The 113578-nt window shown below is 70.3% G+C and carries 102 protein-coding genes, 1 tRNA gene, 1 other RNA gene, 1 riboswitch and 1 other annotated feature (1 of these 106 cut by a window edge); of the genes, 51 read left to right on the top strand and 53 right to left on the bottom strand.

The features are described from left to right. Positions 1-738 (top strand): flagellin (locus BLT59_RS09855; RefSeq protein ID WP_280141046.1); only part of this gene is annotated, 738 nt, incomplete at its 5' end. 714 nt (positions 739-1452) lie between these two features. On the opposite strand, the gene BLT59_RS09850 is transcribed toward BLT59_RS09855, so the two are convergent. The 6 genes from BLT59_RS09850 to BLT59_RS09825 all read right to left on the bottom strand — a co-directional run bounded on the left by BLT59_RS09850 (position 1453) and on the right by BLT59_RS09825 (position 5107). Next, positions 1453-1857 carry a DUF805 domain-containing protein gene (locus BLT59_RS09850; protein ID WP_091778915.1) on the bottom strand — a complete coding sequence of 135 codons (405 nt, stop codon included), beginning with the start codon at positions 1855-1857 and terminating at the stop codon, positions 1453-1455. Positions 1858-2074: 217 nt separating this feature from the next. Further along, a complete protein-coding gene (locus tag BLT59_RS09845; protein WP_091778913.1) occupies positions 2075-2521 on the bottom strand; it encodes a lysozyme inhibitor LprI family protein in 447 nt (148 codons plus the stop codon). A gap of 178 nt (positions 2522-2699) precedes the next feature. Further along, positions 2700-3020: a YbjQ family protein gene (locus BLT59_RS09840; RefSeq protein ID WP_091778911.1), complete on the bottom strand. Its 321-nt coding sequence runs from the start codon at positions 3018-3020 to the stop codon at positions 2700-2702. 49 nt (positions 3021-3069) lie between these two features. Beyond that, positions 3070-3528 (bottom strand): lysozyme inhibitor LprI family protein, encoded by a 459-nt coding sequence (locus BLT59_RS09835; RefSeq protein WP_244513919.1) that lies wholly within the window; start codon positions 3526-3528, stop codon positions 3070-3072. Next, positions 3525-4679, bottom strand: a complete 1155-nt coding sequence (locus BLT59_RS31230; RefSeq protein ID WP_244513918.1) for a hypothetical protein — start codon at positions 4677-4679, stop codon at positions 3525-3527. Before BLT59_RS31230 ends, BLT59_RS09835 begins: the two co-directional genes overlap by 4 nt. A gap of 137 nt (positions 4680-4816) precedes the next feature. After that, complete coding sequence (locus BLT59_RS09825) at positions 4817-5107, bottom strand: hypothetical protein (protein ID WP_139174041.1); 291 nt, start codon at positions 5105-5107, stop codon at positions 4817-4819. A 984-nt stretch (positions 5108-6091) separates the two neighbouring features. On the opposite strand from BLT59_RS09825, the gene BLT59_RS09815 reads away from it, so the two are divergent. Beyond that, entirely contained in the window at positions 6092-7084 is a 993-nt protein-coding gene (locus BLT59_RS09815; RefSeq protein ID WP_091778902.1) for a DUF808 domain-containing protein, read from the top strand. Positions 7085-7431: 347 nt separating this feature from the next. On the opposite strand, the gene BLT59_RS09810 is transcribed toward BLT59_RS09815, so the two are convergent. The 3 genes from BLT59_RS09810 to BLT59_RS09800 form a co-directional block, all read right to left on the bottom strand. Further along, a tRNA-Gly gene (locus BLT59_RS09810) sits at positions 7432-7506 on the bottom strand. A 107-nt stretch (positions 7507-7613) separates the two neighbouring features. Beyond that, complete coding sequence (locus BLT59_RS09805; RefSeq protein ID WP_091778900.1) at positions 7614-8078, bottom strand: NUDIX domain-containing protein; 465 nt, start codon at positions 8076-8078, stop codon at positions 7614-7616. Positions 8079-8091: 13 nt separating this feature from the next. After that, the gene (locus tag BLT59_RS09800) at positions 8092-8787 is read right to left on the bottom strand and encodes a fumarylacetoacetate hydrolase family protein (protein ID WP_091778898.1); all 696 of its coding nucleotides are present in this window, start codon (positions 8785-8787) and stop codon (positions 8092-8094) included. A 137-nt stretch (positions 8788-8924) separates the two neighbouring features. On the opposite strand from BLT59_RS09800, the gene BLT59_RS09795 reads away from it, so the two are divergent. The 3 genes from BLT59_RS09795 to BLT59_RS09785 all read left to right on the top strand — a co-directional run bounded on the left by BLT59_RS09795 (position 8925) and on the right by BLT59_RS09785 (position 12663). Then, positions 8925-10370 (top strand): FAD-binding oxidoreductase, encoded by a 1446-nt coding sequence (locus tag BLT59_RS09795; RefSeq protein ID WP_091778896.1) that lies wholly within the window; start codon positions 8925-8927, stop codon positions 10368-10370. Positions 10371-10628: 258 nt separating this feature from the next. Next, complete coding sequence (locus BLT59_RS09790) at positions 10629-10922, top strand: DUF2218 domain-containing protein (protein WP_091778894.1); 294 nt, start codon at positions 10629-10631, stop codon at positions 10920-10922. A gap of 148 nt (positions 10923-11070) precedes the next feature. Further along, positions 11071-12663 carry an ABC transporter substrate-binding protein gene (locus BLT59_RS09785; protein ID WP_091778892.1) on the top strand — a complete coding sequence of 531 codons (1593 nt, stop codon included), beginning with the start codon at positions 11071-11073 and terminating at the stop codon, positions 12661-12663. 16 nt (positions 12664-12679) lie between these two features. On the opposite strand, the gene putA is transcribed toward BLT59_RS09785, so the two are convergent. After that, entirely contained in the window at positions 12680-16363 is a 3684-nt protein-coding gene (gene putA / locus BLT59_RS09780) for a trifunctional transcriptional regulator/proline dehydrogenase/L-glutamate gamma-semialdehyde dehydrogenase (protein WP_091778890.1), read from the bottom strand. Positions 16364-16657: 294 nt separating this feature from the next. Beyond that, on the bottom strand, positions 16658-17470 hold the full coding sequence (locus BLT59_RS09775; RefSeq protein ID WP_091778888.1) for a polysaccharide deacetylase family protein: 813 nt from the start codon (positions 17468-17470) through the stop codon (positions 16658-16660). A 141-nt stretch (positions 17471-17611) separates the two neighbouring features. On the opposite strand from BLT59_RS09775, the gene BLT59_RS09770 reads away from it, so the two are divergent. Continuing rightward, complete coding sequence (locus BLT59_RS09770; RefSeq protein ID WP_091778886.1) at positions 17612-18658, top strand: saccharopine dehydrogenase family protein; 1047 nt, start codon at positions 17612-17614, stop codon at positions 18656-18658. Between the two features lie 37 nt (positions 18659-18695). Here BLT59_RS09770 and BLT59_RS09765 read toward each other — a convergent pair whose 3' ends face one another. From BLT59_RS09765 to BLT59_RS09700, 14 genes are all read right to left on the bottom strand, one after another. Then, positions 18696-20219 carry a UxaA family hydrolase gene (locus BLT59_RS09765; RefSeq protein ID WP_091778884.1) on the bottom strand — a complete coding sequence of 508 codons (1524 nt, stop codon included), beginning with the start codon at positions 20217-20219 and terminating at the stop codon, positions 18696-18698. A gap of 107 nt (positions 20220-20326) precedes the next feature. After that, a complete protein-coding gene (locus BLT59_RS09760; protein ID WP_091778882.1) occupies positions 20327-21397 on the bottom strand; it encodes a malate/lactate/ureidoglycolate dehydrogenase in 1071 nt (356 codons plus the stop codon). 120 nt (positions 21398-21517) lie between these two features. Beyond that, positions 21518-23026, bottom strand: coding sequence for a M81 family metallopeptidase (locus tag BLT59_RS09755; protein WP_091778880.1), 1509 nt, complete (start codon positions 23024-23026; stop codon positions 21518-21520). Positions 23027-23058: 32 nt separating this feature from the next. Continuing rightward, positions 23059-23775, bottom strand: coding sequence for a DUF1194 domain-containing protein (locus BLT59_RS09750; RefSeq protein WP_091778878.1), 717 nt, complete (start codon positions 23773-23775; stop codon positions 23059-23061). A gap of 235 nt (positions 23776-24010) precedes the next feature. Next, positions 24011-24778 carry a DUF1223 domain-containing protein gene (locus BLT59_RS09745; RefSeq protein ID WP_091778876.1) on the bottom strand — a complete coding sequence of 256 codons (768 nt, stop codon included), beginning with the start codon at positions 24776-24778 and terminating at the stop codon, positions 24011-24013. 7 nt (positions 24779-24785) lie between these two features. Continuing rightward, positions 24786-25802, bottom strand: coding sequence for a lipid A biosynthesis lauroyl acyltransferase (locus tag BLT59_RS09740; RefSeq protein WP_091778875.1), 1017 nt, complete (start codon positions 25800-25802; stop codon positions 24786-24788). A gap of 139 nt (positions 25803-25941) precedes the next feature. Beyond that, a complete protein-coding gene (locus tag BLT59_RS09735) occupies positions 25942-26964 on the bottom strand; it encodes a zinc-binding dehydrogenase (protein ID WP_091778873.1) in 1023 nt (340 codons plus the stop codon). An 8-nt stretch (positions 26965-26972) separates the two neighbouring features. Beyond that, a complete protein-coding gene (locus tag BLT59_RS09730) occupies positions 26973-27263 on the bottom strand; it encodes an SH3 domain-containing protein (protein ID WP_244513917.1) in 291 nt (96 codons plus the stop codon). 32 nt (positions 27264-27295) lie between these two features. Then, positions 27296-28051 (bottom strand): SDR family NAD(P)-dependent oxidoreductase, encoded by a 756-nt coding sequence (locus BLT59_RS09725; RefSeq protein ID WP_091778869.1) that lies wholly within the window; start codon positions 28049-28051, stop codon positions 27296-27298. Positions 28052-28059: 8 nt separating this feature from the next. Further along, complete coding sequence (locus BLT59_RS09720; RefSeq protein ID WP_091778867.1) at positions 28060-29343, bottom strand: beta-ketoacyl-ACP synthase; 1284 nt, start codon at positions 29341-29343, stop codon at positions 28060-28062. 195 nt (positions 29344-29538) lie between these two features. After that, the gene (locus BLT59_RS09715) at positions 29539-30795 is read right to left on the bottom strand and encodes a Zn-dependent hydrolase (RefSeq protein ID WP_175543983.1); all 1257 of its coding nucleotides are present in this window, start codon (positions 30793-30795) and stop codon (positions 29539-29541) included. A gap of 116 nt (positions 30796-30911) precedes the next feature. After that, entirely contained in the window at positions 30912-31373 is a 462-nt protein-coding gene (locus BLT59_RS09710) for a tellurite resistance TerB family protein (protein WP_091778863.1), read from the bottom strand. 227 nt (positions 31374-31600) lie between these two features. After that, the gene (locus tag BLT59_RS09705) at positions 31601-32767 is read right to left on the bottom strand and encodes a carboxylate-amine ligase (protein WP_091778861.1); all 1167 of its coding nucleotides are present in this window, start codon (positions 32765-32767) and stop codon (positions 31601-31603) included. An 89-nt stretch (positions 32768-32856) separates the two neighbouring features. Beyond that, positions 32857-34374 carry a CYTH and CHAD domain-containing protein gene (locus tag BLT59_RS09700; RefSeq protein ID WP_091778859.1) on the bottom strand — a complete coding sequence of 506 codons (1518 nt, stop codon included), beginning with the start codon at positions 34372-34374 and terminating at the stop codon, positions 32857-32859. Positions 34375-34733: 359 nt separating this feature from the next. Between BLT59_RS09700 and selB the strand changes: the two genes are divergently transcribed. Beyond that, on the top strand, positions 34734-36674 hold the full coding sequence (gene selB / locus BLT59_RS09695; RefSeq protein WP_244513924.1) for a selenocysteine-specific translation elongation factor: 1941 nt from the start codon (positions 34734-34736) through the stop codon (positions 36672-36674). Between the two features lie 161 nt (positions 36675-36835). On the opposite strand, the gene BLT59_RS09690 is transcribed toward selB, so the two are convergent. The 3 genes from BLT59_RS09690 to BLT59_RS09680 form a co-directional block, all read right to left on the bottom strand. Continuing rightward, on the bottom strand, positions 36836-37135 hold the full coding sequence (locus BLT59_RS09690; protein WP_091778855.1) for a hypothetical protein: 300 nt from the start codon (positions 37133-37135) through the stop codon (positions 36836-36838). Between the two features lie 96 nt (positions 37136-37231). Continuing rightward, positions 37232-37510 (bottom strand): MSMEG_0570 family nitrogen starvation response protein, encoded by a 279-nt coding sequence (locus tag BLT59_RS09685; RefSeq protein WP_091778853.1) that lies wholly within the window; start codon positions 37508-37510, stop codon positions 37232-37234. Beyond that, positions 37503-38741, bottom strand: a complete 1239-nt coding sequence (locus BLT59_RS09680) for an MSMEG_0565 family glycosyltransferase (RefSeq protein ID WP_091778949.1) — start codon at positions 38739-38741, stop codon at positions 37503-37505. The genes BLT59_RS09685 and BLT59_RS09680 overlap by 8 nt, the downstream gene beginning before the upstream one ends. Before the next feature lie 368 nt (positions 38742-39109). Between BLT59_RS09680 and BLT59_RS09675 the strand changes: the two genes are divergently transcribed. From BLT59_RS09675 to BLT59_RS09645, 7 genes are all read left to right on the top strand, one after another. After that, positions 39110-39880 carry an SGNH/GDSL hydrolase family protein gene (locus BLT59_RS09675; RefSeq protein ID WP_244513916.1) on the top strand — a complete coding sequence of 257 codons (771 nt, stop codon included), beginning with the start codon at positions 39110-39112 and terminating at the stop codon, positions 39878-39880. A gap of 113 nt (positions 39881-39993) precedes the next feature. Further along, on the top strand, positions 39994-40521 hold the full coding sequence (gene hslV, locus BLT59_RS09670) for an ATP-dependent protease subunit HslV (protein ID WP_091778849.1): 528 nt from the start codon (positions 39994-39996) through the stop codon (positions 40519-40521). A gap of 529 nt (positions 40522-41050) precedes the next feature. Next, complete coding sequence (locus BLT59_RS09665; RefSeq protein WP_091778847.1) at positions 41051-42739, top strand: methyl-accepting chemotaxis protein; 1689 nt, start codon at positions 41051-41053, stop codon at positions 42737-42739. A 154-nt stretch (positions 42740-42893) separates the two neighbouring features. Then, positions 42894-44564, top strand: coding sequence for a methyl-accepting chemotaxis protein (locus BLT59_RS09660; protein ID WP_091778845.1), 1671 nt, complete (start codon positions 42894-42896; stop codon positions 44562-44564). A 180-nt stretch (positions 44565-44744) separates the two neighbouring features. Further along, positions 44745-44800: a sequence feature (sul1 is cis-regulatory element that is thought to sense ions involved in sulfur or methionine metabolism; They are found in Alphaproteobacteria), on the top strand. A 59-nt stretch (positions 44801-44859) separates the two neighbouring features. Next, positions 44860-46356, top strand: a complete 1497-nt coding sequence (locus BLT59_RS09655) for a SulP family inorganic anion transporter (RefSeq protein ID WP_091778843.1) — start codon at positions 44860-44862, stop codon at positions 46354-46356. 100 nt (positions 46357-46456) lie between these two features. Beyond that, entirely contained in the window at positions 46457-47770 is a 1314-nt protein-coding gene (gene hslU / locus BLT59_RS09650) for an ATP-dependent protease ATPase subunit HslU (RefSeq protein ID WP_091778841.1), read from the top strand. 183 nt (positions 47771-47953) lie between these two features. Further along, a complete protein-coding gene (locus tag BLT59_RS09645; protein ID WP_091778839.1) occupies positions 47954-48841 on the top strand; it encodes an EamA family transporter in 888 nt (295 codons plus the stop codon). A gap of 10 nt (positions 48842-48851) precedes the next feature. On the opposite strand, the gene BLT59_RS09640 is transcribed toward BLT59_RS09645, so the two are convergent. The 4 genes from BLT59_RS09640 to BLT59_RS09625 all read right to left on the bottom strand — a co-directional run bounded on the left by BLT59_RS09640 (position 48852) and on the right by BLT59_RS09625 (position 52402). Continuing rightward, entirely contained in the window at positions 48852-49253 is a 402-nt protein-coding gene (locus BLT59_RS09640) for a PTS sugar transporter subunit IIA (protein WP_010682249.1), read from the bottom strand. 175 nt (positions 49254-49428) lie between these two features. Beyond that, entirely contained in the window at positions 49429-49869 is a 441-nt protein-coding gene (locus tag BLT59_RS09635) for an HPr kinase/phosphorylase (protein WP_091778837.1), read from the bottom strand. Next, positions 49869-51668 carry a sensor histidine kinase gene (locus tag BLT59_RS09630; RefSeq protein ID WP_244513923.1) on the bottom strand — a complete coding sequence of 600 codons (1800 nt, stop codon included), beginning with the start codon at positions 51666-51668 and terminating at the stop codon, positions 49869-49871. Before BLT59_RS09630 ends, BLT59_RS09635 begins: the two co-directional genes overlap by 1 nt. Positions 51669-51691: 23 nt before the next feature. Beyond that, entirely contained in the window at positions 51692-52402 is a 711-nt protein-coding gene (locus tag BLT59_RS09625; protein WP_020094607.1) for a response regulator transcription factor, read from the bottom strand. 305 nt (positions 52403-52707) lie between these two features. On the opposite strand from BLT59_RS09625, the gene BLT59_RS09620 reads away from it, so the two are divergent. The 3 genes from BLT59_RS09620 (at position 52708) to lepA (ending at position 55890) form a co-directional block, all read left to right on the top strand. Beyond that, a complete protein-coding gene (locus tag BLT59_RS09620) occupies positions 52708-53529 on the top strand; it encodes a HugZ family pyridoxamine 5'-phosphate oxidase (protein ID WP_244513915.1) in 822 nt (273 codons plus the stop codon). 61 nt (positions 53530-53590) lie between these two features. After that, the gene (locus BLT59_RS09615) at positions 53591-53791 is read left to right on the top strand and encodes a hypothetical protein (RefSeq protein ID WP_010682254.1); all 201 of its coding nucleotides are present in this window, start codon (positions 53591-53593) and stop codon (positions 53789-53791) included. Between the two features lie 296 nt (positions 53792-54087). Continuing rightward, positions 54088-55890 carry a translation elongation factor 4 gene (gene lepA, locus BLT59_RS09610; RefSeq protein ID WP_091778943.1) on the top strand — a complete coding sequence of 601 codons (1803 nt, stop codon included), beginning with the start codon at positions 54088-54090 and terminating at the stop codon, positions 55888-55890. Between the two features lie 53 nt (positions 55891-55943). Here the strand turns inward: lepA and BLT59_RS09605 are convergent, their stop codons facing one another. The 3 genes from BLT59_RS09605 to BLT59_RS09595 form a co-directional block, all read right to left on the bottom strand. Then, positions 55944-56261, bottom strand: a complete 318-nt coding sequence (locus BLT59_RS09605; RefSeq protein ID WP_091778835.1) for a c-type cytochrome — start codon at positions 56259-56261, stop codon at positions 55944-55946. A 146-nt stretch (positions 56262-56407) separates the two neighbouring features. Beyond that, positions 56408-57691, bottom strand: a complete 1284-nt coding sequence (locus BLT59_RS09600; protein ID WP_091778833.1) for a PQQ-dependent sugar dehydrogenase — start codon at positions 57689-57691, stop codon at positions 56408-56410. A 113-nt stretch (positions 57692-57804) separates the two neighbouring features. Then, positions 57805-59307: an NAD(P)/FAD-dependent oxidoreductase gene (locus tag BLT59_RS09595; protein WP_091778831.1), complete on the bottom strand. Its 1503-nt coding sequence runs from the start codon at positions 59305-59307 to the stop codon at positions 57805-57807. Between the two features lie 230 nt (positions 59308-59537). On the opposite strand from BLT59_RS09595, the gene BLT59_RS09590 reads away from it, so the two are divergent. Beyond that, positions 59538-61325, top strand: a complete 1788-nt coding sequence (locus BLT59_RS09590; protein WP_091778829.1) for a hypothetical protein — start codon at positions 59538-59540, stop codon at positions 61323-61325. Positions 61326-61328: 3 nt separating this feature from the next. Here BLT59_RS09590 and glp read toward each other — a convergent pair whose 3' ends face one another. The 7 genes from glp to BLT59_RS09555 form a co-directional block, all read right to left on the bottom strand. Continuing rightward, positions 61329-62558, bottom strand: a complete 1230-nt coding sequence (gene glp / locus BLT59_RS09585) for a molybdopterin molybdotransferase MoeA (protein WP_091778827.1) — start codon at positions 62556-62558, stop codon at positions 61329-61331. Beyond that, the gene (gene moaC / locus BLT59_RS09580) at positions 62555-63046 is read right to left on the bottom strand and encodes a cyclic pyranopterin monophosphate synthase MoaC (RefSeq protein ID WP_091778825.1); all 492 of its coding nucleotides are present in this window, start codon (positions 63044-63046) and stop codon (positions 62555-62557) included. Before moaC ends, glp begins: the two co-directional genes overlap by 4 nt. 3 nt (positions 63047-63049) lie before the next feature. Then, a complete protein-coding gene (gene trpC / locus BLT59_RS09575) occupies positions 63050-63937 on the bottom strand; it encodes an indole-3-glycerol phosphate synthase TrpC (protein ID WP_091778823.1) in 888 nt (295 codons plus the stop codon). Further along, the gene (gene trpD / locus BLT59_RS09570) at positions 63934-64971 is read right to left on the bottom strand and encodes an anthranilate phosphoribosyltransferase (RefSeq protein WP_091778821.1); all 1038 of its coding nucleotides are present in this window, start codon (positions 64969-64971) and stop codon (positions 63934-63936) included. The genes trpC and trpD overlap by 4 nt, the downstream gene beginning before the upstream one ends. A gap of 35 nt (positions 64972-65006) precedes the next feature. Continuing rightward, complete coding sequence (locus BLT59_RS09565) at positions 65007-65621, bottom strand: anthranilate synthase component II (protein WP_091778941.1); 615 nt, start codon at positions 65619-65621, stop codon at positions 65007-65009. A 104-nt stretch (positions 65622-65725) separates the two neighbouring features. Further along, positions 65726-67246 carry an anthranilate synthase component I gene (gene trpE, locus BLT59_RS09560; protein ID WP_091778819.1) on the bottom strand — a complete coding sequence of 507 codons (1521 nt, stop codon included), beginning with the start codon at positions 67244-67246 and terminating at the stop codon, positions 65726-65728. Between the two features lie 3 nt (positions 67247-67249). After that, positions 67250-69151: a peptidylprolyl isomerase gene (locus tag BLT59_RS09555; protein ID WP_091778817.1), complete on the bottom strand. Its 1902-nt coding sequence runs from the start codon at positions 69149-69151 to the stop codon at positions 67250-67252. A gap of 187 nt (positions 69152-69338) precedes the next feature. Between BLT59_RS09555 and tpiA the strand changes: the two genes are divergently transcribed. Then, positions 69339-70100, top strand: coding sequence for a triose-phosphate isomerase (gene tpiA, locus BLT59_RS09550; RefSeq protein ID WP_091778814.1), 762 nt, complete (start codon positions 69339-69341; stop codon positions 70098-70100). An 84-nt stretch (positions 70101-70184) separates the two neighbouring features. On the opposite strand, the gene BLT59_RS09545 is transcribed toward tpiA, so the two are convergent. Continuing rightward, positions 70185-70640 carry a nuclear transport factor 2 family protein gene (locus BLT59_RS09545; protein WP_091778812.1) on the bottom strand — a complete coding sequence of 152 codons (456 nt, stop codon included), beginning with the start codon at positions 70638-70640 and terminating at the stop codon, positions 70185-70187. Positions 70641-70948: 308 nt separating this feature from the next. Between BLT59_RS09545 and secG the strand changes: the two genes are divergently transcribed. The 4 genes from secG to BLT59_RS09525 all read left to right on the top strand — a co-directional run bounded on the left by secG (position 70949) and on the right by BLT59_RS09525 (position 75258). Next, the gene (gene secG / locus BLT59_RS09540) at positions 70949-71368 is read left to right on the top strand and encodes a preprotein translocase subunit SecG (RefSeq protein ID WP_091778810.1); all 420 of its coding nucleotides are present in this window, start codon (positions 70949-70951) and stop codon (positions 71366-71368) included. 156 nt (positions 71369-71524) lie between these two features. After that, positions 71525-73153 (top strand): CTP synthase, encoded by a 1629-nt coding sequence (locus tag BLT59_RS09535; RefSeq protein WP_091778808.1) that lies wholly within the window; start codon positions 71525-71527, stop codon positions 73151-73153. Positions 73154-73210: 57 nt separating this feature from the next. Then, entirely contained in the window at positions 73211-73663 is a 453-nt protein-coding gene (locus tag BLT59_RS09530) for a DNA polymerase III subunit chi (RefSeq protein ID WP_091778806.1), read from the top strand. Next, positions 73663-75258: a S10 family peptidase gene (locus tag BLT59_RS09525; RefSeq protein WP_091778803.1), complete on the top strand. Its 1596-nt coding sequence runs from the start codon at positions 73663-73665 to the stop codon at positions 75256-75258. Before BLT59_RS09530 ends, BLT59_RS09525 begins: the two co-directional genes overlap by 1 nt. A gap of 66 nt (positions 75259-75324) precedes the next feature. Here the strand turns inward: BLT59_RS09525 and BLT59_RS09520 are convergent, their stop codons facing one another. Then, a complete protein-coding gene (locus BLT59_RS09520) occupies positions 75325-76689 on the bottom strand; it encodes a discoidin domain-containing protein (protein WP_091778801.1) in 1365 nt (454 codons plus the stop codon). A 164-nt stretch (positions 76690-76853) separates the two neighbouring features. Then, positions 76854-77048, top strand: a riboswitch (cobalamin riboswitch). A gap of 34 nt (positions 77049-77082) precedes the next feature. Between BLT59_RS09520 and BLT59_RS09515 the strand changes: the two genes are divergently transcribed. From BLT59_RS09515 to cobJ, 9 genes are read left to right on the top strand one after another with little or no spacing between them, the layout of a single operon-like run. Then, entirely contained in the window at positions 77083-77265 is a 183-nt protein-coding gene (locus BLT59_RS09515; RefSeq protein ID WP_175543980.1) for a CbtB domain-containing protein, read from the top strand. Between the two features lie 16 nt (positions 77266-77281). Beyond that, the gene (locus BLT59_RS09510) at positions 77282-78019 is read left to right on the top strand and encodes a CbtA family protein (protein WP_091778797.1); all 738 of its coding nucleotides are present in this window, start codon (positions 77282-77284) and stop codon (positions 78017-78019) included. After that, positions 78012-78413, top strand: coding sequence for a DUF1636 domain-containing protein (locus BLT59_RS09505; protein WP_091778795.1), 402 nt, complete (start codon positions 78012-78014; stop codon positions 78411-78413). The genes BLT59_RS09510 and BLT59_RS09505 overlap by 8 nt, the downstream gene beginning before the upstream one ends. Next, positions 78410-79444: a cobalamin biosynthesis protein CobW gene (gene cobW, locus BLT59_RS09500; RefSeq protein ID WP_091778793.1), complete on the top strand. Its 1035-nt coding sequence runs from the start codon at positions 78410-78412 to the stop codon at positions 79442-79444. Before BLT59_RS09505 ends, cobW begins: the two co-directional genes overlap by 4 nt. A 47-nt stretch (positions 79445-79491) precedes the next feature. Beyond that, on the top strand, positions 79492-82884 hold the full coding sequence (gene cobN / locus BLT59_RS09495; protein WP_091778791.1) for a cobaltochelatase subunit CobN: 3393 nt from the start codon (positions 79492-79494) through the stop codon (positions 82882-82884). Then, complete coding sequence (gene cobG, locus BLT59_RS09490; protein WP_091778789.1) at positions 82881-84176, top strand: precorrin-3B synthase; 1296 nt, start codon at positions 82881-82883, stop codon at positions 84174-84176. Before cobN ends, cobG begins: the two co-directional genes overlap by 4 nt. Before the next feature lie 29 nt (positions 84177-84205). Continuing rightward, complete coding sequence (locus BLT59_RS09485) at positions 84206-84898, top strand: precorrin-8X methylmutase (RefSeq protein WP_280141045.1); 693 nt, start codon at positions 84206-84208, stop codon at positions 84896-84898. Beyond that, positions 84898-85677: a precorrin-2 C(20)-methyltransferase gene (locus tag BLT59_RS09480; RefSeq protein WP_091778787.1), complete on the top strand. Its 780-nt coding sequence runs from the start codon at positions 84898-84900 to the stop codon at positions 85675-85677. The genes BLT59_RS09485 and BLT59_RS09480 overlap by 1 nt, the downstream gene beginning before the upstream one ends. Next, the gene (gene cobJ, locus BLT59_RS09475) at positions 85674-86435 is read left to right on the top strand and encodes a precorrin-3B C(17)-methyltransferase (protein ID WP_091778785.1); all 762 of its coding nucleotides are present in this window, start codon (positions 85674-85676) and stop codon (positions 86433-86435) included. The genes BLT59_RS09480 and cobJ overlap by 4 nt, the downstream gene beginning before the upstream one ends. Here the strand turns inward: cobJ and BLT59_RS09470 are convergent. Then, positions 86402-87199 (bottom strand): cobalt-precorrin-6A reductase, encoded by a 798-nt coding sequence (locus BLT59_RS09470; protein ID WP_244513914.1) that lies wholly within the window; start codon positions 87197-87199, stop codon positions 86402-86404. The two genes, cobJ and BLT59_RS09470, sit on opposite strands and share 34 nt — an antisense overlap. Before the next feature lie 13 nt (positions 87200-87212). Between BLT59_RS09470 and cbiE the strand changes: the two genes are divergently transcribed. Genes cbiE through BLT59_RS09450 form a run of 4 tightly spaced genes read left to right on the top strand, consistent with a single transcriptional unit; the run spans position 87213 to position 90923 of the window. Then, a complete protein-coding gene (gene cbiE / locus BLT59_RS09465) occupies positions 87213-88433 on the top strand; it encodes a precorrin-6y C5,15-methyltransferase (decarboxylating) subunit CbiE (RefSeq protein WP_091778781.1) in 1221 nt (406 codons plus the stop codon). Next, entirely contained in the window at positions 88412-88834 is a 423-nt protein-coding gene (locus tag BLT59_RS09460; protein WP_091778779.1) for a cobalamin biosynthesis protein, read from the top strand. Before cbiE ends, BLT59_RS09460 begins: the two co-directional genes overlap by 22 nt. Then, complete coding sequence (cobM, locus tag BLT59_RS09455; RefSeq protein ID WP_091778777.1) at positions 88831-89607, top strand: precorrin-4 C(11)-methyltransferase; 777 nt, start codon at positions 88831-88833, stop codon at positions 89605-89607. The genes BLT59_RS09460 and cobM overlap by 4 nt, the downstream gene beginning before the upstream one ends. Continuing rightward, on the top strand, positions 89604-90923 hold the full coding sequence (locus BLT59_RS09450; RefSeq protein WP_091778775.1) for a cobyrinic acid a,c-diamide synthase CobB: 1320 nt from the start codon (positions 89604-89606) through the stop codon (positions 90921-90923). Before cobM ends, BLT59_RS09450 begins: the two co-directional genes overlap by 4 nt. 55 nt (positions 90924-90978) lie before the next feature. Here the strand turns inward: BLT59_RS09450 and BLT59_RS09445 are convergent, their stop codons facing one another. Then, positions 90979-91413 carry a helix-turn-helix domain-containing protein gene (locus tag BLT59_RS09445; protein WP_091778773.1) on the bottom strand — a complete coding sequence of 145 codons (435 nt, stop codon included), beginning with the start codon at positions 91411-91413 and terminating at the stop codon, positions 90979-90981. 354 nt (positions 91414-91767) lie between these two features. Here BLT59_RS09445 and BLT59_RS09440 point away from each other — a divergent pair, with 354 nt between their 5' ends. Continuing rightward, entirely contained in the window at positions 91768-92115 is a 348-nt protein-coding gene (locus tag BLT59_RS09440; RefSeq protein WP_091778771.1) for a heme-degrading protein HmuQ, read from the top strand. Between the two features lie 334 nt (positions 92116-92449). Next, positions 92450-93955, top strand: a complete 1506-nt coding sequence (locus tag BLT59_RS09435; protein ID WP_091778769.1) for an undecaprenyl-phosphate glucose phosphotransferase — start codon at positions 92450-92452, stop codon at positions 93953-93955. A 52-nt stretch (positions 93956-94007) separates the two neighbouring features. Here the strand turns inward: BLT59_RS09435 and BLT59_RS09430 are convergent, their stop codons facing one another. Beyond that, positions 94008-94493, bottom strand: coding sequence for a transcriptional repressor (locus BLT59_RS09430; RefSeq protein WP_091778767.1), 486 nt, complete (start codon positions 94491-94493; stop codon positions 94008-94010). Positions 94494-94746: 253 nt separating this feature from the next. Here BLT59_RS09430 and BLT59_RS09425 point away from each other — a divergent pair, with 253 nt between their 5' ends. Continuing rightward, positions 94747-95547, top strand: coding sequence for a metal ABC transporter ATP-binding protein (locus BLT59_RS09425; RefSeq protein ID WP_091778765.1), 801 nt, complete (start codon positions 94747-94749; stop codon positions 95545-95547). Between the two features lie 47 nt (positions 95548-95594). Continuing rightward, positions 95595-96419: a metal ABC transporter permease gene (locus tag BLT59_RS09420; RefSeq protein ID WP_091778937.1), complete on the top strand. Its 825-nt coding sequence runs from the start codon at positions 95595-95597 to the stop codon at positions 96417-96419. On the opposite strand, the gene BLT59_RS09415 is transcribed toward BLT59_RS09420, so the two are convergent. From BLT59_RS09415 to BLT59_RS09405, 3 genes are read right to left on the bottom strand one after another with little or no spacing between them, the layout of a single operon-like run. Continuing rightward, complete coding sequence (locus tag BLT59_RS09415) at positions 96420-97283, bottom strand: SDR family oxidoreductase (protein WP_091778762.1); 864 nt, start codon at positions 97281-97283, stop codon at positions 96420-96422. Continuing rightward, positions 97280-98425, bottom strand: coding sequence for a tRNA epoxyqueuosine(34) reductase QueG (gene queG / locus BLT59_RS09410; protein ID WP_091778760.1), 1146 nt, complete (start codon positions 98423-98425; stop codon positions 97280-97282). The genes BLT59_RS09415 and queG overlap by 4 nt, the downstream gene beginning before the upstream one ends. A 29-nt stretch (positions 98426-98454) precedes the next feature. Then, positions 98455-99147, bottom strand: a complete 693-nt coding sequence (locus BLT59_RS09405) for a glutathione S-transferase family protein (protein ID WP_091778758.1) — start codon at positions 99145-99147, stop codon at positions 98455-98457. A gap of 253 nt (positions 99148-99400) precedes the next feature. Between BLT59_RS09405 and BLT59_RS09400 the strand changes: the two genes are divergently transcribed. The 5 genes from BLT59_RS09400 (at position 99401) to BLT59_RS09380 (ending at position 104118) form a co-directional block, all read left to right on the top strand. Then, the gene (locus BLT59_RS09400; RefSeq protein ID WP_091778756.1) at positions 99401-100204 is read left to right on the top strand and encodes an undecaprenyl-diphosphate phosphatase; all 804 of its coding nucleotides are present in this window, start codon (positions 99401-99403) and stop codon (positions 100202-100204) included. A 265-nt stretch (positions 100205-100469) separates the two neighbouring features. Further along, positions 100470-102350 carry a methylmalonyl-CoA mutase subunit beta gene (locus BLT59_RS09395; RefSeq protein ID WP_091778754.1) on the top strand — a complete coding sequence of 627 codons (1881 nt, stop codon included), beginning with the start codon at positions 100470-100472 and terminating at the stop codon, positions 102348-102350. Positions 102351-102390: 40 nt separating this feature from the next. Further along, positions 102391-102765 carry a hypothetical protein gene (locus BLT59_RS09390; RefSeq protein ID WP_091778752.1) on the top strand — a complete coding sequence of 125 codons (375 nt, stop codon included), beginning with the start codon at positions 102391-102393 and terminating at the stop codon, positions 102763-102765. A 135-nt stretch (positions 102766-102900) separates the two neighbouring features. After that, complete coding sequence (locus tag BLT59_RS09385; protein ID WP_091778750.1) at positions 102901-103350, top strand: hypothetical protein; 450 nt, start codon at positions 102901-102903, stop codon at positions 103348-103350. A 48-nt stretch (positions 103351-103398) separates the two neighbouring features. Further along, complete coding sequence (locus tag BLT59_RS09380) at positions 103399-104118, top strand: glutathione S-transferase (RefSeq protein ID WP_091778748.1); 720 nt, start codon at positions 103399-103401, stop codon at positions 104116-104118. Between the two features lie 15 nt (positions 104119-104133). On the opposite strand, the gene BLT59_RS09375 is transcribed toward BLT59_RS09380, so the two are convergent. Both BLT59_RS09375 and BLT59_RS09370 read right to left on the bottom strand, forming a co-directional pair. After that, positions 104134-105891 (bottom strand): bifunctional protein-serine/threonine kinase/phosphatase, encoded by a 1758-nt coding sequence (locus BLT59_RS09375; RefSeq protein WP_091778746.1) that lies wholly within the window; start codon positions 105889-105891, stop codon positions 104134-104136. Further along, the gene (locus BLT59_RS09370) at positions 105888-107426 is read right to left on the bottom strand and encodes a YifB family Mg chelatase-like AAA ATPase (protein WP_091778744.1); all 1539 of its coding nucleotides are present in this window, start codon (positions 107424-107426) and stop codon (positions 105888-105890) included. Before BLT59_RS09370 ends, BLT59_RS09375 begins: the two co-directional genes overlap by 4 nt. A 143-nt stretch (positions 107427-107569) precedes the next feature. Here BLT59_RS09370 and BLT59_RS09365 point away from each other — a divergent pair, with 143 nt between their 5' ends. From BLT59_RS09365 to BLT59_RS09350, 4 genes are all read left to right on the top strand, one after another. After that, entirely contained in the window at positions 107570-107830 is a 261-nt protein-coding gene (locus tag BLT59_RS09365; protein ID WP_091778742.1) for a PepSY domain-containing protein, read from the top strand. A gap of 41 nt (positions 107831-107871) precedes the next feature. After that, an RNA gene (gene ffs / locus BLT59_RS09360) (signal recognition particle sRNA small type) lies at positions 107872-107970 on the top strand. 37 nt (positions 107971-108007) lie between these two features. After that, positions 108008-109882 carry a DNA polymerase III subunit gamma/tau gene (locus BLT59_RS09355; RefSeq protein WP_091778740.1) on the top strand — a complete coding sequence of 625 codons (1875 nt, stop codon included), beginning with the start codon at positions 108008-108010 and terminating at the stop codon, positions 109880-109882. 73 nt (positions 109883-109955) lie between these two features. Beyond that, positions 109956-110279: a YbaB/EbfC family nucleoid-associated protein gene (locus tag BLT59_RS09350; protein ID WP_012320090.1), complete on the top strand. Its 324-nt coding sequence runs from the start codon at positions 109956-109958 to the stop codon at positions 110277-110279. A gap of 213 nt (positions 110280-110492) precedes the next feature. Here the strand turns inward: BLT59_RS09350 and BLT59_RS09345 are convergent, their stop codons facing one another. Beyond that, complete coding sequence (locus BLT59_RS09345; protein WP_091778738.1) at positions 110493-112112, bottom strand: phosphoenolpyruvate carboxykinase; 1620 nt, start codon at positions 112110-112112, stop codon at positions 110493-110495. Between the two features lie 416 nt (positions 112113-112528). Between BLT59_RS09345 and recR the strand changes: the two genes are divergently transcribed. Together recR and BLT59_RS09335 are read left to right on the top strand one after the other, a co-directional pair. Next, positions 112529-113134 carry a recombination mediator RecR gene (gene recR / locus BLT59_RS09340; RefSeq protein WP_091778736.1) on the top strand — a complete coding sequence of 202 codons (606 nt, stop codon included), beginning with the start codon at positions 112529-112531 and terminating at the stop codon, positions 113132-113134. A gap of 104 nt (positions 113135-113238) precedes the next feature. Next, positions 113239-113578, top strand: the 5' portion of a protein-coding gene (locus tag BLT59_RS09335) for a peptide deformylase (RefSeq protein WP_091778734.1). It continues 176 nt past the right edge of the window; only the first 340 of its 516 coding nucleotides appear in the window; it begins with the start codon at positions 113239-113241; its stop codon lies off the right edge, out of view.

Here is a 113578-nt window from a genome sequence, read left to right as displayed (position 1 = left end):
GGCGCCGGCGCGATCTTCTCCCTCGACAGCACCGGCACCAAGATCGTGCTGAACGCCCAGGCTGACGTCGAATTCCAGAACGCCGCCAGCCAGGCCGCGCTCGGCTTCACCTCGTCCTCGACCACCGCCTCGACCTACACCGCTGGCGGCGTCACCGCCTCCACGGTGGTCAGCAGCGACCTGTCGATCTCCGGCGTGACCCAGCGCGCCTCCCTGGCCCAGCAGTACAACAACCTGCTCAACCAGATCACGCAGCTCGCCGGCGACGCCAGCTACAACGGCGTCAACCTCATTGCCGGCAAGGGCAATGACATGAACATCAAGTTCAACGACACCGGCAGCTCCAACCTGAACGTCGCCTCGGTGGACGCGACCGCCAGCGGCCTCGGCCTGTCGGCGATTACCAACTCCAACAGCTCGACGAGCCAGACCGGTCTCGGCAACTTCCTGCTCAACGCGGACGTCAACAAGACGCTGGCGACCCTGACGAGCGCCGGCAACAGCCTGAACTCGGCGGCGAGCACGCTGGGCTCGAACCTGTCGGTGGTGCAGAACCGGCAGGACTTCTCCAAGCAGATTATCAACGTACTGCAGACCGGTTCGGCCAACCTGACCAATGCCGATCTGAACCAGGAAGCGGCCAACTCGCAGGCGCTGTCGACGCGTCAGTCGATGGGCATCTCGGCCCTGTCGCTCGCCAACTCCGCACAGCAGGGCGTTCTCCAGCTCCTGCGGTAAATACCTCTCTCGTCATCGACGCAACGGCCGGAGCACAGCTCCGGCCGTTTGCATTGAGGGTGCACGCCTCTGGGTACCGCCGAATACACTGCCCGACACGACGGCACGCGAACCTGTCGGGATCCTAGACCCCTCGCCGTATCCGGGTGCCGGCAGGTGTTGGCCCGGGCGCGCTCCGGCTGAGCACCAGGGTCAGCGGCATGGAGGATCTTCGGGGGAGGTCGAGCGGCTGCGCCGGCGGGAGCGCGTGCTGGTCAAGGAGAACTCATGCCTGCACGCGGCGACTGGCGGCGGAACCGCTTGGTTCCAGCAACGCCACCTGAGGACCGGGCGCCGATGCTGCGGCTCTGATCGGTCCGCTTGCCGAAACATAGGGCCGGGGACGGTTCGCTTCCGGCCATCGTGCCCGAAACGCGGAAGACCCGGTCAGTCGAAAAGGGCTTGTGCCGGTGCGCCCATCCCGGGATGCGCACCGGGACTGACCGAACGACCGACGGCGCACGGTTCTTATGGCCGCGCTGCCAGTAAGCCCGAGCCCCGCCACACCGAGCAGCCGAAGGACGTGCCGTCCTGCTGCCGCCGACATTGCCGCACCCAGGCGCCATCGCCTCAACCCTGTCGCCCAGCGCGGGACCTTGGCAGGCCCCATTGTCTTACGTGTAACCCCGCCGAATTCGTTTCTCTATCTCTACGGCCCGATCCAGATAGGGACGCTCAACCGAAACGAACCGTTGGCCCGCCAGAAAGAGGGGCCTCGGTATTCACCGGATCCGGCCCGAACCTGTTCGGGCCGGCAGTTCCGCGGGTCACCGAGAAGATGAAGAGCGGAATAAGCCCCACGATCGTAAAAGCCGCGAAATACCACCAACCGGACCGGTCGGTATCGTGGAGCCGGCGAACGAATATGGAGAGAGAAGGAACGAAATGCACGAGATGAACGATCGCAGACAATATATTTGGATTCTCATGCGTCCTGAAAAATCCATGTATAAATCCATCGCCGAAGCCAGCCAGAAAGCAAATTACGACGTAAATAAGAACATAATACCAATAATCAGACCGCGATGCGCGACCTGAAAAATTGGCATAGTTTCTCATCGCATTCGCGTAATAATGCATCTCTATCTCCGACGTAGCGGCAAAGGCAATTCAGCATCCGTGCGGGATATGCCTAACTCGGATGATTTTTAAAAAATAACGATAGGCAAGAGATCGGACTGCGTGCAGATTTTCGTGGCCCTTTAGGGCATCATTGGTATTACGAGATGTTGGTGGTGGCGTTCAGGGCGTCGATCTGTCCATCCGTCTACATCGCCAACACCGTTCCGGACGGATTTCAGTGCAGCGGATAGCGGCTGAGAAGGTCGGCGGTTCTCTGCACCGTCTTGTCGTAGCGGCACGCGGGGACAGCCGGGTTCGCTCCGCTCCCGTTGGACCACTCACTGTAGGTCAGGTCGCCGCAATCGGCGTCCCGGAAGGCAATCCAGGCCCGCTGCGCCTTCTCGAGTTGAGTCTTCCAGACGGCCTTGGCGCTCGGGTCCTGCGTGCGATCATCGTGGTCGATCACCGACATCGCCTTCTTGTAGACCGCGTTGAGCTTCGCATCGGCCTCCTGAAGCGCGCGCGCCATGCAATCCGTGGTGCCAGGCGTCGAGGTTTCGTTCAGGCACAGTTTCGCCGACGGCTGATCAGCGCGCGCCGTGGCCGGCATAACCCCACAGGCGAGCAGCCCGACGAGGGTGGGAATTGCGGCGTTCAGCAGGCGAAAGGGCTTGTGGTGCATGTGGGACATGGTTGTCGGGCCTAATTCATGCGCTCCGCGTCAACCGGACGCGACCGGAAAGCGCGGGTAACAGAGGGTTAAGACAGTCTGTTGGAGGTCTTACCGCGGTCAGACCGAGCGGCATGGCCCCGTGGCGAGGTTGCTCGTTCAGGCTGGGCCTGAGCTCGTGACGTGCGACTTAACGAGTCTCGACGATTACGGCCGTGCCGTAGGCGACGACGCCCATCATGGACTGGTCGGTGTCGGCCGTATCGAAGCGCATCATGACGATGGCATTGGCGCCGAGTTGCGCCGCGTTCTGTGCCATGCGGTCGACGGCCTGAGACCGGGCCTGCTCGATCAACTGGCTGTATTCGTTGATTTCGCCACCCATCAGGCTGCGCAGCCCCGCGGTGAAATTGCCGACTGCGCCGCGGCTGTGCACCACGGCGCCGAAGCACGGGCCCCGCACCTCACGCACATGGTAGTTCGGAATATTCTCGGTCGTAACGATAATCATGAGATGCAACGTCTGAGCAGGGGGTTGGTGGGACGGGGTGACGTGCCGGTCACGGCGGGCAGGAGAGATCGCCACCTGGGCATTTGATCTGCGCCGCCAGGTCCTGGATGCGCTGGCGCGTCAGCGTGATCTTGCATTCGCCCAGGAGCATTGGCGAGAGACTTCCATTGTCGTCGGGCGTCGACGCGTTGTATCCGGTCCGCAGGTTGCACTCGAGGTCCCGGAACGTGATCCACGCCCGCTCGGCGGCAACCAGATTGCGCCGGCCATTGTCGTCGAGTTTGCTACGCAACGTCGTGTAGCTTCGGTTCAGTTCTGCATCGACCCGATCGAATGCCTGCCCCGTGCAGAAACCCGCCTCCATCTGGTTTGCGGGCTGGTTGCAATCCGCTTGAGCCCCGAACCCAGCTGTGGGGACGAGAAGCAGGATGGCGACAAGGGCTTTGCGTAACATGGGAGACACGGGCATCGAACCGCGGATTGGATGGGTGGCCAGCCTGCCGGTCATCGATCGTCGGCCGCCGAAAGCGTGCTGCGAGGGCGGAATCCGTAATATCCGCGGTCGGCGTCGTAGAGGACGTCGAAGCCATTGAGGACGTGCAGACCCGTGTTGACGAAGGGCTGCGGGCGGGTCGTATTGAGGACGATGCGCTCGGGCGCGAGCGGCGACGCGTGATCGCCGACAATGATCGCGTAGCTGGCCGAGTCGCCGAAGCGGAAGTTCAGGCGCGTTCCGGACCGGAGGACGCCGTGACCAGCCGCATCGGTCCGGACGCTGTCCGCGACCTGCGCAGGCGGCAGCGTCAGGAACATGCCGGTGACGCCGGTGTCGAGAAGCGCGCGCCCGCAGACGCCCGGCTCCCGCCCGTCGACGGTGATGCAAGCGGGGACGCCAAGCCAGTCCCCCGGTACGTGCGGGTGCGGATCGAGCTTCACGAAGCGGAAGCGGCCGCGCGTATTGGCGCGCGTCAGGCCGACATGCACGCCCCGCCGGGTCAGCACGTAGCCGCGGCGCAGTGCGCCGGGGCCGGGCGGTTCCGCGTTGAGCAGGGGGTTGGTGTCCGGCGTGCTCTGGGTCTGGCTGTCGTCTTCGCGGCCGAATCCGATGCCCATCATCGCCACGTGGCTGGGCGCCTCTTCGGGCGTGCAGTTGCGGGCGCGTTCGGCGCAGTCGATACGGTCGACCGCGAGGACCCGGATGGGCTGGGTGGCCACGCTCTGGCCATTGCGGCCCCACAGGGTGACCGGCACACGGATCCAGCGGCCGATCATGATCCGGCCAGAACTCGAATAGGTCAGGCGTCCCGGCTCGCTGGGCAGTGTTTCATTGTTGGGGATGCGGCCGGCCGAGACCACGATGCCGGTGGAGCCGGTGTCCACTAAAACGGGTCGCACCGCGCCGCCGAAGGAAAGGCCGAGACGAGGCGACTTGGTGATCACGTCACCGGCTTCCGGGGTGTTCAGAAACGGCAGGAAGATGCCGCGTCGATCGTCCGCGTAGCTCGGACCCTCCTGGGCTTCGGCCGGTTTCGTCGGTCCCAACAGCCCTGCCCCGACAAGGCCCAGGCTCAGAAGAGCGAGACACAGCGGCATGTGCCGGAAGCGCGATGAGACGGGTGGGCAGGCGCCCGCCACAGTACTTTGCAATGCCTGGCGCATCCGGTCCCCCGGGAAGAGATCATTGCCTCGGCGACGCCGCGCCAAGAAGCGTCGGTGCTGTGAACGGTGTCGTGCAACCAGCTCGCGACCGCGCTGGCGCGGCGAGCCATGGCAGGGCGATCGCCGCGCGAGACTCCTCAGCGGGTCCGGCGATAGATTTCGCGATTACGGTCCGCCGCGAGAACATCGCGGTCAGCCCGGTCGCGCTCGATCGCACCGCGCTCCTGGGCGATCGCGGCGCCCACATAGTTTCCTTCGGCTGCACGCTCACGGGCGACGCCGAAATCCTCGCGGGCTCGGTCCGTAGCGGTGTAGGCCGCGCCGCGGTCGCGCAGATCGCGCCCGAGGAACTCGGTCGCCGGCTGAGCGAAGGCGGTGGTGCTCAGCAGCGCACCGAAACCCGCCATGATGATTGTCTTCATAGCCACGACTTTCGATATATCTGTAATAATTAACGAGATCTGTGCTCCTGCCGAGCAATATCGCGCCGGTCAGGTGATTATTTGATGGCGCCTGCCAGCCAACGGGTCAACGAATCGTCGGGAACATTGTTACCGGTTCAGTAACCGGCCACGCATTGCTCGTCGCGCGCCACTCATTTCCATCGAATTATCGATTGCCGAGCCATTCTGATGGATTCATTCCAGGCCAGCCGGATAGGCTGGGTTCGGGAGAGCCCATCATAGGGAAGCGAAGTCGGATCGCGGTGCCGACCGTCGCGCATCCGGGTCTGTCTTCAGAGACAGGCCGACGACTTAGGCAGTTGATGCGATCCATCAGTCTCATCGTTGTCGCGCGAAGAAATGCGCTGCCGCGCGGTCCGCGCCCGTGCCCCTGTCGAGACGGACACTGAATCACCCGAGTTCGGCGATGCGGCTTAACTCACAGAGTGATTCTCGTACTCACCGGCGCCGGTCTTCGCGGCGCCGCCGCCTGGCTCGCGCCCAGGCGAGCGCATAACCGCGCATCGACCAGGAGTCTCTCGGTGCCCACCTCGACAAGGGCGCCGTCTACGGCAACCTCCGCAACGCCACCCGGTACCGTGTCGTCCGCACCCTCGGCCTCTTCGATCGCTGTTGTGACGGCGTCAACGTTCCCTGCTGCGGCATCAACCGCCGCCAGCCATGAACCGGGTGGCGGTCCCGAGGCCCTGTCGCCCGAAGCACCCGGCGTGCCGGATGCGCAGGCCCCACTGATCCTGACCGGTCTGGAGGTGACCGACCGATGAGTGGCCGCGACCCAGGGCGACCGAGCCCGTCCGGTCGAAAGCCTGCTGTTGCACCTCGAAGCTTGGCATCGATGAGAGGGCAAGCAGTTCAGCACGCTCTGAGGTCCCGTTTTTTAACCGCAACGGATCAAACCCAGCTGCGGATCGTCTGTCTGGCGGATTGATTGCGGATGAGGGGAGACGTGTGAGCGTCGGACTGATTGCCTTACTGGACGATGTCGCCTTCATGGTCAGGGCTGCGGCGGCCTCCCTCGATGACGTTGCAGCCCAGGCGGCAAAGGCGGGTACGAAGGCCGCCGGCGTCGTCATCGACGATGCGGCGGTCACACCGCGCTACGTCGTCGGTTTCGCGGCGGAACGCGAGTTACCGATCGTCGGCAAAATCGCGGTCGGTTCGCTCCGCAATAAACTTCTATTCCTGCTCCCAGGCGCCCTCGCCCTCAGCGCCTTTGCACCCTGGGCGATCACGCCACTCCTGATGCTGGGTGGCGCCTACCTTTGCTATGAAGGCGCCGAGAAGGTCTTCGAGGTCCTTGTCCCGCATCGCGCACACGGCGATCAAGATGACCGTGAGGGAAGCGCCGAAGGCGCTCGGTCGCGCGAAGACCGCCGCGTGGCGAGCGCGATCAAGACCGACTTCATCCTCTCGGCCGAGATCATGGCCATCACACTCGCGGCCCTTCCGGAGGGCAGCTTCTGGATGCGGGCGGGCATACTGGCCCTTGTCGCCGTAGGCATCACCGCCGGCGTCTACGGCGTGGTCGCGCTGATCGTGAAGGCCGACGACGCCGGTCTCGCCCTCGCCCACAGCACCGCAACACCGCCACTCGGAAGCCTCATCCGCGGTCTCGGGCGCGGTGTGGTCCGCAGCATGCCGATCCTACTCAAGATCCTGGCTATCATCGGTACGGCGGCAATGATCTGGGTCGGTGGCGGGATCCTGATGCATGGGCTGGAGACCTACGGCCTGTCTGCACCTGCACATGCCGCCCATGCGGCCGCGGCAGCCGTCGTATCACGCGTGCCGTACGCCAAGGGCTTCGTCGAATGGCTGGTTACCGCGAGCGCGTCGGGCCTGATAGGGTTGGCGGTCGGCGGCCTGCTGATCCCGCTGACGCGCCTCGCGCTGGCCCCAGCTTGGCAGACCCTGTCAGCGCTATGGAAACGGGATGCGTGACGCGACGCCCGGTGCGGTGGGTCGAAAACCTCACGCGTCGACCGGCCGACGTATCACGCACCAGGCGGCGCAACTGCCAGTAATGATCGCCCGCACCCAGTGGGCTTACCCGGCAGCACGCCGAAGGATCTCCGCCTTCAGCCCGAACCGCTCTCCGCCCGCCGAGCCGCGCCGCCCGATCCGGAAATCTACGCTGGTTCAGGGGAGACTGGTTGATCGGAACAACGACGGTCCATCCTGCTTCAGGGACGGAGCGGCCGGCCATCGAAAATGGTTTCGAAGTCGATCAAAAACGACAAAGGCCGCAATAATGCGGCCTTGAAAATCGTTCGTCTGGTTGGGAAAACTGGAGCGGGCGAAGGGATTCGAACCCTCGACCCCAACCTTGGCAAGGTTGTGCTCTACCCCTGAGCTACACCCGCTCACTGTGCCGCGCCGCCTGGACTTCCGTGCCGGCGGCCCCCGGCGCGGCTCTCTAAACACCATTCCGCCGGGCGACGCAAGCGCCCTTTTCGCGAACCGTGACGATTTACCAATTCGGCTCCGGCGGGAGGCCGTCGCGGATCTCCCGAAGCCGGGCGCGGGTCCCCCGCGTCGTCCCTTCGGGCAGCGCGTCTACCGGGAAGAAGGCGCACTCGGCGACCTCCCGGTCCGGCGCCTTGGGGCGCAGGACCGTGAAGGCCGGAAGGACGAACAGGGCGACGTGGTCTCGGGGCGCGGCGACGACGTTCCGATAGAGACCGTGCAGGCGCGGCTCTCCCGCGGGGACGATCTCCGCCTCCTCGCGGAACTCCCGCAGCATCGCGTCGCGCGCGGTCTCGCCACGCTCGACGCCGCCGCCCGGGAGATGCCAGCCACTCACGTAGGTGTGACGCACCAGGGCCACGCGCCCTGCGCCGTCGAGGGCGACGCCGCGTACGCCGAGGGTCATGCCGCGGGACGCGAGCGCCCCGAGGTGGAACAAGCGCCGCAGCAGCGGCCGATCGAGGAGCATGCGGGTGCGCTGCTCAGACGACGTCGAGGGTGATCGCGCCGAGGCCGGCGATCGCCGCGACCATCCGCTGGCCGCGCAGGACCGGACCGACGCCGGAGGGCGTGCCGGTGAAGATCAAGTCGCCCGGCTGCAGGGCGAAGTAGCCCGACAGGTAGGCGATCTGCTCGGCGACCGACCAGATCATGTCGGCGAGGTCGCCCTTCTGGCGGGTCTCGCCGTCGACCGACAGGGTGATGGCGCCCTTGGCCGGGTGGCCGATGACGGAGACGGGGTGGAGCGCGCCGATCGGCCCCGACCCGTCGGCGGCCTTGGCGGTGTCCCAGGGCCGCGACATCTTCTTGGCCTCGTCCTGGACGTCGCGCCGGGTCATGTCGAGGCCGATGGCGTAGCCGTAGACGTGCTCCAGGGCGGTCTCGGCTGGGATGTCGCGGCCACCGCTGGCGAGGGCAGCCACCATCTCAACCTCGAAATGGTAGTTGGCGGTCTTCGGGGGGTAAACGTGGGCCGTCGGCTCCGAACCGACGATCTGCAGGGCGTCAGCAGGTTTCATGAAGAAGAAGGGCGGCTCCCGGTCCGGGTCGGCACCCATCTCGCGGGCATGGGCGGCGTAGTTGCGGCCGACGCAGTAGACGCGGCGCACGGGGAAGAAGTCGCTGCTGCCGATGATCGGGAGCGCGATGCGGGGCGGGTTCTGGATGACGGAGAGCATCTCTGCCTCTGCGGTGGGTCGTCCGGTTGGCCCGGCGCGACGACGCCCGGGCCCTACATCATCGTTGTAAGGTCCGCATCGGCGTGCGCCATACCGGCGCTTGCGTCCGGCCTCCTCTGGCCTACAGAATTGTCGCGATGACGCCGACAGCCGACCTCGACACCCTGCTGACCGCGCTCCGGGACGGGCTCGGCGCGCGGCACGTGCTGACGGATCCGGACGCGCTGGCACCCTACCTGACCGAGAGCCGCCGCCTCTTCACCGGGTCAGCGCTGGCCGTGCTGAGGCCAGAGAGCACCGAGGAGGTCGCCTTCGCGGTCCGCGCCTGCACGCAGGCCGGCGTCGCCGTGGTGCCGCTCGGCGGCAATACCGGTCTCACCGGCGCTGGCGTGCCGCAAGGCGGGGTCGTCCTGTCCCTGGAGCGCATGAACCGCCTGCGCGCGGTCGATCCGGTGGACGCCACCATCACGGTGGAAGCCGGGATGATCCTGCAGGATGTGCAGGAGGCGGCCGAGGCCGCCGGCATGCTGTTCCCGCTCTCTTACGCATCCCGGGGTTCCGCCCGGATCGGCGGCGGCGTCAGCACCAATGCCGGCGGGATCGCGGTGCTCGCCTACGGCAACGCCCGCGACCTCGTGCTCGGGCTCGAGGTCGTGCTCGCCGACGGGCGCGTCTGGAATGGGCTCAGGGCCCTGCGCAAGGACAATGCCGGGTACGACCTGAAGCAGCTCTTCATAGGCTCGGAGGGCACCCTGGGCATCGTCACCGCGGCGGTGCTGAAGCTGTTCCCGCGGCCGCGCTCGACGAGCGTCGCCTTCGTGGGACTCGACTCGGCCAGGGCGGCCCTGGACCTGTTCATTTTCCTGCGCACCCGGATGGACCGCGACCTCACGGCGTTCGAGTACCTGCCGCCCTTCGCGCTGGAGATCGTGCTGCGCCACGTCCAGGGGACGGTTCGTCCGCTGGAGGGCGCGCACGGCGCCTACGCGCTGATCGAGGTCGCGTCCGCACGCCCGGACGCCGATACGGGAGCCGAGCTGGAATCGGCCCTTGGTCAAGCCCTTGAGGACGGGCTGATCGCCGACGCCACGATCGGGACTAGCGGGGCCCGGAACGCCGCACTCTGGCGCCTGCGCGAAGGCGTTCCCGAAGCGCAGACCCGCGAGGGTGCGTCGATCAAGCACGACGTGTCGGTGCCGCTCTCCCGCCTGCCCGAGTTCCTGGAGCGGGCAGGCGCGGCCTGCCTCGCCGAGATGCCGGGTCTAAGGCCCTGCGGCTTCGGTCACTTCGGCGACGGCAACATCCATTTCAATCTGTCACAGCCGCCCGGCATGCCGCCCGCGGAATTCCTGGCGGAATGGGGCCGGTTCAACCGGATCGTTCACGACCTCGTGCACGCGCTGGGCGGCTCCATCGCGGCCGAGCACGGCGTGGGTCTGATCAAGCGCGACGAACTCGCGCGCTACGGCGATCCGGTCGGGCTTGACCTCATGCGGCGCCTCAAGGCCGCCCTCGATCCAGAGGACCTGCTCAACCCCGGAAAGGTCATCGTCCGAACCGACCGCGCCGCGCCGGCAGCCTGAGGAAGTTTGTGCATCGCGCCATAATTCGGCGCAAACACAGGTGCAGGACAGCAACGCCGCGCCGCCAACCGCTGCGGCGGCCCGTCGCGTTAAGCCGCTGTCAACGCTTCGGACAGACCTTCAACACAGGCGGCGAAGACGGATCCGTCGGCGCCAGGCATGGCAATTGCTCAGAGGCCACCCTATCTCGCACCTGCGAGAACGAGCGACGAACCGTCACCGACAGGCTGTTTTCACATCCATCTGGAGACCGACGGAATGCCCACCTCTCAGGCCCGCGTGCAAACCACCGAGGCGAGCCGCTACCTGCAGCAGCTCTGCCGGCACTGGAGCCACAAGTTCAAGGTCGAGGCGACCCCCGATCACGGCACCGTGCCTTTTGGCGAGGACCGCGTCTGTACCTTCGATGCTGAGCCCGACGCCCTGGTGATGCGCATCGACAGCTCCGACCCCGTCAATCTGACCCGGCTGGAGAACGTCGTGGCCGACCACCTCGCGCGCTTCGCCTTCCGCGAGAGCCTCGGCGACATCCGCTGGTCGCGCGCCGCCTGAGGGCACCCGCAGGGCGATCACGACCGACCCCTCCGGCCCCGGACCGGGCGGGTTTTCGTATCCCGATCGAAGCGCGGCAGTGGCGCACCACTTGCAAGCGTACCCGGCTTGCGGCCAGATCGCACGCCGTCGTGACCGGGATCGATTCATGAAGCGACGCACCCTGCTGACAGGCGCCGGAGCCCTGATGGCCGGGGCTATCGCGCGGCCCGCCCTGGTCCGGGCGGCTTCGGCAACGACGCTACGGTTCGTGCCCTACGCGGACCTCGCGCTCCTCGATCCGATCATCACCACCAACTACGTCACGCGCACCCACGCGCTGATGGTGTTCGACACGCTCTACAGCCTCGACACCGCCTACCGCGCGCAGCCACAGATGGTGGCGGGCCACGAGGTCGCGTCCGACGGCCTCACGTGGCGCCTGACCCTGCGGGACGGGCTGCGGTTCCACGACGGGGCGCCGGTCCTCGGCCGCGACGTGGTGGCGAGCCTGAAGCGCTGGGCGCAGCGCGATGCCTACGGCGGCGCCCTGTTCGCGACGGTGGATGAACTCACGGCGCCTTCCGACACGGTGGTGCAGTTCCGCCTCAAGCGACCCTTCCCGCTCCTGCCGGACGCCCTCGCCAAGCCGACCTCCTACGTCCCGGTGATCATGCCGGAGCGCCTGAGCGCGACGCCGGCGACGCAGCCGGTACCGGAGATCGTCGGCAGCGGCCCGTTCCGCTTCGTCGCCGACGAGCGGGTTCCGGGCTCGCTCAACGTCTACCGCCGGTTCGAGGCCTATCGACCGCGCCCCGACGGCACGCCGAGCTTCACGGCCGGACCGCGGATCGCGCATTTCGACCGCGTGGAGTGGCGCACGATCCCCGACGGCGCGACCGCGGCCGGCGCCCTGCGCTCGGGCGAGATCGACTGGTGGGAGCAGCCCCTCGTCGATCTCGTGCCGGACCTGAATCGCCAGCCCGCCTTGCGCGTGGATCTGGTTGAGACCGCCGGGCTGATCGGCCAGATCCGCCTCAACCACACCCTGCCGCCCTTCGACAATCCCGCGATCAGCCGGGCGCTGCTCGCGGCCGTCGACCAGACCGAGATGATGGACGCCGTGGCCGGCAGCGACCCGGCGATCCGGCGCAGTCCCGTCGGCATCTTCACGTCCGGCGGACCGATGGCGTCCTCCGCGGGCATGGAGGCGCTCACCGGCCCCCGCGACCTCGCCGCCGCGAAGCGGGCGCTGGCGGCAGCGGGCTACAAGGGCGAGCGCGTCGTGCTGCTCTCCGGGACAGACGTGCCGCGGATCAACGCGATTTGCGAGGTGATGGCCGATGCCTGCCGCAAGATCGGGATGAACCTCGACGTCGTCGCCACCGACTGGGGAACGGTCAACCAGCGGATCCTGAACGCCAAGCCCCTGGACCAGGGCGGCTGGTCGATGTTCGGCATCTTCTCCGGCGGGCTCGACCACCTCTCGCCGGCCTACCATCTGGCCGCCCGCGGGAACGGCCGGGCCGGCGTGCCGAGCTGGCTGACCGACGCGCCCCTCGAGGAGCTGCGCGGCGCGTGGTTCGACGCGCCGGACCTCGACGCCCAGAAGGCCCTGGCGGCGCGGATCCAGGCGCGGGCGCTGGAGGTCGGTGCCTACTTGCCCTGCGGCCAGTATTTCCAGCCGACCGCCTACCGGCGCGACCTCGAAGGCATGCTGACCGGGCTTCCCCTGTTCTGGAACCTGCGGCGGTCGGCCTGACCGGGCGGCCGCTCGCTCAACCGACGCTCATCAGGCTGGCATTGCCGCCGGCCGCCGCGGTGTTGATCGCGGTGGAGACCTCCTCCACGAGGCCGGCTGGATCGTAGAGGTCGCCGGCCGCGAGCGCGTGCGGGCTGCGCGACTGGATCGGCAGGATCGCCCCGTCGCGGGCCGCGACGGTCCTGTTCAGCGCCCGCAGGTCGGCGGCCTCGCCCGCGAACAGGAGGCCGGCGATATCGCCCGCACGCCCGAGATCCGGCGCTCGGGTCACCCGTGCCGCGCACGCTCCCGGCAGATCGTCCAGGACCGGATCGGACCCGTTCGGCCCGATGACGGCGGCCGCGTTGCCGGTGCCGAGGATCATCCCGAGTTGGAGCAGGAGCGCCGTCTCGGTCGCGGCGACCGCCGCGAACCGCCCGCGGGGACGCAGCGCGTACAGGTTGCGCTCACCCACGGGACCGGCCAGCGCGATCGCGGCGCGGCCGGGATAGCGGACGGCTTCGAGCCTGTCCGCGAGGTCGTGGCGGTGCCGCGAGCGCAGCCACGCCGTATAGGGACGCAGCGCTGCATCGTCAGCGGGCAGCCCGTCGCTGGCGGCTGGCGATCGCCGCAGCAGGCGGCCGAGGGCCAGCGGACCGCCGGCCTTCGGGCCCGTTCCTGACAGCCCGGAGCCGCCGAAAGGCTGCACACCGACCACCGCGCCGATGATGTTTCGGTTCACGTAGCGGTTGCCGGCCCGCACGTCGCCGAGGACGTGGTCGATGGTCTCGTCGATGCGGCTGTGCAGCCCGAAGGTGAGGCCGTAGCCGGTGGCATCGATCGCCGCGAGGAGCGCGTCGAGGCCGTCGCGGCGGTAGCGCAGCACGTGCAGCACCGGTCCGAACACCTCCTGCTCGACATCGGCGACGGCCCCGATCTCGATCAGGGTCGGCGGCACGAAGGTCCCGGCGCCCGCCTCCGGCGGCAGGGGGTACTGCTCTACGGGGAAGCCCCGCGCGCGCATCCTCGCCACGTGCCCGGAGATCCGGTCGGCGGCCTCGGCGGTGATGACCGGCCCGACATCGACGGCGAGGCGCCGCGGATCGCCCACCCGCAGTTCCCGCAGGGCTCCCTTCAGCATGTGCAGCGTGCGGTCAGCGATCTCCTCCTGCAGACACAAGATCCGGAGTGCCGAGCAGCGCTGTCCAGCGGAGTCGAAGGCGGAGGCGATCACGTCGGCCACCACCTGCTCGGCGAGCGCCGAGGAATCGACCACGAGGGCATTCTGGCCGCCGGTCTCGGCCACGAATGTCACCGGCTCGCCGAAGCGGTTCAGCCGTCTCGCCAGCGCGCGCTGGATGTCCTTGGCCACCGCCGTCGAGCCAGTGAACATGACGCCCTGCACGCGCGGATCCTCGACCAGGGCGGCGCCGACACGGCCGTCGCCCGGCAGGAGATGCAGCACCTCTTCCGGGATTCCGGCGGCGTGGAGCAACCGGATCGCCGCGGCGGCAATCAGGGGTGTCTCCTCCGCGGGCTTCGCCAGGACCGTGTTTCCCGCCGCCAGGGCGACGGCGGCCTGCCCGACGAAGATCGCCAGCGGGAAATTCCACGGTGCGATGCAGGCGATCGGCCCGAGGGGTTCGTGTACTCCGCTCAGGATCCGCTCGGCCTCGGCGGCGTCGTAGCGGAGGAAGTCGACAGCCTCCCGGATCTCCGCGACGGCGCTCCCGTAGGTCTTGCCGGCCTCCCGCACGATGAGCCCGACCAGACAGGGCATCTGCGCCTCGAAGGCATCGGCGGCCCGCCGCAGGCAGGCGGCGCGCGCCGCCGCCGGCGTCGCCGCCCAGCGGACGGCGCCCGCTTCCGCCTGCGCCACGGCGCGCGACACCGCCGCGGGTGTCGCCGGTCGGCAGTACCCGACGATGTCCCGGTGGTCGGCGGGATTGCGGATCGGTTCGCCGGCCGCTGCATCCTCCTCCCCTGACGGCACGGCCCGGCAGACGATGCGGCCGCTCGCCAGCAACCCCTCCGACAGACGGGCGAGCGCCGCCTCGTCGGCGAGGTCGAGACCGGCGGCGTTGGCGCGCGCCGGGCCGTAGAGGTCCCGGGGCGCCACGATCCGGGGGTGCGGCGTTCCGGGGTGCGGCATGGCCGCGACGGCGGCGACGGGGTCGGCAATCAGGGCCGCGACCGGGACCGAATCGTCGGCGACCCGGTTCACGAAGGAGGTGTTGGCGCCGTTCTCCAGAAGCCGCCGGACGAGGTAGGCCAGCAGGGTTTCGTGCGTGCCCACCGGCGCGTAGATGCGGCAGGGGCGCCGTGCGAGCTCTCCGGCGATCACCGCCTCGTAGAGCGGTTCGCCCATGCCGTGCAGGCACTGGAACTCGTACTGGCCGAGCCGGAAATCCGGGCCGGCCATCTCGACGATGCTCGCCAGGGTCTGGGCGTTGTGCGTGGCGAATTGCGGGAAGACCGCGTCGGGCGCCGCGAGCAGCCGGCGCGCGCAGGCGAGATACGCGACGTCGGTGTGAACCTTCCGGGTGAAGACCGGGAAGTCCGCCGCTCCGTCGACCTGCGCCCGCTTGATCTCGCTGTCCCAGTAAGCCCCCTTGACCAGGCGCACCATGAGCCGCCGCCGGCTGCGGCGGGCCAGATCGATCAGCACGTCGATGACGAAGGGGCAGCGCTTGCCGTAGGCCTGAACCACGAAGCCGAGCCCGTCCCAGCCAGACAGATCCGGATCGAGGGCGAGCCGCTCCAGGATATCCAGCGACAGGTCGAGACGGTCGGCCTCCTCGGCATCGATGTTGAGGCCGATCCGGTCGGCCCGGGCGAGCCGGGCGAGATCGAGCACGCGGGGATAGAGTTCCGCCAGAACCCGGTCGCGCTGCGACCGGACATAGCGCGGATGGAGCGCCGACAGCTTGATCGAGATGCCGGGTCCAAGGAGCACGCCGCGCCCGGCCGACGCCGCCCCGATCGCCCGGATCGCATCCGCGTAGGCGCGCCGGTAGCGCGCGGCGTCCTCCGCGGTCACCGCGGCCTCGCCGAGCATGTCGTACGAGTAGGTGAAGCCCTTCGCTTCGAGCGGCGCCGCGTGCCGCAGGGCCTCGGTGATCGTCCGCCCTGCCACGAATTGCTCGCCCATCATGCGCATGGCCAGATCGACACCGGTGCGGATCAGCGGCTCACCGCCGCGGGCGATCAGCCGGGAGAGCGCGGCCGACAGCCCCGCCTCGTCCCGGGTCGCGGCCAGCTTCCCGGTCACGAGCAGGCCCCAGGTGGCCGCGTTGACGAAGGGCGACGGGCTGTGCCCGAGATGGGCCGCCCAGTCGCCGCCCGCGATCTTGTCGCGGATCAGCGCATCCCGCGTCGCCGTGTCGGGGATGCGCAGCAGCGCCTCGGCGAGGCACATCAGGGCCACGCCCTCCTGGCTCGACAGCGCGTATTCGTGAATCAAACCCTCGATGCCGCCGCGGCGGCCCCGGCGACGGAGGGTTTCGACGAGGCGCCGTGCGTGTTCGCCGACGCGCCGGGCGGCCTCGGGCGACAGGCGCGCCTGTTCGAGGAGCGGCGCCACGCAATCGGGTTCGGGCCGCCGGCAGGCCGCGATCACGGCCTGCCGCAGGGCCGACCGATCAGGCAGTTCGGCCGCGAAGGCGCGGAACGGATCGTCCGCCCCCAGAGCCACAGCTTCGACAATGCCGGTTCCGGACATGGGCCGCCCTCCGACAGGAGACGGTGCCGCCGCGCCGTCACGGCCTGAGGCTACACCCTCTGGAGTCCAGTTCGAAGCCCGGGGCCGTCCGGGCGGCCCGTCCTGACCGACGTGTCATGGGCCGTGGAGACCGAGCGCGACTTCCCTTCACCGGGACGGCGCACCCGCCCGCGCAAGTCGTCTTGCAACCACTGCCAATGGCCCGAAAGCCCTGGTGGCGCGCGGAGAGACGGAATGCGCCACCCGGCCGGGAACGAGGTCGCGGGACGACCACAGGCCCGACGCGCGATCCCGTCACTTCACGGCTTGCGCATGGGCGGCCTCCAGTGCGTCCGCAAGAAGGGGCTGGGCCCCTTCACGGCGCAGCGTGGCGACGGGGATCACCACCGTATCGGCGCAGGCCTGGACGGCATGGACCAGGTCGAACTGCACCGCGAGGCCCCCGGCCTTGGCGTCGAGCCACGCCATCATGGCCGGTGGCTGGCCATCATAGGTCTCGGTGACCGCTTCACGGCATTCCTTGTCCGCGTCGTCCGTCTTCGAACCGGCCGTCTTGGGGCGATAGCCCGCGAGGTAGAGGGCGTGCAGCCTCTTGGAGGCGAGCGTCACCATTCTGGTCCTACCTGGGCCCTCGGCGAGGGCGAGCTTCCCGGTCAGGGAAACCGGCAGCAGCGTGGTCCAATCCACCGGGGCGCCGGTGGTGAGGTCGTAGACGATCGACATCGTGTTGCTGTTCGGGTGCGGGCCGCCGCAGAGCCAGCTGTCGGTGATCACGAAGCTCAGGAAGCGGGGGCCCCGCATCGGCGCATCGACGGCCCGCTCCCAGTAATCATACTGTCCACCCTCGGATTTGCATTCCCGCGCCGCCTCGAGGGCCTTCGCGTCGAGGCGCTTCACCGCCGCGTTGATCCGCCGCTCGGCATCGTCGGCCGGCGCAGCGATCTGCGGCATGGCCGCGATGCCGGCGGTCAGATCGGACGGCGCTTTCAGGATGGCGGGTCCTTCACCCGCCCAGGTGGGCGTGGCCAGAGCCAGGAGAACAGCGCTCCAGCCGGCAGCCCGTCCGCTGGCCCGCCATGCACTCGGCCGGGTGTTTCGCTTGAACATGATACCGCTGCTCCCGATCGCGGCGGGTCCGACGTCCCGGGTCGCCCGCCATGTCGCGCTCCGATGGGTGCATCCCTACCCTCGGCAGAGGCCGTATGCCGCGCGCTTTGACACGCGCGGAAGCGGTGGCAGAAGCGCCCCATGAGCGAGATCCTGATCTACGGGGCCACCGGCTATACCGGGCAGCTCCTGGCCGCCCACGCCGTCGACCAGGGCCTGAAACCGATCCTGGCAGGGCGCAATGCGGATACGCTGCGGCTGATCGCGGGCCGGCTGGGCCTGGAGATGCGGGTCGCAGGGCTCGACGAGTCCGAGGCCCTGCGCGCTGCGCTCGCCGGCGTGGCGGCGGTGATCCACGCGGCCGGTCCGTTCTCGAAGACGGCGCAACCGATGGCGGAAGCCTGTCTCGCAGCAGGCGCCCATTACGTCGACATCACCGGCGAGATCGCGGTGCTGGAGTCCCTCGCGGCCCGGGATGCGGCGGCGAAGGCGGCCGGCATCGTCCTCCTGCCCGCTGCCGGCTTCGACGTGGTGCCGAGCGACTGCCTCGCCGCCCATGTGGCCGGACGGCTGCCCGGCGCGACGCATCTGCGCATCTCCATCGGCGGCTTCGGCGGCTTCAGCCGCGGAACGGCCCGTACCATGGTGGAGGGTATCGCCTGGGGGACGCGGGTGCGCCGCGATGGGCGCATCGTCGAATTGCCGAGCCCGCCCCGCGCCACCACCGATTTCGGCTCCGGCCCGCGCCGGACCGTGGGCCTCGGCTGGGGCGACGTGTCGAGCGCGTGGTACTCGACCCGGGTCCCGAACATCGATGTCTATTTCGAGGCCTTTCCGGCGATGGCGGCCGCGGCCGGCCTGCCCGCCGGCCTCCGGAAGATCATAGCCGGCGGCACCGCTCAGCGCCTGATCAACCGCGGCATCGACCGGCTGCCCGCCGGCCCGACCGCGGCCGCGCGGCAGAGAGCCCGCAGCACCTTCCTGGCAGAAGCCTGGGATGGCGCCGGCCGCCGCGCGGCGAGCCGGATGGAGACCGCGGAGGGTTATACCCTGACGGTCTGGACGGCCGTGGAGGCCGCGCGGCGCGTCGCGGCGGGGCATGTCGCCCCGGGATTCCACACGCCGGTCACCGCCTTCGGCCCGGACTTCATCCTGGGCTTCCCGCACGTGGTGCGAACGGATCTGTAGGTCTCCCGACGGCCGCGAGAGGCGATGCCACGACGGTTCACACGGTCGCGCCGATCTGCCAGGGCGCGAATTCCGATGACCCGAAATCGAACTGCTCGCTCTTCGTCCGCTCGCCGCCGGCGACCCGCAGGATCAGGTCGAAGATCCGGCGCCCGGCCTGCTCGACGGTCTCCTCGCCGTCGAGGATCGTGCCGCAATTCACGTCCATGTCCTCTTCGAGCCGCCGATACATGGCGGAATTCGTGGCGATCTTGATCGACGGTGACGGCTTGCAGCCGAAGACGCTGCCGCGTCCGGTGGTGAAGCAGACGAGGTTCGCCCCGCCCGCCACCTGCCCGGTGGCCGAGACCGGATCGTAGCCGGGCGTGTCCATGAACACGAAGCCCTTGGCGGTGACCGGATCGGCGTAGCGCAGCACATCGACGAGGTTGGTGCTGCCCGCCTTCGCCATGGCGCCGAGCGACTTCTCCAGGATCGTGGTCAGGCCGCCGGCCTTGTTGCCCGGGGACGGGTTGGCGTCGATCTCCGACCCCTCCTTGCGGGTGTATTCCTCCCACCAATGCATCAGGTCGACGAGCTTCTGGCCGACCTCCGGGCTGACGGCGCGGCGGGTAAACAGGTGCTCGGCCCCGTAGGTCTCGGTGGTCTCCGACAGGATCACCGTGCCGCCGTTCTGCACCACGAGGTCGCTGGCGATTCCCAGCGCCGGGTTGGCCGAGACGCCCGAATACCCGTCCGAGCCGCCACATTGCAGGGCGACGATCAGCTCGCTCGCGGGCACGGGCTCGCGCTGGACGACGTCCGCCTCGGCCAGGATGCCCCTCACGAAGTCGATCCCGGCCTCAACGGTCTTCCGGGTGCCGCCGAGACTCTGGATGTTCATGCTGCGGATCCGGTCGCCGAGCCCCTGCTCCTCCAGGAAGGCGCCGATCTGGTTCACCTCGCAGCCGAGCCCGATCATCACGATGTGCGAGAAGTTGACGTGCCGCGCGTAGCCCGCGAGCGTCCGGCGCAGGAGCCGCAGCGGCTCGCCCATTGCCATGCCGCAGCCGGTCTTGTGAGTCAGCGCCACCACGCCGTCGACGTTCGGGTAGGCGGCGAGCGGGTCGAGGCCGAGGATCGGGTGGCGCCGGAACGCGTCGGCGATCAGGTCGGCCACGTGGGCGCTGCAATTCACCGAGGTGAGGATGCCGACATAGTTTCGGGTGGCCACGCGCCCGTCGGGGCGGCGGATGCCCTGGAAGGTCGCCGGCGGCGCGACGAGCCGCGTCGGTGTGGCATCAACCCCGAACGCGTAGTCCCGGGCGAACTCGCCCATCCCGAGATTGTGGCCATGGACGTGCCGGCCGGCCGCGATGTCGTCTTTCGCGAAGCCGATGATCTGGCCGTATTTGGTCACCGGCTCGCCGCTGCGGTGATCGCGGATTGCGACCTTGTGGCCGGCCGGGATCCGCTCCGCGGCCGTTACGCCGTCGGCGATCGGGGTGCCCGGCGCGATGGCGCTGCGCGCCACGGCCACGCCGTCGGCCGGCCGGAGGGTGATCACGGGGTAGCTGGACATCGAACTCTCCTGGGATGTGCTCGGGCTGCCCGCCATCAGCGCGCCGCCACGGGGCGCAGGCCCGGGGCGCGGGCTTTCGACGTCAAAGCCGGCCGGACTTGGCCGGCTCAGGCGCGGTAGGCATTGCCGTCTAGGCCGTGCGGCCGGCCGGCGGCGAGCAGGGTCTCCCAGACGGGCTCGGGCAGGGGCACGCCCTCGGCGAGGCGTTCGGCGCGCATCCGCCGCTCCGGCTCGCCCGGCAGCAGGACCTCGGCGCCGGGCATCGGCTTGGCGCTTTTGAAGAAGTCGAGATAGGCCCGGGTCTCGGTCGCGAGCGCATCCTCGGTGCCGAGGGCGGCGGGCGTGACGTAGATCGACAGCATGCCGTTGCAGATCCGGCGTTGCCCGGGCCCGGCGGTGCCGGAGCCGGTGAGCGCGCCGGCGAGCAGCTCGCACATCAGCGCGAGGCCCGACCCCTTGTGCTCGCCGAAGGCCCGGATCGCCCCGCCACCACGCTGGTTATCGCGCTCAACGCCCTCCAGCGGTCCGAACAAGGTCGCCGGATCGGCGCTCAGGCGGCCGTCGGGCTCGATCAGAGCGCCCTCCGGCAGCGGCTTGCCGCCGCGGGAGGCGACGAGCACCTTGCCCTCGGCGACCAGGGAGGTGGCGAAGTCGAGGATGATCGGCTCGCCTCCCGGGACCGGAAAGCCGGCCGCGAAGGGTGCTGTGGAGAACCGGCGCTCCACCGAACCGAAGGGCGCCACGAGAAGGCTGCCCGCCACGTTGACGAAATGGACCGAGACCAGGCCGGCCGCCGCCGCCCGCTCGGCCCACTCGCCGATGCGGCCGAGATGCCCGGCATGCCGGAGGGCGACGATCGCGACCCCGTTCTCCCGCGCCTTGGCGATTCCGAGATCGGTGGCGTAGGGGCCGGCTGTCTGACCGAACCCGTAATGGGCGTCCAAGAGGGCGAAGCACGGGGCGTCCGTGACAATCTCGGGCGTGCGCCCGGCCTCGACCTCCCCGGCGCGCAGCCATTCGACGTAGCGGGTGACGCGGACGACGCCGTGGCTGTCGTGGCCGGTGAGGTTCGCCCCCACGAGGAACCGGCCGATCCGCTCGGCCTCGGGCTCGGCACAGCCCTCGCGCACGAAGATATCCCGCACATAGTCGGTCAGCCGGTCGGCCGAGATCCGCATTCCGTCTCTCCCTCGCCGCGCTTCACCGAGCGCGTGCGGGACGAGCCTAGCGTTCCCGGACGTGCAGGGCGAGCACCCGGCGGTGACGGCGGCCGCCACCTGTCGTCCCCGCGGGACCGGTCACCGACCGGACGGGACCGGGCCGGCCGGATCGCCGTAGGGGTAGAAATCGGCGACCCGCATCTGCTCGTAGGCGAGGTGATCGACCCGCACCGTGCCGAGGAACGGCTCCGGGGGCTCAACCAGCAGAATCGTGCGGGCATAGCCGCTGTCGTCGAAGCCTCGCCGGAAATGGACCCGCGACTTGATCGCCACGACATCGAAATCGACGGGCTCCAGGCCGAGGCGCCACAACTCGTCGGGCTCGACGATCTGCGCGAGCTGCGGGCTCAGGACGAGCACGTTGCCGCTCCCGAAGGCGACGCAGATCCAGCGCCCGCCGCCACCGCCGCTCCCGGCAACGCCGGGCTCCGGCGCCGCGACGACGCGCAGCACGGTTCCGGTGATCCGCACCGGATCACCCGCCGAGGGGTCGCCGCCGCCTCCGACTGATGCGTCGAACGGGTCGCCGGTGGCGACGCCGTCCATCGCCGCCAGGATCTCCGGCGCCGCGACGGTGGCGATGAGCGCGCGCGCCAGACCTTGCCGGAGGATCTCGCGCAGCAGCCAGGTCGCCCGGCCGGACCGGTCGCTATGGTCGGCGAGGACGACCGGCGCGGCACCTTCGGCGACCGCCTCCCGGGCGAGGCGCACGCCCTCGGCTATCGGATGGATCCGTGTCGCCTCGAGCAGCGCGCGCCGATGCCGCCACGCGAAATCCGCGACGTCCCGCGCGACCCGGTCGGCGAGGCCCGGGTCGTCGTTGGTGATGACTTGGACGGTCATCCCGCCATCCGGTGCGTCACCCCACGGGAAGCCGAAGAAGACGTTGACGAACACGTCCGGCTCGCGCGCCTCCCAGACGAGGGCCCGCTGCACGAGGTCGGACCAGGGCGGGGCGCCGGTCCATTGCACGACGGTGGGCGAGAGGATCGGCACCTTCAGGGTGCGATGCGCCGGTCGGAAGTCGCCGCGCACGGCGCGGACCATCATCCGGGCGGCGCGCTGACCCTGGAGGTGACCGTCGTAATGCGGGAAGTACTTCACCGCGAAGGCCATGTCGGCATGGTCGAGGAAGGCCGCATCCTCGTTGCCGTGCAGGTCGAAGGTCCCGACCAGGATCGCCCGCTCGCCCACCGCCGCGCGGACCTGGCGGGCGATGTCGGCCTCCGGCCGGGAGACGCCGCGCACCGCCATCGCGCCGTGAAGCGCGAGATAGACGCCGTCGAAGGGCCCCTGCGCCCGCAACTCCGCGACCATGAGCCCGAGGAAATGTGCGTAGGCGTCCGCGGTGATCCAGCCGGAGGCCGTGCCGGTCCGCGGCCAGAGCGGCGAGGTGATGCCCACCAGCTCGACACCGTCATATTCCCGCGCCACCTGCACGAAGCCGCCCATGTAGCCCTTGGGATCGGTGGCGAGCAGTGTCGCCCCGGCGGCCGGCGAGCCGGGATAGAGGAAGTCGTCCCGGGTCGTGTCGTTCGGCAGGAACGTCACGGTCTCATGCGTGAACTGGAGAACGGCAAGGCGCATCGATGGTCGGCCCTCTGGAATCCGGGTAACGGTCAGGAGATCTCACGCACCAGTTTGGCGATCAGCGAGCGGCCGAAGGCGGCGAAGCTCTCGGCGGTCATCACGAAGGCGCCCTCCCCGCCGATCACGACGCTCCGGTAGTACGCCGCCAGACCGCCCGCCGGATTGGTGTGCTCCTTCAGGAAGGCCGGCATCCCCTCCGGTTCGGTGAGGATGACGATGCCGTTCACCGTGATGCCCGCCGCCACGGCGGCGTCGCGGGCCTCGGCGATGGGGCGTCCGGCATTGCCGGTGCCGTCCCCCGAGATGTCGATCACCCGCCTTTCGGCGCGGAACGGCGCGCGGGCCAGCAGGTCGGTGGCGAATCCGATCGCCGATCCGATCGCGGTGCGGCCGTAGAACGGACGCGGCACGGCGAGCAGACGCGCGGCGAAATCCGCCGCATCCCGCGCCGAGCCGACCACCATCCAGTCGACCGCGACCTGCTGCTCGCCGGGGCCGGCCCAGTCGAACAGGGCGACGCCGATGCGCCCGGTCGGGCCATCGCCGATGGCGCGCAGCACGCGCGGATCGCTGAAAGCCTCGGCATAGCCCCTGCGCTCGAGGTCGAAGCGCGCCTCGCTGATGCTGAGCGACACGTCCGCCGCCAGGACGAGGAGAAGGTCGACGCTCGCATCGGCCGCCCGGGCACGGCGGCCGGCCAGCGACAGGGCGGCGAACATCCCGGACAGGAACGGGCGTCGCCGCATGGCCGACCCTCGATGACGGGCGCCCGCGCGGAACGGCGGACGGCCACCCTCATGCAACGAGCCTGCCGACCGACCGGTTCGAGCCGGCCCGCCGCCCTGCGCAGACGCCCGGCCCGTCGCCGAACGTTTCCGCTCCGCTGGTGCAGATCCGCGTCGCCTTCGGCCGCCGCGACGGGCGGCGGGCCGGCACGATCGACCCGACCGCGCCGAAACGGCGTCGCGGGAAGGCTGCGCGCTACAGTCCCGGCCCTTTCGCGGCCCCGAGGATGCGGCCCGGCTTGCCGTCGGCGGCGCCCTGCAGAAGGACGACCCAGCTATCCGCGTCGGCGACGCGGGCCTGGGTGTCGGGCACCTCGAACCGGGCCGGCTGGCCGGTCCACGGGCCGAGGCGCTGCATGCCCCGCACAACGTTGACGTAGGTCGCGGTCCGGCCGCCATTCTCCCCGGCCGCAATGGCGATGGCGCGGCTGCGCAGCACCGGCACGAGCCACACATCGCCGCGGATTTCGGTCTTGGCTTCCGGGGCAGCGCCGACCTCCACGAGGATCCGGTCGCCCTTCGTCTCCCCACGCACCGGTACCGGCAGCCCGCCGCGCTGGCAGGCTTCGCGGATCAGCCGGTCGAGGGCCGGGCGGTCGGACCCGACGGCGAAGCTGTTGCCATCGACCACGACCTGGGGCGTGAAGACCTGTCGGGCACCGCGCCCCCGCGCGTAGGCGCGCTGGCGCTCGGTCAGCGGCCGCAGCGCCAGCGTGTCCTTCCAGCCGAGATAGTCCCAGTAGGTCACCGGCAATGTCAGCGCGATGACCCCGGGCTTGTGGGCGAGGTCGCGCAGAACCGGATCGGCGGACCGGCAGGCCCCGCATCCCTGGCTGGTGAACATTTCCACCACGGCGCGAACCGGCTCGGCCCGCGCCGGTATCGCGGCCATCGTCGCGCAGGCAAGCAGCGCAGCGCGGAGCGCGCGGCGGTCGCGGGTCGGGGCGCGGTGCCGGGGCGTCATCGATCCATCAGACCGTCTGGGAGGCCGAAGGTGAAATCACGTTGGCTTGAGAGGCCTCTACCATCGGTTGAAGTGGCGCCGGCGCCACTTTCGGCTTGGGCAGCATGTCGGGCCGCCAGCGGCGATGCATCCAAAGCCACTGGCCGGGATTCTCCCGCACCCAGCCCTCGACGACGGATGTCATCGCCTGCATGGCGCCGGCGACGTCGACGGTCCCGTCGGCGGCCCTGGGCAGGTCGAGGGGCGGCGTCAGGTCGAGGCGGAAGCGGCCTTCCGGGAGGCGGACGACGCGCACGCCGTGCACCGGGCAGTCGTAGTGGCGGGCGAGCTTGGCGAGCAGCGGGTTGGCGAGGCACGGCCGGCCCAGGAAGGTCACCACGACGCCGCGGGTGAAGTGCTGGTCGATCAGCTGGCCAAGATGGCCGCCATTCTCGACCACGTCGCGCATGGCGAAGACGGCGCCCGGCGTCGATGCGGCGAGCCCGCCCATCGTCCGCCGCCTGACCTCCTGGACGAGGCGCGCGGCTGCGGGATTGTTCGGCGGGCGGAACACCGCGGTCGCATCCAGGCCGAACCGGGCCGCGCAGATCCCCGGCAATTCCCAGTTCGCCAGATGCGCCGAGAAGATCAGACCCGGCCGGCCGTCGTCGCGCAGGGCGTAGAAGTGCTCGATCCCCGAGACCTCGGTCCGCATCGGCCCGGCGCCGGCAGGATCGTAATCGAACAGGGTGTCGAGATGGGCGTATTCGGCCCCCGTCCGCCCGAGATTCTCCCAGGCCTCCAGGGCGATCCGCCTCCGCTCCGCATCCGTCATGTCGGGAAAGGCCGCGCGCAGGTTCGCCATTGCGGTGCGGTGCGCCGGCAGCAGCGGCCCGAGCGTGCGCAGCAATGCGGCGCCGAGCGCCGTGGAGCGCACCGGTCCGAGGCCCCGCGCCAGCAGGACCAGGGCCCGGATCACCGGGATCATGGCGAAGCCCGCGAGGCGCGGGTAAGACCGTTTCAGCAGGAGGGCGAGACGCAGCACAATCACTTCCAGGACTACGGTACGGGCGGCCCCCCAGCGACCCGTACGGCGACGTTTACGCCAAGTCTCTCGCAGCGCGAAATGAAGACCGACGCACTCGGAGACGTTGTGGTCCCGAGCGGGCGCACCGTCGTCGACGCTACAGGCTCACGAGAATCTTGCCGAAGACCCGGCGCGATTCGAGGCGCTCCAGACCCTGCGCGAAATCCGCGAGCGGGTACACCGTATCCACCACCGGTCGAATGCCGGCGTCCATCTTGGCGAGCGCCTGACCGATATTCGCCAGGGAGCAGCCGAACGAGCCGGTGATGCGATACTGCTGCTGGAACAGCTGCATCAGGTTCATGGTCGCCGAGACGCCCGAGGTCGACCCGCAGGTCACGAGTCGGCCGCCGCGCTTCAGGCAGAGCAGGGAGCCGTTCCAGGTATCGGCACCGACATGCTCGAATACCACGTCGACGCCCTTGCGCTTGGTCAGCCGGCGGACCTCACCCTCGAAGCGCTCGGTGCGATAGTTGATCACGTGGTCGGCGCCGAGTTCGGCGGCCTTGCGCCCCTTCTCGTCGTCGCCGACGGTCGCGTAGACGGTGCAGCCGATCGCCTTGGCCATACGGATCGCCGCGGTGCCGATCCCCGAGCCCCCGGCATGGACCAGCACGCTCTCACCGGGTTCCAGGTGGGCATTGTCGAACAGCATGTGCTGCACCGTGCCGAAGGCGATGCCGGCGCAGGCGGCGTCGGTGTCGCTGACGCTGTCCGGCACCCTCACGACCAGGCGGGCCGGCACGGTCACCAATTCCCGCGCGAAGCCGTCGAGATGGAAGCCCATCACCCCGGACACGTCCTCGCAGAGGTTGTCGCGGCCCTCGCGGCAGGCCCGGCACCGGCCGCAGGTCATGGCCCCGTAGGGAACGACCCGGTCGCCGACCGCGAGGCCGGCGACGCCCGCCCCGACCGATTCGACGATCCCGGCCGCTTCCGCGCCGACGATCAGCGGCATCTTCCGCTTGGCGAAGGCCATGCCGCGGAAGCCCCAGACGTCGATGAAGTTGAGGCCGACGGCGCGGATCCGGATCCGAACCTCGTCGGCGCCCGGTGCAGGCGGCGGCTCGATCTCGGTCAGGCGCAGGTCGCGGTCGCCGAACAGCTGGAGGGCTTGCATCGTCTCTCTCATCGCTCGGGCGCCAGGTATCGCCGCCGCGCCCAGCCCAGGACCCGTCCGGCCTTCACCCGGCACCACGTGGTACGGCTCGGCGTGTCGTTGGTGCAGCCGAAGACCAGGGCGCGGCTGCGGATCTCGCCGATCTGCTCGGCGGACGGGTCCGGCTCGGCGCGGATGCTCAGCGGCTCGCCCGGCGGCAGGCCCGAGATCCGGTAGGCCTCGGGCTCCGCCCGTGCGTGGCCCGGGGCCAGGAGAGCCGCGCAGCAGAGGGCGGCGGTGAGGGCGTGGCTGGCGCGCATCGGCAGAATCGTCCGGTTCGGCGGCACCACCGTCAGGACCGGTGGACACCCATCATGGCGGTCAGGCCGCCATCGACGGGCAGCACGGCACCGGTGATGTAGGATCCGCCCGCGCCCATCAGGAAGGCGGCCAGCGCCGCCACGTCCTCGGGCCGCCCGAACCGGCCGGCGGGGATCTGACGCGCCATGCCGTCCCGGTAGGCGGCGTAGCGCTCCATCATGGCGGTGTCGACGAAGCCGGGGGCGATCACGTTGACGGTCACGCCGCGCTTGGCTGTCTCGATCGCCAGGGTACGGCAATAGGCGATGAGCGCGCCCTTGGTCGCCGCGTAGGCGGCATTTCCGGCATTCGCCCGCAGGGCGGCGACGGACCCGATCGCCACGATGCGGCCGGACCGCGCCCGGGTCATCTCCCGCACCAGGGATTTGGCGAGCCGGGTCAGCGAGAAGAAATTGACCTGCATGGCCGCCTCGGCCCGCTCCTGATCGAGCATCGCCGCGAGCGCGTCGCAGGACTGGCCGGCATTGTGGACGAGGCCGTAATAGCCCGCCGCCTCCGCGGTCTCGCAGAAGGATTCCAGCGCCGCCCGATCCGCGAGGTCGAGGGCATGGGCCGCGAAGGCCCGGTCCGGATGCGCGCCGCGCAGTTCGGCGAGCAGCGCCTGCGCGGCCTCGGCGGAGGCGCGATAGGTGAAGTCGACGGCCAGTCCGGATTCCGCCAGGGCGCGGACGATCGCCGCGCCGATCCCGGACGCGCCGCCGGTCACCAGGACCCGGTGGGGTTCCATCCCGGCGCTCACGCGGGCTCCGCGCCGAAGACCAGGCAGGTATTCTGGCCGCCGAAGCCGAACGAGTTCGACAGCACGATCCGCACCGGCAGGTCGCGGGCGGCCTCGACGATGTCGAGGGCGATGCTCGGGTCTGGCACCCGGTGGTTGATGGTCGGCGGGATCCGGCCGTGGCGAATGGTCAGCAGCGAGATTGCGGCCTCGATCGCGCCGGCCGCCGTCAGGGTGTGGCCGATCATCGACTTGTTGGAGGTCACCGGCAGCGCGGCGGCGCGCTCGCCGAACACCGCTCCCAGGCCCAGGGCCTCCATCTTGTCGTTCTCCGGCGTCGAGGTGCCGTGGGCGTTGACCGTGTCGATCGCCTCCGCGCCGACGCCGGCATCCTCCAGGCTGGCGCGAATCGCCGCGATGATCGGTGCGCCGTCGGGACTGGAGCGGGTGCGATGGAAGCCGTCGCCCTTCTCGCCGCAGCCGAGAACGTAGCCGAGGATCGTCGCGCCCCGGGCGACCGCGGCCTCGGCATCCTCCAGCACCAGCGCGGCCGCGCCCTCGCCCATCACGAAGCCGTCCCGGTCCTTGGAGAACGGCTTCGAGGCCGCCTCCGGCTCGTCGTTGCGGGTCGAGAGCGCCGAGAGGAGTGAGAAGCGGATCAGGGATTCCGGGTTCACCGACCCATCGGTGCCAATACAGAGCGCTGCCGCGGTCTCGCCGCGCCGGATCGCCTCGACGCCGAGCTGGATCGCCGTGGCCCCCGACGAGCAGGCTGTCGAGAGGGAGATGGGCGAGCCCTTGGTGCCGAACCGGTCGGCGATGCGGTCGGCGACCGTGCCGAAGATGAACAGGTCGTGCCAGGGATCGAAGCGGCGCGTCGCCGCCGCCCGCAGGAGGCCGGCATAATCGACCGGTCCGTCACCGCCTGCGGCCGCCGCCAGGGCCTGACGCTGCGGCCACTCCATCTCGACCGGCGGCACCGCGATGAACAGAGCGCCCGGAAAGTCGCCCCTGGCGCCGATTCCGGCCTGCGCCACCGCCTCCTCGGCGGCGACCGCGGCGAAACGCTCCGACAGGAGCGGCGCGACGAGGGGCTCGGTGTCGAGGAAATCCACGGTTCCGGCGATGCGCGTGCGCAGACCGTCGGTGGGGAACCGCCCGATGGAATGGATGCCCGACCGGCCCTCGGTCATGGCCGTCCAGGTGTCGGCCTGTCCCTGACCGAGGGAGGAAACGACGCCGATGCCGGTGACCGCGACGAGCGGCCGGCCCTTGGCGTCGCGGTAGGATCGCGCGCTCATGGAGCGGTCCTTACGGGATTTTCCGCCGCGGTACACCTCCGCACAGGCTTGCCGGTCCACGCCGCCGTCCGTCAGGGGCACCGCAGGCGAGTCCGGAATCCGGAACCGCTCGGTGCCCGGCTCCGCTCCGCCGGCCGGGATCCCGGCGCCGCTGCGCGGCCCCGGGACGACGCGGTGCTGTCCTGGACGGCGGCCCTAGGCGCGCGGGGCGTTGGCGAGGCGGAGCACCGTCTGCAGCAGCACGTCGGCGCCGGCCGCGCAGTCGGCCTGCGTGGCGGATTCCGCCTCGTTGTGGCTGATCCCGTCCTTGCACGGCACGAAGATCATCGCAGCCGGCACCTTCGCGGCGAGGTTGCAGGCATCGTGGCCGGCGCCCGAGATGATCCGGCGGCGCGCATGCCCCAGGCTCTCGGCGGACGCGTCGATCGCCGCCACGATGGCCGGATCGAACGGCACCGGCTCCTTCCGCCAGATCCGGGTCAGCGCGATGTCCAGGTGACGCCGCGCGGCGATCTCGGCCGCCGCCTCGCTGAGCGCCGCCTCCATGGCGTCGAGTGTCGCGGCGCGCGGATCGCGCACGTCCACCGTGAAGGCGACCCGGCCCGGCACGACGTTGCGCGAGGGCGCGAGGATCGCGGCCTCGCCGATCGTCGCCACCGCGGAGGGCGCGTGGCTCAGCGCGATCCTCTCGGCCGCCAGGGCGAATTCCGAGAGCGCGAGCAGCGCGTCGCGGCGGCGCGGCATCGGCGTGGTCCCGGCATGGCTCTCGAAGCCGGTGATCACGCCGTCGAACCACATGATGCCCTGGCCGCCCTCGACCACGCCGATGGTCTTGCCCTCGGCCTCCAGGATCGGACCCTGCTCGATGTGCAGCTCGACGAAGGCGCCGATCTCCCGCGTGCCGACGGCCTCGACCCCGCGATAGCCGATCGCGTCGAGCGCCTCCGCCACCGTGGTGCCGGCGGCGTCGCGCTTGGCCAGGATCTCTTCGGTGGTGAAGTCGCCGGCATAGGCCGCCGAGGCCATCATGGCGGGGGCGAAGCGCGAGCCCTCCTCGTTGGTCCAGTTGACCACGAGGAGCGGCGCCTCGGTCTCGATCCCGGCATCGTTCAGGCTGCGCATCACCTCCAGGCCGGCCAGGACGCCGAGGACACCGTCGAACTTGCCGCCGGTGGGCTGCGTGTCGAGGTGCGAACCGAAGGCGATCGGCTTGCGGTTCATGTCCCGGCCCGGCCGCAGGGCGTATTGCGTGCCCAGGGCGTCGACCGAGACCGTCAGCCCGGCCGCCTCGCACGCCTTCCGGAACCAGTCGCGGACCTGGCCGTCTTCGGCCGAGAGCGTCAGGCGATTGATGCCGCCGGCGGGCGTGCCGCCGAATTCCGCGGTCTCCAGGATCGTCGCCCAGAGTCGCGCGCCGTTGGCGCGCAGGTTGTGGGTCTTGCTCAGGGTCATCTCGGCCATGCCGGTTCCTTTCACGGCGGGTCGCCGTGCGACGGGGTCTTTATAGGCGGGCGCGGCCGATCCGGAAGCGCTCCCACGGCGAGCAACCGCAATGCCAGCCGGAATGGTCAGGCCGGCGGGCGCCGGACCGGATTCGCGCGGAGCAGCCCGATCGCGTCGACCCGGAGGGCCACGGCGATCTCGCCGAGGGCGCTCGCCTCGATATTGCTGATCCCGTCCTGATCGGCGACGTCCGCGGCGATCAGGAAGACGTTCTCGCGCTGGTTCGGCGGCCGCTCGGCGATGGCCGTGACGTGGCGCAGGTTCTCGGCCCGGCCGAGCCGGGTGCGCGCCCGGGCGATACCCTCGTAGAGCGCGGTCTCCAGCATCAGCGCGTCGTAACCCTTCATCAGGACCGGGTCGGCCTTCAGGCCGTGCAGCGCCGCATCGAATTCCGGCCCGGCGACCTCGCCGTCGGCCACGATGACGTTGGCGGCGGCCGAGACCGCCGCGAGCATCAGCGCCTTGTCGCCGGCATAGGCCGTCACGGTACGGCCGACATGGCCGAAGAGGTCGCGCAGGAGGCTCATTCCGGAGGATCGGCCGACGGTCGGGGGCTGCTTGAACGGGAGGGATAGCAGAGCGCGGCGCGGAGGGAACCCACCCGCACGTGACCGGCCATAATCGCACGCGACTGCGACGACCAGACATCCTTTGGCAACATGGGCATGCGACTCATTGGGCCGACCGCGTTCTCAAGCGCGGCCGACGGAACGCGGCCTCGGCGATCCCCCCTCAGCCGGATCCGCGCTTGCCGTCACGCCGCCGGAGCGATGTTCGGGTGCCCCCCAGGCCCGCACTTCGAGCCGGCGGCGGTCTCGGCCGCGAGATGGTCCACGACGGCCGACAGCGCCGCGCGCGCCCGGGCGCCCGAGCGGCACGCCGCTGCGAACACCGCCATCTGCCGGTCGGCACTCGTTCCCTCCGAGACGATCCGGGTTGCCTGTTCGCAGGCCGGGCGGCAGCCCAGCGCGTCCGCATCCTCGGCGATGTCGGCGAGAAGGGTCTCGACCAGCTCGGAGACCGGCACGGCCCGGATCTGCACCTCGTCGATGAGCGTCGCGCGGACGCCGTCGCGGCCGGCTCGCCAGAGGTTCTCCATCACGAAGCCGCGGGACGCGGCGGTGAGGCCGGCATTGAGGCGCCGGTCCCGGACCACCCGGCGGACGAGGCAGCGGAACAGGGAGGCGATGCAGAGCGCGTCGTCGAGGCGCGTGCAGCTGTCGGCGACCCGCAGCTCAAGGGTTGGGTATTTCAGCGACGCGCGCAGGTGCCACCAGAGATAGCTGGCATCCGCGATGGCGCCGGTCCGGGTCATCACGTCGACGTAGCGTGCGTAGTCGGCGGGATCGGCAAACAGCTCAGGCACGCCGGTGCGCGGCAACTCCGCATAGGCGCGCATCCGGTAGCCGGCGAGACCCGTCGGCTGCCCCTGCCAGAACGGCGATCCGGCCGAGAGCGCGAGGAGCACCGGGAGATACGGCAGCAGCCGGTTGATCAGCCCGATCCGCGCCTCCGGGTCCGGAACCTCCACATGCACGTGAAGGCCGCAGACGAGGTTGCGCCGGCCGAGCATCCGCAGGTCGGCCATGATGCCATGGTAGCGCGCCTTGTCGGTGGGCCGCTGGTCGTGCCACCGGGCGGTCGGATGCGTGCCGGCCGCGAAGATCAGGATGGTCCGCTCGGCGCCGATCTCGGCGAGGGCGCTGCGGAGTTCCGCGAGATGCGCCTGGGCCTCAGCGAGATCGGCGGTCGGCGGCGAGGCCACCTCAACCTGGCACTGGAGCTGCTCGCGTTCGGCCGCGTCGAGACGGGCACGCACGGCAGCGTGGAAGGCCCGGAGTCCAGCGCGCGGCGTGCCGCGCGAGCGGGCATCAGCGAGAAAGAACTCCTCCTCGATGCCGAACCTGTAGGCGTGAGCCATTCGCGCTCCCTGCCCGCGCCCCGGGCCGATTGTCCGGCGAATTCCGCCGCGCCGCCCCGAATCCGGGCCGCGCGGCGGCATGAAGAGCGTCAGCGCCAGAAGGGCTTCACGTCGAGAAGTTCGGACCGGGCCTCCGCGGCCGCATCCAGCAGTTTCTGTGCCCCGGGATCGTCCGGACCCGGCATCGGCGGCCCGGACAGGCTCTCGGTCATGGCCCGGGCCGTCTCCAGATCGTTGAGGGCGCCGAGATGGTCCTGCAGGTCCGAGAGCGCGTCGCCGAACTTCGCCTGCCGGCGGAGCGCCTTCTTCTTCCGGTAGAGGCCGGCGAAGAATTCCGCGCCGTAGCGCAGCTTCTTGGCGGCGATCCGCGCCCGATGGCGGGTATGCGGGTCGAGGTGCCGGAGGCCGCGCCCGCGCTTCTTCAGCCGCGACCGCGCCGTGTCGAGCACCTGGGCCGCGAAGTGCCGCCCGTCGACGGCAGCGTCAGGCCCGTCGGCCCAGGACCCGGCCTCGACCCAGCCTGCGAAGTCGATGATGAGCGCCCGCCACTGGGGGCTTTCCAGGGTCCCCATCACGGCGTCGTAGGCGACGGCGCGCTCCGCCTCGGCCCGCTTGCGCAACTCGTCGAGTCCCGGCTCGTCGGGACGCTGCTTGGCGAGATCCGGCAGCGTGTCGCTCAGGAATACGTCAAGGTTGCGGGCGTGACCGAACGGCTCGGTGACCCGCTTGATCTCGTCGTTGAAGCCCGCCGCCCGTGGATCGCTCCCCAGCATGGGCGCGAACAGCGACAGCGCCGAGCGCAGGCGGCGCAGGGAAACGCGGATCTGGTGCAGGGCCTCGGGCGGGCGCCCCCCTTCCAGAAAGGCGGTTTCGTTGAGACGCATATGGCGCAGGCAGGCGCGCGCCACCTGGCGGAAGACCTCGCCGGCGCTCGCTCCCTCGGGCAGTTCCACCGGCTCGGCCTTCACCACCGCCGGCCCGGTGCCGTCGAGCAGCGCGTAACCGACGGCGCTCTTGGCCTTCACGCCGAGGCGCAGCGGCACAGTCTCAGCGAGCGATTGCGCCAGCGCGAACAGGTCCCCGGGCTCGCCGGCCTGAAGTTCCAGCTCGATCTCGCACAGCGGCGCGTCGCCCTTCGCGGTCTCGACCCGGCCCTCGTCGAGGGTGACGAGCACGCGCGATGCGCCCTGCTCAACCGGGATCTCCCGGCGCATCACCACGGTGGCGAAGAGACGCTCCAGCGCGGCGTCGGCCTCGCGCAGGACCGGCTCGGCCGCGGTGTCGGCCCAGGCCGCGGGGTCCGGCGTCTCCCCGGCGATCTCGGTTTCCCACTCGGACCGATCGAACAGGCCGACGCCGCCGCTTCCGGCCTTCACGGTCTGGATATGCCGTCCGCCCTTGGCGCGGACGCGCAGGGTCAGGCCGGCCTCGCGGAGCGCGCGGTCCGGCGTGTCGTAATAGGTCGAAACCAGGAGTTCGGGCTCGGCGGCCGCGGCGTCCTTGAGCCGGGGATGGGACGCGAGCGCCGTCAGGTCCGGCCCGGCGCAGTCGAGCTTCAGCTCGATCTCGCGGGGCTCGGCCGCGGCGTTGCTATCGGTGTCGCTCATTCGCTCCTCTTCGTCACCCGCCTCGCTAACGAGGCAGGGATGCCCTCCGGTTGCATCGCGGCGGGCGAAACCGGCATCGGGGCGTGACCGTCCGACGCACGCGCTCCAGCAAAGGCGGCAGCGCTACCGGCGTCAAGCGGAGAGGGTGGCTCGCCGGTTCTGCGGATGCTTGCTGCGCTGCGCTAAAATCGCGCTTTCCCAAAACGGCACGACATGGCAAGACAGATTGTCCACAATCCATCTGCCTCGCAAGCGCCGACCCCGACCGTCCGGCGACCCACGGCGCCGCAACGCGCCGGCGCGGCGGATCTCCCTTCCGAGCGAGCGGTGCGCCCCGGGTGGACGGCGGTATCGCGGAGATGGTCCGGTCGGTGACTGCTTTGAAGACACTCCTCGTCGGCGTGATCGGGCACGTCGATCACGGCAAGACGGCCCTCGTGCGGGCCCTCACAGGCGTCGAGACCGACCGGCTCAAGGAAGAGCGCACCCGCGGCGTGTCCATCGTGCCGGGTTTCGCGCTGCTGAACGCCGATCCGGGCGAGATCGACCTCGTCGACCTGCCGGGTCACGAGCGGTTCGTCCGCGCCATGATCTCGGGCGCCACCGGTATGCGGTCCGTCCTGCTGGCGGTGGACGCGCATGAGGGGATCAAGCCGCAGACCGTGGAGCATCTCGAGATCGCCCGGCTGATCGGCGTGCGCCGCGGCGTCCTGGCGCTGACCAAGGCGGATCTCGCGACACCCGAGACCCTGGCGGCCCGCGCGGCCGAGATCGCCGCCGCCGCTCTCCGCGCCGGGATTGAGGCCGGTCCGGTCATCGCCACATCGGCGGTGACGGGCGCCGGCCTAGGGGAGCTGTCGGCGGCCCTGTCGGCGCTGCTGGCGGAGACGGAACCCGGCCGTGACGACGGTTTCCCCTACCTGCCGGTCGACCGGGTCTTCTCCCGACCGGGCTTCGGCACCGTCGTTACCGGGACGCTGCGGCGCGGGCCGCTCGCGGTCGGGAACACCGTGGAGATCGCTCCCGGCGGTCGCACGGCGGTGGTGCGCGGCCTCCAGATCCATGGCCGTCCGGTGGAGCGCGCCGAGCCGGGACGCCGCACTGCGGTCGCGCTGCGCGGGATCGACCTCGACGAGATCGCCCGCGGGCAGGCGCTGTCACTGCCGGGCCTGCTCGCTCCGAGTTCATGGCTCGATGTCGCGATCACCGCGGCCACGAACGTGCCGGAGGCTCTGGCCGGCGGCATGCGCTGTCGCCTGCTGTTCGGAACCACCGAGGCCGAGGCGCGGCTGCGGCTGCTCGACCGCGACGTCCTCGAGCCGGGCGCCAGCACCCAGGCGCAGGTGCATCTCGCGGAACCCGTGGCGGTGCCGGCGCGGGAGCCATTCGTACTGCGGCTTGATTCGCCCTCCGTCACTTTGGCGGGTGGGCGGATCCTCGACCCGGCGAGTCGCCGTCTGCGGCGCCACGACCCGCGGGTCATGGCCGATCTCGCCGCCCTCGCGGCGGGGAGTGCCGCGCAGGCGATTACGGTCCGCCTCGGACAGCTCGGCGCGGCCGGAGCGCCACTGATCGACCTCGCCCGGATTTCCGGCGTATCGCCGGATCGGGTCCGGCAGATATTGTCCGATGGGGGCGCCCGTGGGATCGGCGACCGATACGTGGGAGCGGCAGCCTTCGAGGCCTTGCGCGCCGGCACGCTGGCGGCGCTGTCCCATCATCACCGCGACAGCCCGATGGATCACGGGATCGCCCTCGAGCGCCTCGCGCGCACCCTGGCCCTACCCGAGGCGGTGACCGGCGCGGTGCTGCGCGACCTTGCGGCCGCCGGCTCCGTCGCTCAGGCGGGTGCGCTGTGGCGGCGGGCGGAATTCGACCCGGCGCGCAACGAGAGCGAGGCCGCCCGGAGGCTGGAGCAGATCTTCCGCCGGGCCGGCCTCAACCCGCCCGACGAAGCCGACGCCGTCGGCCGCGACGTGCGGCGCCGCGAGGCGCTCACCTATCTGGTTGGGTCCGGGACGGTGATCCGCGCCGTCGACCGGGTTCAGCGCCGGGCCGTTCTGTTCCATCGGGAAGCGGTGGCCGGCGCCAAGACACGCCTCGTCGAAGCCTTCCCGGAGGCGAAGACCCCGGAGGCCGGGTTTCTGGCCCGGGAGGCAGGAGCGACCTTGGGAATCTCGCGCAAGTTCTCGATCCCGCTGCTGGAGCACCTCGACGCGACGGGGTTCACCCGCCGGGCCGGGGATCGCCGGATGATCGTATCCCTCGAAGCCGGGCGCGCTGCCCCGGACCAAGGCTGACGCGGTTGTCGTGATCGCTCCGACCGTTCCGAACAGGCTCGGGGCCCCGGCGGCGGTCCCGGACCCGGAGGGGCAGGCTGGAGCGTCCGGGGATCCCGGGCTCCGCTGCCCGGCCCCGGGATGAGCGCGGGGTCAGCCGGTCATCCGGGTCGAGGCTCGGTCTAGTCATCCGCGCCGAACCAGTCGCCGGCCCCCGGCTCGTAGCACGTGTACCCGATCAGGCAGTTCGGGTTGTCGCGGGTCGGCCGGAAGGCGCGCTTGGCGAGTTCGGTGGGCTCGCAGAAGGAGCGGTCGCGGACGAACCGGTCATAGGTCATGCCGCCGGTGCCGAGGACCAGAGCGCCGCGCGCCTGAACGAGGCGGATCGTCTGCTGACAGGTCATGTCCGTGCTGGACGGACGCGTCTGCGCCGCAGCCGGCGACGCGGTCAGGATCAGGGTCACCGCAATCCGGGTCATCATCGCCTGCGCCTTCGCTCGAACCGTGGGTGATCCGAACAACCCGACCGGGCGCGGCTCTGCCCTGCGTCGCCTCGCCGCACGCTCCGAAGCCGGGCCTCACAGCTCGAAGGCCTCGACATGGACGGTCCCCGGCTCCTGTCTGCGCGCGGCTTCCTCGATCCGGGCGAGCTGCGCCAGGGCGCGACCGCAAGGAAATCCGTAGCGGGCGCGGACACGCTCGCTGGCGATGCCCAGGGCGAGGCGGCTCAGGGCGACGAACTCGTCGAGCGGGTAATCCTGGCCGACGGCGAGGTGATCCTTGATCACCAGGGAGGGGGCGTAGCAGGCCTCCCTGGTGCCGTCCGGCCAGCGGATGTGGAAGCGCATCTCAGGCATCGCGGGGGATCCGCAGGGTATTCCAGGCTGCCGCGCCGGTGGCTGCCGGCATCGCCGGCGGGCCCCCGGGCGCGAGGTCCGCGTAGGTCGGCAGGTGGCGCGCCGCACAGGCTTCCCAGACATGGGCCCGCGCGACCTCCCGGCCGGCGTTGCGCAGCCGTGCCCGCTGGCGCGGATCGAGGCTCGCCTGCATGGATGCCGCGATGGCCTCCGTGTTCTCCGGATCCACCGACAGGGCTTCCCCGGGAGCGAGGTACTCGGTGAAGGGCGGGCGCCTCGAGACGATCACCGGCGTGCCGCAGGCCATCGCCTCCAACACGCACAGGCCGTAGCCCTCCATCAGCGAGGGAAAGACCAGGGTATCGGCGAGCCGGTAGAGGCTCGGCATGTCCGACTGCGCCACCGCGCCCGTGCGGATCACCGGTCGGCCCGGGCCGACTTCGAGCCCCTCGCGTTCGAGGGCGGCGCAGCACCTTGCCTCGTAGCCCGCATGATCGAAGAGCGACGCGCCGCCGGCCACGACGAGCTGCGCGTCGGGGCAGGCCCGGCGGAGGGCGGCGAAGGCCTCGATGATCGCCAGCGTGTTCTTGCGCGCCTCGAAGCCGCCGACGCTGAGGAAGACCGGTCCGCCGCCGAGACCCAGGCGGTCGCGCAGCGCCTCGTCCTCGGGTCGGGGATCGGGCGTGTAGGAGGAGGCGTCCACGCCGGTGCCGACCACGTCGGCCCGGGCGCCGTACTCGGCCGCCAGCGTCGCCGCCCAGGTGCGGCTGACGCAGAGCAGGCGCCCGGCATCGAGAAACGCCCGCTCCTCCCAGTGCGCCAGCTGCGGGTCGGCGAAGGTCTCGATGTGATGGACGGTGCGGACGAAGCCCGGGATGAGGCGTCGCCGCGTCAGGGTGGCGAGCGCGTTGCCGCTGATGCGGCAATGCGCATGGAAGATGTCGAAGTCGCAGGCGGCGGGGGTCGAGAAATGCGCGAGGTAATCGCCGATCCGGCTGCCGACCACCACGGCGGACGGTCCGGCGACGGGCTTGGCCGCGACCGAGATGACCGGACAGCGCGCCGCGCGGAAGAAGCCGCGGCCGGTCGGGTCGGGCGCATGCACCACCGCCTCATGGCCGAGTCCGCACAGGGCCTCTCCGAGAGCGAGGGCGTGGGCCACGCCGCCGCGCGGGTCGGTCGAATGCGTGAGGATCGCGATACGCAAGCGGTCGACCCTGGGACGGTTCATGGAGGCCCGCAGCCGACCGGGGCGCGCCGAAGCCCCGATCACGCTCCCCGCCGCCGGTCCGGAGATGCGCACGGTCCCGGTCGCATTGTTCGTGCCGGATCGGGCAGCGTGGGTCCCGAAAAGCGGAAACGGGCCCCGGCGGGCGCCGACACCTCGGGGCGCTGTGGCTGATAAACCGCAGGCAAGCGGCCGCTTCCCAACAACCGCCTAATTTTGTGTTACGAATTCATTGCGATTTTAAACTCAGCACGGAACCGCTCTTTTCAGCGGCCTGTGTCAGATTGTATCTACCGCTCACGAGAGCCGGAGCCGACGGTCCCGTGTCACAATCGCCGAACACTGTCTTTCCCGCCCGGCCTGCCCGCAGGATGCTGCGTCGCCTCGGCTTGCTGGCCGGCCTGCTGCTCCTGCCGACGGCGGTTCTCGCCTACGCGGACCTTCTTCCCGACTCGTTGGACATGCTGGGCTTCGACCTGAACGAGAGCCCGGACCTGCCGCATGTCGCCCGCCAGATCGCCATCGGGGCGCCGCTCAAGATCGTGGCCTTCGGTTCGTCCTCCACGGAGGGCATCGGCGCCTCGAGCCCGGCCAACGCCTACCCCGCGCGCCTGCAGATCAACCTCCGCAAGCAGCTGCACGGGATGGACGTGGCGGTCATCAACCGCGGAATCGGCGGTGAGCACGTCGACGACATGCTGGCCCGCCTCGACCGCGATGTCATCGCGGCCGAGCCGCAGCTCGTGATCTGGCAGACCGGCAGCAACGATCCGCTGCGCGGGGTCTCGATCGAGCATTTCCGCGAGGCGACCGTCTCGGCGATCCGTCGGATCCGGGAAGCCGGGATCGACGTGGTGCTGATGGAGCCGCAGTGGTGCCCGAAGCTCGAATCGACGCCGGGCGCTTCCCGCTTCCGCGACGCGGTGCGCGGCATCGGCGAGGAGCTCGATGTCCCGGTGATTCGGCGGGCCGACCTCATGCATGGCTGGGTGCGCGAGGGGAAGCTGACCACCAAGCAGCTCTTTGCCTCGGACGGGCTGCACATGGCCGATCGCGGTTATGCCCTCCTCGCCGAGGCCGCCGCGCGGTCAATCCTCCAGGATGCCGGTCCGGTGCGCAGCCCCGAGGCGGTCGCGGAGTAGAGCTGCCGGCTGGACTCGGCCGGCGAAGCTCCCCATCTCGGCGCGGTCGAGAGCGGAGCCGAACCTTGAGCCAGGACGCATTCAGGTACGAAGACCGGGGCGCGATCCCCCAGATGCATGCGACCACGATCCTGATGGTGCGCAAGGGCGGCCGGGTGGTCATCGGCGGCGACGGCCAGGTCAGCCTGGGCCAGACCATCGTCAAGGGGAATGCCCGCAAGGTCCGGCGCCTCGCCAAGGGTGCGGTCATCGGCGGGTTCGCCGGCGCGACGGCGGATGCCTTCACGCTGTTCGAGCGTCTCGAAGCCAAGCTCGAACAATATCCCAATCAGCTGACCCGGGCCTGCGTCGAACTCACCAAGGACTGGCGGACGGACCGCTACCTCCGCCGCCTCGAGGCGATGATGCTGGTCGCCGACCGCGAGGTCAGCCTGCTCCTGTCGGGTTCGGGCGACGTTCTGGAGCCCGAGAGCGGCGTCATGGCCATCGGCTCGGGCGGCAACTACGCCCTGGCGGCCGCCCGGGCGCTGGAGGACGGCGACCTCGACGCCGAGGCGATCGTCCGGCGGGCCATGGGGATCGCCGCGGAGATTTGCGTCTACACCAACGGCAATCTGGTCATCGAGGCGCTGGACACCTGAGGCCCGGCTTCGCAGGGCCGGGTCTCGCCGGCTCTAGGGTCACCGTCGCGGATTCGACTTGGAGCCGGGACGCAGCGCGCGATCGGTCGATCCTGCCCGACCATCGTCGGAGACGCTTTCCTGGCGGCGCATCTCGCCCAGAGCTGTTGCTCGGACGCGCTCGGCAAATGCGCGGGGAGCGTCCGGCTGAAGGCGGGAAGCGACAGCTTCCGCGCGCATTGCGCTGCGCCTGACTACGATCCTGCGTCGTTCGTCGATGGATAGATCACCGTCCTGAATCCGCGCTGGAAACGTCGCCCTGATCCGTATCTCCACATAGCGTCTCTCATCTCAGGTTGCACAACCCGACAACAGCAGAGCGCGATGCGATCACCGGCTCTTGATTGGGAATGACACTTTTTCAACCACCGTTGCGCCCATCTATTCAGAGCGACACAGCGTGAAGTAATACAAAATTTACATCGTATAATTTATCACACGCGGCAGGGAACCGTATTCAAATTCCTGAATGACCCCCTGGGGACTGACTATGCGCTCGATCAATGACGTGCGGATCGTAACGAAGCTGACTGCCGCATTCGGCAGCTTGGCGGCGGTCACGGTCGGGATCAGTGCTATCGGATACAATCATTTATCTTCGATCGAACGCGTCAATCACCTGACCGAGCACTCCTATCAGGTCATCTCCGCCCTCGACGGCCTGACGCAGTCGATGGTCAATCAGGAGACCGGCCTGCGGGGTTACCTGATCGCTGGCGACGCGAAATTCCTTGAGCCGCTCCACAACGGCCAGAAGGCCTTCAAGGCGTCGCTGGAGAGCGCCAAGTCGCTCACCGCCGACAATGCCGCGCAGCAGGCGCGCCTGGAGGGGGTGCGCAGCTCGGCCGAGACGTGGGCGAACGACATCGCCGCGAAGGAGATCGCCCTCGTCGAGGCGGGGAACCTCGACAAGGCCCGGCAAATCGAGGCGAGCGGCGCCGGCAAGGCGTCCATGGACGCCCTGCGCGCGAAGATCGGCGACGCCGAGAAGGCCGAGCGGGACCTCCTCGCCGCCCGGAGCGACGAGCAGGCGCGCTCCTTCGGCGCCGCCTACCTCGCCAGCCTTCTCGGCAGCATCGCCAGCGTCGTCATCGCGGGCCTGCTGGCCTTCCTCGTCTTCGCGATGCTGACCCGCCCCCTCGCCCGCCTCGTCGCGGTGCTCCAGCGCATGGCCCGGGGCGAGATCGAAGCCGAGATCAAGGAGGCCGCGCGCGGCGACGAGATCGGTGCCGTCGGGCGCGCGGTGGACGGGATCAAGGCCATGGTCGCCAAGAAGGCCGCCGAAGAGGCCGAGGTGAAGCGGATCGCCGATTCCGCCGCTGCGGCCGAGCGGCGCCGGACCATGATCGAGCTGGCTGACAGCTTCAATCGTGCCGTGGGCGGGATCGTCGGGATGGTGTCGTCCTCGGCCACCGAGTTGCAGGCGACCGCCCGGACGATGTCGGCGACCGCCTCACAGACATCGGGCCAGTCCAGCACCGTGGCGGCTGCCGCTGAGGAGGCCGCCTCCAATGTGAACACCGTCGCAGCGGCAGCTGAGGAACTGGGCTCCTCCGTTCAGGAGATCGGCCGGCAGGTGGACGGTTCGGCGCATCTGGCGCAGAGGGCCGTGGCCGACGCCGATCAGACCGGCGCCCTCGTCCAGGAGCTGAGCAATTCCGTCTCGCGGATCGGTGACGTCGTCGGCCTGATCTCGAACATCGCCGGTCAGACGAACCTGCTGGCTCTCAACGCCACCATCGAGGCGGCGCGCGCCGGAGCGGCCGGGAAGGGCTTCGCCGTCGTCGCCTCGGAGGTGAAGGCGCTGGCCGAGCAGACCGCGAAGGCGACCCATGAGATTTCGGGCCAGATCGCGCAGATCCAGGCCTCGACCGGCCAGGCGGTCACGTCGATCAGCGGCATCACCGAGCGGATCCGGGAGATCAGTGGCGTCGCCACCTCGATCGCGGCAGCGGTCGAGCAGCAGGGCGCGGCCACCCAGGAGATCGTCCGCAACGTCGCGCAGGCGGCCATCGGCGCCGGCGAGGTGACGAGCAACATCTCCGGCGTCGCCAGCGCCGCTGAGGAGACCGGCGTCGCCGCCGGCCAGGTCCTCGACGCGGCCTCGGAACTGTCGCGGCAATCCGAGCATCTGGCCGCCGAAGTCAGCCGATTCCTCGACACCGTGCGGGCGGCGTGAGCAGGCTCGGCGTGGCACGCTCCGTGCCGCGCCGAGCCGCGGCCGGATTACCGTTCAGCGGCGAACACAAATAATTCCGGACGGCGATAGTTTACGGCGCCTTGACGAATAACCGGCATTTTAGCGCCAACCGAGCCACGACGGTTGGATCAGCATGAAAATCGGCGGAAAACTCCTGAGCTTCGTCGGCGCCTGCAGCCTGACGACGCTCGTCGTGGCCGGGGTGAGCGTCGCGACGCTGCAGAGCTTCGAGCGCTCCCTCACGAGCGTCGAGAGCGCCTCGATCCGGGCCCTCGACGCGGCCAACTTCAACCGCCTCGCCGCCGAGGTGACGATGGACTCGCGCGGCGTCTACGCCTCGGCCGACCGGACGGAGGCCGCCAAGTACACGGCCGGCATCCGCAAGGGTCTGGCCGAAATGGATGCGCTCAAGGCAGACTGGGCGCCGCGGGTGACCGAGGCCGAGCGGCCGCTCTTCGAGACCATGGTGCGCCACGCCGACGCATTCCGCACCCTCCGCAGCGCCCTCGCGGAGGCCGGCGACACGGCCGGCCCCAAGGCGGCCGCCGAACTCGGGTTCAACGACGCCAACCGCGCGAACCGCAAGGCCTTCCAGGCCAGCATCGATACCCTGGTGAAGCAGGGGCGGGCGGAGATGACCGCGATCAAGGCCGACACCGAGGCCCTGTTCCACGCGCGCACGCTGCTTCTGCTTGGTCTGGCAGTTGCCGGAACGCTGATCTGCTGCGCCATCGGCCTGTTCGTCGGACAGCGGCAGATCGCCCAGCCGCTGGGGGCGGTCTCAGATGCGATCCAGCGTCTCTCGCGCGGCGACACCACCCTCCCGGCGGTCAAGCCGAGGCGTGACGAGATCGGTGCGATCTGGACGAGCATGCAGGTCTTCAGCGACACGATGCGGGAATCCGAGATCCTGCGCCGCGAGCACGATCGGCTGCAGGTCGACGCCGCGACGCGCAAGCGCTCCGAGATGGCCGGTCTCGCCGACCGCTTCCAGGGCAGCATCGGCGGCTTGGTCGATCATCTCGCCGGAGCGGCCGCCGGGCTGGAGCGTGCCGCCGCCACCATGGCGGGCAATGCCGATCACGCCGGCACGCAGTCCCAGGCCGTGACCCGCGCCGCCGAGACCACCGCCCACAATGTCGAGGCCGTCGCGGCCGCCACCGAGGAACTCGCGGCGACCGCGAGCGAGATCGGCGTCCAGGTCACGCAGAGTTCGACGGCCGCCGAGAGCGCCGTCGAGGCGGCACGGCGGACCCGGACGAGCGTCCAGGCCCTCGCCCGGAGCGCCGACGGCATCGGTCAGGTCGTCTCGCTGATCTCCACCATCGCCGGCCAGACCAATCTGCTGGCGCTGAACGCCACGATCGAGGCGGCCCGCGCGGGGGAGGCCGGACGCGGCTTCGCGGTCGTGGCCACCGAGGTGAAGGATCTGGCGACGCAGACCGCCAAGGCGACCGAGGAGATCGCCGGGCAGATCGCCGCCATGCGGGCCGCGACGCACGAAGCCGTCGTCGCGATCGAGGAGATCGGCGGCACGATCGAGCAGGTCCACGGGATCGCCCTCGGGGTGGCGGCGGCCGTCGAGGAGCAGCAATTGGCGACGCAGGAGATCGCCCGCAGCGTTTCCGAGGCCGCCAGCGGCACCCGCGCGGTCACCGAGACCATGGCGCTGGTCCTGGATGCGGCCCGCGAGACCGGCGCCAGCGCCGCGGAAGTCCTGAATGCCGCCGCCGACATCGCCCGCCGCTCGAACGGGCTCGGCGGCGAGGTGGCGGGCTTCGTCTCCCAGGTGCGCGCGGCCTGACTGCACCGCGACCGCAGGGCTCCGCAACCGTAGCGACAGTCCTGCGCGGCGTACCCGACCGGCAATCCCGCAATTCCGGGGCGGCGGAGGCGAGCCCGGAGCGACGGGGGCCCGCGTTGCAGGCCGCATCCCGGACGTTGTTGCATTGCAGCGCGTGCGCCCCTACGGTCGGGGCATTCGCAAGGACCCGGTGAAAGCCCGGGTGGCTCTTCCGGCCGCCGATCCGCCGGACCACGCATTCGAGACGCGCCCGACCCGCCGCCGACGCGGGCAAGCCGCTCGTGCGGATTCATCGATGTCAGACAAGTTCACCGGGAACGCCGGATTCCTCCGGTCGTGGACCTCCAACCTGCGCGGCGACACCCTGTCGGGGATCGTCGTCGCCCTCGCGCTGATCCCCGAAGCCATCGGCTTCTCGGTCATCGCCGGTGTCGACCCGAAGGTCGGCCTCTATGCCTCCGTGGTCATCGCCTGCACCATCGCCTTCGCGGGCGGGCGCCCGGCGATGATCTCGGCCGCCACGGCCGCCACCGCGGTGGTGATGGTCGACCTCGTGCGCGAGCACGGCGTCCAATATCTCTTTGCCGCCACGATCCTGATGGGCCTGATCCAGATCCTGGCCGGCCTCCTGCGGCTCGGCCGGCTGATGCGCTTCGTCTCGCAATCGGTGATGACCGGCTTCGTCAATGCGCTGGCGATCCTCATCTTCCTGGCGCAGTGGCCCGAACTCTCCGGCGTCACGCCGGCGACCTACGGGCTGATCGCCCTCGGTCTGGCGATCATCTATGGCTTCCCGCGGATCACCCGCGCGGTGCCCGCGCCGCTGGTCGCCATCGCGGTGCTGACGGCGATCACTGCGATGTTCCACCTCGACGTGCGCACGGTCGCCCATCTCGGTGCCCTGCCGTCCGCGCTGCCGAGCTTCGCCCTGCCGGAGGTGCCCCTCACCCTCGAGACCCTGCGGATCCTCCTGCCCTACGCGGCGACGCTCGCCGCGGTCGGCCTGCTGGAGAGCCTGCTCACCGCACAGATCGTCGACGACCTGACCGACACCGGCAGCGACAAGAACCGCGAATGCATGGGCCAGGGCGTCGCCAACATGGCCTCCGCTGTGTTCGGCGGCATGGGCGGCTGCGCGATGATCGGCCAGTCGGTGATCAATGTCTCTTCGGGCGCCCGCGGCCGTCTCTCGACGCTGGTGGCGGGAGCCTTCCTGCTGGTGCTCCTCGTGGCGCTGCAGGATCTGCTGGCGGTCGTCCCGGTGGCGGCGCTGACGGCCGTGATGATCATGGTCTCGATCAACACCTTCTCCTGGCGGTCCCTGATCCGGCTGCGCACCAACCCGCTGCCCTCCTCGGCGGTGATGCTGGCGACCGTCCTGGTCGTGGTCGCAACGAAGGACCTCGCCATCGGCGTGCTGGTGGGCGTGCTGCTCTCCGGCGTCTTCTTCGCCGGGAAGGTCGCCCGGCTCAACCGGATCACCTCCGCCCTGTCGGCCGACGGCCGCACCCGGACCTACACCATCACCGGGCAGGTCTTCTTCGCCTCCGCCGGCACCTTCTCCGAGGCGATCGACGTGCTGGAGCCGGTCGAGCGCCTCGTGATCGACGTCCACGCGGCGCATTTCTGGGACATCTCGGCCATTGCGGCCCTCGACCGTGTGGTCCTCAAGGCTCGCGCTCGCGGCCGCAACGTCGAGGTGATCGGCCTGAACGAGGCCAGTGCGACCCTGGTGGAGCGGTTCGGCCAGCACGACAAGGGCGATGCCGCGACGGTCCCGGCGACACACTGAGGCGGCTATCGGCCGATGCGCAGCCCCTTGCGCGGGGCCGCGCGCGACCCCATTCCCGGCGCGGGGCCGATTTCGGGCCGGGAACAGGGATGGCTAAGCGGTGACGACGTTCTCTCCCCGCGAGATCGTGTCCGAACTCGATCGCTTCATCGTCGGGCAGCACGACGCCAAGCGCGCCGTGGCGATCGCGCTGCGCAACCGGTGGCGACGCCAGCAGCTGACCGGTCCGCTGCGGGAGGAGGTCGCGCCCAAGAACATCCTGATGATCGGGCCGACCGGCTGCGGCAAGACGGAGATCGCCCGCCGGCTCGCCCGGCTCGCCAATGCGCCGTTCCTCAAGGTCGAGGCCACCAAGTTCACCGAGGTCGGCTATGTCGGCCGCGATGTCGAGCAGATCGTCCGCGACCTCGTCGAGGTCGCGATCGGCCTGACCCGGCAGGTCAAGCGCGAAGGCGTGAAGGCCAAGGCCGAGGCCGCGGCGGAGAACCGGCTCCTCGACGCGCTGGTCGGCCCGACGGCGAGCCAGGCCACCCGCGACAGCTTCCGGCGCAAGCTCCGCAACAGCGAACTCGACGACAAGGAAGTGGAGCTGGAGCTGACCTCCAGCGGGCCTGCGGGCATGCCGATGTTCGAGATTCCCGGCGTACCGGGCGCCTCCATGGGCGCAATCAATATCGGCGACATGCTCGGCAAGGCGCTCGGCGGCCAGCGCGGCAAGCCGCGGCGGATCCTGGTGCGGGACGCCTACGCGCCGCTGATGGCCGAGGAGTCGGACAAGCTCGTGGACGACGAGGCGTTGGTCCGCGAGGCGATCCGCGAGGTCGAGAACAACGGCATCGTCTTCCTCGACGAGATCGACAAGATCTGTGCCCGCGAGGGCCGCTCGTCCGGCGACGTCTCGCGCGAGGGCGTGCAGCGCGACCTGCTGCCGCTGATCGAGGGCACGACCGTCGCCACCAAGCACGGGCCGGTGAAGACCGACCACGTGCTGTTCATCGCCTCCGGCGCCTTCCACGTCTCGAAGCCGGCCGACCTCCTGCCCGAGTTGCAGGGCCGCCTGCCGATTCGCGTGGAGCTGCAGCCGCTCACGGTGGACGACTTCAAGCAGATCCTGACTGCCACGGAGGCCAGCCTGATCAAGCAGACCGTGGCTCTGATGGAGACGGAGGGTGTGACCCTCAGCTTCACGGAGGACGCGGTCGACGCGCTTGCCCGGGTCGCCGTGGAGGTGAATGCCTCGGTGGAGAATATCGGCGCGCGCCGGCTCCAGACGGTCCTGGAGCGGGTGATCGACGAGATCTCCTTCACCGCCACCGACCGGTCCGGCGAGACGGTGCCGATCGACGCCGCCTATGTGCGGGACCGGGTGCAGGATCTGGCGTCGAACGCGGATCTGAGCCGTTTCATCCTGTAGGGCCAGGCACTGGGCGCCCCGTTCCAGGCCGTCCGCCGCGCCATTCGGCATGGGCGCCGCGGGCGAGCCCAGGACGACGAGCCACGCGTGAGGATGGCGTGAGCCATGAGGCCCGGCATGGCACGCGGCGATTGCGGCATCTGCTATGCCCGCGCCGGACCCGGTCCTGAGGAATGTCGTCGCGTGTTACGCAACAGGTTCGGTCTCGGCGACACGGTGCTCTCGGTCGCCGCGCTGGTCACCGGCATGCTCTCCCTCCAGTGCGGGGCGACCTTCGCCAAGAGCCTGTTCCCGGCGGTCGGCGCCGCCGGGACATCGGCCCTGCGGGTCGGCTTCTCGGCGCTGATCCTGATCGCCGTCTGGCGGCCGTGGCGACGCAGCCTCCCGGCGCGCGAGGCCGGCTGGATCGCCCTCTACGGGACGGCCCTCGGGCTGATGAACCTCCTGTTCTATCTCGCCCTGGCACGCCTGCCCCTCGGACCGGCGGTGGCGATCGAGTTCGTCGGGCCGCTGGCCGTCGCGCTGATCGCGTCGCGCCGCCGCTCGGATTTCCTGTGGATCGGCGTGGCGGTCGCCGGGCTCGCATTGCTGTTGCCCATCGCCAGCCGGGACGGGCTCGATCCCGTCGGCATCCTGCTCGATCTCGGCGCGGCTTTGTGCTGGGCGCTCTACATCCTGTTCGGGCAGAGGGCCGGACGCGTCGATGGCGGCCAGGCCGTCTCCCTCGGCATGTTCACGGCGGCCATCGTCGTGGCCCCGTTCGGCCTGGCGGAGGCCGGATCGGCCCTGCTCACGCCCGGGATCCTGGCGGCAGGCTTCGCGGTGGCGCTGATGTCGAGCGCCCTGCCCTATTCGCTGGAAATGGTCGCCCTGCGCCGTCTCGACCGGAAGAGCTTCGGCGTCCTGATGAGCCTGGAGCCGGCCGTGGCGGCCTGCGCGGGCCTCGTCCTGCTGGGGGAGCGAATCAGTGCCGTGCAATGGCTCGCGATCGCGCTGGTGATCGCGGCGTCCGTCGGCATCACCGTGAGCGCGCGGCGGATGGCACCCGCGGCGGCCGCTCTGGAAGCCTGATGACGGAAAGCTACTTACCTGCCAGGACGCGCGACGCGACGTTGATGTATTTGCGGCCGGCTTCCTGGGCGTGAAGCACGGCGTCGCCGAGCTTCTCCTCGTCGCGGACGCTGGCCAATTTGATCAGCATCGGCAGGTTGATCCCCGCCACGACCTCCACCGAACCGCCGTTCATGCAGGAGAGCGCGAGGTTCGACGGCGTGCCACCGAACATGTCGGTCAGTACGACCACTCCGTCTCCGGTATTTACGCGACAGACTGCGGACATGATGTCCCGGCGTCGCAGCTCCATATCGTCCTCCGGCCCGATCGTGATCGTTTCGATCTGATCCTGCGGGCCGACCACGTGCTCCAGAGCGGCCTTGAACTCGGTCGCCAGGAGTCCGTGGGTGACGAGCACCATGCCAATCATCGACACGTGTTCCAACGTCCTGTGTGTGCCGCCATGTTGTGCATCGCACAGCCTCCCACAAGGCGAACGCGACCTTTTTGCCTGGACATTCCAGAGATCATGCCACGGGCGCTGCGTGCGCGCCATGGGGGTATACCAGTCTCGGGCGAATCGGAGCGCCTGTGCGGCTGCGAAGTCACGGCAGGTGCTTTCGCAGCGCCGCACGGATGAGGAGCGGCGCGAGGCCGGCCGCCCGCACCCCGCGGTCGAGCACGAGGCGCGGGATGGCGATCCCGGAGATGTCCGCATCGTCGGGCGGTTCGGGCAGGCGCAGCGCCGTCTCCACAAGATCGACGGCGAGATGCAGCACCGCCTCCGCATCCACCGTGAGGCCGAGATCGGCCGCAGACAGGATCCCCTGGCCGCGGATCTCCACGCGTCCGGCGAGTGTCGGATGTGGGCAGGCTGTGATTCGCCCGTCGCGCGGCGCGCAGACGACCCGGTCATCGGCGACGAAAGCCCCGTCCGGCGCGGCGGCGAGCAGGAGCGCGAGGCTGGATTTGCCCGCGCCCGAGGGACCGCGAATCAGGATTCCGGCCCCGTACAGCGCGATACAGGCGCCGTGAACGGTGACCATCAGGCGTGGAGCTGCCGTGGGGCCGCCGGCAGGCGGACGATGAAGCGGGCTCCGCGCACCGTCGGCTCCCCATCCTCATCGGGCGCGCCGGGCCGATTCTCGGCGCGAATGGTGCCGCGATGGGCCTGGACGATCTGGCGGGAGATCGACAGGCCAAGTCCCGAATTCTGCCCGAAGCCCTGCTCGGGCCGATCGGTGTAGAAGCGCTCGAAAATCCGCTCCAGGGCGTGTTCGGGGATGCCCGGGCCCTCGTCCTCGCAGATCATCTCCACCTCGCCGCGGACCCGGCGCAGGACGACGCGGACCTTCGCCTCGGTTGGGGAGAACGACCTCGCATTGTCGAGCAGGTTGTTCACGACCTGCCCGAGCCGGCTGTCGTGGCCGATGATCGTGAACGGCGAATCCGGATCCGCGCCGGCGGCCTCGACGTCGAGCTGGATCAGGCAATCCTTCGGGCGTCGCCGCTCGTTGGCCACCGACACGACGGTGGTGAGCAGCCGCCGGAGATCGACGCGCCGGGCCTCCGCGCGCGCGAGTTCCGCGTCGAGGCGCGAGGCGTCGGCGATGTCGCTGATCAGCCGGTCGAGGCGCTTCACGTCGTGCTGGATGATCGCCATCAGCCGGCCGCGGGATTCGTCGGTCTTGGCGAGCGGCAGCGTCTCCACGGCGCTGCGCAGCGAGGTCAGCGGGTTCTTCAGCTCGTGGCTGACATCCGCCGCGAAGCTCTCGATGGCGTCGATCCGCCGGTAGAGCGCCTGGGTCATGTCGCGGAGCGCCCCCGACAGGTGGCCGATCTCGTCGGTGCGCTCGGTGAAGTCCGGAATCTCCTCGCGGGTCTTGATGCCCATGCGGACCTTCTCGGCGGCTTCCGCGAGGCGGCGCACAGGGCCTGCGATGGCGCCGGCGAGCAGGAACGACAGCACCACCATCACGGCCGAAGCCACCAGGAACACCTGCAGCAGGCCGAACCGCTCCGAGGCGATGACGCGGTCGATCGCGTCGCCCTGGGTCGAGATCAGCAGGGCGCCGCGGACCGAGCCGGCCCGGTGGATCGGCACCGCCACCGAGACGGTGGTCTCGCCGAGCTTGTTCCGGCGTACGAGGCTGCCGCGGTTGCCGCCGAGTGCCGCCTGGACCTCCCGCAGCGAATGGCCGTTCACCGGCCCCGTCTCCTCGCTCGTCTCGGTGCGGCTGCGGAACAATGCGCCGAGCTTGGCCTGGATCGCCTCGAAGGCGGATTCGAGCATGCCGGGCTTGTGGGCCTTCGGCTCCAGCGGATCGGGCCGGCTCGCATCGCCGCGTTTGAACAGGGTACGGGTGTCGAACAGGAGGCCGCCCTCCTGGTCGTAGACCCGGGCGCGGTTGCCTGTCGGCGTCACGAGACGCGACAGGAGCGGCGCCACTTTCTCGGGGTTGAGCGAGAAGGCGAGCGGCTGCGATTCCTCTTCCGCTGCCTCGCCGGCCTGCTGCTGGAGCAGCTTGTCAGGGTCGATGCGGATCGTGTCGGTATCCACCGAGGCCGAGGCGGCGATCGCCCCCGCGATGATCTCGCCCTGGATGGCGAGACTCTGGATCCGGGCCTGAATCAGCCCCTGGCGAAATTGGTTCAGATAGAGGAACCCGACGAGCAGCGCGATCAGCCCGACGAGGTTGAGGACGACGATGCGGCGCGTCAGACTCGACGAGGCGCGCTGGCCCACCGCCTCCCAGAGGGTGCGGGGCCAGCCGAGCGGTCGGGATAGAAACTGGGCGAGCGAGGTGCTTGGTCGGGCATCCTCGGTCTGTGCTTCGGTGCGGATGCTCACGCGGCGGATCCCGAAGATCACGCCTCCTTGAACCGGTAACCGACGCCGTAGAGCGTCTCGATCATGTCGAAGCTCTGGTCGGTGACCTTGAACTTCTTCCGCAGCCGCTTGATGTGGCTGTCGATCGTCCGGTCATCGACGTAGACTTGGTCGTCGTAGGCGGCGTCCATCAGGGCATTCCGACTCTTCACGACGCCGGGACGCTGGGCGAGCGCCTGAAGGATCAGGAACTCCGTGACCGTCAGGGTTACCGGCTCGCCCTTCCACGTGCAGGTGTGGCGCTCGGGATCCATCATCAGCGCGCCGCGCTCCAGGGAGCGGGCGGCCACCTCGGCCTCGCCGCGGGGCGTGCTGCCGGGGGCCTCCTTGGCGAAGCGCCGGAGCACCGCCTTCACCCGCTCCACCAGCAGGCGCTGAGAGAACGGCTTATGGATGAAGTCGTCCGCGCCCATCTTGAGACCGAACAGCTCGTCGATCTCCTCGTCCTTCGAGGTCAGAAAGATCACGGGAAGGTCGGATTTCTGCCGCAGGCGTCGGAGAAGCTCCATCCCGTCCATGCGCGGCATCTTGATGTCGAAGATCGCCAGATCGGGCGGCGAATGGCGCAGACCGTCCAGGGCCGAGGCGCCATCCGTGTAGGTCTGGATGCGGTAGCCTTCGGTCTCCAGCGCGATCGACACAGAGGTGAGGATGTTCCGGTCGTCGTCGACGAGGGCGATAGTCGGCATGCGCGGTCCCTGACTAAACGGGCTCAGGCGCGGTCCCGGCTCTTCGCACAGGCCGCGCCACATCCCGGCCCCCGAGGGGCAGACAAAAACGCGAACCGGGCGGTTTCGGCGCAGCCCGGCACGCGCAAAGGGACAGGTGCTTTAGTACGACCGATCGGAAAAAGCGAGCGGCCGTCATAGCTTGGCCGTAACACTCTGGGCGCGTCGGCCCATCTGACGCGGCTTGGACGCCTCGCGCGCGCTGCGCCGCGCCGCTAACGTGGCGGCGGAATGCGGCGGCACTTCGAACCGAAAAGGATTCGCGCATGAGCGAGACGGGGGGCGGGACAGGGGGCGAGACTCAGGGCGCGACCATCGAGACCGGACCGGGTCCGGGCGGCCCGGCCCGGCCACTGCCGGCGGAGGCGGCGCCGTTCGACGCCATCGGGCTGGCGCGCACCCTGCTGCGCACCATCCGCTCCGGCGCGCTCGCGACCCTCGATCCGGACGGCACCCCCTTCGCCTCCCTCGTGACCATGGCGACCGACGCGGACGGCACCCCGCTGATGCTGCTGTCCCGGCTGTCGGCCCATACCCGCAACCTGCTGGCCGATCCGCGCTGCTCGCTGCTGTTTTCGCAAGGGGGCAAGGGTGACCCGCTCGCCCATCCCCGGCTGACGGTGGTCGGCCGCGCCGTGCAGAGTGCCGAGCCGCGAATCCGGGAACGCTTCCTGGCCCGCCACCCGAAGGCCAAGCTCTATGCGGATTTCCCGGATTTCGGCTTCTTCGCCCTCGAACCGGGTGCCGGCCATCTCAACGGCGGCTTCGCCAAGGCCGCGACGCTGACCCGCGACCAGCTGCTCCTCGATCTCGCGGACGCGCAGGCGATCGTGGCCGGCGAGCGCGGCGCTGTGGAGCACATGAACGCCGATCACGCCGACGCCTTGGCGCTCTATGCCGTCGGCGCCGGCGGCGAGGCCGATCTGCCCTGGCGGCTCACCAGCCTGGACCCGGAGGGTCTGGATCTGATTGCGGGCGAGCGCACGATCCGGGTCGTCCATCCGGAACGCGTCACCGACATGGGTGCGCTGCGCAAAAGTCTCGTTGCCATGGCCGCGCAAGCGCGCGCGACCGGTGCGCGCACATGAAGGCGCAAGGACTTCACGATCAGGCATGGCGAAAGGTCGCTGGGTGCCCCATATCGGGCGCATGAGCGACACCCAGACAGATACCTACCCCTTCAGCCTCGATGTGGAACCGGTCGGCGAGAGCGGCTCGCTTTTTCAGTGGAGCATCCGCAAGCACGGCAAGCTGCATCAGCGCTCTGACCGGAAGCATCCGACCGAGGCCAAGGCGCGCTCCCACGGCGAAGCCGAGATCGAGCGCCTGATCCGCGACCGCGGCCGCTGAGCGGACCGGACGGATCCCAGCGACAGACTTGTCCCTGAACCGGGGGCCGGCATGATCCGGCCCCCGTCGTTTTGCCTGTCAGAGTGACCGATCCCCTGTCTGGCGTCCTCCCGGGGACGCGCAGCCGGACCCGGAATGGCGGCGCAGGACCTTCGATCCATCTGCGGCTGGCCTCGGGCGCTTAGGCCGCGCTTGGCGCCTTCCCGCAGCGCTGCTATCTCGCGCGGGAGCCGATCCATCCGAACACGCCCCGACGTCAGACGGTGCGCGCCGGCGCGCGCCCGAACGGAATGCCGATGACAGCCCCGATCGAATCCATCCGCAACTTCTCGATCGTCGCGCATATCGACCACGGCAAATCGACCTTGGCCGACCGGCTGATCCAGGCCACCGGCACGGTCGCGCTCCGCGACATGAGCGAGCAGATGCTCGACTCGATGGATATCGAGAAGGAGCGTGGCATCACCATCAAGGCGCAGACCGTGCGCCTGGAATACAAGGCGCAGGACGGCAAGGACTACGTCCTGAACCTGATGGACACGCCCGGCCACGTCGACTTCGCCTACGAGGTTTCCCGCTCGCTCGCCGCCTGTGAGGGCTCGCTGCTGGTGGTCGACGCCTCGCAGGGCGTCGAGGCGCAGACGCTCGCCAACGTCTACCAGGCGCTCGACGCCAACCACGAGATCGTGCCCGTCCTCAACAAGGTGGATCTGCCGGCCGCCGAGCCGGACCGGGTGAAGGAGCAGATCGAGGAGGTGATCGGCCTTGACGCCTCCGAAGCCGTGCCGATCTCGGCCAAGACCGGGCTCAACATCGAGGCGGTGCTGGAGGCGATCGTCACCCGCCTGCCGGCGCCGAAGGGCAATCGCGACGCGCCCCTGAAGGCGCTCCTCGTGGACAGCTGGTACGACGCTTATCTCGGCGTCGTGGTGCTGGTGCGGATCATCGACGGCACCCTCAAGAAGGGCATGACCATCCGGATGATGGGTGCCGACGCCGTCTACGGCGTCGACCGGATCGGTGTGTTCCGGCCGAAGATGGCCGATATCGACGCGCTAGGCCCGGGCGAAGTCGGCTTCTTCACCGGCTCGATCAAGGAGGTGGCCGACACCCGCGTCGGCGACACGATCACCGAGGACAAGCGCCAGACCACCGAGATGCTGCCGGGCTTCAAGGAGGTCCAGGCGGTGGTGTTCTGCGGCCTGTTCCCGGTGGACGCGGCCGAGTTCGAGAACCTGCGCTCGGCCATGGGCCGGCTCCGGCTTAATGACGCCTCGTTCTCGTACGAGATGGAGAGCTCGGCCGCGCTCGGCTTCGGCTTCCGCTGCGGCTTCCTCGGGCTGTTGCACCTGGAGATCATTCAGGAGCGGCTGGAGCGCGAGTTCAACCTCGACCTGATCTCGACGGCACCGTCGGTGGTCTACCGCCTCAAGATGCGCGACGGCGAGGTCAAGGAATTGCACAACCCGGCCGACATGCCGGACATCATGAAGATCGAGTCGATCGAGGAGCCCTGGATCCGCGCCACGATCCTGACGCCCGACGAGTATCTCGGCGGCGTGCTGAAGCTCTGCCAGGATCGGCGTGGCGTCCAGATCGACCTCAACTACGTCGGCAAGCGCGCCATGGTGGTCTACGATCTGCCGCTGAACGAGGTGGTGTTCGACTTCTACGACCGGTTGAAGTCGATCTCGAAGGGCTACGCCTCCTTCGACTATCACGTGTCTGATTACCGCGAGGGCGATCTCGTGAAGATGTCGATCCTGGTCAATGCCGAGCCGGTCGACGCGCTGTCGATGCTGGTCCACCGCACCCGCGCCGAGTCGCGCGGCCGGGCCATGTGCGAGAAGCTGAAGGACCTGATCCCCCGCCACCTGTTCCAGATCCCCGTCCAGGCGGCGATCGGCGGCAAGATCATCGCCCGCGAGACGATCAAGGCGCTGTCCAAGGACGTCACCGCCAAGTGCTACGGCGGCGACATCTCGCGCAAGCGCAAGCTCTTGGACAAGCAGAAGGAAGGCAAGAAGAAGATGCGCCAGTTCGGGCGCGTCGAGATCCCGCAGGAAGCGTTCATCGCCGCCTTGAAGATGGACGATTGATCCACTCCGCACTGCCCCCTCCCCTGGCCGGAGGAGGGAGAGTCTTGCTGTTGTCAGTTCGGCGGCAGCACGTCGATCTGGATGCCTGCATAGTAAGCCGCCAGATTCGCGATATCGGCGTCCGACAGCTCCTTCGCGACCACGTTCATGATCTCGTTCTGCCTCTTGCCGTCGCGGTACTCGGTGAGAGCCTTCACGAGGTAGGGCTCGACCTGGCCGGCGAGGTTCGGCGCCTCCGGCAGCTTCGAGAGCCCGTCCATGCCGTGGCAGGTCTGGCAGGCGGTCGCGCGCTTCTTGCCCGCGACCGCGTCGCCGGCCTGGGCCGTGAGCGGGACGAGGGTGGCGGCGAGGAGGAGCAGCGGGCGGATCATCGGGCGGGCTCGGATTGCGCAACGGTACTCTCCTCCCCCTTGCGGGGAGGAGTTGGAGGTGGGGGTGGTGCAGGAGGCACCGCAGCGCCTCATCCCGAACCACCCCCACCCCCGGTCCCTCCCCGCAAGGGGGAGGGAAGAACCCCCTACTTCTCGTAGGAGATCCGGTAGATCGCCCCGGCGGAATCGTCGGAGACCAGCAGCGAGCCGTCGAGCATCACCGCCACGTCCACCGGGCGGCCGAGATACTCGCCGTCGCCCGTGAGCCAGCCCTCCGCGAACGGCTTGACCGACTCGATCTTTCCGTCGGCCCCGAGCTTGGCGAACATCACCCGGGCGCCCACCGGCTCGGTGCGGTTCCACGAGCCGTGCTCGGCGATGAAGATCCCGCCCTTGTAGGCGGCCGGGAACTGCTTGCCGTTGTAGAAGGTCATGCCGAGATCGGCCGCGTGCGGCGGCAGCTCGGCCTGCGGGGCGACTGCGTCGGCCGGCGGGGTCTGGTCCTTGTACTCGACCGTCCGGACAGAGCCGCCGCCGAACCACGGGAAGCCGAAATTCTCACCCGCCTTGGTGGCGCGGTTCAGCTCGCCCGGCGGCTTGTCGTCGCCCATGCCGTCGACCTGATTGTCGGTGAACCACAGCGACTTGTCGGTGTTGAAGTCCATCCCGACGGAGTTGCGGATGCCGGTCGCGTAGACTTCGCGATTCTTGCCGTCGGCGTCGATGCGGATGATGCCGCCGATGCCGGTCTTCTTGTAGAGGTCCATCTTCTCGGCAGGCGGCACGTTGTAGGGCTGGCCCAACGCGATGTAGGTCTTGCCGTCCGGCCCGACCCGGCAGACCCGGGCGGTGTGGTTGAAGCTCTCCTCGGAGGCCGGGATCAGCGCGCCCTGCTTGACCAGCACGCCGGCGGCGACGTCGGGGTTCTCGTAGAAGAACTCGGCGGCCGGGAAGGCCAGGACGCGGTTCTGCTCGACCACGGTGAGCACGCCGTCCTTCGAGAAGCAGACGCCGTTCGGGATCTTGAACGTGATGCCCGGAGCGAAGGGGCGCACCTCGTCGGCGACCCGGTCCTTGTCGCGGTCGGTGACCGTGTAGATCTTGCTCTTGCGCGTGCCGACGAACAGCACCCCGGCGTTGGGGCCGACCGCGATGGCGCGGGCGTCCGGCACCACGGCGTACAGGTCGATCTTGAAGCCGTCCGGCAGCTTGATCTTCGACAGGTTCTTGCGGATCGCGTCGGCGCGGCGGCCGGTCTGCGGGATCTCCGCGGCGGCCTGGGTGTCCGTGCTGTGGAAGCCCTCGAGCTTCTCGAGGTCGTCGGTCTTGGCCTTGGTCTCGGCAGGGGCCGCACCCTGCGCCAGGGCGGGGAACACCGCCGCCGGCATGGCCACGCCCGCGATGAGCGCGGCGACAAGCAGAGATCGCATCGAAATAATCCTCCCGGCGGCCCTTGGACCAGGGCGTCACCGGGAGGGAACGATAGAGGCGCGGGAGAGACCGGCAAGCGGCGCCGGTGACGCGGCCGGGGCGCTGTCGCGCCTCAGGCGACCTTGCGCGGCACGAGGCGCTCGCTGCCCAGGGCGGTGTCGGCGCCCGACACGCCCGCCTCGGTGTACTCGGCATCCTCGTTGACCCGCCAGACATCGTGCCGGCGCCGGCCGCAGAGGATGTTCTCCACGGTCAGCATCGCGGTCATCATCGCGTGGTCCTGGTTGTTGTACTTGTGCATGCCGTTGCGACCGACGAGGTGCAGGCTCGGGAAATCCCGCTCCAGCTCCCGCCGCACGGTGACGACGTGGCCGGCATATTCCTCATCGTAGACCGGATAGGCCTTGGGCTGGCGGACCACGCAGGCATCGACCACGTCGGCCGGGTCGATCAGCCCGATCTGCCCGATCTCGCGCTTGGCGAGGTCGATCAGCTCGGCGTCGTCGGCGTTCCAGAGGCCGTCGCCCTCGAAGCAGAAATATTCGAGGCCCAGGCAGGTGTGGTCCGCGTCCGGCAGCATCTCGGGCGACCACGAGCGGAAGTTCTGCACGCGGCCGACCTTCACGGAGGGGTCGTGGATGTAGATCCAGTTGTCCGGAAAGTTCTTGTCCGATTTGGCGATGAGCGCCACGGTCAGGAAGTCGCGGTACTTCAGCGCCCGGGCGTTGAAGGTGCTGAGCGGCCGCGGCCGGATCGCATCGACCAGTTCGCGCACCGGCGCCGAGGAGACGACGTTGCGGGCCGTGAAGGTCTCACGGCTGCCATCCGCGCGGCGGGCGGCCACCGTCCAGATACCGGTCCCGGCATCGTAGCTGAGGGAATCGACGCTGCGGTCGAGCTTCAATTGCCCGCCCTGGGCCTGGACCTTGGCGGCGGCTGCCTCCCACATCATGCCGGGACCGCGCCTGGGATAGCGGAACGACTCGATCAGCGTCTTGATCACCGGACCACCCGCCGGGGACCGCTTGCGCAGGCCCAGCGACCGCTTGACTCCGTCTCGGATCGCCGCGCCCAGGTCGAGCCCCTTGATGCGCTGGGCCGCCCAATCGGCCGAGATCGCGTCGCACGACATGCCCCACACCTTCTCGGTGTAGGTCTTGAAGAAGATCGAGAACAGGCGCTCGCCGAACTGGTTGCGGACCCAGGCGTGGAAGGTCTTCGGCTCCTCGACCGGCCGCAGGCGGGCATAGAGGTAGGATGCGACGCAGGCTGCGCTGGTGAAGATGCCGAGGTTGCGCAGCGCCTCGAAGGCCTTGAGCGGGTAGGCGTAGTACCGGCCGCGATAGTAGATCCGCGACAGGCGCGGGCGTTCGATGAAGTCGTTGGGCAGGATCTCGTCCCAGAGATCGACTACGGCCTGGGATTTCGAGAAGAACCGGTGGCCGCCGATATCGAACAGGTAGCCGTTATGCGAGACGGTGCGCGAGATGCCGCCGACCTGTGCCGGATCCCTTTCCAGGACGGTGACGGAGCGCCCCTTCTTCGACAGCAGGTAGGCGGCGGTCAGACCCGCGGGCCCCGCGCCGATCACCAGCGTCTCGGTGTGGTGGCTCATCCCATGCTCCGGCGATTGGTGCGGCGCGCGCCGGACAGGGCGCCGACCGGACGGCAGAATGGGGCGTTGTGGTTAAAGAATCGCTGGTGCCGTGACCGGATCCGCGATCTTCGCCATCCGGCGCGAACGGACGCGTTCGGATGCGCCGCCGGTGCCTTGACCGCACGTTAATCCGACCTGCGCGAGCATGGCGTCGAGGGCATCGACCGCCCGCCCCGGGTGATCCAACCATGCCGGCTCCGGCGCTACCGCTCTCCCGAACGCACGGGCGGATCGATACCCGCACGCTGCTGTGGGTGCTCGCCGCCCTGTGCCTCGCGACGCTGAACGCCCCCCACGCTGTGTGGGAGACGATCCGGCACCTGCGTGTCCCCGATACCGACGACGCCATGCGCCTCGTCGAGGTGCGCGACCTGCTGGCCGGACAAGGCTGGTACGACAATGTCCAATACCGGTTCCTGGCGCCCGCAGGCGTGCCCAGCCACTGGTCGCGTCTCGTGGATGCGCCCATCGCGGGGATGATCCTGGCGCTCGCGCCCCTGACCGGCAGCGCCTTCGCCGAGGGCCTGACGGCCGCCTTCTGGCCGCTGCTGCTGTTCGGGCTCTACGCCGCGATCCTGTATCGCGGCGTCCGGGATAGCTTCGGCGGGCGCGCCGCGCTCCTGGCCCTGGTGGCCGCGACCCAGACCTACGGCGTCACGATCCAGTTCCAGCCCGGCCGGGTCGACCATCACAATGTGCAGATCCTCGCGATCCTCGGTCTCGCATTCTGCATGATCGGCGGAGGTCTCCGCCGCGGTGTGTTTGCCGGCGTGCTGGCTGCCGTCTCGCTGGCGGTCGGGCTCGAGGGCCTGCCCTTCGTCGCGCTGGCCGCCCTGTATCTCGCGGGCGCGTGGTGCCTGCGCGGAAGACCCGCACTCCCGCCGTTGGCAGGCTTCGCCCTCGGGCTCGGGACGGTGGCGCCCGCCCTGTTCGCCCTGCAGACGGCACCCGCCCTCTGGGGTGTTCCGCATTGCGATGCGCTCTCGCCACCCTGGCTTTGGCTGACCCTGGGCGGCCTGGTCTTCGCCGCCGGAGCCGCCGCCGCGGGAGACCGGCTCGCGACGATCCGCGCGCGCATCGCGCTCACCGGCGTCGCGGGCGGCGTTCTGCTGGCCGGGTTCGCCGTAGCCGTCCCGGCCTGCCTCGGCGGCCCCTTCCCCGACATGCCGCCGCTCGTGCGGATCCATTGGCTGCTCACGGTCAACGAGATGGCGCCGCTGGCGAAGTTCGTAGCGCGCGGCCAATGGGAGGCTCTGGTTTTCTACCCGGTCGTGATGCTCGCGAGCGTCACAGCCGCGGCGATGGCGTGGCGGGGGCCCGAGCGTCGGGCCTGGTCGGTGGTGGCGCTTTTCCTGTGGCCGGGGCTGATCCTCGGCATCGTCCAGTTCCGCGGCCTCTACATCGTCTCCGGCTTCGTGCCGCTGGTGGCGGGTGTCGTCCTGGATCGGGCTCTGGCGCCCGTCGCCGGCCCGGCGGCCGGTGCCCGACGCTGGCCCGTCGCACTCCTCGGCGCCGGGATGATCAGCAGCCTCTGGATGATCCCGGCGCTCCTGGCCGAGACGCTGGCACCCAATCTGCGCACCGCCCCCGATCCGGCCGAGACCGCCGCCTGCCTCAGCGATGCCGCCATACGCCCGCTCGCTTCTCTGCCGGCGGGCACCGTGCTGGCGCCGATCGTTCTGGGGCCGTCGATCCTGCTGCGAACGCCGCACAGCATCGTTGCCGCGCCGTATCATCGGGCGATTCCCGGCCTCACGGCAGCGGTCGAAGGTCTTGGTGGCACCGAGGCTGATCTCGATCGGGTGCTGACGGATTTCCGCGTCCGCTACCTCGTCGCCTGCCCGGCGCGGCCAGCGGACGACCTTCAGACGGAGACGGCGTTCGCCACGCGCCTCGCCCGCGGCGCCGTCCGGAGCGATCGCTTGGTCCCGCTGGACCTGCCCGGGCCCCTCAAGGCGTGGAGGGTGGTCCCCTGAGCGTCAGAGCAATCGGCGATCGAGGCGCATGATCCGGCAGGGCTCGCCCGCCCCCGCGGCCGGCGCGTGCGGTGCGCGGATCAGGAGGGCCTCGGATCGCCCCAGCACGGCGAGCATCGAGGAATCCTGGCGCCGTTCGGCGGTGGCGACCGGCAGCCGGCCCGGCTCGAGGGCGAGGCTCGCCCGCATGTAGTCGGCGCGGCCGTCATTGGCCGGGAGATCGTGGCCGAGCGTCGCCGGCTCACTCCGGTCGGCGCCCGCCTGCGGATCGCCCTGGAGCGCGCGGATGGCCGGAACGACGAAGAGCAGTCCGCAGACGATCGACGAGACCGGATTGCCCGGCAATCCGATCACCAGCATGTCGCCGAGGCGGCCGTGCATCAGAGGCTTGCCCGGTCGGAGGGCGACCCGCCAGAAGCCGAGTTCCAGTCCCTCCTTCGCGAGCGCGGCCTGAACCAGGTCGTGGTCGCCGACGGAGGCGCCTCCAAGGGTGATGAGCAGGTCGGCCCGCGCCTCGCGGGCCCGACGGAACGCATCCGCCAGGGCTGCGTGATCGTCGGCGGCGATCCCGAGATCGATGATGTCGGCGCCCGCCTCCGCGGCGAGGGCCCCGAGCGCGAGGCTGTTCGAGGCGACGATCTGGTCCCAGGCGGGCGCCGCACCGGGCTCCACCAATTCGTCACCGGTGGCAAGGATCGCGACGCGCGGCCGGCGCCGGACGGAGAGGCGCGGATGGCCGGCCGCCGCGGCCAGCGCTAGACGGCGGGCGTCGAGGCTCATGCCGGCCGCGATCAGGGTCTCGCCCGCGGCGAAATCGAGGCCGGCCCGGCGGATGAACCGCGTCGGCTCCACCGGCTCCAGGACGCGTACAAATTCCGCATCCGCCGACGCGTTCTCCTGGATCAGGATCGCGTCCGCGCCCTCCGGGACCGGTGCACCGGTGAAGATCCGCACCGTCTCGCCCGCGCCTATCCGGCCCGAGAAGCCGTGGCCGGCCGCGCTGGTGCCGATCAGCCGCAGGGTCGCCCCGGCCTGCGCGGCGTCGGCACTGCGTACGGCGTAGCCGTCCATGGCCGAGGCCGGGAACGGCGGCTGGGTGCGCGAGGCGACGACGTCCGCGGCGAGCGTCCGGCCGGCGGCCTGTGCCAGCGGGACGGTCTCGGGCTCCACCGGCGCGGCGACGCTCGCGAGCACGCGCGCCAGCGCCTCGGCGACCGGGATCAGGCCATTCATGCCGTCGGGGCCCGGTACGCGCCCGAGCGGCCGCCATCCTTGGCGGTCAGGCGGATGCCCTCGATCCGCATGCCGCGATCGACGGCCTTCACCATATCGTAGACCGTCAGGCAGGCCACCGAGACAGCGGTCAGGGCCTCCATCTCGACGCCGGTCGGGCCCTGAACCCGGACCTCGGCGGCGATGCGCAGGCCGGGCAGCGTATCGTCGGGCTCGCACTCGACCCGGACCTTCGACAGAAGCAGCGGATGGCAGAGGGGGATCAGCTCATGGGTGCGCTTGGCCGCCATGATCCCGGCGAGCCGCGCCGTGCCGATCACGTCGCCCTTCTTGGCGTCGCCCTCGCGGATCAGCGCCAGGGTCTCGGGCTTCATCACGATCTGGCCTTCCGCCCGGGCGGTCCGGTCGGTGGCGGGCTTGTCGGTGACGTCGACCATGTTGGCCGCGCCGCTGGTGTCGAGATGGGTCAGCGTCGAACCCGGCCGCATCGCTTATGCCTTCTTCCGCGGCTTGCCGCCCTTGGCCTCCGCATCCCCGAACAGCAAGGTGCGGGCCGCCTTCGTGACGTCCGGCTGCCGCATCAGGCTCTCGCCGACGAGCACCACGCCGAGGCCGTTGTCCCGGAGACGTACCACGTCGGCATGGTCGCCGATCCCGCTCTCGGCCACGGCAATGCGGTCCGCCGGAATGCCCGGTGCGAGCCGGATCGCGGTCTCGAACGAAACCTCGAAGGTCTTGAGGTTGCGGTTGTTGATGCCGATCAGCGCCGTACCGAGCGGGATCGCTCGGGTCAGTTCGGCCGCATCATGCACTTCGACCAGAACGTCCATCCCGAGGAGATGCGCCGTCTCCACCAGGGCCACGGCCTCGTCGTCGTCGAGGCAGGCCATGATGACGAGGATGCAGTCGGCGCCCCAGGCCCGCGCCTCGTAGACCTGATAGGGCTCGAACAGGAAATCCTTGCGCAGCACCGGAAGCCCACAGGCCCCACGCGCCGCCGTCAGGTATTCGGGCCGGCCCTGGAACGAGGGCTCGTCGGTGAGCACCGACAGGCATGTTGCGCCTCCGGCCTCGTAGGCGGCGGCCAGGGTGGCCGGATCGAAATCGGCGCGGATCAGGCCCTTCGAGGGCGAGGCCTTCTTCACCTCGGCGATCAGCGCCGGGCGGTCCTCGGCGAGGTGGGCGCGGATCGCCGCCGCGAAGCCGCGCACCGGCTCCGCCTGCGCAACCCGACGCTCCAGCTTGGCGAGCGGCACGCGCAGCTTCGCCTCGGCGATCTCGCGGCGCTTGTAGGCCTCGATCCGGGCGAGGACGTTCGGCCGCTCGGGCGGCGTTCCGGCGCCGGTCTCCTGGGTCGCCTCATGCGTCAGCGAGCTCATCGGCCCTCCTGCCCGTTGGAGTGGTCGTTCGAAGCCCGGACAAGGCGGGCGAGCGTCGCCCGGGCAGCCCCGGAATCCACCGCATCCTGCGCCTGCGCGACCCCGTCCGCCAGAGCCTGTGCGGCTCCCGCGACGACGAGTGCAGCCCCCGCATTGAGAACCGCGATGTCCCGATAGGCGTTGCGGGCGCCTGCCAGAACGGCCTCGAGCGCCCGTGCATTGTCGGCGGGATCGCCCCCGCGCAGTTCCTCGGGCGCGCGCAGCGTCAGCCCGAATTCCTGCGGATCGATGGTGAAGCGGGACAGCCTGCCGTCATCGAGGACGACCACCCGCGTCGGGCCGGTGACGGTGATCTCGTCGAGCCCGTCGGAACCGTGGACGGTCCAGACCCGACGGCTGCCGAGTTCCGCGAGGACGCGCGTCAGCGGCTCGGCCAGTGCCTCCTGGGCGACGCCGAAGAGCTGGTAGCCGACGCCGGCCGGATTGCTCAGCGGGCCCAGCAGGTTGAAGATCGTCCGCACCGGCAGTTCCGAGCGGACCGCCGCCACGTGGCGCATCGCGGGATGATGGGCCTGGGCGAACAGGAAGCAGAGCCCGGCCTCGTCGAGACAGCGCGCCTGCCCAGCGGGGTCGAGACCGAGCCTGACACCCAGGGCCGCGAGCACGTCGGCGGCGCCGGAGCGCGAGGTCGCGGCGCGGTTGCCGTGCTTGGCGACGGGCACGCCACAGGCGGCCACCAGGATGGCGGCCAGCGTCGACACGTTGACGCTGCCGGAATGGTCGCCGCCGGTGCCGACGACGTCGATGGCGTTCGCCGGCGCCGAGACGCGCGTCATGCGCGCCCGCATGGCCTCTGCGGCGCCGACGATCTCCTCGACGGTCTCGCCGCGCACCTTGAGAGCGGTCAGGAAGGCGCCGGCCTGGACCGGCGTCACCTCGCCCGACAACAGGTCGTCGAAGGCGGCGCGGGACTCGGCACGGTCGAGGGCGAGGCCCCCGGCGACCTTCGCGAGATGGGGTCTGAAACGATCCATGGGTTCTGACGGAGGGCCGCCCCGGCCTCCCGGCGTCAATGCACGTCGGCACGCGTCCTGTCACGCGCCGTGTTCCAGGCGGCGGCAAGATCCAGGAAGTTCTTCACGATCTCCGTGCCGTGCTGCGACCGGATACTCTCCGGATGGAACTGGACGCCGTGGAGCGGGCGCTCGGCATGTTCCAGACCCATGATCAGGCCGTCCGCCTCGGCGGTGACCCGCAGCGCCGACGGGCAGGTCGCGCGATCGACAACGAGGGAGTGATAGCGGGTCGCCTCGAAGCTGTCGTTCAAGCCGCGGAACAGGCCGCGCGCGCCGTGCCGGATCGTCGAGACCTTGCCGTGAAGCGGCAGGGGCGCCCGCACGACATCGCCGCCGAATGCTTGGCCGATCGCCTGAAGGCCCAGGCACACGCCGAAGATCGGGATCTCCTCGGACAGGTCACGGACGACGTCGAGGCAGATGCCCGCCTCAGTGGGCGTGCACGGCCCGGGCGACAGCACGATCGCGTCAGGAGCCTTGGCGCGGATGTCGGCAATCGTGAGCGCGTCGTTGCGCACGACATCGACCGTGCCGCAGAGCGGACCGATAAGGTGCACGAGATTCCACGTGAAGGAATCGTAGTTGTCGATGACGAGGACGTTGGGCATCGCGGCGGCACGCTCGGGCATGCAGGCGATGTGACCCCTCGCATCCGCGCGGTCAACCATCTGCGTCGGCCGGTGGGCGGGATCGGAGCCGACGCGCGGCTCGGCTACTGCCCGCGTTTCGCCTGCGCGGCGAAGCGCACCGCCTCCTCGGCAGCCCGGAACAGCGCCTTGGCCTTGTTGACGCATTCCTGTTGCTCGGAGGCGGGATCCGAATCGTAGACGATCCCGGCTCCGGCCTGGACATGCATCTGGCCGTCCTTCACCACGGCGGTGCGCAGGACGATGCAGGTGTCCATCTCGCCCCGGGCACCGAAATAGCCGATGCAGCCGGCATAGGGGCCGCGCTTCTCGCGCTCCAACTCGTCGATGATCTCCATGGCCCGCACCTTCGGCGCGCCGGAGACCGTCCCGGCCGGGAAGCCGGCCGCCAGGGCGTCGAGCGGATCGTGGCGCGGGTCAAGATCGCCCTCGACATTCGACACGATGTGCATGACCTGGCTGTAGCGCTCGATGAAGAACGAGTCGGTCACGCGGACGCTGCCGATCCGAGAGACCCGGCCGGCATCGTTGCGGCCGAGATCGAGCAGCATCAGGTGCTCGGCCCGCTCCTTCGGGTCGGCGAGGAGTTCCTCGGCGAGAGCGGCATCCTCGGCCGGGGTGGCGCCGCGGCGGCGGGTACCGGCGATCGGGCGGACCGTGACGGTGCCCTCGCGCACCCGCACGAGGATCTCCGGCGAGGAGCAGACGATCTGAAAGGTCTCGAAATCGAGGTAGCACAGGAACGGCGCCGGGTTCGTGCGCCGGAGGGAGCGATATAGGCTGAAGGCCGGCAGGGTGAACGGCGCCGAGAAGCGCTGGGACAGCACCACCTGGAACACGTCGCCCGCGACGATGTACTCCTTGGCGCGCGCCACCATGCCGAAGAACGCATCGGGCGGCGTGTTCGAGACCGGTTCGGGATGGGCGACGGCGGACAGGTCCACCCGCGCCTCGATCGGCAGGGGCCCCTCCAGGGCAGCGGCCACGCGGTCGAGGCGCTGGAGCGCGTCCTCATAGGCGGCGCGGGCCGCGACGCCGTCGACGGGCCGGACCGGCGACACGACGGTGATCAGGTCGCGGATGGAGTCGAAGACGACCATCACGCGGGGACGCATCAGGATCGCATCCGGCACGCCGAGCGGATCCGGGTTGGGCTCCGGCAGCCGCTCCATGGCGCGGACCATGTCGTAGCCGAGATAGCCGAACAGGCCGGCCGCCATCGGGGGCAGATCCTGGCCGTCCGCCTCGCCGATCGCGCTCTCGGCAATCAGCGCCCGCAGGCTCGCCAGCGGCGCCCGGCCGTCCGGCTCGAACCGCGTGAGATCGCCGCTCCGCGCGACCGCCGGCGTGCCGTCCCGGCAGCGCCAGATCAGGTCCGGATCGAGGCCGATCATGGAGTACCGGCCGCGGACGGCCCCGCCCTCGACCGATTCGAGGAGGAAGGCCGGCCCGGAATGGCCGGCGCGCAGCTTGAGGAACGCCGCGACTGGCGTCTCCAGATCCGCCACGAGGCTGATCGCGACGAGGCTCGGCTGTCCGGCCGCGTAGCGCGCCGCAAAGGCCGCATAATCGGGCGCGTCGGCCATGCCTCAATACTCGCCGCCGATGGCGCGGCGCAGGGCCGGCGCATCGACCTTGACGCCCGCGTTCTTCTGGACCTCGCTGATGTACTGGGACAGCACGTCGTCCGCGAGGGCGGCCTGGAAGCTCTGCGTGATCTGCTTGTCGCTGGGGCTGTCGGCCACGAAGGCCGGAACCGTCGCCGCCGTGACCTTGAAGACCGCCCGCGAATCCCCGGCCGCCGCCGTGCCGGCCTTGCCCACCGGCGTCGCGAAGATCAGGTTCACGTCGTCCGGCTTGAGCATGTCCTTGGCCTGGTTGCGCGCGAGATCCTGCGCCTCCTGCAGGTTGACGCCGACCTCCTGGGCGGCGGCTTCCATCGTCTCGCCCTTGTTGATCTTCTCGACCAGCTCGCGCCCCTTGGCCTGAAGGCGCTTGGCGATCTCGGTCGCGGTCCAGCCGGCCTTCACGCCGTCCTTGACCTGATCGAGGGGCTTGTCGTGCGCGGCGTCGATCCCGGTGACGTCGTACCAGACATAGCCGCCGGTCTTGGTGCGCAGGGGCTCGTTGTCGCCGCCGATCTCGGCGCGGAACAGGGCCGGCAGCGTGGTGTCCGGATCGGGGATATCGGCGACACGCTGCCCGTCCGGACCCTTGCCGTTGGCGTCGACGGCCTTGACGGCGACCAGCTTGAGCGCGCGCTCCGCCGCGATGTCGGCCAGCGGCTTGGCGCCGGCGCGCTGATCCTCGATCGCGTCGCGTGTCGTCTCCATCGCGTCGCGGGCGCGGGCCAGAGCGAGGGCCTTGCGGATCTCGCCCTCGACGGCCTCGAAGGGCTTCACCGTCCCGGGCTCGATCTTGGTCACCCGCAGCAGCACCGTGCCGAAGCGGCCCTGGACCGGCTGGCTCACGCCGCCCTCCGGCAGCGCGAAGGCGGCGTCGGCCACCGCCTTGTCGAACAGCTCGCTCCTGGTCAGCGTGCCCAGCGTCAGATCCTTGTCGTCGGTGCCGCGCTCGGTCGCCACCGCCTCGAACGTCTTGGAGCCATCCGTGATCGCCTTGCGGGCCGCCTCGGCCGCGGCCGTATCGGGGAAGACGATCTGCTGGATGGTGCGCTTCTCGGGCGCGCCGTAGCGATCCTTGTTGAGCGCGTAGGCGGCGCGGGCATCGGCCTCCGTGATCGCGTCCGGCTTCGCCATCGCCTCCGGCTCGACCAAGAGGAGGCTGGCCGCCCGGAACTCCGGCGCCCGGAATCCGGCTTTGTTGGCCTCGTACCAGGTCTTCAGCTCGTCGTCGGTCGGCTCGGGAATCTGGCCCGCCACCGAGGGCGTCAGCATCAGGTAGGCGGCGGCGCGGCGCTCGGTGGTGTAGCGGTGGACAGCCTCCCGCATGGCGACCGGCACATGCAGGTCCGACGACACCGCCTCGGCGAGTTGCAGACGCGCGATGACGGAGCGCTGCTCGCGCACGAACATGCCCTCGTTGAGGCCCGCGCGCTGCAGGGTCTGGTAGAAGAGCTGCGGCTCGAACTGGCCCTGCTGGTTCTGGAAGCTCTTCTCCTCGTGGATCGCCTTGATCACCGCGCTATCCGGCACGACGAGGCCGAGATCGTGGGTCTTCTGATCGAGGGCGGCCTCGGTGATCAGCTGGGACATGACCTGCCGGTCGAGACCGAGCATCCGCGCCTGATCGGGCGTGAGCGGACGCTTGAGCTGCGTCTGATAGCGCTGCAGCTGGTTTTGATAGGCTTGGCGCACCTGCTCGGCGGTGATCGGCGTGCTGCCGACGGTCGCCACCGTGTTGCTCGCGCCGCCGCGGAAGAACTCCTCGACGCCGAAGATCCCGACGCCGGCGATCAGCAGCGTGAAGATGATCGTCAAGACGATCTTGCCGAGCCAGTGCTGGCTGGCGTTGCGGATGCCCTGAAGCATGGTCTGTGATCGAGTACCTTCGGCAGCCAGCCCGTCGCCGGGCCGGCGCTGTCCCTGAGAGCCGACCGCGATAGACCATTCGCGTCCACAGGCAAAGGCTCGGGCGCTCCCGGCGGTTTGCACGCCCAAGCTCGCTCTGGTAGGCCCCGGCAACATCGGGAAAGGCCGCGGCAGAGCGAGGGCAGGAATGACGCAGTCGGGGCGCAGGCCGCTTGTCGCCGGCAACTGGAAGATGAACGGGACCCGGGCATCCATCCAGGTGGTCGAGGCGATTCGCGATGGGCTGTCGCCGGACCTCGCGTCGCGGATCGACGTGCTGATCTGCCCGCCGGCGACCTTGATCAGCTCCTGCGTGGCGGCCGTCGCCGGCTCGCCGATCGCCATCGGTGGCCAGAATCTGCATGCCCGCCCGAGCGGCGCCTTCACCGGTTCGATCTCGGCCGAGATGCTCGCCGATCTCGGCGCCAAATACGTGATCGTCGGCCATTCCGAGCGCCGGGCCTACCACCACGAGACCGACGACGGCGTCCACGCCAAGGCGCTGGGTGCCCGGCGCGCGGGTCTGTGCGGTATCATCTGCGTCGGCGAGACCATTGAGGAGCGCGAGCAGGGCCGCGCCCTCGACATCGTCCGCGCGCAGCTCGCCATCGGCCTGCCGAAGGGTGCCACGGCGGCCGACACGGTGATCGCCTACGAGCCGGTCTGGGCGATCGGCTCCGGGCGGACGCCGACGCCCCGCGACATCGCGGAAGTCCACGCCTCCCTGCGCGAGATGCTCGACAAGCTCGTGGGCGACGAGGCGCACAAGATCCGAATCCTCTACGGCGGCTCGGTGAAGCCGGGGAATGCCCGTGAGCTTCTGTCCGTCGAGAACGTCGACGGTGCGCTGGTCGGCGGCGCGAGCCTCGTGGCCGAAGATTTCCTGGGGATCTGCGCCGCCTACGCCTGACGGCGCATCGGCGGTCCGAAGGCACCGCGCAACCGGATCGCTTCGCTCGAAAAGACGGTGCGGGGCGATCGCGCGGGCGTAGCATCAGATCTTGAACGCCTGACGGGCGAGCAGCCGCCAACGTCCGCCTTCGCGGTGCCAGACCTGCATTACGCCGATATGCACCGGCGCCGTCTTGCCGCCTGAGACGACCTCGCCGGTGAAGACATGTCGGGCGACGGCATCGTCGCCGACCACCGAGACGGAGCGGTCCGACAGGGTGATGCTCGGGAAAGCCGAGCGCTTGCTGGTGAGCGTCTCGACGAACGCCGCCTTGTCCTGCACCAAGCCGCTGGAATGGCCATAGCTCAGCCCGTCGAGAACCAGGGCGTCGAGGGCGGGTCCGTCCGCGGCCAACAGCGCCTTGGTCAAGGCATCGACGGCCTGCTCCACGGCGGCGGCGTCGCCGGCGTCGGTTCCGGCCGCAATCCCGGGGACCGACCGGATCAGAACGGGCGCGGCGATGGCGGCGGCAAGCGCCGCTCGGCGTGACACGGACATGGTTTGCCTCCCGGACGGGGCTGCACGTTCGCTCGGCGGCCCTCGCCCGGGGAGAGAGCACGCGGCGCGGCCGAAGGCGAGAGCCGATGCGGACAACCGGCCGCGCCCGTCAGGTTGGCGACGGGCTGCCGGTGGTGTATGCCGTCGCCGAATTCCGGCCGGTCCGCCCGCGAAGTCGCCCACGAGCTTCCCGTCGCACGCATGCGTGCCGAGGAGCACCGGAAACGATCGCGGGCGCCGGCCATCGTGCGTTCGTCTCCCGGTGCCCGCTGCCGGCGCGCGGCGCTGAAGAAGATCCCGGAACACCGATGCAGACCGTCCTGATCGTCGTCCACCTCATCATCGTGCTCGCGCTGATCGGCGTCGTGCTGCTTCAGCGCTCCGAGGGCGGGCTCGGCCTGGGCGGCGGCGGAGGCGGCGGGGTCGCCGGCTTCATGACCGGCCGCGGCCAGGCCAACGCCCTCACCCGGGCGACCGCGATCCTGGCGGCCCTGTTCTTCACCACCAGCCTGGTCCTGGCCATCCTGTCCCACCGCTCCGCGGCGCCGAAATCGATCCTCGACACCGGCGCGCCGCAGACCTCGGGCCAGCCCGCCAAGCAGCCGACCGGCGCCGACAATCTGCTCGACACGCTGCGCCAGCAGCAGGACCGGGTGCCCGCGACCGCACCCGCACAGCCGGCCGCGCCCGCCCAGCCGGCGGTTCCGGAAGCGCCGCAGTCGCGCTGACGCGCCGCGCCCGAAGCGGCGCCGCGTCTCACCCCGTCTCCGACGGGCCGGTGCTCGACCGGCCCGTGCCATGCGTTCCGTGATCCCCAGCCCATGCAACGGCCGGGGCATTCGCCGTTTGGCAAACGTCAGCACCTTCTTTATGGACCGAGGCCCATGACGCGGTACGTTTTCATCACCGGCGGCGTGGTTTCCTCACTCGGCAAGGGGCTTGCGTCGGCGGCCCTGGCGGCGGTCCTTCAGGCCCGCGGCTACCGGGTCCGGATGCGCAAGCTCGACCCCTATCTGAACGTCGATCCGGGCACGATGAGCCCGACGCAGCACGGCGAGGTGTTCGTCACCGACGACGGCGCCGAGACCGACCTCGACCTCGGCCATTACGAGCGCTTCACCGGCGTGCCGGCGAGCCGGGCCGACAACATCACCACGGGTCGGATCTACCAGGACATCATCGCCAAGGAGCGGCGCGGCGACTATCTCGGCGCCACGATCCAGGTGATCCCGCACGTCACCAACGCGATCAAGGATTTCGTCCTCGACGGCAACGACGCATTCGACTTCGTGCTGGTCGAGATCGGCGGGACGGTGGGCGACATCGAGGGCTTGCCGTTCTTCGAGGCGATCCGCCAGCTCGGGCAGGAGCTGCCCCGGGGCACCTGCTGCTACGTGCACCTGACGCTCCTGCCCTACATCCCGTCCGCGGGCGAGCTGAAGACCAAGCCGACGCAGCACTCCGTGAAGGAATTGCGCTCCATCGGCATCCAGCCCGACATCCTGCTCTGCCGCTGCGACCGGGACATCCCGGTCGACGAGCGGCGCAAGCTGGCGCTGTTCTGCAATGTCCGCGAGACCGCGGTGATCGAGGCGCGGGACGTGGCGTCGATCTACGAGGTGCCGCTCTCCTACCGGAAGGCCGGCCTCGATCGGGAGGTGCTCGGCCATTTCGGGCTGGAGCACGGCGAGGAGCCGGATCTCGGCCGGTGGCGCACGATCGCCGAGCGGGTGCGCAACCCCGAGGGCGAGGTCTCGATCGCCATCGTGGGCAAGTACACGGGGCTGAAGGACGCCTACAAGTCGCTCACCGAGGCGCTGACCCATGGCGGCATCAGCCACCGCGTGAAGGTCAATCTCGAGTGGATCGAGGCCGAGGTGTTCGAGCGCGAGGACCCGGCGCCGTTCCTGGAGAATCTCAACGGGATCCTCGTGCCGGGCGGGTTCGGCCAGCGCGGCGCCGAGGGCAAGATCCGCGCGGCCCGCTACGCCCGCGAGAAGCGCATTCCCTATCTCGGCATCTGCTTCGGCATGCAGATGGCGGTGATCGAGGCGGCCCGCTCGCTGGCGGGCTTGCCGGAGGCCAATTCCACCGAATTCGGCGACACCTCAGAACCGGTGGTCGGCCTGCTCACCGAGTGGCTGCGCGGCAACGAGCTGGAGCGGCGGGCCGCGGCCGGCGATCTCGGCGGTACGATGCGGCTCGGCGCCTACGAGGCGAAGCTCGATCCCGAGTCGAAGATCGCGAAGATCTACGGGTCCGAGCAGATCTCCGAGCGCCACCGCCATCGCTACGAGGTCAACATGGCCTATCGCGAGCGGCTGGAGGCGAAGGGCCTGCGCTTCTCGGGCGTGTCCCCCGACGGCCTCCTGCCCGAGACGGTGGAGCATGTCGGGCACCCGTGGTTCATCGGCGTGCAGTTCCACCCGGAGCTGAAATCCCGCCCCTTCGAGCCGCACCCGCTGTTCAAGGGCTTCATCGGCGCCGCGATCGAGCAGAGCCGGCTGGTCTGAGCCGCGGCTCCGCGCCGCTGCTCGCGCGGCGGCCCGGAGCCCTATATCGTCGAGGTCGTGACCGAGATCCTCTTCTATCACATGCAGCGGCAGCCCCTGGAACGGGTGCTGCCGAATCTGGTCGAGCGCTCGCTGGACCGCGGCTGGCAGGCCGCGATCCAGGCGGCGAGCGAGGAGCGTCTGCAGGCGCTGGACGACCACCTGTGGACCTATTCCGACGAGAGCTTCCTGCCGCATGGCACCGACCGCGAGCCCGATGCGGCGAGCCAGCCGGTGGTGCTGACGCTTCGGGACGTGAACCCCAACGCGGCCTCGATCCGCTTCCTGGTCGAGGGCGCCGACCTGCCGCCCGATGCCGGCGCGTATGAGCGGATCTGCATCCTGTTCGACGGGACCGATCAGGATGCGCTCCTGCGCGCCCGCGAGCAATGGAAGCAGGCCAAGGAGGCGGGCCACGCGGTCGCCTACTGGCAGCAGGACGAGTCCGGACGCTGGAACAAGAAGGCGTGATGGTGCCCCACAACAGACGTCTCGCGCGCGCCGCGCTCGCCTTCACGCTGGCCATCGCGGTGCCCTCGGGCATCCTCGCCCAGGAGATGCCGCACGGTCATCCTCCTACGGAGACCAAGCCGGCGCCGCGCGGACCGGAGGGGCGACGGCTGCCGCCGGATTCGACGACGAAGCAGAGCGTCACCCTCCCGGATGGCAGGACCCTCGATTTCACGGCCACGGCCGGGAGCCTGCCGCTCGTTGACGAGGCGGGCAAGCTGCAGGCCGAGATCGCCTACGTCGCCTACACGATGGCGCCGGAGGCCGGCCGCGAACGCCCGGTGACCTTCGCGGTGAATGGCGGGCCGGGTGCCGCGTCAGCCTATCTGAACATCGGGGCGATCGGCCCCTGGCGGCTGCCTGTCGGCGGGGACAGCATCAGCCCGTCGCAGCCGGTGGCGCTCACGCCCAATGACGGGACGTGGCTGGGCTTCACCGATCTCGTCTTCATCGATCCCGTCGGCACCGGCTACAGCCGGGCCGCGGACGGCAACGGCAAAGCCTATTGGTCGATCGATTCCGATGCGTCGACCCTGGCTGCGGTGATCGCCCGCTACCTGCGCGTCAACGACCGCATGGCGAGCCCGAAATTCTTCGTCGGCGAGAGCTATGGCGGCTTCCGTGGTCCGCTGATCGCCGAAAAGCTTCAGGAGGAGATCGGTGTCGGCCTCTCCGGTCTGGTGCTGCTCTCGCCGGTGCTGGATTTCGGATCGCTGGAGACGCCGCGGGCCAATCCGTGGGGCTACGTTCTGAAGCTGCCGGCGCTCGCGGCCGGCGCCCTGGAGCGGGCCGGGACGGTTCCGACGCCGGCCCTTCTGGGCGACGCGGAGGCTTACGCCTCGGGTCCGTACCTGGCCGACCTCCTGAAGGGGCCGAGCGATTCGGCAGCCGTCGCGCGGATGACCGAGAAGGTTGCTCCGCTCGTCGGACTCGATCCCGGCCTGGTGCGCGCCCAGGCCGCGCGCCTCTCCACTCGGAGCGTCCAGCGCGAGATTGATCGCGCCGAGGGCCGAGTGGCGAGCGCCTACGACACCGGCGTCACCGGCTGGGACCCGAACCCGGACGCCGCGCAATCGAGCTTCGAGGACCCGCAGCTCACCGCGCTCCAGGCGCCACTGACCAGCGCGATGCTTGACCTCTACGCGCGGACGCTCAAATGGCCCGTGCCCAACATGCGCTACGAGCTGCTGAGCAACGCCGTAAACCGCGGCTGGAGCTGGGGCTCAGGCCGGCAGGCCCCGGAGGTTCTGTCGAATCTCAAGGGCGCATTGGCGCTCGACGGGCACCTGCAGGTCCTGGTCGCGCACGGCTTCACCGATCTCGTGACGCCGTACTTCGCCTCGAAGCTTCTTCTGGCGCAGGTCCCCGCCTACGGCGCCGGCCGCCTGAACCTCGCGGTCTATCCGGGAGGCCACATGTTCTACACGCGTCCGGATTCGCGTGCGGCGTTCAAGGCCGATGTCGAACGGATGTACACGGAGACGCTGAAGGTTCGCGATGGCGGCTCGCCGCGCCCGGCCGGCGCGCCGGCGGAGCGGCTCAAGACCGCGCCGTGATGTCTTTGGACTGAGCGCAGGCTGGCGCGCATTCCCTGGTCCGGGATCAGCAGGCCGCGCTTCCGATCAGGCGTCGTCGAAGGCGAGGGCTTCGGCGGGGTAATCGACCATCGTCCGGCGCTGCGCGTCGGTGTTCTGCCACTCGCCGACCTTCATGTAGCGACCGTCGAGATCGCGGACCTCGACCACTTTCCCGATGGTCGGGATCGACTGGAAGCCCTGCGGCCAATTGGACGCGAAGTAGAACACCTGCTCGACACGCTCCGAGAGGTGGCAGATCGCCGGCCCGAAGGTTCCCAACCCGAAGACGAGGTAGCGGCCGTCCACGAGCGCGGCGACGTCGGAGATCAGCGACTCGCTCTGGATTTCCACCGGCAGGCCGCACCGCTGCGCGTAGGCCTCCACCTCGGCAATGACCGGATTCAACCTGTTCTCGAAGACGAGCTTCACGGAACGGATCCGGCCCTCGGCCAACAGCCGGTCGATGACCATCCGGTAGAAGGCGAAGGGCGGCTGCGGATAGTGCGGATCGACCCAGGTGCTGAAGATGTCGCCTGACCGGATGTGAATCAGGAGCTGGTCGTCGGGCTTTGGCGGGAAGGTCTTCGGCAGGCCGTTGAACAGGGGCCGGATGACATTCTGCACGATCGCGCGGGAGTCGGTCGGCCCCTGCAAAGCGGTCACGCGCTCGAACTGCGTCGGATCGAAGTAGAGACCGGACAGGAAGTAGCCGTCCGGCGGCAGCGGCTCGTCCGGCGGGATGAAGGTGATGCCGTCACAGGTCAGCCGCTCGGTCAGGAAGATCACCTTGCTGCGGTCGGCCTTCGGGACCTTTATGTATTTCAGGTTGAGCGCCTTCGCGATCGAGACCGCGATAATGTATTGCACGAGGCAGTTGCCGAAGGCGCCGTTCTCAAACAGCGACAGGCCCACCAGGGCATGGCTCGAGCGGCCGGGCGCGGACTGGAGATTGTAGGTTACGTAGACGTTGGCGCCGGGCTTCTCGTTCAGGAGCGTCACGTCGAGGCCGAGCATCGACCGCAGGGCGATGAGATCGACGGCGGCCTCATCGGCCAGGAGATTCACGTTTGCGATGCGGGTCGGATCCGGCACGGCGATCCGCATCGCGCGCGCCCAGGCCCGCTCATCGGAGACGATCACAGCCACGAGGGCGTCCGGGGTCGCGGTCCAGCCGGCGATGTCCGGCGTGGTCCACGTCACGCCGTCCCGCGAGACCGCCACCGCGACCTCGTCGGGTTCCGGAGGTACGGTCCCCTTCGGGGGGTGCAAGACGACGGAGTGGATCGGGAAGCGGCCGCCGAGGTCGACCTCAAGCCAGGCCGTACCGGTTCCGGATTCCGACACGATCCGCGGATCGTGGCCGGCCGCGAGGTCGAGGAGGACCGGCTTCGGATCGTCTGCCAGGGCCATCGGGTCTCCGCGAGCTGCACGGACGCACCCGCGCCGGGCCGGCCGGGCGTCCGGTGCGGCGGTGCCCGCATCGCGGCGCTGCCGTCAAGCCCGGCGGTCCGAGGACAGGCAGGGGAATCGGGTTCGAACCGGCGCGGCTCCGTTGTGTCCGGGCCGTCATGCGTCTACAACGGCGGCGTGACGGTGCCCCGGAAACGGGGTGAAAAGGGAATGCGGTGAGGGGTCTAGGCCCCAACTCCGCGGCTGCCCCCGCAACTGTGAGCGGCGAGCGCCTGCCAAGCGCCACCGGAGCGATCCGGGAAGGCGGTAGGCGCGCCGAGCCGCGAGCCAGGAGACCTGCCGTCACGACAGGATTCCGCATTGCCGCCGGTGGGGCGGCTGGAGAAGTTCGACATGACCACGCAGACCCTCGCCCCCGTCGCCGCCGGCACCCGCTCGTCTGAGCGCCCGGTCGTCATTGCGCTCGCGGCCATGCTTGGCCTCGGCCTGCTGTTCATGGCCGGCTTCTCGCCGGCGATCGCGTTCCACAACGCGGCGCACGATTTCCGCCATACCCAGAATTTTCCCTGCCACTGACGTCTCTGGCGCAGGGATGATCATCCGGCTTCTGTCGGCGGCTCTCGCCGCCGGCTTCTTCGCGGCTGCCGTCGTGACGGGCCTCGAACTCACGCTGACCTCGCCGCTGATCGTCGCAGCCGAGCGCTACGAGCAGCAGGACTCACCCCATCAGGCCGCGCAGGCGCTGCCGATCGTGCTGGCTCATGCCGGGCACGACCACGCTGCGCCCGACGCGGCGCCCGCATGGCAGCCCGGCCCGGGCCTGCCACGGATGGCGTTCACCGGTCTCGCGACCCTCGTCGGCGGCGTCGGCTACGCGCTGCTGCTCGGCGCGGTGATGCTCGCCTGCGGCCGCGAGCCGACGCCGCAGGTCGGTCTCGCCTTCGCGGTGGCGGGCTTTGCCAGCGTCGCCCTCGCGCCGGGTCTCGGCCTGCCGCCGGAACTGCCCGGAAGCGCGGCCGCACCCCTCGCCGCCCGTCAGGCGTGGTGGGTGATGACCGCCGCGGCGACCGGCATGGGGCTCTATCTGATCACGATCCGCCGCGCGCTGATCACGATCCTCGGCGGCCTTGTCCTGATCATCGTCCCGCATGTCGTCGGTGCGCCCCAGGCACCGGAGGCCGCATCCGAGCTTCCGGCGGTGCTGGCCGCCCAATTCGCCGCCCGCTCGCTGGCGATCAGCTTCGTGTTCTGGATCCTGATCGGCCTTGGATTCGGCTGGGCGTGGCAGGCCTTTGCGCGCGGAACGGAACCGGGAGCGGCCCGTGCCTGAGACCGTCCTGTACGTCTGCACAACCTGTCGCCGCCCGGACGACGATCCGGACGGCCCCCGTGCCGGGGCCCGCCTGCTGGAGGCGCTTCGGGCACGAAGCGAGGGCGCACCGGACCTGCGAATCGAAGCGGTGGAGTGCCTGTCCGTTTGCAAGCGCCCCTGCACCGTGGCGGTCGCCTCGGCGGACCGCTGGACCTACGTCTACGGCGACATGGACCCGGCCGCTTCGGCCGAGACGATCCTCGCCGGGCTTGCCGCGTACGCAGAGACGCCGGACGGGCTCGTGCCTTGGCGCGCCCGCCCAGAGGCGTTCCGCAAGGGTGTGATCGCCCGTATACCCCCTTTCCCCGAATCCCGCCCGCGTCCCGCCGGCACCCTGGAGGCCGCGGAATGACCCTCGTGAATAAGATTCCCTGCACCATCGTCACGGGCTTCCTCGGGGCCGGAAAGACCACCCTGGTCCGCCACGTCGTCGAGAACGCCAAAGGGCGCCGCCTCGCCATCCTGGTGAACGAGTTCGGCGACGTCGGCTTCGACAAGTCCTTCCTGGCCGCCTGCGGGGTCGAGGGCTGCACCGAGGATGCGATCGTCGAGCTGCCGAACGGCTGCATCTGCTGCACGGTCGCAGACGATTTCGTGCCGGCACTGGAGACCCTGCTCGGCCGCGCGGAGCCGCCGGAGCACATCCTGATCGAGACCTCGGGCCTCGCGCTGCCGAAGCCGCTGGTCCAGGCGTTCCAATGGCCGGCGATCCGCTCGCGGGTGACCGTCGACGGCGTCGTCGCGGTGGTCGACGGCCCGGCGGTGGCCGCGGGCGCTTTCGCGGAGAATCCCGAGGCCCTGGCCGCCCAGCGGGCCGCCGATCAGTCGGTCGACCACGACAACCCGCTGGAGGAGGTGTTCGAGGATCAGCTCCTCTGTGCCGACCTCGTGGTGCTGAACAAGGCCGACCTCATCGACGCCGCGACCCGGACCAGGGTCCGCGCCGAGGTCGAGGGGCATCTGCCCCGGGCCGTGAAGGTGGTCGAGACGGAGAACGGCGCGATCGATCCGCGGGTGCTGCTCGGCCTCGCGGCGGCCGCCGAGGACGATCTCGATGCGCGTCCCTCGCATCACGGCGAGGGCGAGGATCACGACCACGACGATTTCGAAACCGTGGCGATGCCGGTCCGCCCGGCGGTGACCGCTGGGGATCTCGCGGCCCGGGTCGAGAAGGCGGCCGAGGCTGTCGGTGTCCTGCGCATCAAGGGCTTCGCCGAGGTAGAGGGCAAGCCGATGCGCCTCGTGGTGCAGGGTGTCGGCCGGCGCGTGGCCCATCATTTCGACCGGCCGTGGCGGGCCGGAGAGGCCCGCGACGGGACGCTGGTCGTGATCGGCCTCAAGGGTTTCGACAAGGGCGCCGTCGCGGCGGCCCTCGCGGGATGACGACTGTGGCGCGCCCCCGCCCGGACTCGGTCTAAGGGGCCGCTGCGGTGCATCTCGTGCGCATCGATGCCGTCTCCCTCGACGAGGGCGAGGCGGCCGTGGATCTCGGGCAGGAGCCCGGCGACCTCGTGGTGCTGTCGTTCACCGACAGCGACCTCGCGGCGGTCGGGCAGGCCCACGCCGCGGAGGCCGGCCTGCCGAGCCTGCGGCTCGCGAAGCTCGCAAAGCTGCGGCATCCGCTGTCCGTCGATCTCTACGTCGAGCGCGTGGTGGCTCACGCCAAGGTCGTGGTGATCCGCTGTCTCGGCGGCCTGGATTACTGGCGCTACGGCATCGAGCGCTGCGCCGAGGCCGCGCGGGCGCATGGCGTCGTGCTGGCCGTCCTGCCGGGCGACGACCGGCCCGATCCGCGCCTGGCCGCGTTCTCCACCGATCCCGAGCTGGCCGGCCAGCTCGACGCCTATTTCCGTGCCGGCGGCCCCGACAACCTGCGGCGGATGCTGCGGAGGCTGGCGGTCCGGCTGGGCGCCGCCGGCATGGTCGAGCCCCCGCAGCCGCTGCCCCGCGGCTTTCCCTGGTGTCCGGGCTGCGGCGTTCTTCCGCTCGAAGCGGCGATCGCCTCGGCCGGCACGGCGATCCCGCTCGCCGGGTCGCCGATCGCGGCCACGCCCGTCGTTCTTCTACTGATCTACCGCTCGGCCGTGTTCGGCGGCGACACCGAGCCGTTCGTCGCGCTCGCCGCGGCCTTGAGGGCTCGCGGGATCGGCACGCTGCCGATGGTGGTGTCCAGCCTGAAGGAGCCGGAGGCCGCCGCCGCCGTCGCCGCGGCCGTGCGGGCGCGCAGACCCGATCTCGTGGTCGCCGCGACCGCCTTCTCGGCCCGCGAGGAGGGCATCGACTTCGTCCTCGACGGCGCCGATTGCCCGGTGCTTCAGGCCTTCACAGTGGGTTCGCCCCGCGCGGCCTGGGAAGCTTCGGCCCGGGGCCTCGGCGCGGCCGACCTCGCCATGCAGGTCGCGCTGACGGAATTCGACGGCCGGCTCTCGGGCTTCCCGATCTCCTTCAAGGAGGAGAGCCCGGAGCTTGCCGGTTTCGCCCAGCGGCGGGCGGTACCCTACGACGCCGGCATAACCGCGCTTGCCGACCGGGCCGCGGGATGGCTGCGGCTGGGCGCCCTGCCCCGGGCGGCGCGGCGCGTCGCCCTGGTCTTGTCCGACTATCCGGCCCGCGGCGGCCGGGCCGGCTTCGCGGTCGGCCTCGACACGCCCGAGAGCGCCCGCGCGATCGCCGCCGACCTCGCCGCTGAAGGCTACGCGGCGGGCACGCTTCCGGAGGCCGCAACGCTGATGGCCGATCTCACGGAGGGCCCGGCGGAGTTCCAGGTGCCGCTCGCGGCCTACAAGGCGTGGTGGGGCTCTCTTCCCGAAGACGCGCGCAGCACCATCACCGCGCTCTGGGGCGAGGCCGAAGCGGACCCGGTCTGCGTCGACGGCGCCTTCCGGTTCCGGATGGTGACGGGCGCCGCCGCGCGCAATCAGCCACCTGCGGCGGATTGCGACGAGGTCACCGCGATCCCGGACCGCGGCGACCTCGCGCTCTTCCTGCAGCCTGACCGCGGGCGCGATCCCGATCGCAAGACCGGGTATCACGACCTCGACCGCGCTCCGACCCACGCCTACCTGGCCTTCTACCTCGGCCTGCGGCATCATTTCGACGCTCTGGTGCAGCTCGGCACGCACGGCACCACCGAGTGGCTGCCGGGCAAGGCCGTGGCCCTCTCGCCCGCCTGCTTCCCGGCGCTCTGCGTCGGCGGCCTGCCGGTGATCTACCCGTTCATCGTCGACGACCCGGGCGAGGCCGCGCCGCTCAAGCGCCGCCTCGGCGGGGTGGCGCTCGGTCATCTGACACCGAACATCGCCGTCCACACGCTCACACCCGAGGCTGCGCGGCTGCGTGAGCTGGTGGAGGAGTATTCCGCCGCCAGCGTGCTCGATCCCCGCCGCGCGGACCTCGTCGCCCGCGCCATCCTCGAGGAGGCGGAGGCGGCCGGATTGCTGGACGGTGCCGGGATCGGCGCGGACACGCCGATGGACGAGGCGCTGACACGGCTCGACGCCCATCTCTGCGATCTTGGCGAGACCGTCTTTCGCGACGGCCTCCACGTTTTCGGGCGTGCCTCCGACGGCGCGTCCGAGCCTGTGGTGGCGAGCGCGGCCGCCGAACGGAACGGGCTGCTGGCGGCCCTCGATGGGCGTTTCGTTCCCCCCGGCCCATCCGGATCGCCGTCCCGCGGCCGGTCCGACGTACTCCCGACCGGGCGCAACCTCGCGACTCTCGACCCGCGCGCCATCCCGAGCCGCGCCGCCGCGCTCCTCGGCGAGCGGGCCGCCGCCGCGGTCGTGACCCGCTTTCTCCAGGACGAGGGCTCCTATCCGGCCCGGATCGTCATGGATCTCTGGGCCTCTCCGACCCTGCGCACCGGCGGGGAGGATGTGGCCCATGCCCTCGCCCTGATGGGTGTCCGGCCGGTCTGGGACCATGCCAGCACCCGGGTCACCGGCTTCGAGATCCTGCCCCTCGCGATGCTGGACCGTCCGCGGATCGACGTCACCGTCCGGATCTCCGGCGCGTTCCGCGACACGTTCCCCGAGACACTCGCGCTGCTCGATCGAGCCGCCCGCGCCGTGGCTGAGCGGGACGAGGCCGATGACGAGAACCCGCTCGCGGGCGCTCGCCGACGGGGCGACACGTCCGTGCGGGTCTACGGAGCGGCGCCGGGCCGCTACGGCGCCGGCACTGCCGCGACCGCCCTGGACGGCACTTGGGATGGCCGCGCCGATCTCGGGCTTGCCTATCTCGCGGCCAGCGGCCACGCCTACGGGGACCGCGAGGGGCCGGACGCGGATTTCGCCGCCCGGGTGACGGCAGCCGACGCCTATCTCCACGCTTTCGACGTGGCCGAGCGGGATCTGTTCGACGGCGATGCCGCGGTCGATGCGATGGGCGGCTTCGCGGCCGCCGCAGCCCTGGCGGGGGCCAGCCCCGCTCTCTACAGCCTCGACGTCTCGGTGCCGGAACGGCCGAAGGCGCGGACCGCCCGAGAGGACGCGGCTCGCCTGATCCGCGGGCGTCTGGCCGATCCCCGCTGGATCGCGGCCCAACTCCGCCACGGCTACCGCGGCGCGCAGGAATTCGCCCAGGGGCTCGACGCGGTCTTCGTCCTGGCCGCCGCCAGCGATGCGGTGTCCGACGGCGATTTCGAGGCGCTGTACGCCGCATGGATCGCCGATGCCGAGGTGTTCGAGCGCCTGCGCGCCGCCAACCCGGCGGCCACCCGGGCGATCCTGGAGCGCTTCGATGCGGCCCGGGACCGCGGCCTCTGGCACAGCCGGCGTAACGCCCTCCCGACTGACGCCCTTCTGCGCGAGGCGGCGGAATGAGCGTGGCCGCGTATCGGCGCGCCCTTCCGGAGGCGCCCGCCCGACGAGGCTGGTGCCCCGGCTTGGCCCGACCCATGCCCACCGGCGACGGGCTCCTGGCACGGGTGCATCCGCCGCTCGGCATCCTGACGCTCGACCAGGCTCGCGCCGTTGCCGAGGGCGCGCGGCGCTTCGGGAACGGCCATCTGGATCTCACCGCCAGGGCCAACCTCCAGATCCGTGGGGTCTCCGAAGCGACGCGGGCGCCCCTCGCCGCATGGCTCACAGCCGAGGGGCTCGGCGACGTGCGCGCCGATGGCGGCCCCCAGCGCCTGACGCTCACGAGTCCTCTGGCGGGCCTCGATCCCGGGGAGATCATCGACGTGCCGGCTTTGGCCGCTGCGATCGAGGCCGCGGGGCTGAGCATCCCCGGCCTGCCGGCCAAGACACTGGTGGTCGTCGACGGGCGCGGTGATCGGGCGATACCGGAGGCCGATTGCGCTGTGATCGCTCGGGGCGCAGGCATTGTGGCGATAGCGGCTGCCTGTGATGACGGGCTTCAGGAGCTTCTGACCTGCCGGGCCGGCGAGGCGGCCCGCCTCGTGACGGCGCTGCTGACCGCTTTCGCGCGGACCCGCCGACGCCGCATGCGCGACCTGTCGCGAGATGAGCTGACGGCGCTGACCGAGCCACTCCGCTCCGACAACTCGCCATACGGCACTTCCGATCGGCCCGGAGAGCACGGTGGTCCGCTCGGCCCAGCAGCCGGGCAAAGGCTTCAGACCCTGATCATCGACGCGCCTTTCGGGCGCTGCACGGCCGACGCCCTCGACCAGGTCGCTTCCGCCGCTCTCGCGCTCAAGGCGCGTGAGATCCGCCTCTCGACGACACGGGGTTTCGTTCTGCTGGCACCGCCCGACACGCCGACGGCGGCAACGACGGCGGCCCTGTCGGAAAGTTTCATCGTCGCACCCGGCGACCCGCGACGAGCCATCGATGCCTGCACTGGTGCCCCGGGCTGCGCCTCCGGGTCGACCCCCACCCTCGCGGATGCCGCGCGCCTCGCGGAGGCCTTCGCCGCCTATGCGGCGCTGGGATGCGCCGCGCATGTCTCCGGCTGCGCCAAGGGCTGCGCAAAGCCGGGTCGGGCCGACCTGACCCTCGTCGGCCGGAATGGCCTGTACGGCGTGGTGATCGGCGGCGCCCCCGGCGATGAGCCGGCCATGGATCTCCCTATCGAGGCCGTGCTGGAGCGTCTAGGAAGGGCCAAGACCATCGGGCTTTCCGCTGCCTTCGCGCCGGAGACGACTTGAATGGGGTGCGGGAGGACCAGGAGACCGGCATGAGCGCGAGCCAGAACGCCCTGCGCCAGACAGGATCGGAGCCGGCCGCGGCCCTCGAATCCACGTCCCGCTACGACTACATCCGCGACGGCGGCGCGATCTACGCGCGCTCATTCGCGATGATCCGCGCCGAGGCCGCTCTCGGGCGCTGGTCGGGCGCCGCCGAGCGCGTCGTCGTGCGCATGATTCATGCCTGCGGCATGACCGATCTGCCGGCCGACGTGGAAATGGCGCCGGATTTCGCCGACGCCGGTGTCGCGGCCCTTCAGGCCGGCGCCCCCATCCTCTGCGACGTCCGCATGGTCGCCGACGGCGTCACCCGCACGCGGCTGCCCGCCGACAACAAGGTGATCTGCACCCTCGGCGACTCGCGCGTGCCGGATCTCGCCAAGAGCCTCGGCACGACCCGGTCGGCCGCGGCGATGGAACTCTGGCGCGAATACCTCCCGGGCAGCGTCGTGGCGGTGGGCAACGCCCCGACCGCCCTGTTCCGCCTTCTGGAGCTGCTCGATGCCGGCGTGGCGCCTCCCGCCGCGGTGATCGGCATCCCGGTGGGATTCGTCGGCGCGGCGGAATCGAAGGAGGCACTGGCCCGGGACGGCCGCGTGCCGTTCGTGGTCGTGCACGGCCGGCGCGGCGGCAGCGCCATGACAGCCGCGGCGGTCAACGCGCTCGCCAGCGAGGTCGAGTGATGGACGGGTTCGAACGCCTCGACAGCCCGGCCGAGGAAGTACCCGCGGCCGTGGTGACGGGTACGCTCTACGGCGTCGGGATGGGCCCGGGCGATCCTGAACTGCTGACCGTGAAGGCGCAGCGCATCCTGATGCGCGCGCCGGTGCTGGTGCATTTCTGCAAGCGCGGCCGGCGGGGCAATGCCCGCGCCATCGCGGACGCGATCGTCCGCGACCCGGCCCGCGAGATGGCCCTCGCCTATCCCTACACGACCGAGCTTCACCCCGAGCACCCGGATTACGTCGCGGCCCTCGCCGGCTTCTACGACGACGCGGCCGGGCAACTCGCCGATCATCTCGGCGCCGGGCGCGACGTCGCGATCCTGTCCGAGGGCGACCCGTTCTTCTACGGCTCGTTCATGCACCTGTGGCGGCGCCTGAAGGACCACTTCCCCGTTGAGGTGATCCCCGGCGTGACCGGCATGTCGGGCTGCTGGACCCGAGCCGGAACGCCGATCACCTGGGGCGACGACGTCCTCACCGTTTTACCGGCGACCCTGTCGCTCAACGCGCTGACCGAGCGCCTGCGCGGCACCGACGCCGCGGTGGTGATGAAGCTGGGGCGCCATCTCCCGAAGGTGCGCACCGCCTTGTCGGCCGCCGGGCTGCTCGCGCGCGCAGTCTACGTGGAGCGCGGCACGATGGCGGGCGAGCGGGTCGTGATGTTGGCCGACAAGGCCGACGACGACGCGCCCTACTTCTCGATGGTGCTGTTGCCCGGTGAGGGACGGCGGCCTTGAGCGGCAGCCTCACCGTCGTCGGCCTCGGCCCGGGCGACGCGGCGCTGCTGACCGAGTCCGCCCGCCGGGCTTTGGACGCGGCAGAGGACGTCGTCGGCTACTTCCCCTATGTCGCCCGCGTGCCCGAGCGTCCTGGCCTGGTCCGGCACGCGAGCGACAACCGCGTGGAGGTCGACCGGGCTCGTCACGCGCTGCAGCTTGCCGCCTCCGGCCGCCGGGTCGCCGTCGTTTCCGGCGGCGATCCGGGGGTCTTCGCCATGGCGGCCGCGGTGTTCGAGGCGGTGGAGCACGGCGAGCCGGACTGGCGCGACCTCGCGATCATCGTGGAGCCGGGCATCACAGCGATGCTGGCAGCCGCGGCCCGACTCGGCGCGCCGCTCGGCGGAGACTTCTGCGCACTGTCGCTCTCGGACAACCTGAAGCCCTGGCCGGTGGTGACCGCGCGGCTGGAGGCCGTGCTGCGGGCCGATCTGGTGATCGCCCTCTACAATCCGATCTCCACCGCCCGGCCCTGGCAGCTCGGGGCCGCGCTGGAGATCGCGGCTGGGATCCGCGCGCCCGACACCCCGGTGATGTTCGCGCGCGCCATCAGCCGGCCCGACGAGGCGATCCGGGTCGCGCCCCTCGCGGAGGCGCGCGCCGTGCCGGCCGACATGGCCACGATGGTGATCCTGGGCGCCTCGACCACGCGGCTGATCCCGCGCGCGGGCCGGACGCCCTTCGTCTACACCGCCCGCAAGGTTGCGGGACCAGCGTGATCGCCCCTGTCCAGCCAGCGGAGGGCGGCCGCGGCGTCCGGCACGCTCGGTACGTCCGGCTTGCTTGGCCGACGCACCATCACCACGGGAATGCCGAGGCTGCGCGCCGCCGCGATCTTACCGTAGGTCGCCGCGCCGCCGGCATTCTTGCTGACCAAGACCTCGATTCCGCTGGCGCGCATCAGCGCGACCTCGGACGCGATATCGAAGGGTCCGCGGGCCTCCAGCGCGGTGAGATCCGGCACCGCCAGGATCCGGCCCAGAGGCTCCACCGTTCGCGCCAGGTAGGCGTGCTGGGGCGCCGCCGCGAAGGCCCCGGCTTCCTGCCGGCCGACCGTCAGGAACACGCGCCGGGGCTCCGCTCCGAGCGCGGCCACCGCTTCCTCCATCCGGTCGACCTCGATCCACACATCGCCGGGCTCGCGGCTCCAGGCAGGCCTGCGGATTGCGAGGAGCGGCACCTCCGCCGAGGCCGCCGCGCGCGCTGCGTGGCCCGATATCGTCGCGGCGAACGGATGAGTCGCGTCAATCAGGTGGGTGATCGCCTCGGCGCGCAGGTAGCGTGCGAGGCCTTCGGCGCCGCCGAACCCGCCGCTCCGCGTCGGCACGGGCTCGGGCTTCGGCGACGCCGTCCGGCCGGCCAGAGAGAGCATCACGGCGAGGTCCGCCCGACCGGCGAGCGACCGGGACAGGGTGCTCGCCTCGCCGGTCCCGCCGAGGATCAGGATCCGCATCGTGTCGCTGGTCGGGGGCGCCGAGGTCATGGGCGCCTTGTCCATGAGCGCTGAGCCCCTGTCGAGCACTCCCTGGCTGTCGATCGTCGGGATCGGCGAAGACGGCCGGGCCGGGTTGGCGCCGGCCGCCGCCGCCGCGCTCGACGACGCCCATGTGGTCTACGGGGGCCGGCGCCACCTCGCCCTCGCGGGACCGCTCGGCGCAGAGACGCGATCCTGGCCGAGCCCGATCCACGAGGCCTATCCCGAGATCCTCGCGCGGCGCGGCCAGCCAACCTGTATCCTCGCCACCGGCGATCCGTTCCACTACGGCATCGGCGCCGAAATCGCCCGGATGGTGCCGGCGGGCGAGATCCGCGCCTTTCCGCAGCCCTCGGCCTTCAGCCTCGCCTGCGCGCGGCTCGGCTGGCCGCTCGCGGAGTGCGCGCTGGTCACGCTCCATGGGCGCGCGCTGACGCGGATCGTCCCGCATCTCCAGCCGGGGGCGCGGCTGCTCGTTTTGTCCTGGGACGGCACGACGCCCGGCGCGCTCGCCGCCCTGCTGCGAGAGCGGGGCTTCGGCGCGTCGACGCTGACGGTGCTGGAGGCGATGGGCGGGCCGCGCGAGCGCGTCCGCACGGGCCTTGCCGACGCGTTCGACGATGCCGCCATCGATCCGCTGAACACGGTGGCGATCGCGGTGGCGGGTGCCGGCCGCGCCCTGCCCCTCGCGCCGGGCCTCGACGACAACCTGTTCGAGAGTGACGGACAGCTTACTAAGGCCGAGATCCGGGCTCTGACTCTCTCCGCGCTCCGGCCGCATCCAGGCCTACATCTCTGGGATGTGGGTGCAGGCGCAGGTTCGATCGCGATCGAGTGGATGCTGCGCCACCCGAGTCTGCGCGCCACGGCGGTCGAGGGCCGTCCGGACCGGGCCGAGCGTATCCGCCGCAACGCCGAGACTCTGGGGACACCGGACCTCGCCGTCGTCATCGGCGCCGCCCCCGGGGCGCTCGACGGACTGCCGGCGCCGGACGCGGTGTTCATCGGTGGCGGCGTCTCGGAGCCGGGGGTTCTGCCGGCGGTGCTCGCGGCACTCCGGAGTGGCGGGCGCTGCGTCGCCAACGCCGTCACCCTGGAAGGCGAGGCCGCGCTGCTGGCGGCCTTCGCGACGCGGGGCGGCAGCCTGCGCCGCTACGGTGTCGAGCGGGCGAGCCCGGTCGGCGGGATGCATGGCTGGCGCCCCGCCATGGCGGTGACCCAATGGGCCTGGACCAAGCCGTGACCGGGCCGCTGGTCGCAGGGATCGGTTTCCGCCGGGGAACCGACCCCGACGAGATCGCGGCGCTGATCGAGCGGGCGCTTGCGACACTCGGCGCCGAGCGATCGCACCTGACGGCCGTGGCGACCGCGGTCGACCGGGCCTCGGAGCCGGCGATCCGCGCCGCGACGGCGCGGTTCGGCCTGTCGCCTCACCCGGTCTCCCCCGAGGCGCTGGAGGCGCGCGACATGGAGATCGTCACCCGCTCCGCGCGGATCGAGCGCCTGCGCGGGGTCGGCTCGCTGGCCGAGGCGGCGGCCCTCGCCGGCGCAGGCCCCCGGAGCCGCCTCGCTTTGCCTCGGATCGCGAGCGGCGGCGCCACTTGCGCCCTGGCGTTCCGATACGACACGACACGGGAATCATGACCGTTCACTTCATCGGCGCCGGCCCCGGCGCCGCCGACCTGATCACTGTGCGCGGGCGCGACCGCATCGCCGCCTGCCCCGTCTGCCTCTATGCGGGATCGCTCGTCGCCCCCGAGATCCTGGGCTGGTGCCCGCCTGGCGCGCGGATCGTCGACACGGCCCCCCTCGACCTCGACGCCATCGTGGCGGAGATCCGGACGGCGCACGCGGCCGGGCAGGACGTGGCGCGCCTGCATTCCGGCGACCTGTCGATCTGGAGCGCGCTGGCCGAGCAGATGCGCCGGCTCGACGCGCTGGCCATTCCCTACACGGTGACGCCGGGCGTCCCGGCCTTCGCCGCCGCGGCCGCCCTTCTGCGCCGCGAATTGACGGTCCCGGGCGTGGCGCAGAGCGTGGTCCTGACCCGCACGTCGGGGCGCGCGAGCGCCATGCCCGAGCGGGAGACCCTGGCGGCCTACGCGGCCACCGGCGCGACCCTGGCGATCCACCTGTCGATCCACGTGGTCGAGGCGGTCGCAGCGGAACTGATCCCCTTCTACGGCCCGACCTGCCCGGCCGCGGCCGTGTTCCGGGCCTCCTGGCCGGACGAGCGGGCCCTCGTCGGCGATCTCGCCACGCTGCCCGGCCTCGTCGCGGAGGCCGGCCTTGAGCGCACCGCCCTGATCCTGGTCGGACCGGCGCTGGGCGCCGCGGAGTTCCGCGAGAGCGCGCTCTACGCGCCCGACTACGACCGGCGCTACCGGCCCGGCGGCACGGTGGGGTCCCGGTCGTGAGCGCCCCCGGCCTCCTCGTCGCGGCGCCGCGCTCCAGCTCCGGCAAGACGACCGTCGCCCTCGCGCTGATGCGCGCCCTCACCCGGCGCGGCCTGCGGGTGCGGGGCGCGAAATGCGGCCCGGACTACATCGACCCGGCCTTCCATCAGGCCGCGACCGGTCATCCGAGCTTCAACCTCGACAGCTTCGCCATGGCGACGCCGTTCCTCGATGCGCTCGCCGGCGAGACGGCGGCGACCGCCGATCTCGTGATCGCCGAGGGCTCCATGGGGCTGTTCGACGGTGTCCGCGCCGCCGAGAACCGGACGGGGGCGAATGCCGATATCGCGGCGCGCTACGGCTGGCCGGTCGTGCTCGTGGTGGACGTGTCGGGTGCGGCGCAATCGGCCGCCGCCGTGGCGCTGGGCTGCAAGCTCTACGATCCCCGGGTGCAGATCGCCGGGGTCATCCTCAACAAGGTGGCGAGCGCCCGCCATCGGCGCCTCGTGGAGGCCGGGATGGAGCGCGCCGGGCTGCCGGTGCTCGGCGCGCTGATGCGCGACGCGCAGCTGGTCCTGCCCGAACGTCACCTGGGCCTCGTCCAGGCCGGCGAGACTGCCGATCTCGCCGCACGTCTCGACCGCCTCGCCGATCTCGCGGAAGCGGGTATCGACCTCGACGCCGTGACGGCCTGCGCGGGCGGGACCGTGCCGGCCGCTGGCGGCCAGCTGCCGCGGCCGCCCGGGCAGCGCGTGGCGGTCGCCCGGGATGCGGCGTTCAGCTTCCTCTATCCGCATCTGGAGACCGGCTGGCGGATGGCCGGCGCCGAACTCGTCCCCTTCTCGCCGCTCGCCGGCCAGGGGCCGCCGGAGGATTGCGACGTCTGCTGGCTGCCCGGCGGTTATCCCGAACTGCACGCGGGCCGAATCGCCGGTGCCTCCTTATTCCTTGAGGGTCTGCGCAACTTCGCCCGAACACGCCCCGTCCATGGGGAGTGCGGCGGGTACATGGTCCTCGGACAGACGCTGCAGGACGCGGACGGCGTCACCCATGCCATGGCGGGACTCCTGCCGGTGGCGACATCCTATCATCAGCGCAAACTGCATCTCGGCTATCGCGTCGCCCGGCTCTGCGGGTCCAGCATGCTCGGACCGGGCGGCGCGCGGCTCGTCGGGCACGAGTTCCATTATGCCAGCGAACTCTCGCCCAGCGCACCCGAGGCAACGGCCCTTGCCCGCATTTCGGACGCGGAGGGCGCGGATCTCGGATTCGCCGGTCATCGGGTCGGACCCGTAACCGGCAGCTTCTTCCACCTGATCGCGGCGGACCTTCCGTGAGGCGGATCCTGACGGGGGTGCCTCCCGGGCGGCAGGATGATGACCGGTCCGACCGTCAGGCCGGATCGGGCGTCGCTTCGGCCTTGCGATTCTGGGCGACACGCGCGGCGCTGCGGACCAGAGCCAGCACATCGCGGCGCATCTGATCGTCCTCGATCTGCGCGTAGGCACGCAGAAGCTCGATGGCACCATGGGCACTGAGGAAGCCGAACACGTCTTCCTGGGCGTTCTCCCGCGTCTCGCCTTCCTCGAAGAATGCGGAGACCGGAACCTCGAGAAGGCGCGCGATCTCACGCAACCGGCCGGCGCCAACCCGATTCTGACCCTTCTCGTATTTCTGTACCTGCTGGAAGGTCACACCGACCGCATTGCCGAGCGCGGTCTGGCTCAGGCCGCGGGCCTTGCGCAGGGCCGTGATGCGGATACCGACCAGACGATCGACATCCGTCGTCTGCTTCGGCATCGTCGGCCCGGAGGAATCCTTGTCCATGGCGTGGGTTGCATCCTCCTGCGGACGGGGTGTCTTCGCCTCGCTGTCGCGCCGCTTCACCGTCCGCCCCTAAGTCGCATCTCGTGCACGCCAGGTTGCCGGTACTCCGTGCCGCATCCGGCTATAGCCCTGATACCGGCACAAGTGAACCGCGCCGCAGTAGGACACCAAGTTGTCAAGCTTCGCAAGTCGAAGCTTACAGCTTCTAGTTTAACTTCACATATCTTGGCAAGATTGTTGCTGAAATGTCGGCGCCGAGGACTGGGCTGCTTTTGTGGTGCGCCTTGTCGCCGCGCGGGCGTTCCCCTTAGGAACACGGACGCTTGTAGGTTTGGTACTGCGCAGGAGACACGCATGTTCATCGCGATGAATCGATTCAAGGTCGTTAAGGACGCCACGGCGGATTTCGAGGCCGTCTGGCTCGGGCGCGACAGCCACCTCGGGGAGATGCCTGGCTTCGTCGAGTTCCACCTGCTGCGCGGACCCGAGCACGAGGATCACGTCCTGTACGCCTCGCACACGATCTGGCGGTCGCGGGCGGAGTTCGAGGCTTGGACGCGGTCCGAGCAATTCCGCAAGGCCCATGGTCGCGTTCCCTCGACCAAGCCTCTGTATCTCGGCCATCCCCAGTTCGAAGGTTTCGAGACCATCCAGACCGTCGGCGGGACAGCCGACGCCCACCAGGGCGCCGAGTCCGTCTGACGGAATCCCGACCCCGGCCCGGGGGGCTGGGGTCATCACGCACACCCGTCAGGTTGAAACAGCCGGGTTGGATACCCGCCTGAATTGAAACGGTATCGGCGGAAACGGTTCCACACGAAATCTTGCGGCCGTCGGATGCGCCGAACAGTCACTCAGCATTAATCATGTATTGCATCGACCGAAGGCGCGCCCTAGGTCGCACCGTCCCTCCGTAATTGCGATCGTGAACCCGCGAGGCCCGCGGATTGCTCCGGTACCGTCACCAGGCGGCGCCGAAACCTTTCGTGTCTCAGACTGGTACAGAGTCCGACTAAGACGGGACGTTGCGGGTCAGATGTTTCACGATCGGCTTCCGGAGACGTTTCAGGCGCTGCCGGCTTCGGCAGAGCGCCGCCGCAATGTTTGGTCGGCACTGCTGCCGCGCCGCGGTCGCGTACTGGCGCGCATCGCTCTCTCGACGGCGCTCGCCGCCACCGATCTCGCGGCGATCGTGGCGGTGACCCTGGGCCTCGAATTCGCCTACCACGTCGCAACGCAGGACAGCACGGCCTGGGCGGGTGCTCTCCGCGGCCTGCGGCTGGCGGCGCTGCTCGGCCTGGTGATCATCGCCACGAACGTCCTGCGCGAGGAATACAGCCTCGAGACCGTCATGGCGCAGAAGCCGGGCATCCAGCGGGTGGCCTCCCTCTGGCTGGTCGCCTGGGCGGCCGTGCTCGTGGTCAGCTTCATGACCAAGACGACCAACGATTATTCGCGCCTCGTCTCGTTCGGGATCTTCGCCCTCGGCCTGCCGGTTCTGATCGGAGCCCGCACGGCGGTGCGACGCCTGGTGTGGCAGCGGCTCAGCGCCGGATCGACCACGGCGAGCCGGATCCACCTCGTGGGCTACGAGGAGGACATCGCGCGCTTCTACGCCGGCAAGGAAGTCGATCATCTTGGCTCGCGCATCATCGGGACGAGCTATCTGCGGCGGGTGGATCCCGGCGCCGACGTGGCCACCCGGTACGACCAGTTGCAGGAGGATCTCGACCTGGCCGTCTCGGTGGTGCGCTTCCTCCGGCCGGACGACGTGTTCGTCCTCGTCCCCTGGGCCGACACCGCGGAGGTCGAGCGCTGCATCGACGCGTTCCTCCGGGTCCCCTCGGCCCTGCACCTGCGTCCCGGCGCGGTCCTCGACCGCTTCCCCGACCTGCAGGTCGCCCGGGTCGGCGGGGTCTCGGGGATCAATATCGGCCGTCGACCGCTGAACCTCGGCGAGGTCGTGCTGAAGCGGGCTTTCGACCTCGTCGTGGCGGCCATCGCCCTCGTGTCGCTGTCGCCCCTGCTGGTGGCGATCGCCGTGGCCATCAAGCTCGACAGCCCCGGCCCGGTCTTCTTCCGCCAGAAGCGCTACGGCTTCAATCAGCAGCCGTTCGGGGTCTTCAAGTTCCGGTCGATGCGGGCGGACTCGAACGCCGCCTTCCGTCAGGCGACGCGCAACGACAGCCGGATCACCCGGTTCGGCGCGATCCTCCGTCGGACGAATCTCGACGAGCTGCCCCAGCTGATCAACGTCCTGCGCGGAGAGATGTCGCTGGTCGGTCCCCGTCCGCACGCGATGGCGCATGACCGGAGCTTCGAGCGGCGGATCGCCCTCTACGCCCGCCGCCACAATGTGAAGCCGGGGATCACCGGCTGGGCCCAGGTCAACGGCTACCGCGGCGAGACGCACACCGACCTCGCGATGGAGCAGCGCATCGCCTGCGACCTGTACTACATCGACAATTGGTCGATCTGGTTCGACATCCAGATCATGATCCAGACGATCGTCTCGCGCCGCGCCTACCAGAACGCGTTCTAGCAGGCTGCCGGGGACTGGCCGTCGTCCCCATCCTTGCGGGCGCGGCAGCGCCTCAGGGTGCCGGCTTCCGATCGCGGCACGCGCCGCAATCGCCCTCGACCTCCAGGATGCTGTGGGTCGGCGTGAAGCCGGCCCGCTCCAGGGTGCGTCCGAGGCTGCCCTCGACCTCCTCCGACGAGGCCTCGTCGACCCCGCCGCAGGTGCGGCAGATCAGGAAGATCACCCCCTCGCCGGGCGCGTGGCCGTGCGTGCAGGGGATGAAGGCGTTCCGGCTCGCGATCCGGTGGACAAGCCCCTGCTCCATCAGGAAATCGAGGGCCCGGTAGACGGAGACCGGGGCCACGCGCTTGCCCGGCACGCTCAGCCGCTCGGCGATGTCGTAGGCGCCCTGGGCTTTCCCGGCCTCGGCCACGGCCTCCAACACATCCCGGCGCAGCGGCGTGAATTGCAGACCGCGCTCGCGACAGAGGCCCTCGGCCCGCGCGAGCATGTCACCGGTGCCGGCGTGGCACGCGTCGTGACCCTCGTGACGGTGCATGATTGCTCCAGACATGATCCGCAGGTTGTCCCGCGGGTTTGTTACAGTGTATCACCGCCGCCCACGACCGCACCAGTAGCCCCGGTGGTGCCCGCGCCGGTTCAGTGCGCGACGAGGATCCCTTGCCGACCGTTCCCAGCCCGAGACACGTGGCCCGGCATTCGCTGTTCCAGAGCGGGATCGGCCTGCGGCTGGCGCTCGCCGCGACGCTCACGACGCTCGTCTGGCTGACCATCGCCTGGGCGCTTTCGGCATGAGCGGCCGGAATCCGGACCCGATCCGCCTCGTCGGCCTCACTCTCGGATACGACCGGCATCCGGCGGTCCACCATCTCGACGGCGCCGTGCGGGCCGGCGATCTGCTCGCTTTGGTCGGACCGAACGGGGCCGGCAAGTCGACGCTTCTCAAGGGCATGGCCGGAGAGATCCGCTGCCTCGACGGCCGAATCGAGCGCGCGGGCGCCATCGCCTACATGCCGCAGGTGGACGAGATCGACCGAAGCTTTCCGCTCACCGTCATGGATCTCGCCGGGATGGGTCTCTGGCGGCAGGCGGGGGCGTGGCGCAGCCTCGTCCGGCGGCGCCCGGCGGTGGAGGCCGCGCTGGCGGCGGTCGGTCTCGAGGGCTTCGCGGCGCGGCCGATCGGCACCCTGTCGGGCGGCCAGTTCCGGCGGGCCCTGTTCGCGCGGCTGATCCTGCAGGATTGCCCCGTCGTGCTCCTCGACGAGCCGTTCACCGGCATCGACGCGCGGACGGTGGAGGATCTGCTCACCCTGATCCGGACCTGGCACGACGAGGGACGCACGATCGTGGCCGCCCTGCACGACCTCGCGCAGGTCCGCGCGCATTTCCCGTCGACGCTCCTGCTCGCCCGGGAGCCCGTGGCCTGGGGGCCGACCGCGCGGGTTCTCACCGCCGAGAATCTCGCCCGCGCCCGCAACCTGTCCGAGGCCTGGGACGAGGGCGCGGCGATCTGCACCGGACCGCGCGAGCACCCGGCCGTGGCGCATGATCACGGCGCCGCCGCGCATCACCACCACGAGGACGCCGCGTGACCGATCCGTTCGGATCCTTCCTCGCGCCGTTCGTCGAATTCGGCTTCATGCGCCGGGCGCTGGCGGGCTGCCTCGCGCTGTCGGTGTCGGCGCCGCCCATCGGCGTCTTCCTGACCTTGCGCCGCATGAGCCTGATGAGCGACGCGATGAGCCACGCGATCCTGCCGGGAGCCGCGGTCGGCTTCCTGGTCGCCGGCCTGTCCCTGCCGGCGATGACGCTGGGCGGCCTGGTCGCCGGCCTCGCGGTGGCCCTGCTCGCCGGCGCGGTCACCCGGGCGACCACGATCCGGGAGGACGCCAACCTCGCGGCCTTCTACCTCATCTCGCTCGCCGCCGGCGTGCTGCTGGTCTCCCTGCGCGGATCGCAGATCGACCTGATGCACTTCCTGTTCGGCTCGGTCCTGGCGCTCGACGATTCCGCCCTCTGGCTGCTCGGCGGCATCAGCACGCTGACCCTCCTGGCGCTCGCCGTGATCTACCGGCCGCTCGTGATGGAATGCGTAGACCCGCTGTTCCTGCGGAGCGTCAGCCGCAGCGGCGGACCGGTCCACCTCGCCTTCCTGGCGCTCGTGGTGGTCAATCTCGTGGGCGGGTTCCAGGCCCTCGGCACGCTGCTGGCGGTGGGGCTGATGCTGCTGCCCGCGGTGGCGGCCCGGTTCTGGGCCCGGGACCTGGCCGGGCTGATCCCCGTCTCGATGCTGATCGCCGCCATCGCGAGCGTCTCGGGGCTCAGCCTGTCGTACCAGTACGACCTGCCGAGCGGCCCGGCCATCGTGCTGGCGGCGGGGGCGCTCTACGTCGCCTCGATGATGGTCGGCCCGCGCGGCGGGCTGCTGCGCCGCCTCGTGCGGCCGCGCCACCTCGAAGCCTGATCAGGGCTGGTCCTTCAGGGCCGCGAGCCCCTCGCGATAGCTCGGATAGGCGAGCGCCACGCCGAGCTCCTCGCGGATCAGCCGGTTTTGCACGCGCTTGTTCTCGCCGTAGAAGCTGCGCGCCATCGGCGACAGGTCGGCGGTCTCGAAATCGATCGCGGGCGGCAGCGGCAGGCCGGTGAGCGAGGCGGCGTGCTCCGTCACGGTCTGGGGCGCGGTCGGCTCGTCGTCGGTGACGTTGTAGATCGCCCCCGGCCGCGGCCGGTCGACGGAGGCCAGCAGCGTCGTGGCGATGTCGTCGACATGGATGCGGTTGAAGACCTGACCGGCCTTCACGATGCGCTGCGAGCGGCCCTCGCGCAGCTTCACGATCGGGTTGCGCCCGGGCCCGTAGATGCCCGAGAGCCGGAAGACCTGCACGGCTTTGCCCGTCCGCGCGCCGAGCGCCAGCCACGCCGCCTCGGCGTCGAGGCGCACCCTGGACCGGGCGCTGCGCGGATTCGCCGGCGTCGCCTCGTCGATCCAGGCGCCGCCCTGGTCGCCGTAGACGCCGATGGTCGAGAGGTAGCCGATCCAGCCGATCCGGCTCGCCGCGACGGCGTCCGCGTAGCGGGCCAGAACCGGGTCGCCGGCCTCGCCGGGAGGCGCCGAGACGAGGAGCACATCGGTGCGGGCGAGATCCGCCGCGATCCGGGAATCGTCGGCCCCGGGGCCGAAGGCCCGCATGGCGAACCCGGTCTCCGCCGCGATCCGGTCGGCGGCCGCGGCATCCGTGACGGTGGCGCAGACGGTGTCGAAACGCGCCCGTGCCCGCTCGGCGAAACGGCGGCCGGTGAAACCGAGCCCGAAGACGAAGAGATTCATGCGGCGGATGTCTCGCCCGCCGGCGATTCCGTCAAGCCGGCGGCGGCGTGCCACTCGTCGCGGACATGGGAATCGGTTTCGCCGTCGCCGTGCCGCTGCCGGAGTGCGCGCACGGCATCCGGCGCGAGGAGCCGGCCGCAGGCCCAGACGGCCATGCCGCGCACCAGCGGGGACGTGTCGGCGAGCCCCGCAACGGCCGCGCCCGCCAGATCAGGATCGCCGGAATTGCCGATTGCGATCATGACGTTGCGCAGGAACCGGTCGCGCCCGGTGCGCTTCACCGGCGTGCCGGCGAAGAAGGACCGGAAGGCGGCATCGTCGAGGGCCGCCAAATCCGCCAGCGCCGGGGCTGCCAGATCAGCCCGTGCGGCGAGCCGGCTCTCGGCCGCCGTGCGGGCGAACTTGTTCCAGGGACAGACGGCGAGGCAATCGTCGCAGCCGAAGACCCGGTTGCCGATCGCCGGCCGGAACGCCGCGGGGATCGGGCCGGCATGCTCGATCGTGAGATAGGAGATGCAGCGGCGGGCATCGAGCCGGTAGGGCGCCGGGAAGGCGTCGGTCGGGCAGATGTCCAGGCAGGCGCGGCACGAGCCGCAATGGTCGCGCTCCGGCGCGTCTGGCTCGAACTCCGCGCTGGTGTAGATCGCCCCGAGGAGCAGCCAATTGCCGTGCCCGCGGGAAATCAGCACCGTGTGCTTGCCCTGCCAGCCGAGGCCGGCCGCCTCGGCGAGGGTCTTCTCCATGACCGGGGCGGTGTCGCAGAAGACCTTCACGCGCACGTCGCCCTTGGCGGACAGGTAGCCGCCCAATTCCTTCAGCCGGCCCTTCAAAACTTCGTGATAATCCCGCCTCTGCGCGTAGGCGGCGATGGTCCCGCGATCGCGCTGCGCCAGGAGGTCGAGGGGATCGTGGTCGGGCCGGTAGCTCATCGCCACGACCAGGATGCTGCGCAGGCCGGGCCACAACTCCACCGGGCTCGCCCGCTGGTCGGCCCGGTCCGCCATCCAGTCCATGGTGCCGTGCGCGCCCTCGGCGAGCCAGGCCGACAGGCGGCCCGGCAAGTCCGGAAGCCGGTCGGGGCGGGTGACGCGCAGGCCGCAGAATCCGAGGGTCCGGGCCCGGGTCTCGACGAGGCGCCGCAGGTCGGCGCCGTGATAGGTCCGTCGCGCGTTCAGAAATCCAGATCCGCGTAATGGGCGGCCGGCGCCATGCCGGGCACCCGGTCGGCGAGGAGGCCGCGGAACGACGGTCGCGACTTGACCCGTGCGTACCAGTTCCGCGCCATCTCGTCCTCGTCCCAGGGCACGTCGCCCAGGTAGTCGACGCAGGAGAGATGGGCGGCCGCCGCCAGATCGGCATAGGTCAGGTTGTCGCCGGCGATCCAGCGCCGCCGCGCGATCAGGTAGCCGATGTATTTCAGATGGTAGCGCACGTTGGAGCGCGCGGCGCGGATCGCGTTCATGTCGGGGGGGCCGCCGCCCTCATGGGCCGCCATGAAGCGCTTCGAGATCTTCTCGTTGACCAGGTAGGCGGTCACCTCGGACTCGAACTTGACCAGGAACCAGTCGAGCAGGCGCCGCACTTCGACGCGCTCGACGGTGTCCTCGGGCAGCATCCGCCGCCCCGAGAGCCCGAGGCCGCGGGTCTCGTCGAGATACTCGGCGATGACGCCGGCGCCGGGGACGACGAGGCCGTTCTGCTCCAGCAGCACGGGCGTGATGCCCGCCGGATTGATCAGCAGGAAGTCGTCGCGTCGTTCCCAGGGCCGTTCCTCGAACAGCGTCGGCTCCATGCCCATCTCGGCGAGCACGAGACGGATGAATCGGGAATTCGCGCAGAAGGGGAAGTGGTAGAGGGTTGCCATCGAGGCCGTGTGGGACGTTCGGTCTGCCAGCGCGGCCGGTCCCGCGCTCGTCGTGGGCCCTGAAGCGCGGATCTTCGGCGCGCAGGACTTCGGACCGAGCGTTATTGCCGGACCGTTGCCGAGCCCTTAACACGCGCGGCCCGGCCCGGTAACCGCCCGTCAACCCTGATCGGCGAAGTCTCGGGTACAACCATATCGCGTGGCAGGTGGCGGCTCGACGGGGGCCGCCGCGCCCGCGCCACAAGGCGTCACGATGGATCCGGCAAGCATCGGCAAGGCAGTGCTGCTCGCCCTGGTGGAGGGGGCGACCGAGTTCATCCCGGTCTCGTCGACCGGCCACCAGCTGCTGGTCGGCCACTTCATCGGCTTCCACTCGCCCAACAACACCTTCGAGGTGTTGATCCAGCTCGGCGCGATCCTGGCGATCCTGCTGGTGTATTTCCGCCGCCTGCTCGGCATTGCCACGGCGGCGCCGTCCGATCCGAAGGCGCGCCGGTTCGTGCTCGGCATCCTGGTGGCGTTCCTGCCGGCGGCGATCATCGGCGGCCTCTTCTCCAAGCTGATCAAGGCCTACCTGTTCAACCCGTGGATCGTCTGCGCGACCCTGGTGGCCGGCGGCTTGGTGCTCCTCGTCATCGACGACACCGACCTCGAAGTGAAGAAGACCGACGTCTACGACTTCACACTGCCGATGGATCTGAAGATCGGCATCTTCCAGTGCCTGGCGATGATCCCCGGCGTTTCGCGCTCGGGCGCCACGATCGTGGGTGCGATGCTGATGGGCGCCGACAAGCGCTCGGCCACCGAGTTCTCGTTCTACCTCGCGATGCCGACCATGGCGGGCGCCTTCGCCAAGGATTTGCTCGACAACTACAAGTACCTTTCGAGCAACGATGTCGGCCTGATCGTGATCGGCTTCATCGTGTCGTTCGTCTCGGCGCTGTTCGTGGTGCGGGTTCTCCTCGACTACGTCTCCCGCCACGGCTTCTGGCTGTTCGCGTGGTGGCGGATCATCGTCGGCGCTCTGGGCTTCGCCGGACTGATCATCCTGGGCTGAGGCGGGGATCCTCGCCCGAGCGCGCGGACGAATTTGCGCCGCCGCCTTGATCCATCCACGCCGTCGTTCCGGGCCACCGCAGGCAGGCCCGGAATGGCGGCTCGAATTGACGGGTATCCCGCGCTTCGCCTCGGCCGCGACCATTAAAAATCGGTGACGGGCGGCTTGAGCTTTCCTCAACCATCGGGGAATTGCCAGCGGCGGAGCGGCGTGCGAGGCAAACGCACGAAAGCGGTGCAGCAGACGCCGCGTCTGGGACGTTCCGATGGAAGACACACCGCTCGCCGACCTCTTCGAGCCTGCCGACCGGGCGCGCTGGCTCGGCCTCGTCGAAGGCGTCCTGAAGGGTGCCGATTTCGAGAAGCGGCTGGTGTCGCGTACGGCCGACGGCCTGCGGATCGAACCCCTCTATGGACCGGCCGAACCGGTCGCCCAGCCCGTGCGCGCGCCGGGACCCTGGCGGATCGCACAGCGGGTCGACCATCCCGACCTCGCCGTCGCCAATGCCCAGGCGCTCACCGATCTCGAAGGAGGGGCCGACGCCCTGGTGCTGGCTTTCGCGGGCGCGCCGGGGGCCCGCGGCTTCGGCCTGACCGCCGCGAGCGTCGAGGATCTCGACGCGGTGCTGAAGGGCGTGATGCTGCCGCTGATCTCCCTGCGGATCGACGCCGGCGGCCGAGGCCTGGAGGCGGCCCGGCTGATGAGGGCGCTGGCGGAGCGCCGGGGCGAGGATCTCTCGGCCTACGATCTCGATCTCGGCCTCGACCCGGTGGGCGTTCTGGCGGCAACCGGCAGCCTCGGCGCGGTCTGGAAGGAGGTCGCCCCGCGGCTCGCCGGGACCGTTTCGGAGCTGGAGGCTGCGGGCTTCCGCGGTCGGGCGTTCCTGGCCGATGGACGGCCCTATCATGAGGGCGGTGCCGGGGAGGCGGCGGAACTCGGGGCAGTGCTCGCGACCGCGGTCGCCTATCTGCGTGCCCTGGAGGAGGCCGGTCACGACCTGTCGGATGCCCGTGACCGCGTCGCGGTGCTGCTGGCTGCCGATGCCGACGAGTTCGTCACGCTCGCCAAGTTCCGCGCGATGCGGCGGCTCTGGGCCCGGGTCGAGCAGGCCTGCGGACTCGATCCGACGCCGCTGCGTCTCCATGCCGAGACCGCGTGGCGGATGATGACCAAGCGCGACCCGTTCGTGAACATCCTCCGCACCGGCATGGCGGCAGCCTCGGCCGGCATGGGCGGTGCCGACAGCGTCGCGGTCCTGCCCTACACGCAGGCCCTCGGACTGCCCGACGCCTTCGCCCGGCGGGTGGCGCGCAACAGCCAGATCGTGCTCGTCGAGGAATCGCACCTGGCGCGCGTCAGCGACCCAGCGGCGGGCGCCGGCGGCTTCGAGGCCCTGACCGCCCAACTCGCCGAGGCCGGCTGGGCGGCGTTCCAGGCGATCGAGGCCGAGGGCGGCATCGTCGCCTCGCTCAGCGTCGGCAAGCTGCAGCGGCGGATCGAGCTGACCCGCGAGGCCCGGATCAAGGCCGTGGCGACCCGCCGCGAACCGCTCACGGGTGCGAGCGAGTTTCCGAACCTGTCCGAGAAGCCCGTCACCGTCCTCGACGTTCCGCCCATGGCCGGGCCGCACGGGTCCAATTTCGGTGCGGGCTCGGCCGTCGCCTGCGACGCGCTGCCGTCTCAGCGTCTGGCCGAGCCCTACGAGGCCCTGCGGGACGCCTCGGATTCCTGCCTCGCCAAGACCGGCCGCCGGCCGGCAGTGTTCCTGGCCAATCTCGGCCCGGTGGCAGCGTTCAACGCCCGGGCGACATTCGCGGCCAATGCCTTCGCGGCGGGTGGCCTCGAAGCGCTGTCGAACGACGGCTTTGCCGATGCCGAGGCCGCGGCCGCGGCCTTCCGGGAATCCGGCGCCAGCCTGGCCTGCATCTGCTCGACCGATGCGATCTACGCCGAGCGCGCCGTCGCGACGGCGGAAGCCTTGGCGAAGGCGGGCGCCGGACCGATCTACCTCGCCGGCAAGCCCGCGGACCTCTCCGAGCCGCTGAAACAGGCGGGAGTGGCCGCCTTCCTGCATGTCGGTTGCGACCTGCTTGCCCTGCTCAACGCGGCTTTGCGCGCGGCCATTCGGACGCCCTCGTCGCGCTGAAGGGGCTTATCTTCGCGGATACGCCGCAGCCTGTACCCGCATGACGTCTCGCCTCGCTCTCGCACTGTTCCTCATAGGCACGATCCCGGCCGCCGCCGCACCGCGCCCATCCGCCCTGCCCGACCGGTTCGACGGCACCTGGAGCGTCGAGATCATCACCGAGACGGGAGGCTGCGACCGCGCCTATCGTTACCCCGTGCGGATCGAGCACGGGCGGGCGCGCTTCATCGGGACCGCCTTCGTGGTCGAGGGCGGCGTGGCGCGGAACGGCGCGATCCGGGGCTCCATCTCGAACGGCGCCACCACCGCCGACGTGCGCGGGCGCCTGGGTTTGGACGGGTTCGGAGCCGGAACCTGGGTCGCGTCCGGCGCCCTCGCCTGCCGGGGATATTGGAACGCCGAGCGGCGCGGCTGAGGCGGCGTGTGGCCGTCGCGAAACGGTCCGGATCTCGCCCTGAATCGGGCACGTGAACCGTGCCGCCAGCCCCGATCCCGACGCAATCATGAGCGAGACCTGAATGCGGTTCGGACACCCGACGAGGCCGCCCGTATGAAGACTTCGATCCTCGCCACCTTCACCGTCCTCGCACTCGTGTCGGCTGCTCAGGCGCGCCCTCACCGGCTTCCGGCTGCCCCGAAGGTGAATGCGGCGGAGGCCGAGAAGGTACTGGCGCCGCTGCGGCAGGCCGCAACCGCGTGTTTCGCCGACACGGTGCTGTCGAACCCGAAGGCCACCGCCGAGGCGCGCGCCGGCCACTGGTACGAGGCCGTCGGCATCACGGGCTTCCTGTGCCGCCCGGAGGTCGCCGCAATGATCCAGACCCATGACCGCCTCTTCGGGGCGAAGACGGGCGAGCGCTATTTCAAGGGCGCCTACGTCAAGCATCTCGATCAGCAGCTCGCCGAGCGGCTGCAGCCGATGTTCGCCCGCAAGGCCGTCGCCAGCGCCGAGCCGCCGGTCGAGAAGGCCTCCGCGGAGGATTCGGCCGAAGGCAACTGAACGGACATCGTCCGGGCCGGCAGCGCCCTTTCCGACGCGGCGACGGCGATGCCCTACGAACTCCATTACTGGCCGATGATACAGGGGCGCGGCGAGTTCGTCCGCCTAGCCCTTGAGGAAGCCGGCGCCGACTACATCGACGTCGCCCGCCAGGATGACGACGCCGGCGGCATCGGACCGATGCTCGAGCGCCTGTCCGATCCGGCCAATCCGCGGCCGCCGCTGGCACCGCCCTTCCTGCGCGATGGCGATCTTGTCGTCGGGCAGAGCGCCGCGATCCTGCTCTATCTCGGGCCGCGACTTGGCCTCGTCGGCGCATCGGAGCGCGACCGGATCTGGACCCACCAGCTTCAGCTCACCGTAGCGGACGCGGTCGACGAGGCGCACGACACGCACCATCCGATCGGCGTTGGCCAGTATTACGCAGACCAGAAGCCCGAGGCGCTCCGCCGCGCGGCGGAGTTCCGGACCGAGCGCATCCCCAGGTTCCTCGGCTATTTCGAGCGCGTGCTGGCGGCCAATGGCGGCCGCCGCCTCGTCGGCGCGGATCTGTCCTACGCCGACCTGTCGCTGTTCCAGCTCGTCGACGGCCTGCTTTACGCCTTCCCCAAGACCACTGCCGCGGTCCTGCGGAGAAACCCGCAGGTGGCGCGGCTCCACGAGACCGTCGCGCAGCGCCCGCGCCTTGCCGCCTATCTCGCCAGCGACCGCCGGATCCCGTTCAACGAGGACGGCATCTTCCGGCGCTATCCGGAACTCGATCCCTGAGTCGCGGACCGGGCCTCACCGCCGCGGCCCGGCGATCAGGATCGCCGCGAGCACCAGCGCGACGACCCCCAGCGCCAGCGACAGCAGGCGCCAGAACAGCAGCGGATCGCGCTCCAGCAGCGAGGCCCGCCGCCCGTCCGTGAAGGCCGGATTGGGATGGCGCAGATCGTGGACGAAGGCGGACAGTGCCGCGTAGCGCCGCGTCGGATCGGGATGGACGGCCTTGCGAAGCGCCCCATCGACCCAGACCGGCAAAAGCGGACGCACCGTGAGAGCCGACGCGTAGCGCAGCCGCCGCTGCGCCGCGCGCGTGCGTGCCCGGGGCACGGCATCGCCGTAGGGCAGCCGTCCGGTCAGCATCTGGTAGGTCATCACGCCGACCGCGAAGATGTCGGACCCGGCGGTGGCCGGGGCGCCGAGGAAACACTCGGGCGCCGTGTACTGCACCGTGCCGAGGATCTCCGCCGGGTCGATCCGCGCATCGCCCTCGATCACGCCGGCGACCTGGGTGGCGCCGAAATCGATGATCTGGACGGTCCCGGCCGGGTCGATCAGGACATTGTCGGGCCGCAGATCCTGGTGAACCATCTCCCGCCGGTGGAACGCCTGCACGCCGCGGGCGAGCTGCTCGATGAGGCCCCGCACCGTCTCCAGTTCAGGCGCCGCATGGTCGCGCATCCATTGGGTCAGGGTCTGGCCCTCGACGTAGCGCATGACCGTGTAGAGGTGGCTGCGGCGGCCGACCTGGGGATGGGCCTTGAGCACGTGGGGATTGTCGATCCGCCGCGCGATCCACTCCTCCATCACGAAGCGCTTCCGCTGGGCCGGATCGTCCCGCAGGTCCAGGGACAGCACCTTCAGGGCGACCTGGGCGCCGGTCTCCGCCTCGACCGCCAGGTAGACACGGCTGCGCGGACCGGAATGCAGGATCCGCAGCAGCCGGAAGCCGTCGAGCTCGGCGGGCGGATCGAGGAGCGGCGCGGGGTCCAGCCCATCGGCCTCGCCGAGGAGGTCCGCCGGCTCGCCTGCCGGCACGGTTTCCACCCGCACGATCTGGATCGTCAGGTTGTCCGGACTCCCGGCCGCCAGGGCCGCCTCGACGATCGCCCGTGCGGCCGCGTCCAGGGTCTCGGCCTGTGCGATCGCCGCCACCACGTCGCGGGGCCGGACATGCTCGTGCACGCCGTCGGTCGTCAGCACGAAGGTGTCGCCGGCCTGGATGCCGACGGCGTGATAATCGATCTCCACGCGGGCCTGCGCCCCGAGGGCGCGGCCGAGATAGGATTCGACCGTGGAGACCACCACGCGGTGGTCCTCGGTGAGCTGTTCGAGGGACCGCCCCGACACCCGCCAGATCCGGGCATCACCGACGTGGAAGAGGTGGGCCACGCGCGATTTCAGCACGAGGGCGTCGAAGGTGGTGACGTAGCCGCGGTCGGCGTCGTTCGGATCGGCGCCGCGCCGGGTCTGGGCGTAGAGCCAGGAATTCGCCGCCGCGATCACGCGCTGCGCCGAGGTCTTCACCGACCACGTGTCCGGCGTGGCGTAGTAGTCGCTGAGGAAGCTCTTGACCGCGGTCTCGCTCGCGGCCGCGCCCGCCGCGCTGCTGCTGATCCCGTCGGCGAGCGCCACCGCGATCCCCTTCAGGCCCAGGGCCGGCTGGACGGGGACCAGCGTGCCGTTGAAATCCTGGTTGGCCGCCTTGCGACCGGCGCTGCTGTGCTGGCCGATCGTGACGGTGAGGTCGCCCAGGCCCTGCGCCCCGGCGCTCAAGCGGCGGCCGCCGCGCTGTCGCCCCGTCCCCGGTACGACAGCGCCTCGGCGAGGTGGAACCGGCGCACCTGCGCCTCGCCGTCGAGATCGGCCAGGGTCCGGGCGACGCGCAGCGTCCGGTGAAAGCCGCGGGCGGACAGGCGCATGCTCTCGGCCGCCTGCCGGATCAGCGCCGTGCCGTCGGCATCGGGGCTCGCGACGTCCGAGATCAGCGTGGCCGGACAGGTCGCGTTGGTGGTGGAATCCGGCAGCCCGCGCGCCGCGTACCGCGCACCCTGAAGCGACCGTGCCGCTGCCACCCGGGCGGCCGCCTCGCGGGAACCCTCCGCGGGCGCCGGCAGGATCAGGTCGGCGGCGGTGACCGCCGGCACCTCAAGGCGCAGGTCGATGCGGTCGAGCATCGGGCCCGAGATACGGGCCTGATATTGCGCCATGCAGCGGGCGTTCGGCCCGCGCCGGCAGGCATAGCCCGGCTCGAGACCCTGGCCGCAGCGGCAGGGATTCATCGCCGCGACCAGCTGGAAGCGCGCCGGGTAGGTGATCCGGTGGTTGGCGCGGGCGATCATCACCGCGCCCGATTCCATCGGCTGGCGCAGGCTGTCGAGCACCTGGGGGGCGAATTCCGGCAGCTCGTCCAGGAACAGCACGCCGCCATGGGCGAGGGAGACCTCGCCGGGTCGCGCCCCAAGGCCGCCGCCGACCAGAGCCGCCATCGAGGCGGAATGGTGCGGCTGCCGGAACGGCCGACGGTTCGAGAGGGCGCCGTCCTTCAGCTCGCCGGCCACCGACTGGATCATGGAGATGTCGAGCAATTCGCGCGGCGTCAGCGGCGGCAGGATCGAGGGCAGCCGCGCCGCGAGCATGGATTTGCCGGAGCCCGGCGGCCCGTTCATCAGGAGGTTGTGGCCGCCGGCCGCCGCGATCTCCAGGGCGCGCTTGGCGCCCTCCTGGCCCTTGATGTCGGAAAGGTCCGGTAGCGGCCCGACCGACGCGGCCACGGCGGGCTCCGGCCGGGCCATGACCTGGCTGCCCTTGAAGTGGTTGGCGAGTTGGATCAGCGAGCGCGGCGCGAGCACGTCGAGGTCGCCCCCGGCCCAGGCCGCCTCCGGACCTGTGGCGGCCGGGCAGATGAGTCCGAGACCCCGGGCACCGGCCGCCATGGCGGCCGGCAGCACGCCGCTGACTGCCGTGATGCCGCCGTCGAGGGCGAGTTCCCCGAGCACGCAATAGCCGGCCAGCGCGTCGGGTGGGATCGCGCCGATCGCCGCCATGACGCCGAGCGCGATCGGAAGGTCGAAATGCGAGCCTTCCTTGGGAAGATCGGCGGGTGCGAGGTTCACGGTGATGCGCTTGGCCGGGAGGGCCAGCCCGGAGGCGATCAGCGCGCCGCGGACTCGCTCGCGGGATTCTGCCACCGCCTTGTCGGGCAGGCCCACCACGGTGAACACCACCGAGCCGGGGATGATCTGGACCTGCACGTCCACCGCCCGCGCCTCGATGCCCTCGAAGGCCACGGTAGCGACGCGGGTGACCATCGGTGCAGTGTCCTCGCCGGCGCGTTCCGGTACGGCCAAGATGTGCGGCAGATTCGAGGGAGGCTCAAGGGCATCGCTCCGATGGAACCACGGTGCTGCCGGCCTGTTCACAGCCGGAAACAATGGCCAGACCGGAGACAGCCATGCGCCTGACCACATCCCTGCTCGCCCTGACCTTGGTCGCCGGCACCGGTCTCTCCGCCCGCGCCGACGAGAAGCTTCCGCCCGATCAGCAGGCCAAGGTCGAGGCCCTGCTCAAGCAGGAGGGCTTCACCAAGTGGAAGGAGATCGAACTGGACGACGGCATGATCGAGGTCGACGACGCGGTCGACGCCAGCGGCAAGCAGTTCGACCTGAAGCTCGATCCCAAGTCCCTGGCCATCGTGAAGCGCAAGGCGGATTAGGCGGCGCTTGCGTTCGGGCCAAGGCCCGGCCATATAGCCGGCGGGGGGTTGGCGAGGGACGTTTCACTCGCCAACCGGGTCAGGTCCGGAAGGAAGCAGCCCTAACGAGACCGAGCGGGTCTTCGTCCAGCCTCCCACCTCATTCCACGGCGCGCGGCAGCCAGATCCAGATTCGGCATGGACGCTACGACCGGCACGCCTGACGACGAGCCGGGCCTGCCCGGGTTTCCAGCGCCCCCTGCCGCGGCGACGCCCTACCGGGTGCTGGCGCGAAAATACCGCCCCACAAATTTCGGCGACCTGATCGGCCAGGACGCGATGGTGCGCACCCTCGCCAACGGGTTCGCGGCCAACCGGATCCCACAGGCCTGGATGCTCACCGGCGTCCGCGGCGTCGGAAAGACCACGACGGCGCGGATCCTCGCCCGCGGCCTCAACTACGCCCGCGCCGGCCACCCCGATACCGGGCCGACCGTGTCGATGCCGGAACTCGGCCTCCATTGCGCGGCGATCATGGAATCCCGGCACATGGACGTGCTGGAGATGGATGCCGCCTCGCATACCGGCATCGACGACGTGCGCGCGATCATCGACGGCATCCGCTACGGGCCGGTTTCCGCACGCTACAAGGTCTACATCGTCGACGAGGTCCACATGCTCTCCGAGAAGGCGTTCAACGCCTTCCTGAAGACGCTGGAGGAGCCGCCGCCGCACGCCAAGTTCGTGTTCGCCACCACGGAGATCCGCAAGGTCCCGGTGACGATCCTGTCCCGCTGCCAGCGATTCGATCTGCGCCGGGTCGAGGCGCCAACCCTGCACGCGCATCTCGCGAAGGTCTGCGCGGCCGAGGGCGTCACCGTCGAGGACGAGGCGCTGGGCGCCATCGTCCGCGCCGCGGAAGGATCCGTTCGCGACGCCCTCTCGCTGCTCGACCAGGCGATCGCCCACGGCGCCGGCACGATCACCGGCCAGAGCGTGCGCGACATGCTGGGTCTGGCCGACCGGGCCCGGATCCTCGACCTGTTCGAGGCGGTGATGCGCGGTTCGGTGCCGGCCGCTTTCGCGGAATTGCGGGCGCAGTACGATTCCGGCGCGGATCCGTCGGTGGTGCTCTCGGACCTCGCGGCCTTCACGCATCTCGTCACCCGGCTCAAGGTGGTGCCGGAGACCGCCGCAGACCCGACGCTCAGCGAGACCGAGCGAGTCCGGGGGGCTGAATTCGCCGACAAGCTCTCGATCCGCGCGCTGTCGAGGGCATGGCAGATCCTGCTGAAGGCGATTCCCGAGGTTCAGGCCGCGCCCCGGCCTCTCGCGGCGGCCGAGATGGCGATCGTGCGCCTCGCCTACGCGGCCGACCTGCCGACGCCCGATGAGGCCCTGCGCCAGCTCAAGGCCGAGGCGGCCGAAGCGCCTGCCGACGAAAACCCGGCCGTTCCGGCCCGGCCGCCGCTGCCGCCGATCCCCGATCTGCGCGGCGGCGGCTCCGCGGCTTTGGCCGCCGCACCCCGCACGGCCCCGGCGGAGCCCGCTGCCGTGGCGGCGCCCACCGCCATGAGTGCGCCCGCGAGCGCCCCGGCTCCGAGACCGGCGCCCGCCGCTCCCCCGATGCCGCGCCTCGGCCGGTTCGAGGATCTGATCGCACTGGCCGACGCCAATCGGGACATCCTGCTGCGCACCGCGCTGGAGCGCGACGTCCATCTGGTGCGCTTCGAGGAGGGCCGGATCGAGTTCCGCCTCGCCCCGGGCGGACGGCCGAGCCTCGCCAACGACATCGCCGCCGCCATCGAACGCTGGATCAGGCGGCGCTGGGTGGTGGCCCTGTCGAAGGACGAGGGGGCTCCGACCCTCGACGCGGCAGCCCGGGCCGCCACCGAGACCCGGCGGGAGAACGCCGCCGCGGATCCGTTCGTCCGCGAGGTACTGACGCGCTTCCCCGGCGCCGAGATCGTCGACGTGCGCGAGACCGCCCCCGAGGCCGTGCCCTCCGCCGAGCAGGAGATCCTCGGGGAAGGCGACGCGGCGCATGGCGACGAGATCGAGGACGACGCCTGACGCGCGCCCGAAGCATGGTGGCGCCGGGGCGACGCCATACCCAGATCAGACGAGGAAACGGAAAGAGAGCCGCATGCGCGACCTGATGGGCATCATGAAGCAGGCTCAGGCCATGCAGGAGAAGATGGCCAACCTGCAATCCGAGATGGACGAGATCGAGGTGTCGGGCGCCTCGGGCGGCGGCTCGGTGCGGGTGACGATGACCGCCAAGGGCCAGATGAAGGGCGTCAGCATCGACCCGTCCCTGATGGTGGCGGACGAGCGCGAGATCCTCGAGGATCTGATCGTGGCGGCTTGCAACGACGCCCGCGGCAAGGCCGAGGCGACCATGCAGGAGCGCATGGCCGAGTTGACCAAGGGCCTGCCCCTGCCGCCCGGGATGAAGCTGCCGTTCTAGGTTGGCGCGTCGCCGTTCATCCGGTCCACGATCCTCATCCTGCGGGATGGTGGAGCCGCCTTGACGGATGGCTTCAGGGATCGCGCGGCCGGCTGGACCTCTCCGTCGAGGCCTGCGCTTCGCTCCGGCACCTCAGGATGAGGATGCGGTCTGGAGAGGCGGTCCCGACGACGAAGCGAAACGGGCGGCCCATCGGGCCGCCCGCTCTCGTTCTCAGGCGGCGATCGCCTGCGCGGTCGGCCCGGCGGCGCGCACGTCGGCGTCGACATGGGCCTCGAACCGCTTGAAGTTGTCGTCGAACATCTTCACCAGCCGCGCCGCCGTCTCCACGAAGGCACCCTTGTTGGCCCAGGTCTTCACCGGGGTCAGGATGTGCGGCTCGACGCCCGGGACCGAGACCGGAACCGCGAAGCCGAAATACGGGTCGCGGCGGAACTCGGCCTGTGCCAGGGAACCGTCCAGCGCCGCGCTCAGCAGGCGGCGGGTAACGCGGATCGGCATGCGCCGGCCGGTGCCGACGCCGCCGCCGGTCCAGCCGGTGTTGACCAGCCAGCAATCGACGCTGTGCTTGGCGATCAGGTCGCGCAGCAGGTTGCCGTAGGTGCTCGGGTGCCGCGGCATGAACGGCGCGCCGAAGCAGGTCGAGAAGGTCGCCTCGGGCCCGGTCAGACCGCGCTCCGTGCCGGCCACCTTGGCGGTGTAGCCCGAGAGGAAGTGGTACATCGCCTCGGCGCCGGTGAGCTTGGCGATCGGCGGCATCACGCCGAAGGCGTCGCAGGTCAGCATGACGATGTTCTTCGGGTGCCCGGCGCGGCCGGTGGCGCTGGCATTGGCGATGAAGTCCAGCGGGTAGGCGCAGCGGGTGTTCTCGGTGAGCGACGAATCGTCGAAGTCCGGCACCCGGGTGACGGGATCGATCACCACGTTCTCCATCACCGTGCCGAAGCGCTCGGTGGTGGCGTAGATCTCCGGCTCGGCATTGCGCGAGAGGCGGATGGTCTTGGCGTAGCAGCCGCCCTCGAAGTTGAAGATGCCCTCGTTCGACCAGCCGTGCTCGTCATCGCCCAGAAGCTGACGGGAGGAATCGTTCGACAGCGTCGTCTTGCCGGTGCCCGAGAGGCCGAAGAAGATCGCCGATCCGCCCTCGGCGTCGAGAGCTGCGTTCGCCGAACAATGCATCGGCATCACGCCCTGACCGGGCAGGATGTAGTTGAGGTAGGTGAAGACCGACTTCTTCATCTCGCCCGCGTAGGCCGAGCCGCCGATCAGCACGAGCTTCTTCGAGAAGTCGATGGCGATCACGGTCTTGGACCGGCACCCGTGCCGGGCCGGATCCGCCTGGAAGCTCGGCAGGTCGATGATCGTCATATCGGGCACGTAGGCCGCGATCTCCGAGCGATCCGGCCGGATCAGCAGGTTGCGGATGAACAGCGAGTGCCACGCGAACTCGGTGAAGACCCGCGCCTTGACCCGGTAAGCCGGATCCGCGCCGCCGTAGAGGTCCTGGGCGAACAGCTCCTTCCCCTCGGCGTGCTTCAGGAAGTCCTGGCGGAGCGTCTCGAACTGGTCGGGCGTGATCGCGCCGTTGTTGTCCCACCAGACCTCGTTCTCGGTGCCCGCGTCGCGGACCACGAACTTGTCCTTGGGCGAGCGGCCGGTGTGGCTGCCGGTGGTGGCGACCAGCGCACCGCCCCGGGCGAGCTGAGCCTCCTTGCGGGACAAAGCCTCCTCGTAGAGGCGCGGGGCCTCGAAATTCCAGTGGACGGCCTTGAGGTCGCGGAAACCGGCCGCCTCGGCGCCGTGGGCCGCGTTGTGATCACCGATGTTGGTCAAGATCGTATCTCCCGGGCCCCTGTTCGACCGTCGACGCGACTGAGCCGGACGGCACCGCCGTCCGGGTTTGCCCGGGAGACGTCCGCGCGGTCGTACAGGTCCGCCGCGCGCAGGATCTCCGTTCCCGGCCGCTTCCCGTCCCACTTTCCAGTAGGCGGCGAAGCTTCGCTGTCATAATGGGCTCCGCCATGAGCCCGCAACGTGGACAAACAGGTTAGACCACAGTCGTGGACTCAGGAACCCAAGTCTGTAAGCAGTTTCGTACGCCGCACAGCAGAACGGCACGGGCGAAGCTGTTCTGGAATACCCATATACCACGCACGCGCGCAGGCACTGGCGAATGCACCCTTGCGCGCCGCCCGGCGGCGTCTATGCCCTTGCCGGACCCTCAGCCCTTTCCTCGCCCAAGAGGCACGATGCCCCAAGCCGTCGCCGGCCCCGAGATCGAGCGTTTGATCCAGCTCCTCGCCCGCATGCCGGGCCTTGGACCGCGCTCGGCGCGGCGGGCCGCCCTCCAGCTCATCAAGAAGCGCGACACGCTGCTCGGGCCGCTCGCCGACGCCATGCGGGTGGCGGCCGACCGCATCATCGTGTGCACGCGCTGTGGCAACGTCGATACCTCCGACCCCTGCACGATCTGCCGGGACGCCGAGCGCGACCCGACGACGCTCGTGGTGGTGGAGGACGTGTCCGATCTCTGGGCGCTGGAACGCTCAGGGGCCGTGAAGGCACGCTATCACGTGCTCGGCGGCGTCCTCTCGGCGCTCGACGGCGTGCGGCCGGAGCACCTGAACCTCGCAAGCCTCGTGGAGCGGGTGGCCCCGCCCGAGGTGACCGAGGTCATCCTGGCGCTGAACGCCACCGTCGACGGCCAGACCACCGCCCATTACGTCACCGAGTCGATCCGCCATTGCGGCGTGAAGGTCACGCGCCTCGCCCATGGTGTGCCGGTGGGTGGCGAACTCGACTATCTGGATGAGGGCACCCTCTCGGCGGCGATCCGCAGCCGCACGGCGTTCTGAGGGACGTTAACCCGACGCGGACCGGTATTTGACCGGTCCTCGGCCGCATCCTATTCGACGCTGAGCCCGGCCCCGTCCCGGCGCCTTCCCTGCCGGTTTCCGCCATGACCATCCGCCCGCTCGTCATCCTCCCCGATCCGGTCCTGCGCCTTGGCTCCGAACCGGTCGGCCCGATCACCGACGAGGTCCGCACCCTCGTCGCCGACATGTTCGAGACGATGTACGACGCCCCCGGCGTCGGGCTGGCGGCGATCCAGATCGGCGTCGCCAAACGCGTCGTGACGATCGACACGTCGAAGGAGGAAGGCGTCCGTGACGCCCGGGTGTTCATCAACCCCGAGATCGTCTGGTTCTCGGAGGAGAAGCGGGTCTACGACGAGGGCTGCCTGTCGATCCCCGACTATTACGCCGAGGTCGAGCGGCCCGACCGGGTGCGCGTCAGGT

The organism is Methylobacterium sp. UNC378MF, assembly GCF_900103195.1.
Classification (GTDB): domain Bacteria; phylum Pseudomonadota; class Alphaproteobacteria; order Rhizobiales; family Beijerinckiaceae; genus Methylobacterium.
This window is presented reverse-complemented; position numbering and strand designations above follow the sequence as displayed.

Coding starts and splice junctions, on each gene's coding strand:
- hslV (WP_091778849.1), top strand. CDS start 39,994: ATGCATGCGACCACGATCCTGATGGTGCGCAAGGGCGGCCGGGTGGTC.
- BLT59_RS09785 (WP_091778892.1), top strand. CDS start 11,071: ATGAAGCGACGCACCCTGCTGACAGGCGCCGGAGCCCTGATGGCCGGG.
- BLT59_RS09790 (WP_091778894.1), top strand. CDS start 10,629: ATGCCCACCTCTCAGGCCCGCGTGCAAACCACCGAGGCGAGCCGCTAC.
- BLT59_RS09770 (WP_091778886.1), top strand. CDS start 17,612: ATGAGCGAGATCCTGATCTACGGGGCCACCGGCTATACCGGGCAGCTC.
- BLT59_RS09430 (WP_091778767.1), bottom strand. CDS start 94,493: ATGCACCGTCACGAGGGTCACGACGCGTGCCACGCCGGCACCGGTGAC.
- BLT59_RS09775 (WP_091778888.1), bottom strand. CDS start 17,470: ATGTTCAAGCGAAACACCCGGCCGAGTGCATGGCGGGCCAGCGGACGG.
- BLT59_RS09365 (WP_091778742.1), top strand. CDS start 107,570: ATGCGCCTGACCACATCCCTGCTCGCCCTGACCTTGGTCGCCGGCACC.
- BLT59_RS09845 (WP_091778913.1), bottom strand. CDS start 2,521: ATGCACCACAAGCCCTTTCGCCTGCTGAACGCCGCAATTCCCACCCTC.
- BLT59_RS09800 (WP_091778898.1), bottom strand. CDS start 8,787: ATGCTCTCCGTCATCCAGAACCCGCCCCGCATCGCGCTCCCGATCATC.
- BLT59_RS09565 (WP_091778941.1), bottom strand. CDS start 65,621: ATGCCCAACGTCCTCGTCATCGACAACTACGATTCCTTCACGTGGAAT.
- BLT59_RS09425 (WP_091778765.1), top strand. CDS start 94,747: ATGAGCGGCCGGAATCCGGACCCGATCCGCCTCGTCGGCCTCACTCTC.
- BLT59_RS09460 (WP_091778779.1), top strand. CDS start 88,412: ATGGGCCTGGACCAAGCCGTGACCGGGCCGCTGGTCGCAGGGATCGGT.
- BLT59_RS09395 (WP_091778754.1), top strand. CDS start 100,470: ATGGAAGACACACCGCTCGCCGACCTCTTCGAGCCTGCCGACCGGGCG.
- BLT59_RS09760 (WP_091778882.1), bottom strand. CDS start 21,397: ATGCGGATCTCGGCCGACCGGCTGACCGACTATGTGCGGGATATCTTC.
- BLT59_RS09605 (WP_091778835.1), bottom strand. CDS start 56,261: ATGATCCGCCCGCTGCTCCTCCTCGCCGCCACCCTCGTCCCGCTCACG.
- BLT59_RS09795 (WP_091778896.1), top strand. CDS start 8,925: ATGACGCCGACAGCCGACCTCGACACCCTGCTGACCGCGCTCCGGGAC.
- BLT59_RS09750 (WP_091778878.1), bottom strand. CDS start 23,775: ATGCGGCGACGCCCGTTCCTGTCCGGGATGTTCGCCGCCCTGTCGCTG.
- BLT59_RS09420 (WP_091778937.1), top strand. CDS start 95,595: ATGCGCCGGGCGCTGGCGGGCTGCCTCGCGCTGTCGGTGTCGGCGCCG.
- BLT59_RS09805 (WP_091778900.1), bottom strand. CDS start 8,078: ATGCTCCTCGATCGGCCGCTGCTGCGGCGCTTGTTCCACCTCGGGGCG.
- BLT59_RS09755 (WP_091778880.1), bottom strand. CDS start 23,026: ATGCGCCTTGCCGTTCTCCAGTTCACGCATGAGACCGTGACGTTCCTG.
- BLT59_RS09510 (WP_091778797.1), top strand. CDS start 77,282: ATGATCATCCGGCTTCTGTCGGCGGCTCTCGCCGCCGGCTTCTTCGCG.
- BLT59_RS09415 (WP_091778762.1), bottom strand. CDS start 97,283: ATGAATCTCTTCGTCTTCGGGCTCGGTTTCACCGGCCGCCGTTTCGCC.
- cobM (WP_091778777.1), top strand. CDS start 88,831: ATGACCGTTCACTTCATCGGCGCCGGCCCCGGCGCCGCCGACCTGATC.
- trpC (WP_091778823.1), bottom strand. CDS start 63,937: ATGAGCTCGCTGACGCATGAGGCGACCCAGGAGACCGGCGCCGGAACG.
- BLT59_RS09525 (WP_091778803.1), top strand. CDS start 73,663: ATGGTGCCCCACAACAGACGTCTCGCGCGCGCCGCGCTCGCCTTCACG.
- BLT59_RS09435 (WP_091778769.1), top strand. CDS start 92,450: ATGTTTCACGATCGGCTTCCGGAGACGTTTCAGGCGCTGCCGGCTTCG.
- cobG (WP_091778789.1), top strand. CDS start 82,881: ATGAGCGTGGCCGCGTATCGGCGCGCCCTTCCGGAGGCGCCCGCCCGA.
- BLT59_RS09520 (WP_091778801.1), bottom strand. CDS start 76,689: ATGGCCCTGGCAGACGATCCGAAGCCGGTCCTCCTCGACCTCGCGGCC.
- BLT59_RS09710 (WP_091778863.1), bottom strand. CDS start 31,373: ATGAGCCTCCTGCGCGACCTCTTCGGCCATGTCGGCCGTACCGTGACG.
- BLT59_RS09545 (WP_091778812.1), bottom strand. CDS start 70,640: ATGTCCGTGTCACGCCGAGCGGCGCTTGCCGCCGCCATCGCCGCGCCC.
- BLT59_RS09595 (WP_091778831.1), bottom strand. CDS start 59,307: ATGAGCCACCACACCGAGACGCTGGTGATCGGCGCGGGGCCCGCGGGT.
- recR (WP_091778736.1), top strand. CDS start 112,529: ATGCCCCAAGCCGTCGCCGGCCCCGAGATCGAGCGTTTGATCCAGCTC.
- BLT59_RS09440 (WP_091778771.1), top strand. CDS start 91,768: ATGTTCATCGCGATGAATCGATTCAAGGTCGTTAAGGACGCCACGGCG.
- BLT59_RS09590 (WP_091778829.1), top strand. CDS start 59,538: ATGCCGGCTCCGGCGCTACCGCTCTCCCGAACGCACGGGCGGATCGAT.
- BLT59_RS09350 (WP_012320090.1), top strand. CDS start 109,956: ATGCGCGACCTGATGGGCATCATGAAGCAGGCTCAGGCCATGCAGGAG.
- cbiE (WP_091778781.1), top strand. CDS start 87,213: ATGAGCGCTGAGCCCCTGTCGAGCACTCCCTGGCTGTCGATCGTCGGG.
- BLT59_RS09380 (WP_091778748.1), top strand. CDS start 103,399: ATGCCCTACGAACTCCATTACTGGCCGATGATACAGGGGCGCGGCGAG.
- BLT59_RS09470 (WP_244513914.1), bottom strand. CDS start 87,199: ATGACCTCGGCGCCCCCGACCAGCGACACGATGCGGATCCTGATCCTC.
- BLT59_RS09400 (WP_091778756.1), top strand. CDS start 99,401: ATGGATCCGGCAAGCATCGGCAAGGCAGTGCTGCTCGCCCTGGTGGAG.
- BLT59_RS09690 (WP_091778855.1), bottom strand. CDS start 37,135: ATGATGACCCGGATTGCGGTGACCCTGATCCTGACCGCGTCGCCGGCT.
- BLT59_RS09765 (WP_091778884.1), bottom strand. CDS start 20,219: ATGTCCAGCTACCCCGTGATCACCCTCCGGCCGGCCGACGGCGTGGCC.
- lepA (WP_091778943.1), top strand. CDS start 54,088: ATGACAGCCCCGATCGAATCCATCCGCAACTTCTCGATCGTCGCGCAT.
- BLT59_RS09735 (WP_091778873.1), bottom strand. CDS start 26,964: ATGCAAGCCCTCCAGCTGTTCGGCGACCGCGACCTGCGCCTGACCGAG.
- BLT59_RS09370 (WP_091778744.1), bottom strand. CDS start 107,426: ATGGTCACCCGCGTCGCTACCGTGGCCTTCGAGGGCATCGAGGCGCGG.
- BLT59_RS09655 (WP_091778843.1), top strand. CDS start 44,860: ATGTCAGACAAGTTCACCGGGAACGCCGGATTCCTCCGGTCGTGGACC.
- BLT59_RS09625 (WP_020094607.1), bottom strand. CDS start 52,402: ATGCCGACTATCGCCCTCGTCGACGACGACCGGAACATCCTCACCTCT.
- BLT59_RS09660 (WP_091778845.1), top strand. CDS start 42,894: ATGAAAATCGGCGGAAAACTCCTGAGCTTCGTCGGCGCCTGCAGCCTG.
- secG (WP_091778810.1), top strand. CDS start 70,949: ATGCAGACCGTCCTGATCGTCGTCCACCTCATCATCGTGCTCGCGCTG.
- BLT59_RS09680 (WP_091778949.1), bottom strand. CDS start 38,741: ATGAACCGTCCCAGGGTCGACCGCTTGCGTATCGCGATCCTCACGCAT.
- BLT59_RS09640 (WP_010682249.1), bottom strand. CDS start 49,253: ATGATTGGCATGGTGCTCGTCACCCACGGACTCCTGGCGACCGAGTTC.
- BLT59_RS09620 (WP_244513915.1), top strand. CDS start 52,708: ATGAGCGAGACGGGGGGCGGGACAGGGGGCGAGACTCAGGGCGCGACC.
- BLT59_RS31230 (WP_244513918.1), bottom strand. CDS start 4,679: ATGCGCCAGGCATTGCAAAGTACTGTGGCGGGCGCCTGCCCACCCGTC.
- BLT59_RS09835 (WP_244513919.1), bottom strand. CDS start 3,528: ATGACCGGCAGGCTGGCCACCCATCCAATCCGCGGTTCGATGCCCGTG.
- BLT59_RS09355 (WP_091778740.1), top strand. CDS start 108,008: ATGGACGCTACGACCGGCACGCCTGACGACGAGCCGGGCCTGCCCGGG.
- trpE (WP_091778819.1), bottom strand. CDS start 67,246: ATGGCCGACGCGCCCGATTATGCGGCCTTTGCGGCGCGCTACGCGGCC.
- BLT59_RS09665 (WP_091778847.1), top strand. CDS start 41,051: ATGCGCTCGATCAATGACGTGCGGATCGTAACGAAGCTGACTGCCGCA.
- selB (WP_244513924.1), top strand. CDS start 34,734: ATGGTCCGGTCGGTGACTGCTTTGAAGACACTCCTCGTCGGCGTGATC.
- BLT59_RS09720 (WP_091778867.1), bottom strand. CDS start 29,343: ATGAGCGCGCGATCCTACCGCGACGCCAAGGGCCGGCCGCTCGTCGCG.
- BLT59_RS09480 (WP_091778787.1), top strand. CDS start 84,898: ATGGACGGGTTCGAACGCCTCGACAGCCCGGCCGAGGAAGTACCCGCG.
- moaC (WP_091778825.1), bottom strand. CDS start 63,046: ATGCGGCCGGGTTCGACGCTGACCCATCTCGACACCAGCGGCGCGGCC.
- BLT59_RS09700 (WP_091778859.1), bottom strand. CDS start 34,374: ATGAGCGACACCGATAGCAACGCCGCGGCCGAGCCCCGCGAGATCGAG.
- BLT59_RS09730 (WP_244513917.1), bottom strand. CDS start 27,263: ATGCGCGCCAGCCACGCCCTCACCGCCGCCCTCTGCTGCGCGGCTCTC.
- BLT59_RS09705 (WP_091778861.1), bottom strand. CDS start 32,767: ATGGCTCACGCCTACAGGTTCGGCATCGAGGAGGAGTTCTTTCTCGCT.
- BLT59_RS09850 (WP_091778915.1), bottom strand. CDS start 1,857: ATGCATTATTACGCGAATGCGATGAGAAACTATGCCAATTTTTCAGGT.
- BLT59_RS09535 (WP_091778808.1), top strand. CDS start 71,525: ATGACGCGGTACGTTTTCATCACCGGCGGCGTGGTTTCCTCACTCGGC.
- BLT59_RS09840 (WP_091778911.1), bottom strand. CDS start 3,020: ATGATTATCGTTACGACCGAGAATATTCCGAACTACCATGTGCGTGAG.
- cobW (WP_091778793.1), top strand. CDS start 78,410: ATGACCCTCGTGAATAAGATTCCCTGCACCATCGTCACGGGCTTCCTC.
- BLT59_RS09685 (WP_091778853.1), bottom strand. CDS start 37,510: ATGCCTGAGATGCGCTTCCACATCCGCTGGCCGGACGGCACCAGGGAG.
- BLT59_RS09745 (WP_091778876.1), bottom strand. CDS start 24,778: ATGACGCCCCGGCACCGCGCCCCGACCCGCGACCGCCGCGCGCTCCGC.
- BLT59_RS09600 (WP_091778833.1), bottom strand. CDS start 57,691: ATGCGATCTCTGCTTGTCGCCGCGCTCATCGCGGGCGTGGCCATGCCG.
- BLT59_RS09555 (WP_091778817.1), bottom strand. CDS start 69,151: ATGCTTCAGGGCATCCGCAACGCCAGCCAGCACTGGCTCGGCAAGATC.
- BLT59_RS09390 (WP_091778752.1), top strand. CDS start 102,391: ATGACGTCTCGCCTCGCTCTCGCACTGTTCCTCATAGGCACGATCCCG.
- BLT59_RS09405 (WP_091778758.1), bottom strand. CDS start 99,147: ATGGCAACCCTCTACCACTTCCCCTTCTGCGCGAATTCCCGATTCATC.
- BLT59_RS09515 (WP_175543980.1), top strand. CDS start 77,083: ATGACCACGCAGACCCTCGCCCCCGTCGCCGCCGGCACCCGCTCGTCT.
- BLT59_RS09635 (WP_091778837.1), bottom strand. CDS start 49,869: ATGGTCACCGTTCACGGCGCCTGTATCGCGCTGTACGGGGCCGGAATC.
- BLT59_RS09615 (WP_010682254.1), top strand. CDS start 53,591: ATGAGCGACACCCAGACAGATACCTACCCCTTCAGCCTCGATGTGGAA.
- trpD (WP_091778821.1), bottom strand. CDS start 64,971: ATGGATCGTTTCAGACCCCATCTCGCGAAGGTCGCCGGGGGCCTCGCC.
- BLT59_RS09485 (WP_280141045.1), top strand. CDS start 84,206: ATGAGCGCGAGCCAGAACGCCCTGCGCCAGACAGGATCGGAGCCGGCC.
- BLT59_RS09385 (WP_091778750.1), top strand. CDS start 102,901: ATGAAGACTTCGATCCTCGCCACCTTCACCGTCCTCGCACTCGTGTCG.
- BLT59_RS09675 (WP_244513916.1), top strand. CDS start 39,110: ATGCTGCGTCGCCTCGGCTTGCTGGCCGGCCTGCTGCTCCTGCCGACG.
- putA (WP_091778890.1), bottom strand. CDS start 16,363: ATGTCCGGAACCGGCATTGTCGAAGCTGTGGCTCTGGGGGCGGACGAT.
- tpiA (WP_091778814.1), top strand. CDS start 69,339: ATGACGCAGTCGGGGCGCAGGCCGCTTGTCGCCGGCAACTGGAAGATG.
- BLT59_RS09445 (WP_091778773.1), bottom strand. CDS start 91,413: ATGGACAAGGATTCCTCCGGGCCGACGATGCCGAAGCAGACGACGGAT.
- BLT59_RS09715 (WP_175543983.1), bottom strand. CDS start 30,795: ATGACCCTGAGCAAGACCCACAACCTGCGCGCCAACGGCGCGCGACTC.
- BLT59_RS09725 (WP_091778869.1), bottom strand. CDS start 28,051: ATGGAACCCCACCGGGTCCTGGTGACCGGCGGCGCGTCCGGGATCGGC.
- glp (WP_091778827.1), bottom strand. CDS start 62,558: ATGAATGGCCTGATCCCGGTCGCCGAGGCGCTGGCGCGCGTGCTCGCG.